Raw genomic sequence first — 115,343 nt, 5'->3', positions numbered from 1 at the left:
GATGTCCCCCCGTGAAATTTACAATGCAGTTGTCTATCAAATCGGTGCACTCAAACAATTTTGCGACATACAAGGTGTTACGTTGAACCATGTGAAGCCGCATGGTGCCCTTTATAATACTGCTACGATTAACCGGACTGTTGCTGATGCAATTGCAGAAGCCGTTTATGATGCTGTACCGAATGCGTATTTATATGGGCTTTGTAATAGTGAGTTATTGCAGGCTGGGAATAAAATCGGCCTAAAAACGGCGGGTGAAGCATTTGCAGATCGCAGGTATACGACAGGAGGTACATTGTGCTCCAGGTTATTGCCGGAAGCTGTCCTCCATACATATGAAGAAATTGAAAAACAAGTGATGGATATTGTGTTAAACAAGCAGGTGCAAACAATAACTGGAGAAATGATTTCATTACAAGCAGATACAATTTGTTTCCATGGCGATGGACAGGGTGTGGCGTCCCATGCCCTTCAAATTCGTGAAGCGTTGGCATCTGTTAATGTTCATGTTAGTGCACTAGGAGAAGCGATATGATTCCGTTATTTCGGGTCGTCAAATCTGGCGTCTATGCTACGATACAGGACCAAGGTAGATTCGGTTTCCGGCGTTTCGGTATGCCAGTTGCTGGACCAATGGATAGAGAGGCATTCCAGTTAGGCCAAGATATTATTGGGAATGATGAAGGCACAAATGCGCTAGAACTTTTCTTAGGCGGCTTAATGATAGAGGTATTAACCGATCATAAAATTGTCATTGCAGGAGCAGATTTAGGTGCAATGATTGACGGAGAAACGCCAGCACCACTTTGGAAAACGTTTCAGATTTGGAAAGGGCAAACGATTTCATTTACTAAACCGATTAGCGGTGCGATTGCGTACATCATTCCGGATGGTGGGTATGCTGTTAAGGAGATTTTGGGTAGCAGTTCCAGTTATCCGAGGGGATTAATTGGTGAGACCGTCAAAAAAGAAACTCTCCTTTATGCGAATTCATTAAAACAAAAGCGCTTGAACCGTGGTTTACTTGTTGATAAAATCCCGAATTATACTGAAGACATTACGATTGAATTGTTCAAAAGTCCGCATATGGACCTATTTGAAAAATCGAGTGTGAATACATTTCTAAACTCCAGCTATACGTATCGCGGGGGAGATCGAATGGGGTATTATTTCAACGGGCCCCCACTTGAGTTTATTGAGAGTGGAGACATTGTCAGCGAAGCGACTCAGTTTGGGACTGTGCAGGTCCCGACGAATGGTCAGCCAATTATTCTAATGGCAGATGCTCAAACGACGGGAGGATATGCGACAATCGGTACGGTTGCGAAAGCTGATTTGCCGAAAGTGGCCCAATTGAAAAACGGTGGAACTGTCCAATTTGTATATCGAATGTAGACAATTTTGAAAGCCTTTAGACTAGTTGTAGGAGGTCTTAAGGAATGGAAGGCCAACCTCAAACGTGGTATAATAAAAGAACTATTATCTAGCGAAATGAGGTGTTGTATATATGGAAGAACTTTTGAAACAATTGATGGTCGAACTCAAGGAATTCAGAAGTGATGTGGATGAAAAATTTACTGGTGTCGATAAACAATTGGACAGTATTAATAAACGATTCGACAGTGTGGAAAAAGGGCAAGAAGAAATTAAAGCCACAATTCGACACAGTATTACGTTAACAACAGAGAACTTTACTGAAATCCGCAAAGATATACGCGATAAAAATCATAGCACCCAGGCTGACGTTGATCTTTTATTTAGAGAAGTTGAAGGTCTAAAAAGACAAACCAACAAAATTGAACAAAGATTATCCAACTAAATAACCCTATAAAAAATCCTGTAAGAAGTGAAATAACTTCTTACAGGATTTTTTCAATTCATGTCTTGTTCTAAGCTTTTTGACCGAAATTGACGAATCAACACAAGTAACATGATTTCGACAATAAAGGACACAATCGCTAGTACGAGTATGATTGGCAACAAAGCCACTTCGGGTAAGATAAATATAAAAAGTGGAATAATTTGCGAGCTGACTGTCAGAATGATATAGAAACGCAACAAATGGTCCGTTTTCTTCTCAAGTGGTTGGAATGAGACTTCTTGTGTGATTTCTAGTAGCCCGCGCATAAGGTGATAGACGAATCCCAAGTGGATAAGCGTGATGACTGTAAACATGCCCATTAGCAGAAAAGTAGTTGTCGTCAATTGCGGCTGTCCGACAAAAGTTTCTTCGAATTGGTAGATTAACGGAACAGACACTACTGCGAGTAGTAATACATAAAGTTTAGCTTTCGAAAAGTGGATCGAATAGGAGACTAATCCTGCTAAACCTAGGTAGATGAATAGATAACCGAGGAAATCAGGAAATATATCGAAATGATTAATATGAAAATCTAGAAAAACGAGGAGTGTCCCCCAAAATATTTTATTTAGCGCAGATGCCACTCTTATCGCCCCTTTCTGTTTCTATATATATTGAGCATAGATATTACAAGTGAAAACAAAGCGAAGACATCCCCAAGCCCCGAAGCGAACTTTAAGGGAATCTTTATCTTAGCTCATGTAGTCGTATTCATAATAAAATCAGGCTATTACTATCCTATAATACATTTTCAACATACTAAAGGATTTGTACTTACTACCAATTATCTTGCATTAAGGTGTTTTACTATTTATAATTATCTAATAATTAATGAGGGACATTAAAGGGGGCTTGGCGATGTTTATTGCAGAGAAACTGAAGATTATTTCCGAGGCATATCCAGAAAGAGTTATTACATCGTTTAATGGAAAAGAACTTTCATACGGGGAATTCTATCGTAAAGCTGAGAATCTAGCAGGGCATTTTCAAGATTTAGGTTATGTGAAAGATGACATTTTAGCATTCTGTCTGATGAATTCAGATTCCTTTTTAATAGGCTACTATGCATGCCAAATAGGCGGATTTACAGCGCTACCCATCAATACAAAGTTAACTGCACCGGAAATGAACTACATTTTAGCACATTCAGAAGCGAAAGGGCTCATTTATGATGAACGACTGGCAACTGTGTTTGATTTACTTGAAGGGAAATTACCCGCGTTACAACATAAAATGGTGATCAATCATGAATTCGAAGCGATTATCGACGGCGAACACCGTCATGTCGAACGACGGGAAGCATTAGATGCTGATACAGCGGTTGTCTTTTACACATCTGGAACAACCGGTCGGCCAAAAGGCGTTATGCTAACCAACAGAAATGTTGCTGCAATCGCTGAAATATGGAGTGAATCGATGGAAATGGATCAGGATGATCGCATGCATATTGTGGCTCCGCTTTTCCATTGTGCGGCAAGTCATGTATTTAGCATACCCGTCATTTACCAAGGTGGAATGGTCATCATTGAGGAAGCGTTTTCTCCAGAAGCAACAATTCGTACGATGGAGCAACAACGCGCGACGATATTCTTCGGTGTGCCGGCCATGTACAGTATTCTTCTGAATACGCCGTCGCTGGAAAAGGCGGATCTATCCAATTTACGACTGTTCTGTTATGGAGCAGCGCCGATGCCTTATGAACTTGTGAAAAAAGTGAAAGCGTTGTTCCCAGACGTCAACGTACAAAACTTGTATGGGCAGACGGAAAATTCACCGGGTGCGACGACGTTGAAAGATCAACATGCATTGTCAAAAATCGGTTCTGTAGGCGAACCATTGCCACAAACTGAAGTACAGGTAATGGATGAGTTTGGTAAACCGCTTCCGACGGGTCAGGTGGGTGAGATCGCTGTGAAAGGCCCTCAAGTGATGAAAGGCTATTTGAAAAATGAAGAAGAAACTGCACGAACGATAAAAGATGGCTGGATGTACAGTGGTGATCTCGGTCGTTTTGATGAAGACGGACTGCTTTATATTGTGGATCGTAAAAAGGATATGATCATCCGCGGGGGAGAAAACGTATATCCGGTAGAAGTGGAAGAAGTGTTATATGCCATTCCAGAGGTACTCGAGGCAGCAGTCGTTGGTATTCCTCATGAAATATACGGAGAGGTTGCGAAAGCGTACATCGTATTAAAAGAAGGGAATAAGCTTACTGAACAAGCAGTTATCGATTTTTGTAAAAGCCAGCTGGCTTCCTTTAAAATACCATCTGCTATCGAATTTCTCGACACACTCCCGCGGAATGCCAGCGGAAAAGTCTTGAAAACAATACTTAGAGACCCAGTCAACATATAATATGAAACACATGTGTTAATTAACCCCTTTCTTGCATAAAGAGCAGGTAAGCAAGGCTTGAAAAACGCCATTTTCACTGGTTCATTTTCGGTCCGCTTTCAGCGAACTATTCATGACACCTTTACCGAGGGGCCACACCCTTTTCAGTAATCCTGTTACGAATAGTTGCTTGTCGCGTTCCTACAACGTTCAAGTGAAAAATACAGCTGTTTTTTAAAAAGAATAGATGACTTTTTATAAAGGCTTTAAGTGCCCGAAGATACAATTTCGGGCACTCTAGCACGTTGTTCAATGTGATCCTTACTAACTTTTAGCAAATAGTATGCTTCTTATCATGCGATGATCTATAAAAAAGTGACTCTTCCTTACCTAAAATTGACAAGACTATGGAGAAGGCTTCAGCTGCCAAAATTGTATCTTTGGCGGCTAATATCCAGATAAGAAGCCCCGCTATTCTTTCGTCCCGAAAAGTTTTAGCACTTTGCTTATGCATGCATTTGGAGCGCGACGGATGAATAAGCACCATACGATTACCGAAAAAATGTGTAGGAATGCGACGAAGTCGCATTCCTACACATCAAGACACCTCGGTAAACGTATAGAGGTCGTTCAATCCAAAGCAATCTAAAAGTAATTGTACAAGAAGTGCCTAATGTTTCATTCGGTTATTTACTGGTTGTTTTTGGTTACTCAACACATGTGAATATGAAAAGCAGTTTGGACCCTAGTCGGCATCCAAACTGCTTTCTTCATTTTTTACACGAACGGCGATATCAGGTTTATCTGTGAACACACCATCTGCTCCAAGTTTTAAAAGTTTACGGATTGTTTTTTCGTCGTTGACGGTGAAAGGATGGACGTCCAATCCTTCTTTATGCATCGCGTCTATAAATTTCTTTGTCACTGAATCCACGTTCAAACCTACACCTGATGCATACTTTAGTAGCTGCCGTACTTTCTTTTTTGAAAGATGTGCTTCCTTGTCGAATGAATATAATTTGATAAGCGGAATAGATGGTTCCATGTCGAATATGTTCTTCAAACTATTTTCACTAAATGATTGAATGACTACTTTTGGTATACCATCATCACTTGAGAGAAGATTATTAGCTCGAAGTTGCCTTAGGAGTTCTTTTTCGATACCTGGATACTTATTGGGCGATTTCATTTCAATATAGTAATTGACCGAGTCACCGAAATGGAGAAAGATATCCTCTAATTCAACAATGCGCAATTGCTTATAAATAGGTGAAGCATACCGAGGGTTCGTTTCATTAAATTCCTCACCCGGCAAATAGAGTTGAAGTTCATTAAATGTCACATCAGCAACAGCTTGTTCAGTATCCTGAAACATTAAATAGGAGTCATGTAAGGCAACGAGTTTTCCGTCCTTTGTCATGTGTAAATCAAGTTCGATATAGTCTGAACCCATTTGCACAGCTAACTCATAGGCGGCTAACGTGTGAGGTGGTGCATATGCGGATGCACCGCGATGGGCGATGACAAGGAATTCATCATCAGGTAAAGACGCACGTTCAACAGTGGGCTTCGTAGAACCAGATGACAGTAAAAGCAATAGAAGCACCACCATTACTCTTTTCATCGCGATCACTCCTTATTTAATCTATATATTCGTGACTACATATTTAGAATTAACTAGGTGGTGTACCTCACCCGTATAACGAACAACTCTAGCGAAGGAGCGACAAGTGTGAGCCGTAGCAATAAGACCGACAGGGATCTTCTGACGGGCTTATTGCGTGAGGCCATCACCAAGCGACAAAGCGGTGTTGAAAGAACATTCTATTTGTTGAATTATTACTAAATACGAATGTAAATGTTTGTAAAGATTCTGATAAAAATGCAGGGAATAGATTCTTTTTATAGAAAGGTATACCAGAGAGTTGAACTTATCGCCTTTTAAAAAGATAAGAAAGTATCTGTTTTTTGATTTAGAACAGTGTCTAGCTCTAGGCGCCAACCCCTCGGGTCATAAGCCGTTTTGCTGTGGGGGCTGAAGTACGCCTCCTCGCAAACCGTCTTATGCCTGTCGGGGCTGGACGGCGCCTTGCGCTTTTCTTAATTGGGTTTTCTAATGGAAAGGGATTGAACTTGTGAAAAAAGTGGAGCTTATTAATTTGTCAAAGTCATACGATAAACAAGTGGATGTTATCTCCAATATAAACGTAACCATTGAGCCTGGCGAGTTTTTTGTCCTTGTCGGTCCTTCCGGTTGTGGGAAAAGCACGATGCTCCGGATGATTGCGGGTCTTGAGAATATTACGAGTGGCACGCTTAAAATCGGTAATCAGGTTGCCAACCACTTATCACCCGATAAGCGTGACCTTTCAATGGTATTCCAAAACTATGCGCTTTATCCACATTTGACAGTTCAACAAAATATTACGTTTGGGCTCGATGTGAAAAAAGTGAAGAAAGCTGTACAGCGAGAACGGGCGGCTGAAGTGGCGAAGATGTTGGGGCTTACCGATTACTTAAAAAGGAAGCCACGTGAACTATCAGGTGGTCAGCGGCAGCGAGTTGCGCTTGCCCGGGCAATTGTGAGTGAATCGCCGATTTGCCTGATGGATGAACCGTTATCTAATTTGGATGCGAAGTTGCGGGCTCATATGCGTACGGAAATCAGACGGATCCAGCGGAAGCTAGGTATTACAATGATTTATGTGACGCATGACCAAGTTGAGGCAATGACGATGGGGGACCGTATTATGATCCTTCATGAAGGGAAGATCCAACAAGTCGGAAAACCGATTGATATTTACAACAATCCGGCCAATCCATTTGTCGCCACGTTCATCGGTTCACCACCAATGAATTTAGCATATTCCGATGTCGATAAAAAAGCTTCAGCAATCGTCATTGGAGATATACTGCGTTTGCCCGTACCGTCTGAGGAAGTTATTGGTATCCCTGAGTATCAACTTGTTGCGGGCATCCGACCGGAACATTTACGACCAGCCTTAAAAGATACGCCAGAAAAGGATAAGCTGTATGTCGTCGTAACGAACGTTGAGATTTTGGGCAATGAAACCGTGTTTTCATTTAAATTGGGTACCAATGAATGGATGGCCAAATGGAGTGGACAATGGCATATCGACATTGGAGATTCAATTCCAATCCTTATTGACTACGGCGCATTCTGTCTCTTTGAAGCTAGAACTGGTGATTTAATCAAAAAGCCGACGGACCTTGGAAACTTCGTATTCGGCAAAGAGGTGCTTGTATGACTTCGCTTGAAAAGCCGGGAATCTGGAAAAAGACGACGAATGGCAGAACAGCGCTTCTTTATTTACTGCCATCGATAGTCCTTTTTTCAGTGTTTGTCTTTTATCCGATGTTTAGAACAATTTACTTAAGTTTTTTCTTAACAGACCAAAATGGAAACGCCGCGATATGGGTAGGTTTTGAAAACTATACGTATTTACTAGAGTCCACTGCATTTCTCAATAGTATGAAAGCAACCGGGTTGTTTGTCTTATACACAGTACCTATTGGCATCATCTTAGCGTTATTTTTTGCCTTGTTAGCGAATGAAAAACTGAAAGGGATAGGATTCTTTCGAACAGTATATTCGTCAACAATGGGAATTTCTGTTGCAGCGTCATCCGTGATTTGGTTATTCATGTTTAATCCCAGTATGGGGATGTTCAATCGGATGTTGAGCATGCTGAATTTGCCACAAATACAGTGGCTGCTTGATCCGGAGTGGGCACTTCTATCCGTCTCCATTTCGACGATTTGGATGAACATCGGCTTTTCGTTTCTCATTTTACTCGGAGGGTTACAAAATATTGATGAACATCTCTATGAGAGTTCCAGGATCGATGGAGCAGGATATTTTTACAGATTGCGTCGGATTACGCTTCCGATGTTGTCACCAACTTTGTTTTTCATCATTACTATTTCACTCATTAATGCGTTCCAATCGTTTGGCCAGATTGATATTTTGACGCAAGGCGGTCCGTCGGCATCGACGAATCTAATTGTTTACTCCATTTACCGTGAAGCATTCATCAATTACCAGTTTGGAACAGCGAGTGCGCAGGCGGTCACTTTGTTTATCATTATTCTGATTGTGACTATTCTTCAATTTAAACTAGGGGAAAGGAGGGTTCATTACCAATGACAACAAGCCTTCCTAAAAAGATTTGGATCTATTTCCTGCTAATTACTACATCTTTTCTTGTATTCTTTCCAGTTATGTATGCGTTTTTGATTTCATTTATGACAGGACCCGAACTATTGCAGGGGAAGTTTTTACCACAGTCATTTAGTTTGGATAACTATATTAAAGTGTTTGATAGGTTGCCATTGTTGAATTACTTATTGAACAGTTTCATCGTTTCCGTAAGCGTGATGCTTGGGCAACTGGCGGTGTGTAGTCTTGCTGCTTATGCCTTCGTTTTCATCCGGTTCAAAGGGCGCGATTTCATCTTTTTCCTGTTCATATCGACAATGATGATCCCGTGGGAAGCAACCATGATTCCAAATAAATTCACAATCCAAAAACTCGATTGGCTCAATACGTATCAAGGGTTGACGCTTCCCTTTTTCGCACTGGCGTTTGGAACGTTCCTACTGCGACAACATTTCAAAACGATTCCGAAAGAGTTGCACGAAGCTTCTCAAATCGCAGGTCTAAGTAAATTCGCCTTTTTCCGACGTGTGATTTTGCCAGTCTCAAAAACGAGTCTTGTCACGCTTGGTGCATATGGCTTTTTAACGACTTGGAATATGTATTTATGGCCGTTACTTATCACGACAAATACATCTGTGCGAACCGTTCAAATCGGTTTAAAGCAATTACAATCCCAAGAAACGGGAACTGAATGGGGGGTGGTTATGGCAGGTGTTATCGTAGTAATTATTCCGACATTATTATTGTTATTTATCGGGCAGAAGCAATTGCAGAAAGGTTTATCTCAAGGTGCTTTAAAATAATGATTACTATTATGACAAAGGGGTGCTCAGTAGGATGAAAATGTTGAAATTATCGTTCGTTTGGCTTCTTATTTTGAGTTTGGCCGTTCTCGCAGCGTGTACGAACAGTGATAGTAGTACAAAAGATGATGAGACCGAAACGTCCAAACCTGCTACTAGCGAAGGAACAGAAACGGAAGAAAGCGATGAAAAAGTGTCCATTGAATTTTGGCATGCAATGTCCGGTACAGGACAGGAGTCACTCGATTCAATCGTCAAAGGTTTTAATGACTCACAAGATAAGTATGAAGTGGTAGCCGAATTCCAAGGTACCTATGAAGAATCGCTGACAAAGTTACGTGGTGTCGGTGGGACAAAAGATGCTCCAGCTATTACGCAAGTATTCGAAGTCGGTACAAAATACATGATCGACAGCGGATATATTGAGCCAATGCAGAAGTTCATCGACAAAGATAATTATGATTTATCTCAGCTTGAAGAGAATATTTTAAATTACTATAAAGTTGACGGTGAGCTCTATTCGATGCCATTCAACTCATCGACGCCGGTAATGGTCTATAACAAAGATGCGTTCAAGGAAGCTGGACTTGATCCTGAAAAAGCACCCGAAACGTTTTCAGAAGTAATTGATGCGGCAGCAAAACTGAAAAAGGGTGAGATGTATGGATTCTCCATGTTGACGTATGGTTGGTTCTTTGAACAGCTTGTTGCAACGCAAGGCGGATTATATGTCGATGAAGACAATGGTCGTTCAGGTGACGCAACGGAAGCGCTCTTTAACGGGCCAGAAGGACTTAATGTCTTTAGCTTCTTGGATACTATGAACAAAGCTGGTACATTCGGTAACTTCGGAACGAACTGGGATGATATTCGCGCAGCATTCGCATCCGGAAAAGTTGCTATGTACATGGATTCGTCAGCAGGAGTAGCAGGAGCCATTACCAATGCGCCATTTGACGTAGGTGTTGCCTATATTCCGCATGCGGATGAAGTGAAGCGAAACGGTGTTGTTATTGGCGGTGCTTCACTTTGGATGTCCAAAGGCATCGCTGAAAAAGACCAGGAAGCGGCATGGGAGTTCATGAAATACTTAACAACGCCAGAAGTGCAGGCACAATGGCATTTGGATACAGGCTATTTCGCCATTAACCCAATAGCCTATGATGAAGAGAACGTAAAAGAGAAGTGGGCGGAATTCCCGCAGTACAAAGTAACGGTAGATCAGTTGCAAGACACGGTGCCGGGCCTCGCGACACAAGGAGCGCTCATTTCAGTCTTCCCGGAATCACGCCAGCAGATTGTCACTGCATTGGAAGATCTTTATCAAGGAAAGGACCCACAAGAAGTACTTGATAAAGCAGCTGAAGGAACAAACCGAGCAATGGAGATTGCCAATAAAACGAAGAAATAGAACTATAGATAATAAGCCCCTATTTGAACAAAATAAAATAGGGGCTTATTTCGTATTATTCTAAAAATGAGTGTAATCAGTGCGGGATATTTCGGATTCCGTGATATGCTAGAAAGTGAGTTGGCTAGCTTACTAGAACAACTTTGTCATTCCGTGTATTCGCACGGAAATGAATACAAAATAAGGGAGATGGACGAATGTCTTTATTTAAAAAGACGGGGTTGTGGATTGTTATTTTGGCACTCACATTCAGTGGGTTATTGTTTACACCTCAAGCGAATGCAGCTACGAAAACGCAAGATGTGACCCGGGGTGAATATATCACAGCAATCGTTAAAGCACTTGAATTTGAATTAAGTGACGGCGAGACGCTCGAATTTACAGATGTAGATGCACAATTGGCACCTTACGTGGAAGCCGCACAGAAAATGGGCATCATCAAAGGAGCTACTTCAACAACTTTCAAGCCGAGTCAAAAGCTGACACGTGAGCACGCATTTCTGATTGCGTCCCGGGCCATCAAGTCAGAAGAAGTTTTTTCTACTGATTTGCTTGATAAATTCAAAGACAAAAGTTCATTTAAGACAAACGAATTTGTGGAGCTTTCAAGAAGTGTCGGACTCGGGTTGTTACAAGGGTTTGAAGACGGCACGGCAAAACCTCAGAAGCTCGTAACAAAAGTACAAGTTACTAAAATTATTGATCGATTGTTACGTGCATATAATGTGGAACCGCCAACGAATTCAGTTTCACTGCGCATTTTAGGAACATCTGATTTGCATACGAACTTTGTTAACTATGATTATTATCAGGACAAAGTATCGAATGAAGTAGGACTTGCGAAAACAGCGGTCTTAATTGAAGAAGCGCGTGCAGAAAAGCCAAACAATCTCCTGTTTGATAACGGAGATTTAATCCAAGGAACGCCACTTGGTGGTTATAAAGTAACCGTAGACAAGCTTGAAAAAGGTGAACTTCATCCGGCACTGGCTGCCCTCGAGTCACTTAATTATGATGCAAGTACATTAGGCAATCATGAGTTCAACTATGGTTTGGATTATTTGGATTCGGTATTGGAGGAAGCGCCATTCCCGGTATTGAACGCCAATGTCTATGATGCAAAAACGAAGAATAATCGCTACACACCTTATGCTATTTTCGATAAAGAAGTTGTCGATGGGATAGGCGAAACGCATACGTTGAAAGTTGGCGTTATCGGTGTTGTTGCACCGGGAATCGTTCGTTGGGACCGTGCACTGCTTGACGGTAAAGTGACTGTAGAAGATGCAGCGAATACAGTTGAGAAATTCATCCCCGAGATGAAGGGGCAAGGCGCTGATATTATCGTGGTCTTGTCACACTCAGGAATGGGAGATGAAATCCATACTGTTGATGAAGATGATGTAACGTATCAAATTTCACAACTCGATGGTGTAGATGCAATTTTGACAGGTCATAACCATGCAGTATTCCCTGGAGATTTTGGGGATCTTAAAAATATTGATATGGAACAGGGAACAGTGAACGGAACACCTGTCGTGATGCCGGGTAAATTTGGTAGTCACTTGGGCGTCATTGATCTTGAACTAAAAAAATCAGGCGATCAATGGGCTGTTATCAAAGGTAAAGGTGCAGTGCGTGAAATTGATAAAAAATCAGATAAAGTTGTTCAAAAAGTAATCGATGCAGTAAAAGAAGCACATGAAGGAACAATCGAGTATGTACGCAGTCCAGTAGGTAAAACTACGGCACCAATCAATAGTTACTTTGCTCTTGTGAAAGACGATCCTTCAATTCAAATTGTAACAAATGCACAAAAATGGTTTGTTGAAGATAAGATTAAGGGCACTGAATACGAGAAACTGCCTGTCCTATCATCAGGAGCCCCATTTAAAGCAGGTGGTCGTAATGGAGCAAACTATTACACTGAAATTCCAACAGGTGAAATTGCCATTAAAAACGTGGCAGACCTTTACGTATTCGACAATACAGTGTTCGCAATTGTTATGACAGGCGCAGATGTTAAAGAATGGCTTGAAATGTCGGCAGGTCAATTTAACCAAATCGACCCGTCATCTAAAGAACAACAAAACTTAATTAACGAAGAGTTCCGTACGTATAACTTCGATGTTATCGATGGAGTCACATATGATTTTGACGTCACTCAACCTGCTAAATATGATTACGATGGAAAAACGATTAATGACTCAGCTAATCGAGTTGTCAATTTGCAGTATGATGGAAAACCGATTGATTCAAAACAAAAATTCCTCGTAGTGACGAATAACTATCGTGCAAGCGGAGATTTCCCAGGTGTACGCAATGCTACAGATTCAATCGATTACGCTTATGAAAATCGCCAGGCAATCATGGACTACATGATTGATGTAGGTACAATTGACCCATCTGCAGACAGCAACTGGGCATTCGCACCATTGAATGAAAGTATCAATGTTACATTTGAAACGTCTGGAAAAGCGAAAGAAATCATCCCACAAGGAAGCGGTATTGAATATCTGTCTCCAACTGATGAAGGTTTCGCGAAGTATTCATTGAAACAGAAATAATGTACTGAATGAAAACGTACAAAGGGAGAAAATTCCTTTGTACGTTTTTTATTGCCTAGGAAATTATCAAATTTCGTACTGGTGATAAGTTGTAACGTCGAGATTTACATCTGGTCCCCCAACCCGCAACCCCTGTATCCACGCGAATTCATGAATTTAGAACGTCTTCCTTTACCTTAAGGCCCCCAGAATTTTTCGGGTCTAGAAAGCCGCTCGCGCTTTTGTTAATTAGCGAATGGTTGGCTGAGACGGATACTGGGAAAACAATATAATTGCGAATGAAGACAACGTATTTCGCAAAGTAAACTGCGTTTAGGAGCTAGTAAATAAGTATAATTCACTGTAACAAGAAGTGGTGTTAAATTAATCCGAAAAGATAGTAGGTATATTATTCTAATTATTCCGAATTAGTATATAAGTAATGCTATTATCCGTCAATAGTTATATAATTTGAATAGGCTAAAAGATCGTGGGGGGAAATGATGAAATTTACTGTAGCGAAAAAATTATGGTTGGGATTTGCAACGATATTGACATTACTTGTCATTGTGGGGGGCCTGAGTTTATGGTCAACAATTCGGATTGGCTCAGATTATACTTTTTTATTGGATGATCGTGTAAAAAAAGTAGAATTGGTAGATGAATTCATCTTGAAACACAATCAAATCCAAGATGATGTGCGAGGTTTTATGCTTTTCAAAGACGATAAGCATTTGGAATCGCGGACGGAAAATATTAACCGTTTCAACGAATTGTATCAAGAATTAACCGTCTTACTTCAGACAGGAAAACATAAGGCCTTACTGGAAGATCTTGAGGTGGCACGTACGAAATATTTAAACCTGCAAGATGAGATTGTACTGAATGTCCAAGAAGGAAAAGATCGTAAAGCGACGGAACTTGGACGAGCTTCGGCAAATGTGGGCGCTCTTGTACTGGAAAATGCTGTAATCATCAAAGCGGATCAATTTCAGGAGCAAAAGAAGACCCGTGCTGAGCTGGAAAGCTTCATGATGGGCACAATTATCTTTGTAATTGGAATTATTATTTTTGCAACGCTTCTAGGTATTGTCATTTCTACATTCATCAGCCGGGGTATCGCGCGTCCTGTTCGTGTAGTAACGGATGGGTTGAATGAAATTGCATCAGGAAACTTAACAATTGATTTACTAAAAGTTAAAAACAAAGATGAAATTGGGGATATGGCGGCTGCATTCAACAAAATGGGGACAGATGTAGCAAATATGGTACGTAAAATCAATCTTTCTGCTACACAGTTAGCGGTTCAGTCAGAAGAATTGTCCGCAAGCTCAGAAGAAAGTTTAGCATCTTCTGAAATGGTTGCTAAGACTGCTGAGAATCAGTTAATGGGCAGTGAAAAGCAACAGAGAATTATTGAACAATCCAGTTCTTCCATGGAAGAACTATCATTAGGGGTTGCAGAAATTGCAAGCAATAATGAAGAGATGTTGCAATCAACGGAAACTGTATCGAAACTTGTTACTACGGGTTCAAGTGTAGTCGGGGAAGTATCAGTCCAAATGACAACAATTCATACGACAATCCAGGAATCTTCTGTAATCATGGAGGAAATGGCGCAGCATTCAAATGAAATACAGAAAATTACGACTCTCATCACTTCTATTGCCGAGCAGACGAATTTGCTTGCACTCAATGCGGCAATCGAAGCCGCGCGTGCAGGAGAATACGGCAAAGGCTTTGCAGTTGTAGCAGAGGAAGTCCGAAAACTGGCAGAACAATCGAAGACCTCTGCTACAGAAATCGGCACAATGGTAAGCATGATCCAAAACGCGTCCAAACGGGCAGTCACTTCCATTAACGCTGGCAGTGAGCGCGTAGATATCGGTATCGCTGCAACGGAACAGTCGCGTCTGGTCTTTGAAGAAATTCAAAACGCAGTCGGCGATGTTGCAACAAAAGTCGAGACAGTATCTGCTGCAATTGAAGAAATCCAGGCGATGGCAGAAGAAGTGAGCTATGGTGCTGGTGAAATCGCCCAGCTGAGTGGCGAGGCAGCTGTGTCTGCGGGGGATACAAGCGCAGCAACAGAAGAACAGTTGGCGGTCAATGAAGAGATTTCATCTAGCGCGCAAGCACTGGCAAAACTTGCCGAAGATCTCCAAATGGAAATGAAGCATTTTAGGGTATAAATAGTAAAAAGAGCTAGTCAAAGCGAACACCAAGTCTCCGGACTCGTTGTTCGCTTTTTCTGTATATTAGTTTTGAGTATTCTTAAACTAAGTCTTTTTAGCTTGAAAAAGGAGCTTTTAGGGTATTAATAATACTATCGATAAAAAGGAGTGCTTTTAATGTCTGAAAAAAAGAAGCAAGATTCGAAAAAAGAAAATAACAATGGATTTACGGGAATGCCAGAAGAGAAGCCGTTTCCAGACTTCGAGCCAAAAACGAGTGAAGAAAAGCAAGTTGAACAATTTAAGGATACTGCAGAAAATGGCAAGAAAGATAAGTAATATAATTAATGAGACACTGCCCCAAAGTGTCTCATTTTTCTCTACCATAGTCTTTTAGTTTCTACGAAACGCTATTCAGCGCTAACTTCCGGTCTATAATGAGTTAGATATATATGTTGAATTAAAGAATCCTATTGAATCTGCGGTGGCGCTCAATAATGAGAGAGTTATAATTCGGGGTATGGATTGTAGAACGCTTGGCGCTTTGGGGATGCCTCTCGCCGCAAGCCTGGATTAGCGCTTCGCATCCAGTCTTACGGCTTCGGCGACCCCTTTGCCGCGCCTGCGCTAGGTTGTTCATTATCGAGAGAAAAGTGATTTTGAGATGTATATGCTGAGATTATAAGGTGATTACATTTTGATACTACTTATATTCAAGAAAGACGTGCTCCAACTTGCAGATTTCATCACAGATAATGAAAAGCTCTTTCACACATAGACCATCCAGCGCAGGCGCGTCTTCGTGGTAGCCGGAGCGATAAGACTGAAAGTGGTCTCCTTTCTGGCTTATCGCGGGAGGCATCCACAAAGCGTCGAAGCGGTATTAGAGGAAATCCTAATTGATTCCAATTACAAGGGCTTTTTCAGTAGCCACCCAAAATCCCTTATAAAGCGTATACGCCGTATTCATTTGTTCAACATATATAGTAGTGAAACTCTAAAATTAGCAAGACAGGGGATAGTTTAGTGAAAAGGAAAATAGTTGTGCTAGTGATTACAATGTTTATTCTAAGTGGGTTTAGCCTACGTGATTATATGGGGGAGAAGTCCACTGAGATTACCGTTCCTGCCGATTTTGCAGAACGCAGTATACCGGTCACGCTAGATATAAAGATTGATATGAAAACGTTAACCATTGGTATGATTGGCGATATTCTTCTGCATAATCCGCTCTATACTTACAAAAATTATGATTTTGCATTTGAGGCTGTGAAAGACCGACTGACAGGCATCGATTTCTTACTGGCTAATCAGGAGTCAATGCCGGGTGGTGTGGAGCTAGGACTATCTGGTTATCCGAGCTTTAACAGTCCAAAACATATTATCCGAGATTTGAAAAAGACCGGCGTTGACATGGTATCGATCGCGAATAATCATACAATTGACTTGAAAGAAGCAGGTCTGCGGAAAGCAATCAGCAATATTAAAGAGTATGGCATGCCCTATGTTGGCGCATATACATCTAGTGAAGACAAGGAGAAAGATCGAATTGTGGAAGTTGATGGCGTTCGGATTGGCGTTCTAAGCTATACGCACAACACGAATGGCAACCCAATTCCGCAAGGGAAAGAATATTTAGTCTCCGTCACTGAGCAGCAACAGATGCGCGAGGAAATTGTCCAACTTAGAAGCCTGGTGGACGTGTTGGTTGTTTCCATGCATTGGGGGACAGAATATCAATTAACAATATCGGAAGCGCAAGAGGAGTTTGCGGGGCTCATTGCTGATGCTGGTGCGGATATAATTTTCGGCCATCATCCACATGTGTTGCAAAAATACGATGAGGTAGAGAAAACGAAAGTGTTTTATTCACTGGGTAATTTTTATTCAGCGCAGCAGTTTGACTCGACGAATGTAGGTGGTATCGCAAGAGTTTCTGTGGATCATACGAAGTTCGCAGGGAAGCAATACATAGGAATAGGGGAGGCTGAATTTTTCCCTACTGCCGTGATAAGAGATAGCAACAGAAAGTACATTGTTGTTCCATTAAAAGATGCGGAATTGGATGGAATGTATAACGAGGGATGGGTCGAATCACAAGTAGGTCTTCCATCATTTTAATGAAAAGAAAAAGCGTTCTTGCACACTATGAGAAGTGTACAAGAACGCTTTTAGGCCAATAATTAAAAGACAGTATAATTTTTTGAACCTCGAGCAGTACCTAGACTTCAGGCGCTAACCCCTCCGAGGCTGAATGTCGCTTTTTTTATTCAGCCTTCTTCGCTTGTTTTACATTGTAAATGAAGTTCGAGACAATTTTCGCTGCATGTTCCCGTGATGTAGATTGACCAGGCATAAATTTACCGTCAGACCCAGTAGTGATTCCGAGTTCGTGAAGCATAGAGATAGCGTTCACTGCTTCCGAGCCATAGTTACCGAAATCTGCATATGGTGCTTTTGCAGCTGCTGTGTATTTTTCACCTGTGTAATTTTCATACGCGCGTTCTAGCATCAACGCGAATTGTGCACGCGTCACTTTTTCACTAGGCATGAACTTGCCGTTAACGCCTTTAATCAATCCATTTTCGTATGCTGCAACAATTTCCGCTTTTGTATCAGCAGCATAGTTTTCGATGTCGTTAAATGGTGCCGAACCATCAGCTTTCAGGTCAAGTGCGCGGACAATCCAAGAAGCAGCTTGTGCACGTGTCATTTCTTTTTCTGGACCATATGTCGCATCTGTACCTTTCAAAATTCCGCGGTAATAAAGATCTGATACGTAAGGATAAGCCCAGCTATCGTAGGCAACGTCACTATAAGGGACTTTTGCTAGGATACGGCCTTCTATTCCAGAGTTGATTGTGCCGATGGATTTCATATGATCTGCGAAATTTTCCCAGTCGGAGAAGCCTGGCTCACTGGCACGTCCATCTGCATATGCTTTTTTTAGAACTTCATAGTTGTCGCCACCTTGAGCAGTGAAGACGTTAGTTGTGATTTTATATGTTTTGTCAGCTTCTATTTCCTTGCCATCGATTGCCATTGAGATGACTCGATTGCCGATTTCAGCTGCGGGATTGAAAATCAGTTTCATTCCAGAAACGTGAAGGAAGCCACCATCCTCCTCTGGGTACTTCTCGACAGATCTTTCAAAAACAGATTTCAATTCTGTACCGCTTAGTTCCATCAATGCAAGTGTATTACCAAATGGCAGTACAGAAATTGCCTGACCGTATGTAATCGGACCTTGTGGAATTGAAGTCCGGATACCACCGCCATTTTGGAATGCGATAACAGTCGAAGGATCGATTTCTTTCGCCTTAGCGAGCATACCGTCCGTGATGATATTTCCTAGATTGGTTTCACCTGCACGAACACCGCCTAGATCACGGAGACCACTAAGGAATACGCCGGCCGTGGCACCAGTTGGTTTTTCCATAGTCTCTTTTACTTTATCAGAAAAAGGTTTAATAAGTTCTGCTGCGCCTGCGTCAACTGCGGCATTTTCACCGCCGACAGCATGAAGGACACCGCTATAATCTTTAATGACACCTTTATCATCGAATGTGATGTCAAGTTGACCTAAGAATTTATTGTACTCATTCGCTTGAACGATAAGCACAGGTTCAGTATCCTTATTAACTACGAAAGGTTCGTCAAGTTTAACATGCGTGTGCCCCCCGACGATAATGTCGATACCTGGCACGTTTTTAGCAAGAAGAAGATCGTTGTCGACATTGTCAGAGTCATTATATCCTATATGAGTAAGTGCGATAATTTTGTTCACACCGGCTTTTTCAAATGCAGCAACCGCTTCTTTCGCTTCCACAATATAGTTCGTAAATATCACTTTTTCAGGGCTCGAAATGTCTTTTGTTTCTTCAGTCGTTAGTCCGAAAATACCGACTTTCTCACCATTCACTTCTTTAATAATTCCGTTATAGATTTTACCGTCTTCGGCTTTTGCTTCGACTGTTTTAGATTGAAGACCATCGAAAAGCGGGTCTGCCGAGAAATCAGTATTCGCACTAATGAATGGGAATTTCGCACCTTTGATGAAATCTACTAGCGCTTTGTGCCCTTCTGCAGAGGAGCCAAGGTCGAACTCGTGGTTGCCGAATGTCATGGCATCGTACCCAAGATAATTCATAACAGCGAGGTCAGCTTGTCCTTCAAATTCGTTGAAGTAAAGTGTTCCAGAAAAAACATCGCCTGCATCAAGCAGGACATTGTAAGGCTTTTCTTCACGAATTTTTTTGACGAGTGCTGCACGTTCCGCAGTCGTAGCAAGGTTTGCGTGCGTGTCATTCGTGTGGAGAACCGTCATCGAGAAGTCCCCAGTTGCAGCAACGGGTGTTTCGGCAGCCATGACAGGCGTAATAGCAATTGAGCTTAATAGAAGCATAGCTGCTGTAGCACTTTTAGAGTATTTAATAGACAAAGTACAACCCTCTTTTCCTTTTTTTATACTATTTTATCATCATATAAATATATGAACTAATGACGAAATAGTCTGTAATCCAATTGTACCATTAGGCTCAGTAATGGACAAAACAATTTTGTGTAAATTCACAAAAAAATACCGAAGAGAGTAGTTTCACTCTCTTCGGTATATATTATTATTGAGCTGAATAGTATTGTACTAGACCTTGATAGATTGATTCAGCATATATTTCCAGATAGGCATCACTCGTCAGCTTTTTAAAGTCATCTGCATTTGAGATGAAAGCAAGTTCGACGAGGACAGCTGCGATATTGTTGTTCTTAATGACATAAAAACGATTGTCTTTCACACCGCGGTTAACCATATTTGCTCTTTTAACAATATTATTTTGAATGTAAGTTGCTAAAGATTTACTTTCTACTGAGTTAGCATTCGAAGATGAGTCGAAGTACGTTTCAGTTCCTTTTGCTGATGTCGCGGCGGCTGAATTTACGTGAATCGATACAAATGTTTCGGCAAAATTTTTCTTGGCAAATTCAGTGCGTTGTTCAAGTGAAAGGAACGTGTCATTTGAACGTGTCATAATTACTTTTGCGCCTGCTTTTTTCAATTTTGCTTCTACAAGTTTACCAACTTTTAACGTGATGGTTTTTTCTGATACCTTATTTTTTGAAGCACCGGGATCATGTGCTCCGTGACCCGGGTCTAAGATGATGATGCGATTAGCAAGTGGATTGCCTTTTTGGTTGAGTAGTTTTAAATATGTTTTACTAACGAACCCTGTTTTAGAATTCACACGAATTTTTGCCCAGTTACCATCGAGTGATAGCACTTCAACTTTTTGCCCTAGTGTTAACGCAGCGATAACAGGGGAGCTAGTGCCAGCAGCTTGTCGCATGTTTAGGCTTTTCACCGTTACTTTTCCGATTAGGTCGCCAGTCACGCTGGGTTCTTCAGGAATTGTCGGTTTTTCAGGTGTAACAACATTGTCATCGGGTGTTTCCGTTCCAGCTTCTACAGTATATTTACCGTTGATATAGCCTTCACCGTCATCCAGAAGGATTAGTAACCAGTCTCCTGTTTTACCGACAACTTCAACGATATCTTTATTATTTAGCTGTGCAACGATATTCCCATTCACTGATGGAAGTGAGCGTACGTTCAGCGTTTCTCCACTTGTTGCCACTCTTGCAAAATACGTACTTGAAGTTTGATCTGGTAGTTTAACGGGTAAAGCATACTTATCATTCATTGCGCGAGCTAGGAATAGAGAGAACTGTGAACGAGTTAAGAAATCGTTAGGCAGGAACTTTCCAGCATCACCTTTTGTTACTCCAGCATAATAAAGTCCATTGATACGTTCAGCGTATTGATGACTCTTCATATCTGTAAGCATCATTGGTTTTTCAGTTGAAATCTTTTCTGAAAGATTGAAAGCAACCGCGAGTGCATTACCCATCTCGCCACGCTTTAAGTTTTCGTTTGGTTTGAAGCTTCCGTTAGATTCCGCTTTAAAATAGCCAAGTGAAACGGCGCGGCTTATATACTCATATTGCTCGGTACCAGGCTTAACGTCTTTGAACTGTAAAGACGGGGCAGGGATGTTCTGCTTTTTTGCAGCAATGACCAGCATTTTAGCGGCCTGGGCACGTGTTAAGTTATTACCCGGTTTAAATTTTGAAACCCCATTTTCTAAGTATCCTTTAATAATATCAAGATCAGCTATGTAATTGACCTGTTCATAGTATTCCTTATCAGTTGTTACGTCCGTGAATTGAGTTTTAGCGAAAGATTGTCCCGGGACCATGGAAACGAGTGTGAAAATCATCATTACCACTGCTGCCCACTTAATTGTTTTCATTGTGTCCTCCCTTGTATTACTAGAGTTGTAGATTCATTTTAACAGTGATGTCCAATTATTGCTATACTAATAAATAACTATAATTGAATTTTTATATAAAAAAACCGAATGTTCCTTTAAGTGGAACATCCGGTGAATGAGAAATTAATTAGTGAGACGATCAGTGAACTTCTTGAACTGACTTGCAGTAACTTTATCGCTTAGACCGTAATTACCATCACCATAACCGGTCGTAATTTCATTGTGATAAAGAATGTTAATATATTCACTTGCCCAATGATCTTTTGGAACATCTTTGAAGGAAGTAACTGTAGATCCTTTAAGATCAAATGCTTCTACAAGTACTTTAGCAAGTTGTGCACGTGTCATTTCACCACTAGGATCAAATTTGCCGTCATTTCCTGAGAAGATACCTGCATCTGATACTGCAATGATAGCATCAAGTTGTGGGTGATTTGTAGCTACGTCAGAAAAAGAAGATTTAGTGCTCGTTTTTTTCAAGCCGAGTTCATCGACAAGTGTTTGTGCAATTTCAGCACGAGAAGCGTATGTAACTGCTTTTTTAACTGCTGTTGGTACGTCAGCCGATGCGACGAGAGAACCTGGTGTGAAATCATTCACTCGTTTAGCGCCGATATAACGGCTACCCCAGTAGGCAGGGTCGTTTATGGAAGAAATCATGACACCCTTGCTTGTAGACGAATGGATGAATTGACCGGACCCAATGTAAATTCCATTATGTGAAACTCCACTGCCGCTTGTATTGAAGAATACAATGTCGCCTGTTTTCAACTCGCTTTTTGCAACAGATGTTCCCATAGCATACTGTTGGCTAGCCGTTCTAGGAATGGAAATTCCTTGTTGTTTAAATACATATTGCGTATATCCTGAGCAGTCGAAACCGGAGGTGGTTGTCCCTCCATATGAATAAGGTGTACCTATATATGATCGAGCTGTGTTTACGAGATTAGTTGCAGAATCTGCTGAAGCCATGGACGGGATGGACGTTGAAAATAGTATGCTTGCAAAAATTAATAATAAAAAACGTTTCATTCTTTTCTCAATTTCCCCTTTCGCACATATAATAGCGTGTGCTTTATCTTTCAACATCTTAGCATAGCTAAACCTTTAATTCGGTTACAGTTACATTACAATAGCGTTACAAGGCTAGTATTATACTCATAAGTAGTCTTAAAACACCATTTGACGGGATTCTATTCTATCAAATGGTGTTTTTGTTGTGGTTAGTAAATAGTGTTGGATTGCGGTATTGGCTGTCAAGAGGTCGAATGTAAGATGATATGCTATAATTATTGAATCTAAATAAAGGTCTAGCTCGTTAGGTTATTGAAAGATGGGGTTGAGAAATGAAATGAGAAAAATAGTCGTATTCAGCAATATGTATCCGTCAATGCAACATCCAACATACGGTATTTTTGTGAAAAATCAGGTTGGCCTTCTTCAGTCTGCTGGTCTTGATGTCGATGTGGTTGCTATTCAGAATCCTGGAAAAGGGAAAATACAGGCATTGAAAAAATACATGACATGGTTTTTCCGTTCTGTTTTATACATGATGAAAAATCGTAAGAAATTATCCTTAACACATGCGCATTATGCATTTCCAACAGGAATTATTTCATTGATTGGGAAAAAGATGTTTGGTATTCCTTACGTTGTGACTGTTCATGGTGGAGATATCGATAAAATGGCTGCGAGGAGTCAGCGCATTGCCGATATGACAAAAAACATTTTACGACAAGCGGAATCGGTCATCGTTGTTGGCGACAAACTTCGGGAAGATGTGATAAATAACTTCGATGTTCCGGAAGCGAATGTTCATGTCATGAGTATGGGTGTCGATACATCCATTTTTAACTATGTAGCTAAAGTAGAGGCGAGGGAAAAACTTACTCTTCCTATAGAAGAGAAAATATTGATCTTTGTCGGAAATGTGATTCAAGCAAAAGGTCTTCTTGAACTTGTCGAAGCGTTTGATTCACTGAAAATGTCGTTTCCTGATAGTTCGTTGTACGTAATTGGTTCGCAGAAAGACGGTCAATTTGTTGAGGAGTTACGGTCGTTCATCCGAGAAAAGGATGTTGAAGACATTCATTTCAAAGAACCTCTTGGTCAAGCGGATTTGGCACTATGGATGTCGGCGGCTGATGCGCTTGTACTTCCTTCCTATCATGAAGGGTTCGGATTGGTTGCGCTCGAAGCAATGTCGGCTGGAACGAAAGTTGTCGCAACGGACGTTGGAGGGCTTTCTTATTTGTTGAAAGACCGGGCAGGTATTTTGGTTGAACCGAAAAATCCGGATTCATTGGCGAAAGGTTTATGGAGTGCGCTCGATGAGAATTCCAATGTCATTGATGAAACAGTAGTGCAGGCAAAAATTTCACAACATTCATATGAGACGATTTTAGAGGACTTATTGTCGATTTATCGTTCAGCCGAGAAAGGTCAGGTTGATCATAGTGAGTAAAATGATGAAAATTATCGGCGGAGTTGCGATTATTAACATTGTTGCGAGGCTGTTTGGGTTTGCAAGGGAAATGGCGATTAGTAATCAATACGGTGCTTCGGCAACTGCGGATGCGATTATTACAGCCTATACTATCCCGAATTTCATTTACCTAGTGGTTGGAGGTGCGTTGACGACAGCGTTCATATCTGTCTACCATTCTACAAGGACGGATAAAGCATTGTTCGTGCGAAAATCATTTACGACGGTTCTTGTAGCAGCAGTTGCGATTACGGCCATATTGATGATCTTTACAGATTCTATCTTGCATTTGTTTTTCAAAGATATGTCTGCTGAAAAATTTGCGCTGACGCGAACTCTTTACCTTTGGATGATGCCGTCTTCTATTATTCTGGTGTTATCGACATGGATGAGTGGAGTAATGAACGTCAACGGTAAATTTAACTTGTCCAGTTTAGCAGTCCTTCTATATAATGCGTCTTTTGTCGGAATCGCTGTTGTTCTAACAAGTTATTTTGGTCCTGAATCGTATGGGATTGGTGCACTGGTTGGTGCGTTATTAATGGGTGTGTTCTTATATGTAGGACTTCGAAAATCAAAACTCTATTCTTTGAAGCCTTCATTTGCCATGTCTGTTGATACGAAACGTTTATGGGTGATTGCATTGCCAATTTTGTTCGGTGGTGCATCACTACAATTTTATGCTGTTATTCACAGAATTGTAGCTGGCGAGTTTGGTGACGGGACAATTGCGGCGGTCAACTATGCCTCGAAATTAACTGGCTTTCCGCAAGCGATAATGATGACTGCCGTAACAACCGTAATCTATCCTCTCCTCAGTAAAAAAGAGGGTGAAGGGGATATGGATACAATCCGTGCCCTCTATAAAAAAGGGATGCTTTATTTAGTTGCTTTGCTTGTGCCGGCAACTATGATAGCTTACTTTTTTGCAGATCCACTTGTCCGTCTTGTCTTCGGATATGGAGAAATGACGGAGAAGGATATACTGCTAACGGTATCGCTTTTCCGTGTATTTACACTGTCGATGTTTTTCCTTGCTGCAAACACGTATATTACTCGATTCTATTACGCAAAAGCCAATTCGATGGTGCCTGTCATATTCAGTTTGATAAGTGTCTTTGCGATTAATCTCGGAGTTATTTATTTGATGATTGACTCGCACGGTGCTTCAGCAATTGCATACGGTACGGTCATTAGTGCCGCGGCGAACTTCGTAATGCTCGCTATTTATGCGAGAGTGAAATGGAAATTGTAATTTAATAGTGTGATGGAGTTGCCCCGGAATAGTTGGGGCAACTTTTTTAATTGGTTTTTAGAGAGAGCAATCATATATGGGCTGAAACGATCATAACGGCGTGCCGACCGATCATATATTTCGCCGACCGAGCATATATGGCGCTGCCCCGATCGTATATTCCGCTAACCGAGCATATATGGCGCTGACTCGATCATATATTCCGCCGACCGAGCATATATGTTGCTATCCCGATCATATATTCCGCTGACCGAGCATATATGTTGCTGCCCCGATCGTATATTCCGCCGACCGAGCATATATGGCGCTGCCCCGATCGTATATTCCGCTGACCGAGCATATATGTTGCTGCCCCGATCATAAATTCCGCCGACCGAGCATATATGTTGCTGCCCCGATCGTATATTCCGCCGACCGAGCATATATGTTGCTACCCCGATCATATATTCCGCTAACCGATCATATATGGAGCTGCCCCAATCATAACGGCGTGCTAACCGAGCATATACAGCGCTGAGCCAATCATAACGGCATGCTAACCGAGCATAACTATCTCCAACACCCCTTTATATTTTATAGAAAATAGGTTATTCTGAAAGATGTGAAGTATTTAATAATATAACGGTGAAACATAGAATGATTGGAGTGTTTTAATTGGTAATCAAAGAGCAAATTGGAAAATGGTTTGAACATTTTCATGCCTATCCAGAAGTGAGTTGGAAAGAAGTAGAGACGACTGCAAAGCTAGCAGAAATATTAACTGAAATGAATGTAAAACATCATACATTTGACGATGTAACGGGTGTTGTCGCGGAAATCGGTGAAGGCGATAGGATTATCGCGGTACGCGCCGACATTGATGCATTGTGGCAGGAAGTCGGGGGTGTCTATAAGGCGAATCATTCTTGTGGGCATGATGCGAATATATCCATGGTGTTAGGTGCGCTTAGTTATTTGCAACAGGAGGAACTGGGCAGCCGAATCCGATTTATTTTCCAACCAGCAGAAGAAAAGGGCAATGGTGCAAACTCGATGATTGAGCGAGGAGCGGTCGACGACGTTTCATATTTGTTTGGTGTGCATTTGCGTCCACAGGAAGAAATTCCATATGGAAAAGTGACACCGGCAATTCATCACGGGGCGGCGGTATTCCTTGAAGGCAAAATCATTGGCGACGATGCGCATGGTGCACGTCCTCAGCAAGGAAACAATGCACTCGATCCGTTATTTGCGATTGCCCAGTTTGTGAAAACAATCCATTTTTCACCTTACGAAGCGTACTCAGCAAAACTGACAAAAGTGCAGGCAGGCGGAGATAGTCTTAATATCATTCCGGGAACTGCAACGTTTGCAATCGATGCTAGAGCACAATCGAATGTGGTGTTGGGAGAGCTGAAGGAACGTATTTCCCGGGGAATCCAAGCAATTGGACAGATGCACGGCGTGGAAATTGAATTGGCATGGAGTGACTATACACCGGCTGCAGAAGTGTCTGAAGAAGCTACAACTGTTGCACGTGAAGCTATCTTGGCAACAGTTGGGGAAGAGGGATATGCATCTGACATTATTACATCGGGCAGTGATGATTTCCATTTCTATACGATTCATAATCCGAACTTAAAAGCCGCAATGATTGGCATCGGAGCAGATCTTAGTCCGGGGCTTCATCATCCAGATATGACGTTCAACAAAGAAGCGCTTGATATTGGAGCGCGTGTATTGGCGGAAACGTTAAAAAAAGCATCGTATTTGGCAGATTAATTGAACAAAGCCTTTTGGTATCGCGAATTGTCGTGATATCAAAAGGCTTTTTTTTATAGCTTAGGAAACTATAAAATCAGGAACTATGAATAGTTGCAACATAGAGATTTCACGTCCAGATTCCAGTGCTTAGAGGCTCTGAGGCCCCCGGGATGTGGGGGTACGTAGACATTATAGCAGGACGTGACGTACTTTGGCTGCGTACATCTGTACAGGCGCTTGCGCATTTGGTTAGTTTAGGACAAGTGGAATATTTGTAGCACCTGCTACGTAAAATGAACTTAGCAATCTACGGGTCTAACATCTAATTTGAAAAAGTCCACAAGTTAAATAGAAATTAAACAAGGAGGTTATAAGGTGAGGAAGAAAAAAGTACATGTATTATTTTTCTTGGCGATAGGAATGGTACTAGTCTTATCTGCATGCGGCGGGGGAAGTAAAAATATTGCCATAGGACCAGCGGCGAGTGAAACGAATAATGTGGCGAAGTTGATTCTGCAGGCATATGGGCTTGAAGATGGAGACTATAAGGCATACCAAGAAGGCTTTGGAGATGCAGCGGACGGTGTTCAAGATGGAAATATCGATGTGTCAATTGGTATTCTTGGGCTTCCGGCTGCAAGTATTGAAAGCCTCCAAGCATCTGCAGGCGATGTAAAAATGCTTGGACTGTCAGATAAAGCGATTGAACATATTGAAAAGAATTCAGGTTATCGACGACTTACAATCCCAAAAGAAACGTATGATTTTCTTACGGAAGATATTGAAACTGTGACTGCATACGCGATTCTGATGGGGAGCATGGATACGATTGATGAGGAACTAGGATATGAGATTGCGAAAAGTATGATTGAGAATGCTAGCGAAAATACACATGCTCAAGCGCAACAAATGACATTGGAAAATGCACTGCGCGGGGCGGAAGGGCTTTTAATCCATCCGGGAGCGAAAAGATATTACGAAGAACAAGGGCTAACGGTTGAAAATGAAGTTGCGGAACTTACTGCTGATGCAACGAAGCGAAAGAAAGAATTTATACTTGGAACAGGTAGTCAGGGCGGAACATATTATCCTCTTGGTGGCGAGATGGCCAACCTCTGGAACAAATATATCGATGGCATGCATGTAACGAATACGGAAACGGGTGCTTCGGTGGAGAATTTATCCACGATCCGTGATGGACATATGGATCTTGGTATGTCTGTACATGTTCCGGCACTGCAAGCATTGAACGGGGAAGCTGAGTTTGAAGGGCACGAAGTTAAGAATGCGGCTTTCATCGGCCATATCTACCCTGAAGTTATTCAGATTGTCACAAGAGAAAAGACTAAAATCAAAAGTCTTGGCGATTTGAAATGAATTATAGAGCCGCGTAATTAAATAGGAAGGGAGTACGCCAATTGAAAGCTACCCAGCAAAATGACGCACAAGAAATCCTAGAGAAGTATGATAAAGAAAATCAGTTTCGCACTCAAATTGGGAAATGGGCATGGGCCGTAACATTTCTTGGCGTTGCACTCACTGTTTTTCATCTATATACGGGCTATTTTGGTACGCTCCCTTCCCAAAAACAAGGGGCGGTACATCTTGGAACTGCTTTAGGGATTATTTATCTTCTCTATCCTGCAAAAAAGGAATGGAGAAATACGCATAAAAAAGTTCCATGGTACGATGTTACGCTGGCTTTTACTGCGATGTATGTGACCTACCATAAAATCATTTTCTTCGATTCGATATTGCAAAGTCGAGTTTCTGGCTATAGTACAATTGACATCATCATTTCCATTCTAGGGATCGCTTTGGTTCTCGAGGCGACAAGGAGGACAGTCGGTTTGCCGATTGTCATTGTAGCGAGTGTGGCTATTATCTATACGCTTATAGGGAAGTATATCCCGACTCAGATTCTTTCTCATCCTGGATTTTCAATGGATCGGATAACGACAAATCTTTGGTACCGGGAAAGTGGTATCTTTGGTACGCCTATACAGATTTCAGCGAAGTTCATTTATCTTTTCCTGTTTTTCGGTGTTATTCTTGTCCATACACCAATCGGTAAGTTTTTTAATGACATCGCCTTCGCTTTAACTGGACGATTTACGGGCGGGACTGCCAAGGCGGCGGTTGTGGCAAGTGCGTTACAAGGAACAGTTTCAGGCAGTTCAGTTGGAAATACAGTCGCCTCGGGATCATTCACGATTCCGATGATGAAAAAAGCTGGTTTCACACCGGAATTTGCTGGGGCCACAGAAGCTGCGGCTTCCACTGGTGGACAGATTATGCCGCCTATGATGGGAGCGGCAGCATTTATAATGATGGAATACTTAGGTGTTTCATACGCCACCATCATGTTAGCGGCAGTTGTTCCAGCGATCCTTTATTTCACGGGTATATTCATAGGAACACATTTCGAAGCGAAGAAATTAAAAATTATTGGATTGCCGAAATCTGAATTGCCACGATTCAAGGATTTACTAATTAGAGACGGTTATATGCTGATTCCTCTTTTCGTTATTATCGGGACCATCATGTCAGGCTTCACGCCACAACGGGCAGCACTCTTTGGCATTTTATCTGCCTACCTTGTTTCGCTAGTTCGGAAGGATTCTAGGATGAATGTACGCCAAATCGTCAATGTCCTTGAACAAGGCGCACGGGTTGCTTTGCCGGTTATCGCCGCGGTGGCGACTGCGGGAATAATAGCAGGAGTCGTCAGTATTACAGGACTTGGAGCGAAATTTGCTTCCGGCATTATCGCGTTATCAAGCGGCCATCTGATATTAGCCCTTTTCTTCACAATGATTGCCTGCATTATTCTTGGGATGGGGCTTCCAACAACTGCGAACTATGTTGTAACAGCAACAATTGCTGCACCTGCATTGATTAATGATTTCATGGTGGCTCCACTTGCTGCACATATGTTTGTGTTCTACTTTGGTATTGTTGCCGATATCACGCCGCCCGTTTGCCTAGCCGCCTATGCAGGGGCGGGAATAGCGAAAGCCAATCCATTTAAAACAGGGGTTACTGCTGTGAAATTAGCGATTGCGGCATTCATCATTCCGTATATATTCATTTACAATCCGATGCTGGTCCTTGTAGATGTGGTCGTATGGAAATTGATTATTGGAGTTCTAGCCGCCGTTTTAGGAATGATTGGCGTAAGTAGTGCTGTCATTGGTTTTTTCATCCGTAACTCGAGAATTTGGGAGCGGATTGTATTATTCGGCGCTGGGCTTATGTTAATAATTCCTGAATTTTTATCTAGCGGAATTGGACTCGTGTTGATTGGCATCATCTGGTTTATTCAGAGGAAAAGACCTGAGGAAGAGGGGAGTACAAAAGTGCTCGCTTAGTAGTGTGAATCTCAAAAAGAAGGCTACCCATAGTGGGAAAGCCTTCTCTTTAGGTGTAGATAAATATGCTTTAAATCAAATGAAAAATGTTTTTCCAATTTTGTCATACAATGCTCCACTAAAACGTGTTAACACATTTTATCCAAGGAACCATACGCATTATTTCATTCATGTTCTGAAATCCATGTTTAATAGTCAAAAAAATTTATAAGTAACTTGGTCATATGGCTCCTAAGTTGTTCGGGTCTGTAAAATGTTGAATTCTTAGTTAGAGCCCTGTGATACCAAGGTGGATAAAGTTTTGACAGCCTTTCTATCTAGACAGCTTGAAAACTGCATGACAATTTTACATTGAGTTTGCGAGAGTCTCCTATCTTTACAAAACTAGTTTAATTTTGTAATTACAATAGAAGCGTTTATGTTTGTTTGCGTGCCTCCTGCTAAAGTCTGAAGGATAACTGCTGTGGCAGAAGTATGATTTCGGAGTGTAAGAACATCACCTGCTGCTATAGAAATTATAGCCTGACCATTGTTTTGCTGCGTGCCTGCTTCTGTACCATAGAGTGTACCGGCAACCACCGAACCATTTAAAAACAGTGCGAATTGACCGGGTTCTACACCCGTCACGGAGAAATTAACCAGATAGTCTCCTGTAGTTAGAAAGAAAACTTGTGAGGTTCCGGGGATGTGCGTAATTCCAGCCGTAATTATTCCATTTGTATCAAACGTAATATCAGCTTCTATAGCCACGGTCTGAGCACCTAGATTGTAAATATAACCGTATAATCCGCCGGGTGCTCCCGTAGCCCCTGTAGCACCGGTAGCGCCAGTATCACCCGTAGCACCAGTAGCACCGGTAGCGCCAGTATCGCCCGTAGCACCAGTAGCACCGGTAGCGCCAGTATCGCCCGTAGCACCAGTAGCACCGGTAGCGCCAGTATCGCCCGTAGCCCCCGTGGCACCGATAGCGCCAGTATCGCCCGTAGCCCCAGTAACACCGATAGGTCCAGTAGGCCCAATATCCCCAGTAGCGCCGGTAGCGCCCGTAGGTCCTCTGTCTCCTTCGCAGCATCTTCTGCATGTTTTTTGATTAGGGCAACAGTCGCTTGTACATTTACTGCATCTATGATTAGTATCTTCGTAAAATTTCATTTTTTCACCACCTTTCTATAACATCCTATTCGAGCTATAGATAGAGGGACGGGCAATCAACTACTTGTCTTAAATAATTGATAAACAAATGTTTAATGTAAACCCGGGAGCTTTCACCAGTATTTATTCTGAAGAACAGACATGAAGAGATAATCCCAAAGTGCTCGCCGTTTAGAATCAATAAAAAAAGAGCTATAAACCATAATGGTTTTAGCTCTTTTTTCACATTATCCATTTCTATTTTTATTTGCCTCTTAAAATTTCTCCAAATAGAAAATGATCTTTATTGTAGCGGATTTTCCCTATTTTCCCTTCTTCCGGACAAGTTGCGAGACCCGTTATCTCTGCTTTCATTTTATCGCCACCGTCTTTTTGATACGTGACATGAACGGTAAAGTCATAATCCCGCGGTCTACCATCGACTGGTTCCACATTAATCTTGTCGACGGTGATTTGATAGCCGTTGTCGTCAGCCGGTGAATGTAAAGTTAGGAAGAGAACCTTGCCACTATATCCAAAATCAGTGAAATAAGGCCTGAAATTATCCTCCAGGTAAATCTCGAGTTCATTATCTTCTTCTGGAGCTGACACTAGGCCGTTTTGGTCTACAATTGTCATGTTACTTGGGTCGTTCTTCATTCGAATATACTCTTTATCGGGTGCATTAAATTCATGTTCAAGAACAGTTTGAATCGCAACAACATTTTTATCCACGGGTTCAGTTTGAGAACAGCCCGTAACCAACGAACTAAGAAGAATAACAAAGAGAATGACTTCAATTTTCCGTCGGACGCTCTTTTTAACAAGGAATGAAGAATAGTTATTAATAAATCTAAGATTCATAATGATACCTCCTCTTTTTAACTTGTTCTTCGACGTTTAGCCAAAAGTTAAATATGAAACTACTACTACTTCTACGACTTCGTATCGATAAAGTTTCGTTAATTGGAAATATTGGTTTAATTATGTTAAATGACTAAACAAAAAAACATCGCTCAATGCGATGTTTTTGATTTGTGGATAGTTACATGAAAAAATTAGCCTCGCCAATTCGGTTATACAATCCGCTCTTTTTGAACAGGGGCAACTTTTCTTTGGGCAAGCGTTTGATAATGATTTGGATACCTGCTTTATCGGCATCGTCAAGTAGTGCATAGAGCGCTGCTTCACCTGTCGCATCGATAACGGATAGGTGTTCCAAATCGAGAATGATTTTCCTCGCGCCTGTTAGGAAAATTGCAGGATATTTGTCTTCGAATACTTTTGCGGTACCGAAGAAAATAGGGCCGTCCACTGTATATTTTGCTAATGAAGATGTATCACTATCACTGAACTTAATGATTTCAACATCGGAAAGGGTCGCTTCTTTAATATCGAGTTTACCACTCATTTTACGTAAGAATGACAGGGCAGCAAGCAAAATCCCCACCTGAACGGCAATCGTTAAGTCGATGAAAATCGTCAAAAGGAACGTCGTTAATAAAACCAGTGAGTCCCCCGACCGGATCATTAAAATATGCGTGAATGATTTACGTGCACTCATATTCCAGGCGACATACATAAGAATCGGCGCCATCGCAGCTAATGGAATATAAGAGGCATAAGGCGCCAAAAGGAGCAAAAAGGCAAGAACGAAAACACTTTGTACAACTCCTGATATTGGGCTGACTGCTCCAGATCGAATATTGGTAGCTGTACGGGCAATGGCTCCTGTAGCAGGGATACCGCCGAATAATGGCGTTATCATATTGGCGATTCCTTGACCGAATAACTCACGTTTCGAATCATGCTTTTCACCGCTTTTCATACCATCTGCAACAACAGCAGATAACAATGATTCAATTGCTCCAAGTGCGGCAATAATAAGGGCGGGTTGCCACAAATTGACCAACTTCTCCAATGTGATTTGTGGAAAATGAAAATTCGGGAGTGAGTTGGGAATACCACCGAAGGCTGTTCCGATCGTTTCAACTTTACTCGGAAATAGAAAAATCGAAATGAGGGTCGGAATAAGTAGTGCAATTAGCAGTAATGGGACACGCGGCGCTATTTTAGGCAATATGAATAGTACGATGAGCCCGATTAAGGCAGTGACTATGCTGAAGACGTTCACCGTGTGAAACTGATTGACAAGATCAATCATGTTTTCGTGGAAAAACTCTTTTTTTTCTAAGCCGGTAATTCCAAAGAAATTGCCTAGTTGGCCTGTAAAGATAATGACCGCAATCCCCGTAGTAAAGCCTATGGTTACAGATCTTGGGACGAAATGAATTAGATTACTTACACCGAGAAAACTCATAATAACGAGGAAAATACCTGCTAGAAATCCGGCAATAAGCAGATCTTCATAGCCATATTGTAGAACAATTGCGAGCAATATCGGGATGAATGCTCCAGTGGGTCCCGCGATTTGAAAACGGGATCCGCCTAATAATGCAACGATAAGCCCAGCGATAATTGTTGTATAAAGTCCATATTCCGGTTTTACGCCTGAAGCAATTGCAAAAGCCATCCCGAGCGGAATGGCTACAATACCAACAGTAATTCCTGCTATCAGATCTTTGCGGAATCCGGCTCCATTGTAATCAAGATATCGGTTATCCTTGAACATTCGATTCACTTCTTTCAGGATCTTAATACAAAAACTTCCTCTTTCTAGTGTATTCCTAAAATGCTGTAGTAACAAGGGTTTGAGATTAATACAGATGTATTCAATGAAAAGAATGATGTGTAGAATTCAACATACTTATCAAAGCAAATAGATTGCAAGTGGATCTAAAGGGGATTATTATTTAGACGTTAAATTATATTAAGATGGGGTGGTCATAATGGGTAGATTACAAGATAAAGTTGCATTCGTAACAGGTGGTGCGTCAGGTATGGGCGAAATGATGGTCAAAATGTTTACTGCTGAAGGTGCTACTGTAATTGCAGCAGACATTAATGAAGCAGCACTGGAAGAAAAGTGGGGCAACAATGAAAAAGTTATGACTGTTAAATTGAATGTCACTTCCGATGAAGAGTGGAAAGCGGCTGTTGAAAAAGTTGTTGCTAAACTTGAGAAAATCGATATTTTAATTAACAATGCTGGTATTTCTACGGAAAAAGGAATGAATGAAATTACAATTGAAGACTGGCGCAGGCTGTCGGATATCAATAGTTTCGGTCCATTCCTTGGTATGAAACATGTACTTCCTTATATGAAAGAAGCAACTAAAGGTTCAATCGTCAATATCTCTTCCTATACAGCACTTATCGGAATGGGATTGAACCCTTATTCTGCATCAAAAGGAGCAGTTCGCGCAATTTCACGAGCAGCTGCAGCGGACTTCGGACAATTTGGTGTACGTGTTAACACCATCTTCCCAGGAATCATTGAAACACCGATGACGAAAGGTCTTGAATCGTCAAAAGATGTAGTAACAGCACTTGTGAGAATGACACCACTTGCCCGTCTTGGAAAACCTGAAGACGTTGCAAACGCGGTTCTTTTCTTGGCATCAGACGAAGCTGCATACATTACAGGTGCAGAACTTGTTATTGATGGCGGATACTCTGCTAGATAACGTCTCTAATGAAGCTTATGTATATAGGAAATAAAACAGACCGTCATGGATTTAATCCGTGACGGTCTGTTTTCGTTGTAGTAGGAAATTATAAAGTGCTTGGACAATGGAGAAACATCGGATGCTGAAATTCCGCGATTTAGGGGTGGATATATGATCGTGCGCGCGGCGCTTATGCTTGTTTTGCGAGATATATGATCGTGCGCGCGGCGCTTATGCTTGTTTTGCGAGATATATGATCGTTCGTGCGGTGCTTATGCTTGTTTTGCGAGATATATGATTGTTCGTGCTGTGCTTCTGCTTGTTTTGCGAGATATATGATCGTTCGTGCGGTGCTTATGCTTGTTTTAAGAGATATATGGTCGTTTGCGCTGTGCTTCTGCTTGGTTTGAGAGATATATGATTGTTTGCGCTGCGCTTCTGCTTGTTTAGCGAGATATATGATCGTTCGTGCGGTGCTTCTGCTTGGTTTGCGTGATATATGGTATTCTGTCAAGAAAGTGGACATGAATTAATGAGCAGTTATTTTAATAAGCCTACCGCGCTGCGCTTGCTGTACTTTCATGGAAGAGCAGTTAAAAAGCCAACTGCTCTTCCACGAAAGTTGTGAGTGGTTTCTGGGCATTTTTCTCTTTCAATTCTTGATACTGTGACTCGAAAAAATTAGGGGAGACATAGTCTAACGTGGAATGGATGCGTTTCTCGTTATAAAACGAGATGATGTAATCCAACACTGCCGTCTCTGCTTCCTTTCGTGTCTTGAACTTCATTCGGTAAATCAGTTCCTTCTTGATTGTCGCATGGAAGGATTCAATACACGCATTGTCGTAACAGTCACCTCTACGGCTCATGCTGATTTGGCACTGCTTCTCTTTAAGTAGTCCAGTATAAGCAACAGACGCATACTGGGAGCCCTGATCTGAATGGTGAATCAACCCTTCTTCTGGGGAACGGAAATGAAAAGCACGCTCCAGCGCCAGTTGAGGCAGCTGCGTGGATAAGGTGTTCGCTAAGTTAAAACCAATGATCTTACGAGAGAATAAATCCATCACCGTAGCCAGGTATAGCCACCCCTGACTTGTCCAGATATAGGTGATATCCACGACCCACACTTGATTGGGATGATCCGCATGGAAGTTTCGTTTTAATAAATTAGGATAAATCGGATGTTCATGATTAGATTGAGTTGTCACCGTATAGTGAAAAGGCACTGTAGCGCATAAACTCAGCTCTCTCATATAGTTTGAGACAGTCTTCTCTGAAAGTGGTACCCCTTGTTTCTTCATAATCCGTTGGATTCGGGGGCTTCCATAGACCTCCCGATTCTCGTAAAAAATTTGTTTGATTAACTTTAATGCCCCTTCTTTTTTCTTCTGCGAGGCACTTTGTACTTTTTCACGCCATTTATAGTAGCCGCTCTTTGAAACCTTTAGAACTTCGCACATCCTATTCACGCGGTATTCTTCCCGGTGCTTTTCAATAAATGAATAGATCACTGCGGGTTTTTTGAAAAGATGTGCATGGCTTTTTTTAAGATTTCATTCTCTTCCTTCAGTTCCTGGATTTCTTTTTCAAGCGCTCGTTGCTGCCTTAGCCGCTCGGTAGAGGTTACAAATTCTTCCCCATTACGTTTTCCTTCCAGTTCTTTTCGATGGTGACTTACCCACTTTCGCAAGGTACTGACAGGCACATCCATCTCCCGTGAAATTTCAATCTGTTTTCTTCCGTCTTCCACCACCAGCTTGACCAAATGCTCTTTCAGCTGATTATCTATTCGTTTCTTCATAATGGACACGCTCCATTCAGTTAGTTTGTTCTCTTTATCCAAACACGCTCATTGGATTATGTCCACTTTCTATACTACATTCATATATGATCGTTCGTGCTGTGCTTCTGCTTGTTTAGCGAGATATATGCTCGTTTGGCGTTTACATACAGTAGGTCGCACCACGCTATTGTTCGCTGGTATAGTCTGAAAATATGCAGTTGTAAGACATCAGACAACATTAGCTGTTTTTTATCAACAAATCAAAATTACATCCGATGTAATACAAGGGAAAAGGTAAATGAAAGCGAGTGATAGGGATGAAATTAAAACTACTGATTGTTCTTACGACAGCTTTACTCATACTTACAGGCTGTGGCCTTGAGGAAAAAAATCCGCTTGATGGAAAAGTGAAAGTGGGTGTTATGCTTTCGGAAAATGGTCTTGGAGATCAGTCATTTTCAGATTTGGCATTCAAGGGTTTGACGAAGGCGCGGGATGAAGAGGATATTGTTGTCGAATACTTGGAACTTGCGGAAACAGGGACTTATGAAAAAGGATTTAGAGAACTTGTGGAAAGTGGTAATGATTTAGTATTTGCGCTAGGTTTCACCGGTCAGCAGGAGTTGGAAAAGGTAGCTCTGGACTTTCCGGATCAAAAATTCGTTCTCTTTGATGCGGTTTCGGAAGCTGCGAATATCACATCGATTACATTTAAGGAAGACGAAGGAAGTATGCTTGCTGGAATTGTAGCGGCAACTGTTTCAAATTCACAGGTAATCGGTTTTATAGGTGGTATGGAGGTCCCAGTTATTCAACGGTTCGAGCAAGGGTTCATCCAAGGAGCAAAGTCGGTTAACCCTGATATTGTTATTCTCAATGAATATGCCAATAACTTTGATGACGATGGCTTAGGAGCAGAGATTGCTTCGAAGATGATTGACGACAAGGCGGATGTTCTTTACTCTGCTGCTGGTTTCACAGGAGTGGGCATGCTGAAAGAAGCTGAAAAAAGGGGTATTTACGCAATCGGTGTAGATAGTGATCAATACTTTTATGCAGAACAGGCCGTCATTACATCCATGATGAAAAATATTGATAGTGCGTTGTTTGATATCATCCTTTCCTATAAGGAGTCGGGAGCAATCCAATCCGGTCATGTCGAACTGGGGCTGGCGGAAAACGGAGTAGGTCTTGCACCATTTCGAGTGCTAGAACTGACGGACGTTGAAAAAGGTAAGTTAGATGCGCTCATTGAACAAGCCGCATCAGAACTGAAATGATAGGGGGGAAAGTTGAAATGACAATAAAGAAAAAAATAGTGATCAATTCACTTTTCATGCTTGGCCTATCAATTCTGATGATCGCAGTTATTATTGTCAGAATGCTGGCGATTCAAAATACGAGTAATGATTACTTGAACGTGTTGTTAGCTGTTCATGACGTAAATGCAGAAACCAAAGCGTCAATGCAGAGTTTGAATACACTTGCTTATAACATGACGGACGCCAATAAAGACAATGTTCGTCAACAACTGGAGTCGACCGCTGAAAAATTCTCCGTTGCGGAAAGCCTTGTTAAGGAGAAAGAGCCGCGGGCAATTCTTTTGAAGGCGCAAGAGAAATTTCATTTATTGAAAGAGCAAGCACTTGCAGCTGTTGAGGAAAATAACTCCGCGGAAATCAATCGACAATCGCTTCGGAACGTAGGGATTGTCAATGATATTTATATGGTAGATCTCTATACATCCGCACACTATGATTATTTACAAGAAGCACTCATCGCTAAAATTAAAGGCATCATTACATTCGCAATAATAGGTAGCGTATTTGTCATAATGGGGACAATGGTAATCATTATCCGACTGGCAAACGCAATTACAAATCCACTTAAGAAGCTGGCGATGAACGCCGAAGAAATTGCAGCGGGCAATTTGGTCGTCGAGCCGATTCAGTATGATAAAAAAGATGAACTCGGGCAATTGAATCACTCATTTACATCCATGACCAATCATCTACGGACATTATTGCAATCCATTGACGGGGCAAGCCGAAAAGTGGATGACTACACAAAAGAGCTAGAGGTAGAAAATCGTTATCTTACAGAAGCGAGCAACCAGGTGACATTATCGACGGAAGAGCTTGCAAAGGGAACCCAAAGTATCTCCGAGGACTTGCAACATTCCGTAGAGCTCATAGAGCAGATGAATGAGGAATTCGAATTTAATGTCGACCGGGCAAGAAATTCGGCTGATTCTGCAGCTATGGCTAATGAGGCAATTGTTGAAGGGCGTCGCGCCATCAATGAACAGCGGGAACTTATCGATAGCAATAATTTAGCATCGGAATCGATTAAAGATGCGACTGAGCAATTTACGCACTATGCAATAAGAATCGAAGATATGGCCAAGGCGGTTTCTAACATTGCTTCGCAGACAAACTTACTTGCGCTAAATGCTGCAATAGAAGCTGCGCGTGCGGGGGAAGCGGGGAAAGGATTTGCAGTAGTTGCATCGGAAGTAAGGAAACTAGCTGATGAATCAACAACCGCAACTGCACAGATATTCGATATGGTTAATCTAATCAAAGGCGGACTTGGCTCAATTTCTGAATCAGTTGGAAAAGGTGTTGAAATTGCCGAAGCGCAAGACGGCAATGTAACCCGAACACTCGATACATTTGCAAACATCGAAAATAGAATGGGGAATATTACGGAAGCGTTGACAGAGCTCGTTACAGGCGTGAATAATTCGAAACAGTTCAATGTTACGGTGCTTGAGAATACCGAAAATATTAGTACGGTCGTGGAACAAACGGCGGCAGGTAGTGAGGAGATTTCCGCTTCAGCAGAAGAGCAACTAGAGTCTATCGGGAAAGTAGTGGACAAGGTGACAGCCCTTCGCGAACTAACCGATGATTTGAACGCAACGATATCAAGATTCCGATTATAAAGTGAAAGACCGCGTGCCTAGTAGTTGGCGACGCGGTCTTTTACTTATTCGTTGATCAATTCATTTTCTTTTAATAAAATCTCATCATAGCCCATCTTATGAGCAAGTTGGGTAATATGGGGCTGTTCAAGACGAGCAGTGTGGAGAATAGCCACTTCTAAAAAAGCAATACGAGTCGGGCCGTCAAATAACAACTGTCCATTACTCACTATAATCGTTCGACCAAATGTTTCAGCGACAAAATCCATATCATGCAAAATACAGAGCACAAGTTTACCTTGCGCATGCAACTCATGGATAATTTCTTTTAGCATCGCCTTACCGCTTGCATCTTGCCCCATTGTCGGTTCATCGAAAATAACGATGTCTGTATCCATTGCAAGAATGGATGCAACAGCAATCATTTTTCGCTCGGCTAGACTTAAATCATATGGATTTTCTTCTGCTTTAGTTAATAGTCCAACGCGGTTAAGCATTTTCTCGGCATTCAAGCGTGCAACTTCAGGCGTTTGTCCAACATTGAGCGGACCGAACATTACTTCATCCAAGACATTATTTTTGAAAATCTGGTCATTTGGATTTTGGAAAATGAGTCCGATAGTGCCCGCAAGTTTTGCCGCGGTCGTGTCTTTCGTATTCGTGCCATTTATGATGATTTCGCCAGCATTTGGCTTTAATAAAGCTTTCAATAATTTGACGAAAGTGGTTTTTCCTGCACCGTTTTGTCCAATAATGGCTGTAGGTTCACCACTTAACGTCACGCTAATTCCGCGCAAAATGGGGGTATCCTTGTTATAGCTGAACTGGAGATCTTTTACGGAGATTTCAGGACTAGCCATTTTTGTTGAAGTTGAGGATTCGGTGACTGCCCGCATATCCCCAATAGTAATTCCACTTACAGGCATTTCTTCGAGTGAAATCGGATAGAGGCCAGTCAACTCGTTTTTTAAATGAAGCGCTTTTGCGACTGAAGTATAAACAGGTGGTTCGACTCCGAAAATCTGTAAATCATCACGTGAAAAGATTTCAGCAGGCGGTCCAGAATCTATCAATTTACCTTCGTGCATGAGAAAAATACGATCGGAATAGACGGCAAGTTTCTCCATTTTCTGCTCAACCATTAGTATCGTCATACCTTCTCTCGACAGTTTTTCAACGATGCGGAAAACTTCCTCAGAACCTTGTGGATCGAGCTGTGATGTCGGTTCGTCAAGTATTAAAATATCCGGTTTCATGGCGATAACACTGGCGATTGCGACACGTTGCATTTGCCCGCCAGATAAGGAGAACGGATTTTTATCCCGTAATGCTTCGATATCGAGGAACTGCATACTTTCTTTAATACGCCTATGCATTTCGTCACGAGGGATGCCCAAGTTTTCGAGTCCGAAGGCGATTTCATCGTAAACCGTGAATTTTGCACCTGTCATTTGTGAAAAAGGATTTTCAAAAACGAGTCCAACTTTCGCTGTAATGTCGCTGATTTCATGTGCAAGCACGTCCATGTCGCCAATGAAAACATCCCCACCATACGCACCTTTGAAGAAATGGGGAACCAGGCCACTGAGTGCATAACATAGTGTCGTTTTTCCAGCGGTATTCATGCCTGCTATGCCAACGAATTCTCCTTTTTTAACTGTGAATGAAATACCGTCAAGCGCGAAAGTATCGGTGTTCGGGTATTTATATTTTAGATTTTCGACACGGATACTGTTCATAAGGCAACCCTCCAGACGATAGTGGCGATTAATAGGATGACAAGTATAATTTTCAAGAGGAGACCGTATTTATAATGAAAGGATTCATTCAAAAATGTTTTTGTTCCTTTGGCATTGAAGCCGCGTATTTCAAGCGCAATAGACCTTTCACGCGTATCGTTTAATGAATTGAGAACAACTGGACCGAGAAGTGGGATAAATGACTTGATACGCGTAAGTAAATTCCCTTCTGTTTCCATTCCACGTGCCCGCTGAGCATCGGTAATTTTACTAGTCATTGCAATCATTTGCGGGATAATCTGTAAAACTGATAGAAAAACGTAGCCAATTTTAGGAGACATTCCCTTATTGATAAGTGATTCGACCAGGTCATCTGGTTTCGTCGTCAAAATGAGAATACCGAACGCACACACCATATTAATGATACGGAGGGTAAGTAGCAGTGCGAATGCGAATCCTTCCTTATAAATAGGAAGAGGTCCAATTTCAAAAAGAAGTGTCGCACGGTCGGGATGGAAGAAACCTTGAACAATGATGATAGAAACAATCAACAGCAGGCTGACACCAATAACCGGCAAAATGTACTTGAACACTTTGCCGGTAAGTAGAAGAAGAAGCGTAAATGCCAAGACACAGATGACGAATAAATGAGTTGGGAGGATATATGTCAATGCGATTGATATGAAGACGAATAAGAGCTTAGTAAGCGGATCGATGTTGTGGATGAACGAATCTTTATCTACATACAGTGTCATGTTTTTCACGGGAATCCTCCTAACAGTATAATCTAGTGTAAGCGGCCCAGTGAAGCAGGCCGCTTACGTAGTCCTTAAAGACGTTCTATTTCCGAACGGTTGTCGTACATATGCGTCAAATTTTTAGGCAATCCTTTGAAGAGAAGGAAACTGATTAGAACCGTTGCCATTTTATCAGGCACGTCAACGACAATGCTGTCTGCGAATGATGCAAACCAAAGCGGCATGTCTTGTGCCATCATTGTTGCAAATAGTGCATCACCCCATACATTCCCGGTTTGCCCACCCCAAAACATGATATTAAGCGGAGTTGAGACTGTGGCGGCGATTAAGCCGACGACAAGTCCGAGGACAAGTGCTTTTCCTACGTTTGCTATCCATCCTTTATACGCCATGATTCCTACGACAAGACCGATGACTGCCGATGTAATTGCATAGACGAATGAAATCGGATCGGCAGTGAAGCCGTAAATAATATTGTTCACAATCCCTGCAATGGCACCGATAATCGGACCTGCTAGCATACTAGCAAGCACTGTGCCAATTGAATCGAGCCATAGCGGCAATTTAAGCAGACCAGCAAACAACTTTCCAAGGTAGTTGATGCCGATAGCTGCTGGAATAAGGACGAGTGCGGCAGTCGTGAAGTTAAGCGACCACATGCTGTTTTTCTTCATGAATTTGTTCCCCCTTTTTTTATCGTATGAGGCATATGCCCAGAACGACACAATGTATAATGGTGTGTCTTGACAGGTGTCAATTCAATTATAACTTACATTTGGCTTAGGGAATAGATAGAATTTTCGATGGGATGAAAAAAGTCGAAGATTGTGCAAGAAGAAGGATGAACTGTACGGCAGAAATGTGGAACTTTACGACACTAACGCAATGTAAAAAAACAGCTTCCCCACTAATAGGAAAGCTGTTAACTATCAATTAAGCTGATTAAAACGTTTGAAGCCTGTGAATTTGTCTTTCCAGTAAACTGAATCAATTGAAGAAACTTCAACTTTTTGCGTAGCGGCATGGATGAATTTACCTTCACCTAAATAAATTCCAGCGTGCGAAATGCCACTACGGTATGTATTTGCGAAAAACACCAAATCGCCCGGTATAGGCTTGTCCACATTAAAAGAATTGGTGTGCATACCGATTGTATCGAGTCTTGGTATAGTAAGTCCTGCCTCGTTAAATACATAATAAATGAACCCGCTGCAATCGAAGCCTTCTTTAGTTGCGCCAGCCCAAACATACGGTGTATCCAAAAGTGGAAGTGAAACTTCGACGGCATTAAGTAATACCTTTTTAGAGGGAAGATTCAACTCTTTTGGCTTCACAGTTGTTGCAACGGCATTCTTCCATGAGTTAGTGGAAGAAGTCTCCTTTAGTACAGTGGTAACTTTCGTATTTGCTGTTTTTACTGGGGGTGAACTGACTACTCCAGATTTTTGACCAACCGCATTTTTTGCAGAAACGGCCAATTTTTGATTGGTTTTAATCGAATCGGAAGCAAGACTGTTTAGACTTTTAAGTTCGTCCACAGTTAATTTATGCTTTGTAGCAATTTGCCATAGCGTGTCACCGGGCTTGACGGTGTATGATTCAGTTGCTGCATCCGCGCTCCCGACTGAGATAAACGCCGCTAGGGCAAACGCTGCCAGCACCGAAAAAGCTCTCTTTTGCATCTATTTTCCCCTCTCCACGACAAACAGTTCTATATATGTATTCTATCTGATTAATAGAACTAGAACAATAGACTGTTAAATTACATTTGTGTTACAGATAGATTACGAGAGTGTTGCGGGAGGGTTGTTATTACAATATTATATAAGTCGAAATGAAAAAATCCTTATAGTTGAATAAATGAATACGGCATAGGTGCTTTACAATGGAATGAATTAAAAATCCTGCAAATATCGCTTCGGCGCTTTGTGGATGCCTCCCGCGATAAGCCAGAAAGGAAGACCACTTTCGGTCTTATCGCTCCGGCTACCACGAAGTCGCGCCTGCGCTGGATGGTCTATTTGAGAAAGCGCATTTCGTTTTCGGGGATGAGATCTACAACCTAGAGTGCCATAAATCGATCGAATGTGATCAACGAATGTCCTAATACAATACATGAGGAATGAATTAAAAATCCTGCAAATACCGCTTCGGCGCTTTGTGGATGCCTCCCGCGATAAGCCAGAAAGGAAGACCACTTTCGGTCTTATCGCTCCGGCTACCACGAAGTCGCACCTGCGTTGGATGGTCTATTTGAGAAAGCGCATTTCGTTTTCGAGGATGAGATCTGCAACCTAGAGTGCGTCTTTCTTGAATACAATTTGTATCAACTAGTAATCACCTTGTAATCTCGGCATATACATTTCTCCCGATAATGAACAACCTAGCGCAGGCGCGGCAAAGGCATCCCCAAAACGCCAAGCGTTCTACAATCCACACCCCGAATTACAACTCACTCATTATTGAGCGCCACAGCAGATTCAATGGGATTCTTTAATTCAACATATATCCATTGAATTCGTTTCAGCTGCCTCTTGTAAGGTGCCTTCGCTCAATTATCACAAGTATTCATATGATCCTATATATATTGAGATAAACGAATGACTGTATCTAAATCTGCTGGCACAACGTTATTATAAGGTTTATTGAAAGAACATCCATCATCTATTTTGTGTTTACCAAAATAGATGAATCGTTTTACTGTCCTGTTTTATCTAATAGGGGAGAACGGGAAGGGAGGCTGCCTCATTGACTACAAAATTGAAACGTGTAGCTCGCGCTAAAAAAGGCGATGCAGAAGCATTTCAAGCGCTCATACATGAAGAAAAAGAGAAGCTGTACAAAATGGCTTTTGTATATATGAAAAATGAAGACGATGCGCTAGAAGTGTTTCAAGAAACTCTCTACAAAGCTTTTGCATCTATTGCTTCGCTTAAAAAAAATGACTACTTTACTACATGGATTACGCGGATTTTGATAAATACAGCGATTGCTTTATTGAACAAGAAACAGAAGGTTATTCCAATGAGTAATGAACTATTTGAAAACATGGGAGATACTACGGGGCATTTGAAACAGGAAGATCAGCTTGATTTGCTTCAAGCGATGGATGAAATTGAGGACAAGTATAAAACCGTTCTGCTGCTACGTTTTTATGAAGACTATACAGTTCAACAAATTGCTACGTTTCTCAACTGTCCTGAAGGAACGGTAAAAACGAATATTCGACGAGGGCTGGCTTTGTTAAAGAAAAAAATGAAAGGGGTTTATGTAGATGACAGACAAAATTCCATCATTTAAAGAAGAAATTGATGCTATTCATGTGCCGGTTGACAAGTTGGATGCGATTATAGTAAAAACGGTTCAAGAAAGTATTCCAAAGAGAAAAAAGTCTCTACGAAACAAATTAGTGTATAGCGTGTCAGCCGCTGTTGTTGCATTCGGTCTACTAATTGGTTCAGCAACTGTCTCGCCTGTGATGGCAACTATCGTGTCACAAATTCCGATTATCGGATCGATATTTAGTACATCTGGAGAACACGGATTAGAGCGGGTGAGTGAGTTGGGCTTGACGCAAGCGGTAGGGCAGTCGAAGACGGTAAATGGTATTACAATTACGATTGATGAAGTATTTTATGACGGTACTCGGGTTACAGTTGGCTATTCGCAAGAATCAGAAGAACCGCTCGATATTTATTATGTAATTCCAAGTTTTGATGTTGAAGGCAAACGAATGGTGACTGGTACTGTTGTTAGAGAAGTCACACCAACTTTTTGGACGAATGTGATTAGTATTGAGCCTTATAGAATGGTATTGCCGAAAAGGTTTGATCTTGGAATGAGTTTCGAAGGGAAGAATGGAGAAGAGTGGCACTTTTCTACGCCGGTAGAAGAACAGTCAGGTGTGCAACAAGTTGCCATTAACCATTCACAACGAACTGATGGAGTTGACCTATTTGTTGAGAATATTAAAATTGGACGTACTGGTTTTCTTCTCAGGTATGAAGTTGCATCAGAAAAATACCATGACGTTCTGACATTCGTAGAATTCAGAATAGTAGATTCATTAGGCAATGAATTAGCCATGAGTGGTGGCGGTAAGGAAAATGGGTATGAAAGAGGACGAGTATATGGGACAAGACTATTTGATTCAGTAGATGAACATGACAAGGAGTTAACAATTATTCCTTATATCTCGATTCCGAAACAAGGGGAATGGCAAAGTATTGATTCAGAAGGCAATCGGACTGATATAGATGTTAGCCAATATGAGGGAATTGACATCAAGTTCGACAGCTTCACAGTTAATCTACCTTAAATGTACAACGCCGTTTGGATTATCCCAAACGGCGTTAATTAAAATCCACCTGAACCGAATGAAAAAGTGTCTTAATTCTATCGCGCATACTATTTAAGTTGAGAAAATGAATATTTATCTAAATTAAGTGTAGGCGCCTTAAAAGGGGTAGCCGAAGCCCTGAAACTGGCGGCGAAGCTGCTTGGCTTAGGGCGGGAGGCATCCCCGAGCGCCGTAGCGAATTCGGTGGGAAATCTTTATTTCAACATACGCAGTAGCTGAAAATCACGTTAAAGACACCTTCTAAAAAAAGCCTGCCCAGCAAACAATCTTGACTGGGCAGGCAAATCTTATTTAGGTCCTTGATTATGATAATTTAAATCGATCGACGACTTCTTGCAGTTCTTGAGCAATTTTATTCATATGATTGGTTGATTCTGCGACGCGTTCAAGCTCGCCCTGTTGAGCGGCGGCTGAGGCGCTGACTTGTTCAGCTGAAGCAGCAGTTTCTTCCGAAATCGCGGAGACACTCTGAATTGCCAACATCGCTTGGTCTTTATGTTCCATCATATCGGCGAGTTTAGTGGCTAACTCGTCTATTGAACCACCCATCTGTTCAGCAAGTTCCGCATTGCGGGTAAAGGAAGATTCTGTACTTGATACAGATTCGTTTTGGCCTTCCATCAATTGAATATTCGCTGTAATAATAGAAACAGTCTGCTGTGACTCTAGTAATATTTCTTGAACCGTTTGTTGAATAACATCTGTTTCTAAGCGAGACTGCTCGGCAAGTTTTCGTACTTCCTCCGCTACGACAGCGAAGCCTTTTCCATGCTCGCCAGCACGTGCAGCTTCAATACTAGCATTGAGCGCAAGCAAATTCGTTTGTGCAGTGATGCCGTGAATCGATGCAATAACTTGATTTATCTCCGCTATTTTAGTGGTCAGTGTTTCAATTTGTTGCTGTACCTTTTCATTCATGTCATTCGTAGCTTCATTATGTTCACGCAGTTTCTTAACTTCTGTCATTCCTTGTATAGTAGATAGACCTGTTTGTTTTGATAATACGTTCATGTCATTTGATAGAATAGCGAGTGAGTCCATTTGATCTGACAAATCTAAAATTCGGTGACTCGTTTCTTCCGTATCTTCCGACTGCTTAGAGGCCCCATGTGCAATTTCATCGGTTGCTAGAGATACTTCTTGACTAGATGCAACAATCTCTTCGAAAACGTGGTGGACGTGATTGGAAGACTTGTTTAATTGAGTGGAAGAATCCCAAACTGTATGAATGGCGTCATTTGTTTTACGAAGCATATTGTTATAAGCCATAGCTACAGCACCAATTTCATCGGGTTGGATATGTTTTTCGTCTATACTTCTCGTCAAGTCACCGGCTGCTGCTGTTTCGATTGACGCGCGTAAATAAGCAAGTGGTTTTAATTGTTTGAAAATGAACCACAAGGTAGCTGCGGACATTAAAACAACCATGACAATTGCAGAAATGATTGTTAGAAGTAAGATTGTGTTATATGTTTCTAGTATTTTTGACTTTGGAACAACCGTCTGTACAGACCATGTATCTTTAATATTGTCTAACAGCATCGGGGCGAACGAGTTAAAGGCCTCTTCATTTAGTTGCTTTGAATCAGCATATAAAGTCGATACTTCTCCTTTTCCAAGCGTGTTCTTAATTGTGCTCCAATCATAAGAGTCTTGCACATTTACCCCGTTCAACTCTTCGCTAATACTGTTGGCAGTTAAGTAACCGCCATCGGTAATAATGCTAGCATATCCACCATCCGGCTTGATTGTATTCACGAGTTCATTTAAAAAATCGATGGAAATATCTGTTGTAAGAACACCGAAAAAGGAACCTGAACTTGTAATTAGCGGTACGGAAATGGTGGTCATTAAGACGATTTCACCACCTGCACTGTACTCGTACGGTTCTGTCAAGACAGCTCGCTTTTCTTTTTTCGGTATTAAGTACCAATCTCCTTCGCCCTCTGTTTCATATTCGCTAAGAGCCTCCATAGTAATCTTGTCTCCATCCTTATACAAATAAGGAATAAAACGCTTCTCTGGATCTATTAAATCATTACTAACAGACTCTTCAATAGGAATAGATCCGCTTTCAAATATAGCAGCCATTCCAGAAGCATCAGTGTTGTTTTTTAAATTATTCTCTATGACAGTTATGGCTTCGTCCGCAGTTAAATTACCTTGTGCCTGCAGTGTTTCAAATATGTGTTTTGTTGTGTGGAGCATGTCATTCGTTTTCTTAAATCGGTCGCTCATTTTAGCAGCATATAGTTCAGTGTTATCAATTGCAGAACTCTCCGCGTCGTTGGTACTTTGATTATGCAAAATGGTACTTGTAACGACTGTATATGAGATAAATAATACTAAAAAGAGCGTAATAATAAGTGCTGAAAGTTTCCACGCAATGCTTTTCGATTTTTTCATATAAAAGTTGCACCTTCTTTCGAATTTTCTTTCATTTTACATCAATATACCTAATTCGACAATGGGCTCCCTTTATCTGAAGTGGGAAGTATTACTCATAGTTGGCTTCAAACGTGCTCATTTCAATTAATTATGGGGAATCAAAAAACGACTCCCACATTTAATGAGAGCCGCTTTCTTCTATTTAAAACGAATACTGTTTTAATAAACCTTCTAATTTTAACGCAAGGCCAATATTTCCTTTAACTTTGAGTTTACCCATCATAAAGGCAGCGGTCGAATTCAAGTTGCCAGCAAGTAGTTTCTTGAAATCTTTTACACTCATAGTTAACGCACAATCAACTTCACCGGGATCTCCGGTAATTGTTACGGCTTTGCCATCTGCTAACGTTAAGCCATATAGACCGCCATCATCACCAGATAAATTGAATGAATAGGTCACAGTCATACCTTTAATTGGACCTGGTTCTCCGTTCAATTTCTCGTCAATTTTAAGCCAAATAGTTGTCATTGTCATGTCATCAAAATTCATCGTCATTGGAAAACCCTCCATAATACTGAATGTTCATTCAGTATAGCTGAAATTGGAGGTAAAAGCATGAACTTTCTGAGAACTAAATCCGTTTCTTAAACAAGGGGCTTAGAACCACACCAATAAGTGCTCCGACAATCGCTGGTACAAGCCAACCAATCTGCTGTTCATAGAGTGGGAGATGGGCAAGTACATCATTGACAGGCTTAATGTCGATTCCGGCTCCTTTTAAGCCGTCAAAGATACTAACAAAAGCAGTTGCCAGTAGCGCCAGGATATAGACAATTGGCTTTCTACCAAACGATTTGTCGATGAATGACATAAGCATCAGAACAATTGCGAGTGGGTAGATTGTGAGCAAAACCGGTATTGAAATAGAAATAAGTTGTGTCAATCCAACGTTTGCAATAATTGCACTGAATCCCGCGAAAATGAAGACATATGTCTTGTATGAATTCCGCGGAAATACATGTTCGAAATACTGTGCACATGCTGAAACGAGACCAATCGATGTTGTCAGACAAGCAAAAATAATTGTCATTGCCAGAATCATCGTTCCGTATGGTCCGTATAAGACGGTAGATGCGAGTGCGAGAACCGCACCTCCGTTGTCTTGTATCCCGATAACATCGACGCTTGTCGCTCCAATATACCCTAGTGAAATGTAAACGAGCGCTAATCCAGTAGCTGCGACAACACCAGCGAAAACCATTGCTTTCATGACAGCACGGCTTTCTGTCACGCCTTCTGCTTTAAGCGCATTAATAACGACGATGCCGAATACAAGTGCCGCAATGACATCCATCGTTAAATACCCTTCAACAAAGCTACGGAAAAACGCATTGGTTGCAAAATCACCTTGGGCTTGTCCGATATCTCCCATTGGTGACACAATACTCTTCACAGCAAGTGCCCCAATAACTAAAAATAGGACAGGAGTCAACACTTTCCCTATGCGATCGACAAGTTTCGCGGGATTTAGGGCGAGAGCGACCGTAATAGTAAAGAAGACGATCGTAAACAACACAAGTGGCCAGTTTGAGCCAGAAATGCTATCAGGCAAAAATGGGAAGACCCCAATTTCATATGAGACAGTAGCTGTTCGTGGAATGCCGAAAAATGGACCAATTGCCATATAGACAATCATCGTGAAAATAACTCCAAAATAAGGATTGACGCGACTTGCAATGGTTTCTAATCCGCCGCCTGCATTGGCAATTGCTAGAACTGCAATGAGAGGCAACCCGACTCCTGTGATTAGGAACCCAATCATCGCGATGAAAAGTTCATCCCCTGCCATTTGCCCAAGAAGCGGTGGGAAAATAATATTACCAGCACCGAGGAACAAAGCAAAGAGCATAAGCCCAATCACGAAATTTTTCTGTATAGACAAGTAAACTGCAACTCCTTGAAAGAATTATGTGAAAAAACTCACCACCTTTCATTATAACTGAAAAGAAGAGGAATTGTCTAATAAATTCAATAGTTCGATGGGTATAGAATGATTCAAATAGTTATTCGGATAAAAGTAGTTCTATTTATCTATAATTCTACATAAAACATGCTACAATTATGATAATAGTTTCTTTTTCGACAAATAGTACACTTTTTTTCACTTTAAGTAAAGTAGTTGTTGATATAGAAATAAAAAATAGGGGGATTGGAAAATGAAGACAATACGTGCGAAAATATGGGCAGGTTTCGGAGTGGTCGTTATACTTACAACTTTCTTAGGACTAAATGGCGCCACAGGAATCAAGAATCTTGTTAAAACTTCTGAAGACATTACGAACGAGCAGTTGCCAATGCTCATTACTGATTCAAGGCTTGCTTTCAACATAGCAGATCGAGTGGCTTTGTCACGGGGGTATATCTTGTATGGAGATAATAAATATATCGAAGAATTTAACCGTTTAACAGAAGAAAGTGCGCTACTTCAGGAAGAGCTTAAACAGATATCAGACTCTGAGAATGTAAAGCGTTTGATTGCAAGCAGTATCGAATGGCGCGAAGTTTTGACAGACCAAGTGTTTCCAGCAGTCAAAGCTGGAAGGCAGGCAGAGGCGGAACGTCTTGATCGTGAAATTGCGGAGCCGCTTGCCGATGAAATAGTGAATGAGTTCAATGCGCTTGCTGTGTCGAGACAAGACAAAATAGTAGCTGATGGAATGAAAAATGTGGAAAAAGGTAAAAAAACACAAGTAACAAACTTTACCATAGCAATTGTCGTTATTTTTCTTGCCATCCTTATTAGTTTTTACGTAGCACGAAGCATTTCTAGACCAGTCGTTGCGGTTTCACAGAGGATGGAACGGATGGCAGAAGGGATTTTAAACGATCCTCCCCTTGAGACGAAACTGAAAGACGAAGTTGGACAACAAATTCATTCTATCAATAAAATGAGGGATGAAATGCAACGTATTTTGGCTGATAGCCTGACGATTTCCCGTCAAGTGAATAGTAGAAGTACGGAATTATCCGAAACATCGGGAATCGTAAGTGACTCAACGAGCCAAATCGCGGCAACGATGGAACAACTTGCAGCGGGATCTGAAGCGCAGGCGAATACAGCTTCGAATATGGCTGAAATGGTCGGAACCTTTTTTGAAGATGTCCAACATGCCAACGAAGCAGGGGGACAAGTTGTTGAATCCTCAAGAGCCATTTTACAGCGAACAGTAAACGGAAATGAAATGATGGAAAGTTCCGTTGAACAAATGAATGAAATTTACGGAGTAGTTAATAAGTCAGTTGAAACCATTAAACAGTTAGATAATCAGACGAAGGAAATCTCGTCACTTGTCACTGTCATTAGTGAAATCGCAGCACAAACGAATCTACTTGCGCTTAATGCGGCAATTGAAGCCGCGCGGGCAGGCGAACACGGGAAGGGTTTTGCAGTCGTGGCGGATGAAGTGAAGAAGCTTGCGGAACAAGTTGCGAATTCTGTAAGTGAAATTACGACAATTGTTGACACGGTTCAAATAGGGTCGTCTAGTGCAGTAAAAGCACTTGAAAGCGGCTACCAAAGTGTTGCTGATGGAAAGCAGAAAGTACTTGATACTGGCGTTGTTTTTGAGGAAATCTCAAAACTTGTTACTGAAATGAATACACTGACGAACGTGATGTCGGCAGATCTAGATCATCTGGAGGAGATTGGTGGTAAACTGACGGAAGGTGTGACTGAAGTTGCGTCAATTGCCGAAGAATCTGCCGCAGGTGTTCAGGAAACGACTGCATCTGCCGAACAGACATCGTTCCAAGTTGAAGCAATGAGAGAGGCAGCAGATGAGTTATCGAGTCTTTCTGAAGCGTTAGAAACGTCTGTGAGCCGATTTGCAATCGAAGAACGTAAAGACTCGTAATGAAATAACAGTTCCTTATTTGAATTCTAATTCGGCTTGGAACAGTTTTGTTATGGAAAAACACTCCTTTAATTATGCGTGAAATATGTGAATTCGCGATTAATTATAACCGAAGTCATAAAATGTTTACGACCTGGTCCTATACGTGTAAAATGAGGATTGGCAAGTATAATCAGGGGGTAATACAATGGAACAAGTGCAATTTATGCGTAATCTAATTATCGAAACACCATCAGTGCCGGGCAACTTCGCGAAAGTTGCGTTAGCTATCGGACAATTAAATGGAGATATTGGTGATATCCAAACTATAAAAGTAGGTACATTATCAACGATTCGTGATATTTCAATTCAATGTACAAGTGAAGAGCACTTGTTGCAAATTGTTGAAGCGGTTAATCAAATCGGCGATGGAATTAGTGTTCACGCTATAACGGATGATGTATTGCAAGCACATGAAGGTGGCAAGATTCATATGAAAGGCCGTATGGAAATTCGTTCTTTAGGTGATTTGCGACGTGTCTATACACCAGGCGTTGCGAACGTTTGTGAACTTATCAAGAATGATCCGGAACAGGCGAAATATTTCACGGGAATCTCAAACACGGTCGCAATCGTGACAGATGGCACAGCGATTCTGGGTCTTGGAAATATCGGACCTGTCGCGGGAATGCCTGTAATGGAAGGAAAAGCTGTGTTATTTGATCAATTCGCTGGGATAAGTGGTATTCCTATCTTGCTTAACACGAGTGATCCAGATGAAGTTGTAGAAACAATTAAACATATTCAGCAAGGGTTTGGTGGAATATTGTTGGAGGATATCGGATCTCCACACTGTTTCGAAATTGAAGAGCGGTTGAAAGCGGAGCTGTCGATTCCAGTCATGCACGATGATCAGCATGGTACAGCAGTTGTCACGTTGGCATCTGTAATTTCAGCTTGTCAACAGACAGATGTTTTGCTAACGGAAGCGGTTGTGGGCCAAATTGGTCTTGGTGCAGCTGGTCTAGCAATTAGCCGTATGCTTATGAAATATGGTGTGAAGGAAATGCGTGGTATTGACCGTAATGAAGTCGCACGTCAGAGGCTTGCTGATCATGGCGGCACAGTCATTGATTCACTTGAAGAATTGATGGCAACGTGTGACATTATCGTAGCCACAACGGGCGTTGCAGGACTTATCAAACCAGAAATGGTACGAAAAGGGCAAATTATCTTGGCTTTGTCCAATCCAAACGCTGAAATTACCCCGGAAGACGCACTTGCAGCGGGCGCGGCATTTGCGGCAGATGGCCGTCTCGTTAATAATATCTTAGGCTTCCCAGGTATTTTCCGCGGTGCCCTAAATGCACATGCGAAGGAAATTACTTATCCGATGCTAATCGCAGCTGCACTTGCAATTGTCGACAGCACGAAACCGGGCGATCTTGTCCCACATCCACTTGATCCAAACGTCCATCTTAATGTAGCAGCTGCGGTTGAACGAGTTGCGAATAACTTGTAATTGATAAAGGCCTCTTACCTGGGAAGATAAACCAGGTAAGAGGCTTTTTTATATGGAGCAGAGTAGATTATGGATTGCCTTGATGGTATTACTGGAAGAGTTCAACCAATGCGCTAAAGTGTGCAACAAATAGGGCGAGGTCCAACCAACCCCCTCCAACCCCCTCCAACCCATCAATTCCAACAAAATGAAAACAGCCCAGATTTCACGACAATATCCGCAAATCAGAGCTGCTTCATAATGTGACTATCTACCAATCAGCCAATCAAATGGCGGCGAACCTGGTGGTGAGTGTTTCAGTATATCAATGACTGGAATTGTGTAAGCGAACAGAATCAGTGCAATTGTAATCCCGACCCATAGATACCAGTTTTCAAGAATTTTAGGTGTAGGCTCTGCATCGTCTTCCTCTACGGCAATCGGATATTCTTGAACTCCGCGTGGTGCAAAGAATGTCAGTTGGATGAAAATGTATACCATTAAGAGGATGCCGATAAACAAAATCGTTCCTCCAACAGCTTGCGCAATCTGATAATTGATCCACGTAGCTACTTGTTCGCCGCCTGCATATTCGGAGAAGCTTGAACGACGCGGTCCGCCAAGTAATCCTTGAATATGCATAGCACCTGACATAATTGTCATACCAATTGTCCAAATAAACGTTTGAATAATCCCGAGTCTATTCAATCTCGGAGTCAGTCGTCGACCCGTTAAATGCGGTACAAGCCAATACGTAATCCCGAAAAATGTTAGAACGACTGTTGTTGCAGCAGTTAAATGGAAGTGACCTGTAATCCAAATTGTATTATGGACGAGCGCATTCATTTGGTGAGATGCGTTAACGATACCGCCCACTCCACCCGGAATGAATGCAGCCATACCGATGAATGGTGCTAGGAAACGTACATCTTTCCATGGAAGCTTTTTGAACCAACCAAATAAGCTCTTATAGCCTTTTCGTCGGCCTGTTGTTTCAAATGAAGCGAAAATCGAGAATGCTGTCATTAATGACGGAATAACAACCATGAATGTCAGCACAACTTGAATGAATTTCCAAGTAGGGTCAATACCCGGTTCTGTCAACTGGTGATGGAACCCGACCGGAATCGAGAACATTAGTAATAGAATGAAAGCCATTCTAGCAAGTGCATCACTGAATAATTTTCCGCCGATGATCTTTGGAATAACAACATACCACGCCATATAAGCTGGAAGTAACCAGAAATAAACGAGTGGATGTCCGAAATACCAAAATAACGTACGGCTTAGTAAAACATTGATTGTTTCAGCATATCCAAGTGACCAAGGGATGAACAGCACTAGGACAGATGTTGCTACGCCGATTGTAGCGATGAACCACATAAGCATATTGATAATAACCATAAATGCAGGTAATGGTGATTTTTCACCTTTATGTGCTTTCTTCCATACGTAAAGCTGACGGAAGTTAACGAAGGCAGCAATCCAGCTACCGATAATAACGAGTGCTAAACCGAAATAAAATGCCGGGTGAGCTCGTAGTGGTGCATAGAATGTGTATAATACTGAAGCTTCGCCTACAAGAATCGTAATCGCGGCCATGATGGTTCCGATCAGCATTACCCAGAAGGACAGCCATGCGACTTTCAACTGTTTATCCGAAATCCCAACCGTTTTCCCCATAAGTGAAAACTGGAAACCGATAATGAAAAAGGTTGTTAAGACGAGTCCAAGAATGACACCGTGAACAGTCAGGATTGTATAATAATCAATATTAAACGGTAATTTGAATTTCCCAGAGCGGACAAAAGTCTGCAATAAACCCATCAGACCTCCGACAAAAAGCGAGATATAAGTAACCCACATGAATGCCATATATAATTTGGATTCTTTTTTAGAAAGCGGTAATTGAACCTTAGTCATTATTCATACACCTCCACTGTTCCGTACATCTGGTGGTGACCGATGCCGCAGTATTCGTTGCAGACAATCGTGAATTCGCCTGCATTTTTCATGACAGTCTCGTAACGACTAATGTGGCCAGGTTCAACCATCATGTTGACGTTTGTTCCAGCTACTTGGAAGCCATGGACAACATCTTTTGTTGTGATTTGATAAAGAACGGTGGAACCTTTTGGCACGCGAATCGTTTTAATAGCAGTACCTTCCGTGTCTTTACCGAAATCATAGTTGAACGCAGAAGCAACGATGTTGACGATATATTTGCCGTCAGCTACTTCACGAATGCCAAGATTTTCAGGCTTGAATGCGTCATGTGCTTCAACATTTTGTGGATCGATTGTTTCAATATGGCTCTGCGGATGCGTCCCTTTCCAGAAAGCAGCGAAGCCGATAATTAGTAGGAATAGGACGAGTGAAGCCATTCCGAAAACAAGCCATATCTTTTCATATTTGTGCAAATGCATAAGTAACCCTCCTGATATAATTATTATCTAGATAAAAATAGTGCATAAAACCCGAACCAAGATACTAGAATGACGGCACCCAACAGCATGACGGCTATGAAAGTACCTTTCAAACTATGTGTAGATTCATGCGTATTGGGTTGATGTTTCATTGAATTTCTTTTCCCCATTATTACACCTCCTATTTCCGGCGAAGTGGATTCGCTGTCATACCTTTATCATAGTCTTAAGGTTTAATATGGGAATTAGGGAAAACCCTATGCCTAAGGATATAAGGGAGGGTTTCACAAGTTGTTCACGCATTCTTCATATTTCCGTCAATTACCTATAATAAAGGTCTAGAGATGCATGTGAGAAAAGAAGATGGTATGTTAAGTTCGATTAAAGTTGACCAGACTGTTTAGGGAAATTACAATAAAGCGAGAGCAAAATCTTAATGGAAGTTGGTTGATCTATATGAAAAATCTAAAACTTATAAAAGTTGAAAGCCCTGAACAAGGCGCAGAACAAGTTTACGAAATCATTAAAAACGAAATTGAAAGTGGACGTCTAAACGTACTTGGGCTGGCAACAGGAAGTACAATGATTCCTGTTTACGATAAATGGGTTTCGTCAAATCTTGATTTCTCCAATATTGTCACTTTTAATTTGGATGAGTATATCGGAATACCTGAATCAAGCCCGAACAGCTACGCTTATTTTATGAGTGAGCATCTGTTTGATAAGAAAGAATTTAGAAAAACAAATATTCCGGATGGGATGGCTGAAGATTTGGTTGAAGAATGTGCCGCTTATGAAGATCTTTTAGAAGAGTACCCACTCGACATCCAGCTACTTGGAGTAGGAGAGAATGGCCATATCGCATTCAACGAACCTGGACTTCCTTTTGATTCCGTTACACATGTAGCGCAATTGACGGAATCGACATTGGGTGTGAATAGCCAGTACTTCGAAAATGATGAAAAAATCCCTGAAACAGCTTTATCGATGGGAATTAGTTCGATATTAGGTGCGAAAAAAATTGTTTTACTAGCATTTGGTGAAAAGAAACGAGCAGCTATCGAGAAGTTGCTTGAAGGTAATGTAACGACTGAGTGGCCGATTACAAAATTAGTTGATCACAAAGATGTCATCGTCATTACGGATTTAGAAATTTAATAAGCTAAACAAAAAGGTGAGTGACTACGATTAGTAGCACTCACCTTTTTGTTATTATAGAAAGAAGAGGATTAGTGTCGATCATGATTCAATGTACTGAATATAGTTTGCATATCACCAAGCTGCCCATTTTTGGCAATTAGTGCATCACGTTTTTTTTGAGAGAAACCACGCTCTTTGTTGAATTTCCCAGTCGTTCGGTGTGGGTCTTCTGAATTATGAAAACGGCTATCTTCTTTCAGGGGTTCATAATCACCTGCTGCGTGATCGAGATATGGATTATGAATATAATTTTTTGCGGAATATTTCTTATCGATTTTTTCGTTACCTAACCAACCATGGGCTTTTTCTTGTGCTTCAAGAAAAGACTCTTGCGTATTATCTGAAATGTCATCTTCGTGTTTCACTTCAAACGCCTCCCATTAAATTAGATGCTACTTTACTAAATTCCCGTTTTAAAAAACTATAAACCCCATAAAAAGACAATAATGTTTCGAAAGTCTCCTTTAATACAAGTAGTGTAATAGACTTGTTACACAATTGTAATGTAGGAGGCGTTTGAAGCGTGTTAAGGTTGTAACAGATCATTATTTCAGATAAATTAATCCTTTGGGGGAACAGATGAAACTTACATTCACATTCAAAAAGTCCATTACAATTATAGCTATGTCATTTCTACTACTCGTCGCTCCTTTCGTTGGACAAGCCGAAGCTTCGTCAAAACCTGCTGCAATTTCAAAAACGGCAACAAGTCTAATTGGCGTCAAGTACAGTTACGGTGGTAACACGACGAGTGGGTTTGATTGTTCGGGGTACGTATCATATGTATTCAAGCAACATAATGTCCAAGTGTCGCGTACTGCTGCTAGTATGCATGCATCAGGAACTTCTGTTAGTAAAGCGAATTTAGAAACGGGAGACCTCGTATTCTTCAATACAGCAGGCAAACGAGTTTCACACGTTGGCATATACATAGGTGATGGTAAATTTGCGCACGCATCGACATCAAAAGGTGTACGCGTTGATAAGTTGAATGACCCTTATTATTGGGGTGAACGCTACGTAGGTGCAAAACGCATCTCAGGTGTGAATGCAGTTGCTTCAGCCAATTAAAACAAAACAGACAGCACTGAGTACCCTTAATAGGGAACTTGGTGCTGTTTTTCACTATATATGTTCAACATCACGTCTGTTGATTAATTAAAATTTTCCAGTTACTAACTTGATCACCCCCTGGCTGCTACTTGTATAGTCGTGCTTTTGGATCGCTTTGGATTGAATGACTTCTATTACGATTACCGAGATGTTTGTTGCATCCCTACACATTTTTTCGGTAATCGTATGGTGGTCCTTCATCCGTCGTGCTCCAAAAGTATACGTACACAAAGTGATGAAGCTTTTTGAGACGAAAGAATAGCTGGCTTCTTACTAGGAGAAAAGCCTCCAAAGATGCAATTTTGGAGGCTGATGCTGTCTATATGGTTTTTTCTTTTTTAGTAAAGAACTGTCACTTTCTATAAGACATCACATGAATTAGATACATATTCTTTACTAAAAGTAAGCAAGGAACGCATTTTACAATGTGCTAGAGTGCCCGAAATTTCATCTTCGGGCGCTTACACTCTCCATAGAATATCATCTATTCATTTCTTCCAAAACAACTGCATTTTTCACTTGAATAGTGTAGGAACGCGACAGGCAACTATTCACAACAGGATTACTGAAAAAAGTTTGGCTAGAAGTGACTCCGTCACTTCTAGCCAAACTAGGACCTCTCAGTAAATCTGTCATGAATAGTTAGCCGAAAGCGGGCCGAAAATAGTCCAGTGAAAGTGGAGGTTATCAAGCCCCTCCCACCGGTATTTTATGCAAATAAATGGTTAATCAACAGTCGCGGTCCGATAAATATAGGCATTCCTTTGTTCAACATAGCAATAAAAAGGGCGGCACATCCGAATCAGAATGTAACTGATTTGAATGTGCCGCCTTTATCTTCAAGCCCTCCAGCGCTTTTCGGGGCTAAACAGGCGCTTGCGCTTTTGTTTACGTCTAGACTCCAGCGCCTAGCCCCTCGAGTCGCTTCAGTCTTGCTGATAAAGGCAAAAGGACGCCTTTATCTTCAAGCCTTTCAGCGCTTTTCGGGGCTAAACAGGCGCTTGCGCTTCTGTTGTTACGCGTTTTGTTGTGGTACGCGAACTGTCCAGCGAGATAAGTCTGGCTCATCTTTTTGAATCATTTCTTTTGGATAGATGAACGTCCATGGTTTTGAAGTGTTTGCTTTTACTGAAAGTGGATCAAGGGCGAATGAACCGCTAGCTACTAGATCGCCAGATGCATCAATCAGTTCTAGTGGAAGCTTTTCGATATTGATTTGTTTCGAGTGACCATTACGGATAAATACAGATGCTGCGATACCACCGTCATCCTGTTGTTTTACTTGGAATCCGCTAATATTTACTTCACGCGGTTTCAATTTCGGAAGACCTTCGACAACTTTTGTAAGTCCATCCTTTTGTTCTGCTGTTAAACCGTCTTCCCATGTTTGCTCCAACTCTAGTTTGTGAGGCACCATCGATTGGACGTTAAATGCAAGTTTCCAGTTTTCTGTTGGTGGCTGTTCTGCAAAGATATTGTCTTTTGTGAAGACGAATACCCAAGGTCTTGCGCTTCGTGCCGGAATATCGCCGAGCTCTTTCAAATCGAATTCATCGGAAGCGAGTGTTTTACCTTCCTCATCAAGAAGCATCAGTTCGACTGATCCAACTGAAATCTGTTGGTCTAGTGAAGAACGGAAAAACGCTTTAACGAGCCAGCTACCATTAGCAGGTTCAACGTCGATGTCAATGCCTGAAAGGGAGATTTGGTTCGGTTTAAGTGGTTCTAGCTCATTCGAATGGAAGCGGAAAACGTACTCTTGCTCCTGTGGTACATTCCATTCTGGGTGTAGGGATAGCGTAGTCTCGACCTCATCTGTATTTGTCGATGCGTTTAGACCATCAATAATCTCTTCGGAACCGATTGTGCTATCTGATCCTGTCTTTTCGGTTTTCTTGAAAAATGAGAAAAGCTTCATTGTTGTACCTCCTGTTGTTGTGTAATAACTTTCATAAAGCTAATAACTTCAGAAGCGATGTTACGGCGTAATTTTTGATAATGACGCCCGAATAATTCGAGTCCTTCACGCTGATAAATCCGCATTGGGTCCTCTTGTCCATATGAACGGAGTCCGATACCTTCTTTTAAGCGTGTCATAACTTCCAAGTGCTTGACCCACATCGTATCAATATGAGACAGCATTACTTGTGGAATCATCTGATTGATCTGTTCATCGTCTGAGAATGATTCGATGAAGTCGAGCAACTCAGTAAGTGGAGCATCATATAGTTTTAGAATGTCAGACGTCTTATCAAGCGTCCGCGGAATTACGACAGGTTCTAACAACAGGCTGTTCATTGTATGTTCAATTCGTTCGAAATCCCAATTGCTTGAAGTCTCTTCATCTGGGCAACTATCGAAAACAACAAATTCTACTGTCTCGGAAAGCATCGATTTTAATTGTTCAAGGATACCTTCGCGGTCTAGGACGTTATTACGAAGCCCATAGATGACTTCACGCTGATCATTAATGACGTCGTCGAGTTTTAAGTTGTATTCGCGCATTGAATAGTGGGCACCTTCTACGATACGCTGTGTCCGTTCTGTCAGTTCATCTACTTCGGGATTCTGCACTAGACCGTCTTCATTTGTTGTTACTTTTTTGAGGAACTTCTCAAGCTCTTCTTTAGCAAAACGTTTGAACATATCATCTTCGAGAGAAAGGAAGAAGTGACTCTCACCATGGTCACCTTGTCTTCCAGAACGTCCCCGTAGCTGGTTGTCAATACGACGGCTTTCGTGCTTTTCTGTTCCAAGTACGAAAAGACCACCAATTTCTTCAACCTTTTCACCGAGCACGATATCAGTTCCACGTCCAGCCATGTTTGTCGCGACTGTGATTTGACCGAGTTGTCCTGCGAGGGAAATAAGGTCTACTTCCTGTTCGACACTTTTAGCGTTCAATAAGTTGTAAGTAAGTTTGTATTCATCTAAATACGCTACTACTTTTTCAGATTGTAAGATGGATGTTGTGCCGACAAGGACGGGTTGTCCTTTTTCATGACGCTTAGCAACTTCTTTCGCCATCGCCTTATATTTCTGATCAATCGTTTTGTATACTCGATCAGGTGAATCGATACGTGCACGCGGACGATTCGTTGGAATTTGAACAACGTCCATACCGTACACTTCGCGGAATTCTTTCTCCTGTGTTTTAGCCGTACCAGTCATTCCGCAAAGTTCTTTATACATACGGAAGTAGTTTTGGATTGTAATTTGTGCTTGTGCTTTATTTTCTTCAGTAATTGGTAGTCCTTCTTTTGCTTCAATTGCCTGGTGTAAGCCATCGGAAAGTGTGCGTCCTTCCATGATTCGACCCGTGAACATATCAACAAGTTCAATTTTCTCTTCTTTTACGATGTAGTCAACGTCACGTTCGAAGATGACATGTGCACGTAATGATTGAATCATATAATGATAAAGCGTTTGGTGCTCCAATTCATATAAATTGTCGATGCCAAATGCTTTTTCCACTTTCCCGATTCCAGTATCGGTAAGGGAAGTCGCTTTTGTTTCATCATCAAAGTCGAAATCGACCCCTTTTTTGAAACGTTTTGCGAGACGTGCAGCAATGTGATGAAGATCCGCATCCGCTTGCATTTTACCAGCAACGATTAATGGTGTTTTTGCTTCATCAACAAGAATACTGTCAACTTCATCGATGATTGCAAAATGGTAGGGACGTTGAACTTTTTGTGACACTTGCTGCGCCATGTTATCACGCAAATAGTCGAAACCGAATTCAGTTCCCACTCCGTACGTAATATCAGCATTGTAAGCAGCGTGTTTTGCTGGACCTTGCATCATTGGGACATTCAACCCAACTGTAAGGCCAAGAAAACGATGGATTTGACCAATTTGTTCATAGTCACGCTTCGCAAGATAGTCATTCACGGTAATAACGTGGACTCCTTTTCCTTCAAGTGCGCGCACATACGAAGGAAGGGAAGCGACTAGCGTTTTACCTTCGCCTGTAGGCATTTCAGCGATGTTACCTTCTGTTAGAACGAGTCCGCCGATAAGTTGAACATCGAAATGACGCATGCCAAGGATTCGCTTAGATGCTTCACGAACAACAGCAAAAGCGTCTGGAATAATAGATTGGATCTTTTCTCCAGATTGAATTCTCTCCTTGAAGATAGTAGTCATGCTTGTTAGTTGTTCGTCTGACATTGGTTCGTATGTAGCTTCTAATTTATTTATTTGTTGGACAATCTTCCGATACTTTCGAAGTTGTCTTTCGTTCGTCTGATTTGAACGTTTGAATATTGATAGCATTGGATGAACGCTCCTTTTTTCCGATCCCTTTAAAGGACCCGTCCCCATTTTACCAAAAAGAATGGAAAATGACTACCTTGAGCTGAAAACTACATATATAAGGAAGCAGAAGGTGTGGGATATCTAGGGGAAGAGAAGGGGAAGATAAGATAAACAGAAGCGCAAGCATCTGTTTAGACGCGGTAAGTTTGTAATGTAAGGAAAGGTAGTGTAAGTCATGATAATCAGTCGAAACAAAGGTGGGACGAAGTTGAAGTATCGAATACGGTGTACAATCTAAGCGAAAGTGCCTTACAGGAGTACCCGAAGCCATAAGACTGACGGCGAAGCTGCTTGGCTTAGGGGGGCATCCCTGTGCGCCGGAGTGAATTCATTAGTTTCTTTATTTTAACTTATTAGCACAGTAAATTTAAATGACCTTGGCAGCAAGAAAAAATAGAATAGAGTTTTCTAGTAAAGTGCTTTACTTGTTTAAATATGCTATGATACTGTTGGTATGATAAATTAGCGATTTACTATAGGGAGGAAGGACATGTTATTCCTTGCAATGGCTGCTGCACTACTAGCTTCCATCTTACTTACTCCACTCGTCATTAAATTGGCATTCCGGATAGGAGCGGTCGATCGGCCGAATTACCGGAAAGTCCATGCGTCTGTTATGCCGCGAATCGGCGGTCTTGCGATATTTGGTGCTTTTCTAATTGGCTATGCGGTATTACTACCGAAAGATGAACACGCTGTTGGAATACTTATCGGTGCTGTTATCATCATTGTTATGGGCTTTCTCGATGATATGCTTGAAATTACCGCGAAAGCAAAACTTGCTGGTCAATTGGCTGCGGCTATTGTCGTTGTCGTATGGGGCGGTTTACAAATTGAAGTTATTAATTTACCGTTTATTGGGGAATTTGATTTTGGTTACTTAAGTATTCCAATTACAATTATTTGGATCATCGGCATTACAAATGCTATAAATCTTATAGATGGATTGGATGGACTTGCAGCAGGTGTTTCAACGATTGCACTCATTACAATTGCTGTTATGGCGATGATAATGGGGAATGTATTCGTAGTTGCAACAGCTTCGATTCTTGCGGCAAGCTCGCTTGGCTTCTTGTTTTACAATTTCCATCCGGCAAAAATCTTTATGGGAGACACCGGATCCTTGTTCCTGGGCTTTATGATTTCGGTTCTTGCATTATTAGGATTCAAGAACGTTGCTGTCGTTTCACTGATTATCCCAGTTATTATATTGGGTATTCCAATTTCTGACACGTTCTTCGCAATTGTTCGCCGTATACGCACGAAACAGCCTATTATGGCACCGGATAAATCACATTTACACCATTGCTTACTTCGTAGCGGTTTTTCACATAGGCAGACAGTCTTGGTCATTTATGCGCTTGCAATTCTGTTTGGGGTTGCAGCTGTATTGTTCTCGCAAGCGACAGTATGGGGAGCAATTCTGCTTATTGTAGTCATGCTTATCGCGATTGAACTGTTCGTTGAAGTAATCGGTCTTGCCGGTACAAACTATCGACCGTTGTTAAATCTTGTACGGATGATTGGTAAGTAACACAGCTGTTTGTACACTAGACAATAAGAAAAAATGGCCATGCACCTTTTCATTAAGGTAGCATGGCCATTTTTTATAGAATTATGTGTGGAAAGAAAAAAAGAACCAGCTAACTTTCAGCCTGGTTCTTTTTGTATCATTCATTAAAACTATCTTCTAAAGCTTCTTCGGTTGAACCGGTTATGGTAGAACCACTGTCAGTCAGACTAGATGAGTCGGGGATGAGACCAAGATGTGCTTGCAATATGTTCTTCACTTCAGCTAAATAGGTTTCATCAAGTTTCCAGTAATAAATTCCCGTAGACATGTCGTCGTAACCCTTCAAACTTAGTGTATCGACTTGTGGCATACCGCCTTTTACATATTCCAAGAACGATTTCATTTCGTCAAACGTCATGTCAGTTTTCATATTCTCGCCAACTGCCTCAATAACATCACCATACTTCGTTATTGATTTTACTGAAGCGGCTTCTTTCATGATTGCCTGTAAGATCATTTGCTGACGTTTTCCGCGTTCGACGTCGGTATCGAGTTTACGTGTTCGCGCAAGCGCAAGGGCGTGTTTGCCGTCAAGATGTTGCAGACCTTTTTTCAGATGAATCGTATATTTATCATTTTCGTCTTTTTCAGTTCTATTATATGGAACCTCTACGTCGATTCCGTCAATTGCATCAACAACATCAATGAATGCATTGAAATTCATCCTCACATAGTAATCGACAGGAATCTCAAACAATTCTTCAACTGTTTCGATTGTTGCACGTGTTCCGCCGAATGCATGGGCATGGGTGATTTTATCACGATATCCGACTTCTGGGATATAGGCGTATGAATCACGCGGAATACTGACCAATTTTACAGATTTACTCGCCGGATTCAATGTAGCAAGTAGAAGTGCATCCGAACGGCTGTTGCTCTCTCCTTGATGGCGCGCTTCACTGTCATCGACACCGATGAATAGAATTGAAACATTATCGTTTGCTGGCTCGACTTTTACTTCGCGAATTTCGGATTTTGGTCGGTCAGGGACGGCTTCATACGCACTAACTGCCATACTTTCTGCTTTTTTCTGAAGTGAAGCAGCGTATGCCGCAACAACAATAAATAGGGACAACGTAAGAAGAAGCGTAACTTTTAAGGCTAAGCGTTTAGCAGACGATTTTTTTCTTTTTTTATAGTCTTTTCTTTTCATTTTTTAGTTCCTCCAGAATCGACTATGGAAGTTCTTCATAGCTGATCATATAATTGACAAATATCGTCAAAAGGTAGAGATAGCATAACGGATCACAAGGTTTTGTGACATGAATACTCATGACCTTTTCTATTATACTATTTTTTTAGTTAGTTGTCGAACTCGAGAAATTCGCTAGAAGTCGACACAATTTCCGCCTGACCATTTGTTAATTCGGCCATCCAAGCAGTGAAACCATCCTCTTCTGTCACTGGAACGTATACGAATAAGTTGACGCCGTCCGCATAGGAAATTTCTTTTAGTGGATAAGAGGACTGTCTTATCTCATTTTCGACTTTTCCGAGCCATGTATAATCAATTGTTACTCTCATTAGATGATGAAGTTTTCTTACGACAGTACCCGTGGCTGTAATGCCCTCAGACGTCGCGCGGCCATACGCACGAATTAACCCACCGCCTCCAAGCTTGATACCCCCAAAATAGCGCGTCACAACGACGACAGTATCTTTTAACCCTTGTTTTTTCAAGACTTCGAGCATTGGCACGCCAGCCGTACCTGTTGGTTCTCCATCATCATTCGCTTTTTGGATAGTATCGTGCTCGCCAATCATATAGGCCGAACAGTTGTGGTTAGCATTATGATGCTTTTTCTTGATTTCCTGAATGAACTCGAGAGCTTCATCTTCCGTCTCTGCACGTAACACATAGGTGAGAAATCTAGACTTTTGAATGATTAATTCACTTTCACCGTAATCTTTAACTGTATAATAATCTGCTCGCATTTGCGGCACCCCCATAACTTGTAATACAATCTTAATATCCATTTGGTACTATGATGATATACTATAATGAAGTGCGTAAGGAAATCAGTATTCCGGTAACACTTCTTACTTATAGTATATATGTGGTTTTTCAGGCTGTAGGCGGGAGGGAACTTAACATTGAATGAAAATATAGTTGATATCCAAACGCTTGAAACAATCTTTAATAGTATGGTCCGTGCTATGGATCACTCAAAGAACGATATCTTTATTATAAGCGAACAAAGCCGTCAAAGCTTTCATGATATGAAAAAAGAGCTTGCAACGGTCAAAAGTGATATTTCCCAGGCAATAACCGAAGGCGACTATTTGGAGAATATGACTGGCCATTCACGCAAACGTCTCGCCGACGTCTCGAAGAACTTCATGAATTACTCAGAGGAACAAGTGAGAGAGGCTTACGAAGTTGCGAATGAATTACATGTTCGATTATCCATTAACCGGATGCAGGAGAAGCAGCTGCGTGTACGTAGGGATGATTTGGACAAACGCCTTGTAGCGCTACTCGATACAATTGAACGTGCGGATCAGCTTGTTACTCAAGTGGCGACCGTTATTAACTATTTGACATCTGATTTAAAAAATGTTGGTGAAGCACTTGAAAATGCTAGACACAAGCAGGATTTCAGTATCAGAATTATTCAGGCACAGGAAGAGGAGCGCAAAAGGCTTTCCCGTGACATTCATGATGGACCAGCGCAAATGTTGGCGAATGTGATGATCCGTACTGGATTGATTGAAAAGATCTTTGTAGAAAAAGGTCCTAAACCTGCATTGGGTGAACTAGCAGATCTCAAAGTGATGGTGAGGAATGCACTTTATGAAGTCCGGCGTATCATTTATGATCTTCGACCTATGGCGCTTGACGATCTTGGCCTGATTCCGACATTGAGAAAGTATTTGTCGACAATCGAAGAATATGAAAAGAATGTTGAAATTCACTTTCAAAATAGTGGACAAGAGCAGCGTTTTCAAACGAATTTTGAAGTGTCGGTCTTTCGACTTGTACAAGAATCTGTATCAAATGCATTGAAACATGGAAAGTCGAAGGATGTTTGGGTGAAAACTGAATGGCTTCGCGATATAATGAATATTATCATTAAGGATAATGGACAAGGATTCAACCAGAATGAAGTGAAAGATAAGTCGTTCGGTTTGATTGGGATGCGGGAACGAATCGATTTATTAAAAGGCGATATGACAATCACTTCAACGCCTGGCAATGGTACGATGATTCATTTCCGGATCCCGCTTCGAAATGAAATAATTGACGGCTAGATATATTGGGGAGGAAATGACTATGACTGTTACGAAAATATTAATTGTAGATGATCATCAATTATTCCGTGAAGGGGTAAAGAGAATTCTGGACTTTGAAGATTCTTTTGAAGTTGTTTCAGAAGGTGATGACGGTAGCGAAGTAAATGAACTTTATAGACAGTGCGAACCGGATGTTGTTCTTATGGATATTAATATGCCACGTATGAATGGTATTGATGCGACTGAGAATCTTGTCAAAGAGTTTCCTGATGCGAAGGTAATTATGTTGTCGATTCATGATGACGAGTCATATGTATCGCATGCACTGAAAACGGGTGCGCTTGGCTATATGCTGAAAGAGATGGATGCAGATGCAATCGTTCAAGCGATTAAGGTCGTTGAGATGGGCGGTTCGTATCTTCACCCGAAAGTGACACATAACCTTGTTACGGAATTCCGCAGATTGAGTGAACGGGAGCATAAAGGATCATTCCAGCAAAATGATATCCGCCGACCATTCCACTTACTTACAAAACGTGAGTGTGAAGTATTGCAACTGTTGACGGATGGGCAAAGTAACCGGACAATCGGAGAAACGTTATTCATTTCTGAAAAGACGGTTAAAAACCACGTTTCAAGTATTTTGCAAAAAATGGCTGTAAATGACCGGACACAAGCAGTTGTAACTGCTATTAAAAATGGTTGGGTTGAAGTGAAGTAATTCGGACTTTGTTCAATAAAAGGAGAAAGGCCATCCAGTTGGAGCGGCCTTTTTACCTGTTCAGGAGGAAAGAAAATGAAAAAAATATTTGTTCCTATAAGTATGTCGGTTCTTTTACTACTTGGCGCGTGCAGTAGCGATGGAGAGAAGTCGACTGGAAGCGGCTCGGTCAATGATGGCGAGGCGGCGAATGAAAACGGTGCAATTGATCATGGTGTGGAAGACAAAAAAGTGGGTTTTAGCTTAGAGGGAGGAGTTATAGAAGAAGCTTCTGGTGTTCCGGTTGAGGAGAAAGAACAAATTTTAGCAGTATATGAGGTGTATATCGATACGCTGAATGAACAAGATATCGATGGCTATTTGAATACACTGTCTCCGGAAGACTATGATTTTGAGGAAGAACGTGCGTTCATGGAAGAGCAATTTAGTGAATATGAGCTAAATCGCGAAATATCGAACGTAACGATTGTAAAGTATTCTGATAAGGAAGCCCAAGTCTTCTCGAATTTGAATACATCATATAAACAAGTATCTACTGGTCTTGTGACAAAACAAGATGGAAGACAAGTGACCGTATTTACGAAAAATGGTGACGATTGGAAAGCTGCATCGGTGCATTACATCGGTGATGACGGGAAAGAGTAAATGTGGTTCATCTGTAAGATTTTCAGCTGTAATAGCCGAAAGTCTTTTTTGTTTCGTGGCTGTCGTACAGTCCTCTACAAAATCATATAACCTACAAAAAATTTGTAGGTTGTTTTATCAGCGATATGGGTATACAATAACGAGAACTAATGTTCTGTATGGGGGTAGGAACAGTTAAAATGAATTTAATATCTGCGGAGGCATTGCCGCATTTTGAGAATATGATTTATTTGCCGATGCTTCTTATTATATTGGAAAAGGATCGAGATTCGTTTGAAAAAGGTCCATTCAAACTGAAAGGACCTTATGTCAAACTTGTTGATGAAGCAACAAGAGCTGCACGTGCTGAACTAGGGGAAACAACCATCTACTTACGTCGCCAGAATATGAAAGTCATACGCTATTTTCACTGAGTATATTTTCGTATACGGGGACAATAAGGACCACAGACGTTATTTGAACATCCGCTCACGTAATTGGATGAAGGAACTGTTAAACATTTACATCGCCATGTTTGAAAATTAAGTCAATCCTCATCCGGGAAGTCAAATTTATCGAATTTTGATGGCCTGTTCAATTGTCTTTGTTTTTTCAAAAAGTTTTTTTCGAGAAGAGCAGCGACTGCATATTGGCGAAACATTGTTGTAGCTGAAATATCGAGCTTGAAGGAAAGACCATTTTCCAAGTAGAGAATACAGCCCATACCATCTGGTTCTATATTATCAATCGCACTATAGGAAACCCAGATGTTCTCTTCTGAATTCGGAGACATTGTTGGTAGAAAGATATAAGGTACTCCGAAATCATGAGCGATAATTATAGGCGTTTTATGGCGTTTTCCAATTGCTAGTTTTGCTGTATTTGTTGAATTTTGTAAAGAACCACCATAATAATGACAAGAATTTTTAACAATGTGAACGGGTTTTCGTGAAACGTTCAATTCACCGTTTCGTTCGATTACAAGCGTTGATAGTTTATTTCCTTGGACCACAGGTAGTAACAAAAATGTATTGAAAGAAACAATGTATTTCCCTAACCATTTCTTTTTAACCAATAACATGCACCCCTTATAGTTTATTATTGTTTCATAAGTCCTAGTATAAATTAGAAAATTTAAAATGCAACCATTTAATTAAACTATTTGAACTATTTTGTTTTTTAGTACTATTATCACTCGTATTATGCTATTTCCTAAAATGAAATTTGTTGTTATTTCGAATGAGTGGGATTTTGTATCACGTCTGTTGATTATTCACTTTCTTACATGAAGAACCTGTAAGAAAAGCATACAAGTCTATATTTGCACTTGTACATAAGGCGTCTAGAGTTTTATCATAATAGTAAGCAGTGAATAAAATAATCACCTACTAGCCACACATGCCTTACGATAGATATGCCGTGATTAGTTCGCCGAAAGCAAAAGGAAATGGTCCAGTGAAAATGGATTTTTCCAAGACCTACTCACCAGTATTTCATGTAAAAAAAGGCCTTCTACTCCTAAATTTAAGAGGGAAGACCTTGGTTTTATAAATTTTGGAAATCGATAGCTGCAGCGCCGAGTGTTTTCGCTGCGAGTAGCATCGCATTTTCATCGATGTCGAATTTTGGGTGATGATGTGGATATGGGTTGTCAGGTTTTGCGCCAGTGAAGAAAAATGTACCAGGTACTTTTTCTAAATAATATGCAAAATCTTCGCCGCCCATTTGTGGTGTCGATTCCACGACTGATTCCACGCCAAGAATACCTTCCGCGACAGTCTTCAGAAATTCTGTTTCGGCTTTGTGATTGACAACAGCTGGATAGCCGCGTACATATTCGAAATCGATTGTACAGTCATTTGCAAGCGCAGTCCCGTCAACAACGCGTTTCATTTCGCGTTCCATCAAATGGCGAATGTCAGGGTTGAATGTCCGTACCGTACCGCCTAGTTTTGCTGAATCGGCTATGACATTAAATGCGTTTTGTGCAACGAATGAACCGATAGATAACACTGCCGAGTCAATTGGATCGACGCGACGGGAAACAAGTTGCTGTAAATTCATCACTAGCTGTGCGCCAATAACGATAGCGTCTTTCGTTTGATGCGGAGCCGCACCGTGACCGCCTGCGCCTTGGATTTTAATGTCGAAACGGTCAGCCGCTGCCATTACAGGACCGGTCAAATATTCGATTGTACCTAAAGGTGTCAAAGACCATAGATGCGTTCCAAAAATGACATCAACCCCATCAAGGCAACCGTCTTCAATCATGGAAATTGCACCGCCTGGAGCAAATTCTTCTGCGTGTTGGTGGATGAAAACATAGTCGCCAGCAAGGTCTTCATGCAGTTCATGAATGGCTTTTGCAAGCTGTAGGAGTGTAGCAGTGTGCCCATCGTGACCACAAGCATGCATGACGCCTGGAACAGTTGATTTATACGCTACATCCTTTTCATCTTGAATGGGTAGCGCGTCGAAATCTGCACGTAGTGCAACCGTCTTACCAGGTCTACCACCCGAAACCCTTGCAACGACACCATTGCCGCCAACCCCCTTACGTACTTCAATACCAAGGTCAGCGTAAAAATCATGTATGTACTGCGCAGTTTTTTCTTCCTTAAAAGATAATTCAGGATTCATGTGAAGGTGGCGGCGAATAACGACCATATCCTCATAAGCGCTATCGAGCTTTTCATACAATTGTTCTTTCAATGGACTGTTCCCCCTAAAAATTATCTAATTTGAATGTTGCTACTTCTATTATAGCAAACATTTGAGAGGGAACACTAAAACGCAACCCGTAGTTCGGGTCGCGCGTTTTATATCTTATCTTTCGTGGTATAAGTTGTTACATAAGGAGCGCTCGAGAAAATATGAAGCGAAGTATCGACGCCTGCTTCTGCATGATTTGAGGAGTGAGCCTTGTCGAAAGCAGATGAGTTTTCCCATCTTGTATAATGGGTGCTATCAGACCATTCTGTCAGAACGATATACGTGTCTGAATCGAGTGGGCGGAGCAAACGAAATGCGATGAATCCGAGTTCAGATTCAATAGCACCCGTAAGTTCTGTAAAGCGATGCTCAAAAACTGGACGTCCTTCATCCGTGACGGGAATATTGTTGAAAACGAAATAACCGTTATCTTGCAGTGTTCCCGAGGAGCTAATGACTTCGTAACGGCGTGGTGTTTGGAACACAGTTTTACCTACCGTTTCATGCAGTAAAAGAGAATTACCATGACCATGCATGGCAATCAAGCTTTCTGCCGCATATTTTTCTTTTAAACTTTCCATAAATTCAGGTGTACCCGATGTCATATAAATATTCATTTTCAAAAAAACCTCCTTGTAGTTCTTATTTATCTATTTTCCCCTATTTGAGAACTTAAAACAAACTTTGACAAAATGATGGCGAAAAAAGTAAGAAGTTAGCACAATTGTATGAATAACGGGGCTAAAAGCTATACTTTGCAAAGGGAAACGTCTATATTGAGTACGGATATGTAACACGGAAATAGTTAATTAAGAAAGTGGGAATAAACCAAATGACAAAATTCAATGATACACTTTTACGCGCTGCAAGAGGCGAGAAAATTGATCATACACCGGCTTGGTACATGAGGCAGGCAGGGCGTTCACAACCGGAATACCTAAAAATCAAGGAGAAATATTCTCTTGAAGAGATTACACACCAACCTGAACTTTGCGCATATGTAACAAAGCTTCCAGTTGATCAGTATAATGTCGACGCGGCAATTCTTTACAAAGACATCGTTACACCACTGCCGGGAATTGGTATTGATGTGAAAATAAAAGCGGGCATTGGTCCAGTTATCTCAAATCCAATCCGTACAGTTCAAGATGTCCATAATCTTGGCGATCTATCACCACAAGATGATATTCCTTTCGTTCTTGAAACGATTAAAATATTGACGAAGGAACAATTGAATGTTCCGCTTATCGGCTTTGCGGGGGCACCATTTACGCTTGCGAGTTATATGATTGAAGGCGGTCCATCGAAAAGCTACAACTTGACGAAATCATTCATGGTATCTGAGCCGGAAGCATGGTTCGCATTGATGGACAAACTAGCAGATATGACGATTACGTATATTACTGCACAAGTTAATGCGGGTGCAAAAGCAATTCAAATCTTTGATTCGTGGGTAGGGGCATTAAATGTATCTGATTACCGAATCTTCATCAAACCAGTTATGACGCGTATTTTCACAGAGCTGCGTAAATTGAACGTTCCACTAATCACATTCGGTGTCGGCGCAAGCCACTTGGCAAACGAATGGCATGACTTGCCTGTAGACGTTGTTGGTCTCGACTGGCGCTTATCTGTAAAAGAAGCAGGAGAGCGCGGTCTAACGAAGCCGTTGCAAGGAAATCTTGACCCGTCACTGCTACTTGCAGATTGGAGCATTATCGAAGAACGCGCGAAAGTAATCATTGAACAAGGCGTAGAGCATGGTAACCACATTTTCAACCTTGGTCATGGCGTGTTCCCTGATGTGAAACCAGCAACATTGAAACGATTAACTGAATTTGTTCATGAATATAGTGCACAGCTGCGTAAATAACGTGCTGATCCAAACGAAGAGGTGAATGTTATGACAAAGAAACAAATGGGACTTTTAGTGATGGCTTATGGGACTCCGAATAAGGAAGAGGATATTGAGTCGTATTATACGCATATCCGCCACGGTCGCCCGCCTGCACCTGAACAATTGGAGGACCTTCGCAATCGCTATGAGGCAATTGGCGGGATTTCTCCGCTTGCGCGAATTACTGAAGATCAAGCAAACGCGCTTTGCAACCGTCTGAATGAAGTGCAGGATGACATTGAATTCAAGGTCTATATTGGATTGAAACATATTGCACCATTTATTGAGGATGCGGTAGAAAAAATGCATGAAGACGGGATTACAGAAGCGGTCTCAATCGTACTGGCGCCGCATTTCTCGACGTTTTCTGTCAAGTCATACAATGGCCGCACGAAAGAAGAGGCTGACAAGCATGGTATCACAATTACTTCTGTCGAAAGTTGGTACAAACAGCCGAAGTTTATTGAATTCTGGACTGATCAAGTGCGCGGTACATTCGACAGCATGAGCGAAGAAGAGAGAGCGAAAGCATGTCTGATTGTTTCAGCGCATTCGTTGCCGGAAAAAATAATCGCGAATGGTGATCCATATCCAGATCAGTTGAAAGAAACAGCTGAATTGATTGCAAAAGCTGCTGGTGTGAAAAACTATGAACTAGGTTGGCAAAGTGCAGGGCAAACGCCTGAACCATGGCTTGGTCCCGACGTTCAAGATTTAACACGCGATTTGCATAATGAAAAAGGATATACAACATTTGTTTATACGCCAGTTGGATTTGTTTCCGACCATCTCGAAGTACTATTTGACAATGATTATGAGTGTAAAGTTGTGTGTGATGAAATCGGTGCATCCTACTACCGTCCGGCAATGCCGAACATCGACCCACTCTTCATCGATGCGATGGTGGATGCAGTATTTGAAAAGATGAAAGAAGCTTAATATGGTTGAAAGAAAGTGATGATGGACATGAGCGGACAAAACAAGAAAGTCGTTATTGTCGGCGGAGGGATTACGGGCCTCTCCGCGGCATTTTATATGCAGAAAGAAGCGCGTGAAAAAGGCTTACCTCTAGATGTCATACTTGTCGAGGCGTCAAATCGACTTGGTGGCAAAATCCAGACAGTCCGGCGTAACGGTTTTATCATCGAGCGTGGTCCGGATTCATTTCTTATACGGAAAAAAAGCATGGGAGTCCTTGCACAAGACCTTGGAATCGAAGGGGAGCTTGTGAAAAACGCGACAGGGCAAGCATACGTGCTTGTCGGTGGCGAGTTACATCCAATTCCAGGCGGTTCTGTTATGGGTATCCCAACAGAAATTGGTCCATTCTTGAAAACGGGACTGTTTTCGTTGTCAGGAAAATTGCGTGCAGCGGGCGATTTCGTCCTCCCACGCTCAAACATCAAAGGGGATCAGTCACTCGGTGGATTTTTCCGCAGACGTTTTGGCGGGGAAATTGTTGAGAACTTGATTGAACCGTTGTTATCTGGCGTTTACGCAGGCGATATTGACCACATGAGTTTGGAATCTACATTCCCGCAGTTCTACGCAGTGGAAAAGAAACATCGAAGTCTGATTCTCGGGATGAAAAAAACGACACCGAAACAACTACCGCAGAAAGACGGACATGGCGCTAAGAAAGAAGGCGTTTTCCACACGTTCCGTAACGGACTTGAAACAATTGTTGAAGCAATTGAACAACAACTTGAACCAGGTTCCGTCATGAAAGGTGTTCGGATCGATGCAATTGAGGCGCCAGGAATGGTCGGAGAAAAGACTATACTTGAAATGAATGACGGCCGTAAAATAGAAGCAGATGCAGTTATACTTACAACTGGGCATGAGATGGCGGGTCGCTTATTTGCTCCGCACGGATTATTGCAAGATTTAAGAGAAATACCAACAACGTCTGTTGCGACAGTGGCCCTTGCTTTTCCGGAGGAACATGTCGTACAGGACAAAGAAGGAACCGGTTTTCTTGTCTCAAGAAGCAGCGATTATTCAATCACGGCGTGCACGTGGACACACCGGAAATGGCCGACGACAACACCTGCTGGAAAAGTACTTATCCGGGCCTTCGTAGGTCGCGTAGGCGATGAAGCGATTGTTGATTTACCAGATGCTGAAATTGAGAAAATCGTTCTTGCTGATCTAGGCAGGGTTATGAATATAACAGGGAAACCGGATTTTACGGTTATTACCCGTTGGAAAAAAGACCGCCCGCAATACCGGGTTGGTCACAAACAGCGGATTGCAGCAGCCCGCGCAGAACTGGAATCGAAGTTCCCACAAGTAAAACTCGCCGGTGCCTCTTATAATGGAGTCGGATTACCCGATTGTATTGATCAGGGAAGAGCGGCAGTGAAAGAAGTATTGGAAGATTTATTTGACTGAAAAGATTCGCCCTCGGGTGGATTTTTTTTGTTGGAAAAAGGGTATAGAAGAAACATAGAAAGTTAACGAAAAGAGGAAGCAAAATGAAAAAGTATACATGGGGAATATTGTGTGCGGTGCTGTTATTGACGGGCTGTAGCAAAGGCGAGGCGGAAAACGGACCAATGCCAAGCGAAGATTTCCTCATTATCGCACATCGCGGCGCGTCAGCATACGTGCCGGAAAACACACTTGCTTCTTTTGATTTGGCAGAAGAACTTGCTGCCGACTATATTGAACTTGATATTCATCTGACCAAAGACGGCCAACTTGCGGTTATGCATGACGCGGATGTATCTGGTACAACCGAAGCTAATGGCAAAATCGGTGGATTGACACTTAGTGAGCTGAAGGAGTTATCCGTTAACTTTCGGCACAAGGATGAAGACAAGAAAGCTGTAAATGGCCCATCAGAAGAATATGCAGTTCCTACACTGGGTGAAGTATTCGGTCAATTTGGGGACAATATGAATTTCATCATTGAGTTGAAAGATCCAGAAGACTATCCTGGGATCGAAGAAAAACTGGTTGATACATTGAAGCAATACGACATGATTGGGTTTGATAAAGATAGACATCCTAAAGTAGCAATCCAGTCATTCAGTAAAAAAGGATTAAAACGCGTTTACGAATTAAATCAAGATATCCCGCTTCTAAAACTCATTTCATTTGATGATGATGATGAAGAGGCGAAACTGTCAAAAAAAGAATTGGATGAGCTTTTGACATATGCATCTGGACTGGGAGTTAGTTATGAAGCACTAACGGTCCCATTTATAAAGAAAATGCATGAAAAAGGACTATCCGTTTATGCGTATACTATTATTGATGCTGAAACTGCATTAAAAATGATGGCCATCGGTGCAAATGGCATTCACACAGATCGTCCCGACATACTAGACAAATAAAAAGGTATATCTTTCTACAATCAAAAAACAGCCGAAGGAGTCTCTACGGCTGTTTAAAAAAGATAAGTAAACGTTATTCACCTGGAGCAGCGCTTTTCTAATTCACAGGATATTGCAGTCGTCACATTTGTTGCCGTAGCATTCATGCTGCTCTTCGATTTCTTTCCCGCAAACCGTGCAAACTTTAGCGGGTAGGTTTTTGAAAAACTCAATTACATTTTCAAGCATATTTTATTCTCCCCTTCCTTATTTGTATTAGTACTAGGCTTAATATTAACGTTGTGATAGTACAGTATATGCAAAAGGTTATACGGTATTGCAGGCATCGCATTTATTGCCGTAACACTCATGTTGTTCTTCGATTTCATTGCCGCATGACGTACAAACTTTAGCAGGCAGGTTCTTAAAAAACTCAATTACGTTTTCAATCATCGCTAACATCCCCCTTTTTTACTGTATTAGTATTTGGTTTATTTTTTAATGTGTAATAGTACAGACTCTGCAAAAAAATTACAAGATGTTGCAGTTATCACATTTGTTACTGTAGCATTCATGTTGCTCGTCGATTTCACACCCGCATGATGTACAAGTTTTAGCAGGTAGATTTTTGAAAAACTCGATGACATTCTCAATCATATTTTCATTCTCCCCTTCCTAATTTGTACTACAACTAAATCTGTTATTAGTAGTGTATTATAACAGTGTACTAGATGTCAACACATTTAACGATTTATTCTGAAAGTTGTAAGAGGGGGTCTTCTCTTCTTAAAGATGATAAAATAGGTGAGAAGCTATTAATGAGGAGCGATAAACTATGTATTTCATTGATAATAAAGGAATTACGGATCCGCATATCAACTTGGCGATAGAGGAATACGTCCTCAAGAATATGGATATCGACAAAGATTCGTTTTTGCTGTTCTATATTAACGAACCTTCTATCATCATCGGTAAAAATCAGAACACGATTGAAGAGATTGATACAGAATATGTGGAAGCAAATGGTATTCATGTTGTTAGACGATTGTCCGGCGGGGGAGCAGTCTACCACGATTTAGGCAACTTGAATTACAGTTTCCTAACAAAAGACGATGGCGAATCGTTCCGCAACTTCAAAAAGGTGACAGAGCCTGTCGTTCAGGCGTTGGCAGAAATGGGTGTCAAAGCAGAGTTACTCGGCCGCAATGACATTCTTGTTGAGGGTCGTAAAGTTTCAGGGAACGCACAGTTTTCAACGAATGGTCGTATGTTTAGCCACGGAACACTGATGTTCGATACAGAAATAGAACGAGTTGTTTCAGCATTAAAAGTACGCAAAGATAAAATTGAATCAAAAGGGATTAAATCAATCCGTAGTCGTGTTGCGAATATTTCCGAATTCCTGAATGACTCAATGACAATTGAACAGTTCCGAATGGAAATACTGAAATCGATTTTTGGTGGAGAAGAAAAAATTCAGTATCTAGAGTTGACGGATGAAGATTGGACGAATATCCATAAACTTTCTGCGGAGCGTTATGCAAACTGGGATTGGAATTACGGCAAATCACCGAAGTTCAATATGCAGCATTCACACAGATTCCCAGTAGGCGGCATCGACGTCCGTATCCAAGTGAAAAAAGGAATCATGGAAGACGTCAACATTTTCGGCGACTTTTTCGGTGTCGGAGAAGTGACAGTTATCGAGGAAAGCTTGAAAGGTATCCAGTATGAGAGACAGGCAATTAGCGAAGCGCTCGCACCAATTGACATTCCGACATATCTAGGCGGCATTACGAAAGAAGAGTTCCTTCAATTGATTTATTGATGAAACTAGAAGCCTGACGATATGTCGGGCTTTTTCTTTTTGGATTAATTCTTCAAAGTGGAAGGATTGATCATATAGCTAGGCAAAGCGATCATATAAGTAGCCAAGCGATCATATAGCTTGTCCAGCGATCAAATAAGCCGCCAAGCGATCATATAGCTTGTCCGCCCGATCAAATAAGTAGCCAAGCGATCATATAGCTTGTCCAGCGATCAAATAAGCCGCTAACCGATCATATAGCTTGTCCGCCCGATCATATAAGCAGGCAAGCAATCATATAGCTTGTCCAACCAATCATATAACCCAACCAACTAATCAAAACCCCCACAAAAAACAACAACATTCCCAAAAACCTTCCAACCGCCGGGCCTGTTTTTACGCTATAATAAAGGGAAGTGTGAAAGGGGACTGACCTATGGAAAACCATCGTATATTCATAGTTGAAGATGATAAGAAAATCGCACAACTGTTAGCAGACACGCTCCGGAAATACCAATACGACGTTGCAATCGTCGAAGATTTTGACCAAGTTACTAAGGAAAGCCTCGCGTTTGATCCGCATCTCATTTTGCTTGATATCAATCTGCCTTCTTATGACGGCTATTATTGGTGCCGTCAGCTTCGTCAACATACGACGTGTCCTATCTTATTTATTTCTGCACGTTCTGGCGACATGGATCAAGTATTTGCGCTAGAAAATGGTGGAGATGATTTCATCACGAAACCATTCCATTATGAAATCGTCCTTGCTAAGATAAGAAGCCATTTACGTAGAACATTTGGCGAATACGCTCCTAACCAATCAGAACGGACCGTGAAAATTGGTGCACTTCATTTATATATCGAACGGATGGAACTGCATATTCGTGAAAATAGTGTACCCCTTCAGAAAAAAGAATGCGTCATCCTTGAGTTGCTGATGGACGCGGCGCCGAAAGTTGTGTCGCGGGAAAAACTGCTTGAAGAACTCTGGGATGATCAGTCATTTGTTGATGAAAATACATTAAATGTTAATATGACTAGAGTGCGTAAGAAACTGGCTGATTATGATATTAAATCTTCAATCGAAACCGTGCGTGGCGCGGGATATCGCTTCTTATTAGCGCCGGAAGAATCATGAAAAAACTAAGCCTTTTTCTAAGAGAACATCTATCTTTCCTCGCTTTTCAACTAATTCTTATATTGTTTATTATGTTGCTGTATTGGTTGGATGGTTTCCGCAATTTCAACACGGCTATCTATTCAATCAGTATGAGTATGTTGTTGACCAGCGGCTATTTATTAGGGAAGTTTATTATGAGGCGTTCATTTTACGACGCAATCACGCGTAAGCCAGAAAAGATGGAAGATGCACTGATCCGATTTGCACAAGCGCCAGAGCATCGGCAAACGACTGAATTTACACGTGAATTGTACCGACTGTATCAAAACGAAGTGCAACGCTTGTATGCAGCCCAACATCGGCAACTCCACTTTATGAACCAGTGGGTCCATCAGATGAAAACACCGATTTCCGTTATGGGACTTTTACTGCAGGAAAAAGATGACCTCGACCGTGACAGTATCACTGAAGAGGTTGAGAAAATACGGCGTGGGCTCGATTCGGTACTTGTCAATGCACGGCTCGAAACGTTTGAACAAGATATGCAGATCGAGCGCATTGATTTGAAAAAACTAGTACAAGAAATCGTGACGGAACATAAGCGACTGTTCATCACCAATGGCGTATTCCCAGTTATTTCAATCGATGACAACTTCGTTGTTGCCACGGATGTGAAGTGGATGAAAATCGTCATCGGGCAGTTCATTACGAATGCGGTGAAATATACGTTCGACGAGGGAAAGAAAGTCCATTTAATAGCGTCTTGTACAGGGAATGGACTGAAATTGCAGATTCGAGATGAAGGGATTGGTATCCCATCTTCGGATTTGAAGCGAGTTACCAAGGCTTTCTTCACTGGTGAAAATGGTCGACTAACTGGCGAATCAACAGGAATGGGACTTTATATTGCATCAGAAGTATGCAATCGGTTAGGTCATCCACTGTCAATTGAATCTGAAAAAGGAATCGGGACAACGGTGACAGTACTATTTGAAAATGGAGAGGCAGGTGAGACGGGTGAATCGGAACACAATCGTGGAACTGACGGAAGTGACGAAAATTTATGAAGGAAAAGTGATGCACCGAGCGTTGAACCGTCTTGATTTTGAAGTGGAGGAAGGCGAGTTCGTCGCAGTCATGGGCCCTTCTGGAAGCGGAAAAACAACGTTGCTGAACTTGATTTCGACGATTACATTACCGACGTATGGACGCCTGATGATAAATGGAATCGAGCCAGAAGCGCTCAAGCAAAACGACCTAGCATTATTTAGACGACGCAATCTCGGCTTCGTTTTTCAAGATATTAATCTGCTTCAAATGCTGACAGTAGAAGAGAATCTCGTTTTACCGTTGACCCTTGATGGCTTATCAGTTCCTGAAATGGAAAGACGTATTGCAGAAACTGCAGCACGTCTTGATTTGACAGATATTCTGAAACGTAGGCCCGACGAATTATCGGGGGGACAAGCGCAACGAACGGCGATTGGGCGGGCACTTATTCATAAACCCAAAATCATTCTTGCTGATGAACCAACTGGTAATCTCGATTCGAAGTCCGCGAAAGATGTGCTCGAATTGCTAAGCCATATTAATAAAAGTGAAAAAACAACTGTCGTTATGGTGACGCATGATCCGATTGCCGCCAGTTATTGTGACCGTGTGCTATTCATTAAGGACGGCGAATTTTTCAATGAAATCTATAAAGATGAAAGACGTCAAACATTTTTCCAACGTATTTTGAACGTCTTGTCTCTTCTCGGGGGGAATGTCCATGACCTTTCGTCAATTCGCTTACCGTAATGTTATTCGAAATAGACGTGTTTACACTGCATTTTTCATGGCAAGCGTTTTCTCCGTTATGGTTTTTTTCCTTTATTCCATGTTGTTGTTTCATCCATCCATAGAAAATCGGTTTGTTCAAGAAATTGCCATAATGGGTATGGGAATCGCAGAAATTATATTGTATATTTTCACTGTGTTTTTCCTGTTTTATTCGATGCGGGCATTTCTTCAGGCGAGGTCGAAGGAATTCGGCATTTTGCTGCATTTAGGGATGGCAAAGCGACAATTGAACCGTCTTATATTCATTGAGACGATGATTATTGGAACGGCGTCTATTGTTGCAGGGACTATTCTTGGATTTATGTTTTCAAAATTCTTTTTTATGATTATACGGGAAATCGTTCTGTTGCCAGCTTTGCCCCTCTATTTATCATGGGAACCATTTGCACTGACAATTGGTGCTTTCATGAGTCTGTTTATAATCATTTCGTATGTGGCTCCGGTGTTCATTCGGACCGGTGAGGTGGCCGATCTCATACAAGGAGATGCAGGAAGTCGAGGGGCGTACGGCTATTCAAAAGCACGTGGCTATCTGGGATTACTGATTCTTGCATTGTCCTATATCCTGGCTGCATCGACAACGAATTCCGTCGTAACCGGCCTGATCTTTTTCTTGCCACCGCTTGCAACAATAGGGACCTTTTACTTTTTCACGGATTCCTTACCTTTGCTCCTTCATAAGCTTCGCAATCGAAAACGATTGTATTGGCATCATTTTTGGTTGCTGTCGATATCTGAAGGTGTCGTGCGGCTACGTGAAAATGCGCGCATGTTTTTCATCGTGACAATCGTATCGACTGTAGCGTTCATGTCAGTTGGCATACTTGCATCGCTTACTTCTTTTGCTTCCCAGTACCATGAAATGCATCCGTTAGGTCTTGTTTACAAAAGTGAATCTAACAATGAACTTGAAAGAAAGCATATTACACAGCTCGTCGACGAACTGAAGGCAGAGCAGATCGATTATTCACTTGTTCGGTTCCAGGTGTTGGAACAGACGTCGACCTTCACCAAGAACCCCGTTGCGATACTGAAGCTATCCAATGTGAATATACTTGCTCAGTCGTTTGGTTATCAAGTTATTGACATGGAAAAGGGCGAAGCCGTTTTCTTACCACCTTCCGCTTCATCGTATGACCAGCTGAAGGATCGAACTGTGACAACGCTACTCAAAGAAAGTGATGTCCACGTTAAGATAGATGGGGCGTACCCTTATCATTTATTTTCTTCGTACTCGATTGCAATGAATGCGATCGTATTGAATGATGCGGATTATGAATTGGTACTCGAAAAGGGATTAACACAGGGGGATAAGTCATTTTCCTACTATGCATTCCATGTTCCCGATTGGCAAAAAACACAGGAAATTGGCTTGTCCATCGATGCCAAGGTTTCGGAATCATTTCTTGCGGGGGGATCCGATAATTTACTATATTCATTTGAAAATCCGGGCTTGAATTATTCGGTCATTCGCACGACATTTTCACTGTTATTGTTCATCGGATTACTTTTGGCGGCCGTATTTTTCCTGGCGGCAGGAAGTTTCATCTACTTCAGACTGTATACATCGCTCGAAAGTGATCGTAAACAGTTCGATGTTTTACGACGTATGGGAATCACGGATCGCGAGTTCAAGAAAATTGTCAATCGGCAATTAATCCCGCAGTTTTTCTTCCCATGGGGAGTTGCATTTGTTCATAGTTCATTTGCATTTCTGTCTTTACAAGTGATTTGGGATGCACTGGCGGAAATTTCAATTGTAAAAGAACTTGTTCTCGTTCTTGTCGGATTTACGCTAATGCAAATCTTTTATTTCTATTTAATCCGCTGGCGCTATCTTGCGCATATTAAAGCATCGGCTTGACAAGTCTGCATGATGCAAATCATACAACGGAGAGGGGTGAACTACATCCCTCTTTATTGGCGTATCCGCTTTTCGATTGTCTGGCTCCAGCGCCTAGGGGTTCGGAGGCTCACAGGATGTGAGTTATGCAACCATTGCCGCAGGAAGCGGCGAACTTAGGTTGCGCTCCCTAAGAGTCAGCCCAGCTATTCGACAAAAAACGCCGCATAGCCGGTCCGCCTTATGCCTGTCGCGGGCCTGCAGGATGCAGGTCATGCAGCCATTGCCACAGGAAGTGGCGAACTTAGGCTGCGTTCCCTTACTCGGCTGCCTTGCGCTTTTCGACTGTCTAGCTCCAGCGGCCAGATGCTCGGGGCACAAGTCATTTTGCTGTGGGGGCTGAGGTACGCCTCCTCGCAAACTGTCTTGTGCCTTTCGCGGGCCTGCAGTATGCAGGTCATGCAGCCATTGCCACAGGAAGTGGCGAACTTAGGCTGCGTTCCCCTAAACGGCCGCCTCCGCTTTTCTCGTCTTGATTTATCAGAACTTTTCTTATATAATGATTATAGTGGGAATGAATGATCATTCATTTAATCAAAAGGGGATGAACTTATGAATCTAGTTACGCGAGTACACGAAACTGCAATGACACAGCCTGAAAAAGCGGCTTATCACTTTATGGGGAAAGATACATCATATGCAGAATTCGATCAATCGGTATCCATGTTCGCATCTGCACTGCAAGACCTTGGCGTTGGCAAAGGGGATCACGTCGCATTTCTGCTAGGTAATACACCTCATTTCCTTATATCGCTTTACGCGACAATGCGAATTGGTGCAACAGCAATTCCGGTCAATCCAATTTACACGCCAGACGAAATTTCGTATATCATACATAACAGTGATGCGAAAGCAGTTATCGCGCTTGACCTTCTTTTGCCACTTGTTGAACAGGCTGCGGGCGCATTCCCAACTGTTGAGCATTATGTAATTTGCGAAACGGTTCCGGAAACACCAGAGAAAATCGCCGCACTTCCGGCTGCAGTGAAGTCGAAAGTCCGTTCATTCACACAACTCATTACTACAGGAAGACCTAATCAGGAACCCGTTGTTGTTGATGAAAATGAAACCGCTATCATTCTGTATACATCAGGCACGACGGGACAGCCAAAAGGCGCGATGCTGACACATGGTAACCTGTATTCAAACGCGCGTGATGTGGCGGATTACTTGGATTTCACGGAAGATGACCGTGTTGTAGCGACGCTGCCGGTATTCCATGTCTTCGCGCTTACAGTCGTTGTCAATGCACCACTAGTAAAAGGTGCAACGATTTTATTGCTACCGCGCTTTAGTCCAGCAGAAGTATTTAAAGTCGTGAAAGAACAGCAGGCTACTATTTTCGCGGCTGTGCCAACAATGTACAATTTCTTATACCAGTTCCCAGACGCTGATCCGAGCGATTTCAAATCTGTTCGAACTACAATTTCTGGGGGATCATCATTACCGGTCGCATTGCTGCATAATTTTGAAGAGAAATTCAATGTAAGGGTTTCTGAAGGATACGGCTTGTCTGAAGCATCACCTGTTACATGCTTTAATCCGACTGACCGCGAGCGTATTCCAGGTTCAATCGGAACGAATATCATCAATGTCGAAAATAAAGTCGTTGATGAATTGGGCAATGAAGTACCAGATGGGGAAGTCGGCGAATTAATCGTACGCGGACCGAACGTCATGAAAGGCTATTACAAAATGCCTGAAGAAACGGAGTCCGCTATCCGTAATGGCTGGTTGTACACGGGGGATATGGCGAAACGCGACGAAAATGGCTATTTCTACATCGTTGACCGTAAAAAGGATCTTGTTATCGTCGGAGGCTATAACGTTTATCCACGTGAAGTTGAAGAAGTATTATTCGCTCACCGTGACATCATTGAAGCGGCAGTCATTGGCTTACCTGATCCCGATTTCGGTGAAGAGGTCCATGCATTTGTTGTCTTAAAAGAGGGTGTCAAAGAGGACAAAGAAGCGTTGATCGCATACTGTGCGGCTCGTTTGGCGAAATATAAGGTACCAAAACAAATCGAGTTTTTAGATGAACTGCCGAAAAACACGACTGGTAAAATATTGAGACGGTCATTGAAAGACCAAGTGAAAATCTAACAAGATAGACCTCTCCGGGTTGTTGACGGGGAGGTCTTTTAGTGGTGAGTAAGGTGTGAAATAAAAAAGGGCTAGTCCCAGCAAGCCGCTCAATTGCGACTTACGGGGTAGCCCATAATCCTTTTAAAATCCGAAGTTACACCCGCAAGAACGGTGCTTGCGGTGGCAATGTTGATGATTAGAATTCCTACACTGGTCACAACCAGTATCAGGTCTCCAAACACGACTTACTCCGGTATGTCTGAATGTGATTGTACACGTATTTTGCGGTCTGTTTTCTGAACAGCATTGCGAATGACTGTGCTGTGGTTTGTGCGAACGACACCCACATCTGCAATCGTTACCATGTTTACCGACATTTTGGTTATTATTCATTGGAAAAGAAGACATACCCTTACCTCCTTTCATCTTTATTAAGAGAAAGAAAGTGGATAACTATTCTTTATATAAGAATCATATCGCTGTTATATATACGAAAAATAAAGAACTACATTGAATTCGCTACGGCTACCCCTCCCCCTTGTAAGGTAACTTCGCTAAGTTTATATAGATATTCACATATACAGTAACTAATCTTTCCCTCACCTTAAATTATGTGGCTGTCCCACAAATGACAGGGACAAACGTTTATAGTGTAAAAATAAATAACGTTGGAATGTAGACGATAACGAAAATCCCTCTCAATAGAAAGGGGTTTTCGTTACACTTCATTTAGTTGCAAGAATTGCTATGAATGCAAGTGCTAAGGTGATTAATTAGTAGCCGCCACAGCAAGGACGCCGCTTTTGGCAAGTCTGCTGTTTTTTACAACAAGGACGTCGCTTTTCGCAAGTCTGCTGTTTTTTGCAGCAAGGACGTTGCTTTTCGCAAGTTTGCCGTTTTTTACAGCAAGTGCGTCGTTTTTCGCAAGTCTGCTGTTTTTTACAGCAAGTGCGTCGTTTTACGCAAGTACGTTTCTTGTCGCAAGTATTGTGTTTCTTCGAGCTAGAACGTTTCTTGTCGCAAGAGCGTCGCTTGTTGCTTGGAAGTATTGGACCAAAGACTGTACGTTTCTTGTCGCAAGTATTATGTTTTTTCCAACAAGAACGGCGCTTACTGCTTGTGCAATGTCTGCTGCTTGTGCGGCGCTTACTGCTTGTGCAATGTCTGCTGCTTGTGCGGCGTTTACTGCTTGTGCAATGTCTGCTGCTTGTACGGCGTTTACTGCTTGTGCAATGTCTGCTGCTTGAACAACGTTTACTGCTTGTGCAATGTTTGTTACTTGACGGCTCTTGGAACATAAAGTTGTCTAACCCCAAGCTTACCACCTTATTAATCGCTTTTTGAATGTCATCGTTACTTAAAAATTGAGACACGTTAAACCTCCTTTTTTTTTGTAGATAAAGAATGAAGACTTGCTCATATTCCATTTACGGATTGCCTCAAATCCTTACTCTCCACTTAATGTACGTTTACGTACACTAAGTGTCCGAGACAAACGCACACACTTCGAGAAATAATTAGAAGTGGGCGGGAAGTGAGTCAATTCTTAAAAGATAAGAAAGAAAACCTTTTAAACTTAGATGAGCTTCATAAGTCAAACCAGATAAGTGGAAAAATTCATAGTTTCACTGGAACCATGCCCTGCACTATATTTAGTACTTGTTATTTCTCCTTCTATTTGGTCGCTTGCCGGAATCATGTTGATCCTTGTTAGAAATTGTTTGATTTTGAGAAGTGTTTCTATATCTGTTAGCATTGTTCTGTTTATCACGAGGATCCTGAGACATTAAGTTATCTAACCCTAAGCGATCAGTTCTTTTCTTTACTTTTTGTATTTCATTATCAAAAAATAGCGACATGTCCGCCCTCCTTTTTCGCTTATTGGGAGAAAGTACCACGCAATCCTTCCTCTCTCCTTAAAGTACGCGGTTGTACCAAGAGGGTTAGAGACAAATGCTTGCACTTGAAAAATAATTACTATTATGTTGAACAAATGAATACGGCTTATGCGCTTTACAAGGGCTTTTGGGAAGCCACTGAAAAAGTCCCAATACTTGGGATTAAATAGAAATCCTACGAATATCGCTACGGCTACCACGAAGTCGCGCCTGCGCTGGATGGTCTATGTGAGAAAGGGCATTGTAGATTTTTTGAATATATTTATATATGTTGAATCCGGTATATATACTGAGCGAAGGCGCCTTAACAGGGGGAGCCGAAGCTGCTTGGCTTATGGCGGGAGGCATCCCCTAGCGCCGTAGCGGTTCAATGGAGTTTTTTATTTCAACATATATAGTGTCAACTAGTAATCACAGTATAATCTCGGTATATACATCCCAAAATCATATTTCTCTCGATAATGAACACCAAAAGCGCCAAGTGTTCTACAATCCACATCCCGAATTACAACTCTTTCATTATCGAGAACCACAGCAGATTCAATGGGATTTTTTTAATTCAACATATATGGTTAGAGTAACATCGAGCATTTGAATACATACGTATAGTATAAAAGTGAAGGGATAGAATTCACGTGGATATTGACATGGAAGTACCTGAGTATCAGCTTTTTATTCACCCTAACTTTGTAAGCGAGCTTCGGAAAGATGTTTGGATGGACGATCCAGTTTCCGCAAAGTTGACGATTAATAAAAAGAAATATGAGATTGATATTGTATATCGTGGTTCCCATATTCGGGAGTTACGAAAGAAATCATATCAGCTCTCATTTTACAAACCGAGCATATATAGAAAGGCAAAAGAATTTCATTTGAATGCGGAATTTAAAGATCCATCATTGTTGAGAAATAAATTGTCTTTTGATTTTTTTAATGAGATCGGCTGCTTATCACCTAACTCTCGTTTCGTTTTTGTGAAACTGAACGGGAAAAACGAGGGGATATATTTAGAAATAGAATCAGTGGATGAATTTTTTCTGGCGAATCGGCAGCTACCAGAAGGACCGATCTATTATGCGGTCGATGGGGATGCAAACTTTTCATTAATGAGTAATCTTGATAAAGAAGTAAAGAAATCACTCACGTTAGGCTATGAAAAAAAATGTGTCACTGAGCAAGGTGATAATCAGTTACAAGAAATGATAGTTAACATCAACACCGTTCCAAGAGAAGAATTTGAGCATGAAATCGTAAAGTATGTGAACGTAGATAAGTATCTACGCTGGCTCGCGGGGGTTATTTTTACCCAAAACTTCGATGGATTTGTTCATAACTATGCACTTTATCGTAATGGGGAGACGGGTTTGTTTGAAGTTATCCCATGGGATTACGATGCGACATGGGGAAGAGATGTCAATGGTGAAAGCATGCGAGAAGACTATTTGAGAATCGAAGGATTTAATACATTAACCGCAAGGATTCTTGATGTGAAAACTTTTCGGATGCAATACAAGAACCTATTAGAAGAGATATTAAACAGTAAGTTTAATGTGGAGTATATGAAACCTAAAATACAAGCAATGCATAATTTAATAAGACCCTATGTTCTAAAGGATCCTTATGAAAAAGACAATATGGCCGAATTTGATCAAGAACCGGATTTCATATTGGCCTATATTGAGGCTAGGGGAAACTATATAAGGAGCCAATTGGACACATTGGATTAGGCGGCAATACGAAAAACCCATTAAATAATGGGAAGCTCTTAGATGGCAATGCTGAACAAGTCGTGAAACGTTTTGGGGGAAGAGGCATCATTGAAGAGCAAGCAAGATTCGTCGATTCAACTGTGATGGTGAAGAGGAAATTATTATGGTGTGCTGGGAATCAGAGAGGAATTAGAATCAGTGGAGTAAATTTGATAGCAACATAAAAACAGCGGTGTCTTTTCATATGAAAAGCTGCCGCTGTTTTTGTGTGCGAATTACGAGTAGCGGTGATAACGGGGTTGATGCCGGTGATAATCGAAGCCATGGCGGTGATAACAGGCCCGATGGCGGTGATAAATGAACCCAAGGCGGTGATAACGATTCGTTAGATATACGATACAATAAAGTTGGTTATGAATTGGCATACTGCGTGGAGGAAATGGGGTGAATTGTTCCTCATCATTTTTTGCTTGTACACGTGAAAGTTTTTAGGAAGATTATAAAAACTCTATTAAATCTTCACCGAGGACATAACACCAATTGACCGGCTATATAATTAACCCTTTCCAAAGCGGAGAGGGGTTGATTATTCATTATCCAAAATAATAATTAGAAATCTGATTGATAAATTCCTCTTCAAGCTCTCCTTTCTTTTTCACCAGTATATATGTTGAAACGGTCGGTAATTCGAATAGGTCAAAATGTGGCTGCATAAGTCTACCTTCAATCAGTTCACGCCGGACGATGGAATGAGGAAGGAATGAGATGCCTAATCCTTCCTGGATGAACCGTTTTGCAATGTGCGCCTGTGTGACTTTCATCGTCCGTATGCCAGGAATGCGTTTATTGAGAGTGAAAAGTAAGTCATCCCAATAGACGGGGTGATGATGCGTAAATAAGTAGTTTTTCTGTAGTTCTTCAGAAACGTCAATAGGTGGGCCGCTTTCCTCATCGTATGGATCTGTTGGTATGATGAATAAAATAGGATCTTTGTAAATCAGGATTGATTCAATGTTTTTGAACGTAGCATCGAGTGCTGAAATACCAAGATGCACATCACCATTGTCGACAAGTTGCTCAATCATTTCCGATTCTTCGATGCGAATAGATAGTTCGACTTCGGGATGATGCTCCATGAATGTCCGTAATAAATAAGGTAAGATCGTTTCGGCCATTAACGGTGAAATTGCGATGGTCCAATTGCGGCGATAGCCTTGCGAAAACGCATGCATCCGACTCACACTCGCGTCCGCGTCTTTAGTAAGTCGAACAGCTTCAATATAAAAAAACTTCCCGGCATCGGACAAAGTGACGCGGTTGTTTAGTCTATCAAAAAGTTTGCTACCAAGTTGTTCCTCTAAAAGACGAATATGCACGGTTACGCTTGGTTGGGATAGCATCAATTTCTCGGAAGCTTTACGGAAATTTAAGGTCTCAGCGGCGACAATAAATGTTTTGAGCCATTGAAAATCCATTAAGTGAACCTCCTTTTGATTAATAATACTAATTGATTTGATAAAAAACATTCAATTTCCGTAATTATACCTTCGCCTTATACTAAAGAAAAGAAGGAGGAATAATCATGTTTCAAAAAGGGTTGAAAGATGTTATTGCGGTACACACGAAAATCGCGTCGGTCGATGGAGAAAAAGGGGAATTGCGATATAGGGGTGTTTCTATAGGCGACCTCATAGTGACGCATTCATTTGAAGAAGTGGCTTATTTTATGTGGACTGGCGTATTGCCGGGAGAAAGTGAACTTTGTATATTGAATGAAAAACTGATTGCGGGAAGAGAACTTCCTCTACATGTTGTGAAGATTATTGATGCACTTCCTGCTGATATGCCACTGATGGATGCGATACGGACGGCGGTTTCCGCTTATGGACACCCTGCGTTTAAGGATGAAATAATCGAGGATCAGGCGCTTGTTTTGACAGCGGCACTTCCAGTGATTATTGCGCGCCATTATCGAAATCAACAAGGACAATCAATCGTTGAAGCGGATCCGACTTTATCGCACACAGCGAATTATTTGTGGATGCTAACAGGCGTTATCCCAAATGACGTACAAGTCGAGGCGCTCGAAACGTATTTGAAATTAACGATGGAACACGGATTGAACGCGTCGACTTTTGCAGCACGAGTCACCATTTCGACTGAATCCGATTTGACATCTGCAATCACGTCGGCAATCGGAACGATGAAAGGTCCGTTACATGGAGGCGCGCCATCGGGTGTCATCGATTTGTTGGAGGAGATGGAAACGCTTGGAAATATCCGTCCAGTCATTGAGGCTAAAATGATACGCGGGGAACGCATCATGGGGTTCGGCCACCGAATTTATAAAACGGAAGATCCTCGGTCAGTTCTTTTGAGAGATAAATGCATCAGTATGTCGGGGGAAGATGACTGGTTGGACTTGGCGACAGCAGCTGAAAAAGAAATCATATCTTTGCTGGAAGAGTATAAGCCGGGCCGGAAATTGTATACGAACGTCGAATATTATGCCGCAGCTATCATGCGTTCAATCGAAATGCCGTCGGAACTGTTCACACCAACGTTTAGTGCAGCAAGAATCGTCGGCTGGACAGCGCATGCGATTGAACAGTTAAGTGACAACACCATCTTCCGACCACAATCGGTGTTTGTAGGCGAAATGGTAGTTTTGGATGAGAGGTTTCATGTGGGAAGATGATTGTGTCGTGACAGTTTGGTGTTGCCCTCACAGTTTTGAAGTTAGCCATGACAGTTTGACGATTTGTCCTCACAGTTAGTCGACTTGCCATGACAGTTCCGCGTTGTCCTCACAGTTTTGAAGTTAGCCGTGACAGTTTGATGACTTGCCCTTACAGTTAGTCGGTTTGTCATGACAGTTCGGCATTGCCCTCACAGTTTTGAAGTTAGCCGTGACAGTTAGACGATTTGTCCTCACAGTTAGGCGACTTGCCATGACGGTTCCGTGTTGCCCTTACAGTTCGTCAGCTTGCCATCACAGTCTCACGACCAGCCCCCATAGCTCCACACCAGATCTCCTTTGCCACACAAGGAGATCATTTTTTTATACCCATGAAAAAAGGGAAACTGTTACGAATGTCGAAATAAGTAGATAGAGAAGAAATAAGGGGGAATTAGCAATGGAAAAACGTAAACTGGAAGTAGCTGACCTATTTAAATTACAGTCTGTGACGGATCCGCAATTAGCACCGAATGGCAAGGAAGCAGTATTTGTAAAAACGCATATTGACGAGGAAGACAATAAATATATAGCGAATTTATTTCACGTAGATCTGGAATCGAACGAAGTGACGCAGTGGACGCATGGCAAAAGTACGATTTCATCACCTGAATGGTCTGCCGATGGGAAACAAATCGCCTTTTTATCGGACCGGGAAGAGAAGAACCAGTTGTTCATCCTACAGGCAAGAGGTGGGGAAGCACAGAAAGTAACCTCATTCGAAAAAGGCGTTTCGGGTTTCCTTTGGTCGCCGTGCGGCAAGAAAATTTGGGTGGACGCAGTCGTGAAAGAAGGCAAGACGTTTACAGATAAAGAAGAAAAGGACGAAAAGAAAAAGCCGCAGCCGTACCGCGCCACGAAAATGAAATATCAGATGGACGGGGCAGGCTTGTTGCCACAAGATACGTACAAACAAATCGGCCTTGTCGACATCGAAACGGGAGAGGTAACGCAGTTCACTGAGGGAAATTTCCAGCATGGATTGCAAGCCATATCGCATGACGGCAAGAAATTAATTATCGGAGTCAACCGAAAGAATAATATGGATTTCGAATTCCGTCAACCGCTAATTATTGTAGACGTTGAAACGAAAGAAGAAACGGTTCTTGTCGATGAAGAGGGCTATTTCGGCGGCGCCCAATTTTCCTTTGATGACCGTTACATCGCATATGTTGGTTCAGACCGATCATTCGAAAATGCGACACATAGCAGTTTGTACGTTTATGACACGGAAGACGGTATGCGCATGAATTTGACGGAAAGCATAGACGCACCGGTTGGGGATGCAGCAGTTGCGGATCATCAGCAAGGGGCGGATGCACCGTCTGCAGTTTGGACAAAGGATAACTATTTGTATTTTCAACTGTCGACAATGGGCGATATCCGTCTGTACTTTGCGTCACTCGAAGGGGAGTTATATCCCGCAACACCTGAAAATGAGCATGTATATGGCTATGATATTTCAGTCGACGGCGAGTTTGCGCTCGTTGCAGTCAGCAATGCCATTAATCCGGGAGAGCTATATAAACAGACAATCGCAACAGGCGAACGACAAGCCATCACTTCATTCAACGCAACGTATTTAGAGGAAGTTGAACTTGTTGAACCAGAAGCAATTGTCTATAAAGGGGCGACAAATTGGGACGTGCATGGTTGGTTAATGAAACCGGCGGGCTACGTTGAAGGGACTAATTATCCGCTAATCGTCGAAATTCACGGCGGTCCGCACGCAATGTATGCGAATACGTTTTTCCATGAGTTACAGCTATTGGCGGCGCAAGGATATGGGGTCCTCTACGTTAATCCACGCGGAAGCCATGGCTATAGCCAGAAATTCGTAGATGCCGTACGAGGAGATTACGGTGGCGGAGATTATGAAGATATTATGGCTGGCCTTGACTATGTTTGTAAAGAAAATAGCTGGATCGACACGAACCGACTTGGTGTAACAGGTGGGAGCTATGGCGGTTTCATGACGAACTGGATCGTTGGGCATTCTGATCGTTTCAAAGCAGCTGTCACGCAACGTTCGATTTCTAACTGGATCAGTTTCTTTGGCGTATCCGATATTGGTTACTACTTCAGCGATTGGCAAATCGGCGCTGACATGACCGACGTTGACAAGCTGTGGGAACATTCACCGCTGAAATATGCGAAACACGTTGAGACTCCGCTGTTAATTTTACACTCGGAAAAGGATTTCCGTTGCCCGATTGAACAAGCAGAGCAGCTGTACATCACATTAAAAAGCATGGGGAAAGAAACGGAATTTGTCCGCTTCCCAGATGCAAATCATAACTTATCGCGCACTGGTACACCGAACTTGCGCATTGCAAGGTTGGACGAGATAACAGGCTGGTTCGCGAAATATCTATAAACAGAATCAGGAATGAAGAAAAACCAATGCCTCTGTTAAAAAGGAGCGTATTGGTTTTTTTCTGAAGAACACCTATAAGTGGCTACTAGCTAGTTATGCGTATTGCACATTCCTTTTTATTAATGAATGGCCATGTTAAGATGAAAATAACATATTTGTTAAGTTATCAAAAACGTTATTTTTGAATATACTAAAAGGAGAAATCAAATCATGAAATTTAACGAGGAAGGTCTGTTACCTCCAAAAGACTATGAATTAACGTTAAACGAACTGAGGGTATCCATTCTTGTCAAGGGATCACAAAATGAGAATCCGTGGGATATGAAATGGCGATTGTTTTTGGTCAACCAGTTGGAAATCCTGGCTGAACAGCTTTGGGTGGTGGGAATTAATCAAATTTATATTGACGGGTCATTTGTAGAGGATAAAGCCCATCCCAATGACATTGATGGTTATTTTGAATGTGAGTTAATGGACTTGGCATCGGGGGAATTGGAACGTAAATTAAACGCCTTAGATCCTTATAAAGTTTGGACTTGGGATAGTAGTAGTCGAAAACCTTATCGTGGTTTTACTAAAAAGCAATTGCCGATGTGGCATCGCTATCGTGTAGAGTTATATCCTCATTTCGGTCAGCCATCCGGCATTCGGGATGAACATGGAAATCAACAGCAGTTTCCAGCTGCATTTAGAAAAACAAGGGACTCTTATCTACCAAAAGGTATTGTGAAAATTATTCAATAATGGAGGTGTAAGAACTATGATTAAAACAGAAACAGCCTATAAAAAATCGCTTGAAAAACTTCAAGAGGATAAGTTATTCATTCGAGACCAAAAAAAAGTGTTAGAAGACATGGGGTTAACGGGAGAACAAGTGGAAAAAGCATTGCAACCGTCCATTACCTTCCATGAACAATTGGAGGAGGAAGTCGTTTATTATGAACGAATTCGGAGAGGTGAATTTGAACCCATCATCAATCTTCACAATTTGGGCAAATCATTAATTGCTTATCGGATTTACGTGGGTCTAAGCCAGCAAGAACTTGCTGATCGCTTAGGTGTATCTGCTTCCCAAGTATCGAGAGATGAACGAAACGAATATTATGGGGCTACGTTAGAACGAGTCCAAGAAGTAATGGAAGCCATGCGAATGGTGGCTAAAACGGAGATTCAGTCTGAGGATTTGTTATTGGCGTGAGATTTCCCAGCGCACAGGCACTCACACAATTCGAATCGTTTCAGAGCAGTTATACATCACATTAAAAAGCATAGGGAAAGGAACGGAATTTGTCCGCTTCCCAGATGCAAATCATAACTTATCGCGCACGGGTACACCAAACTTGCGCATTGCAAGGTTGGACGAGATAACAGGCTGGTTCGAGAAATATCTATAATTGATTTGGAGGAATATGATTGAGTTATACAAATGAGGGCGTAACGATACGTCCAATCCAAGAACAAGATTTACAACGAATGTGGGAACTCAGTTTCAAAGATGAAAACCCAGAATGGAAAAAGTGGGATGCACCCTATTATGAACATCAGACAATGACGTACGAAGCGTTTCTGGAAAGACGCGATAAAATCGTTGCACAGGACGATTATTGGGGCATTGAAGTGGATGGCGAATTGATCGGCATGGTTAGTTATTACTGGGAACATAAGCCGTCCCTTTGGCTGGAGATGGGGATTGTCATTTATGAACCACAGTATTGGAGCGGCGGCTACGGAACGAAAGCATTCACGATGTGGATTGATCATTTATTCAATGAAATGCCGTTGGTTCGTGTCGGCTATACGACGTGGTCAGGTAATGAGCGTATGATTAAGGTCGGCGAAAAACTGGGTATGACGATGGAAGCACGGTTGCGGAAAGTACGTTATTGGAACGGGACTTACTATGATTCGATTCGGATGGGTATTCTCCGCGAAGAATGGGAATCCCGACTTTCATGAGGTGGTCGAAGTTGAAACAGATGGCGGAGGGTTTGCTGTGTGAGTCACTGAAAGGGCGGGTACATTATCAGGCAATCATTCATCGAAAAAGTCATGACCAGACAAGCAGTTTTCGTGTGACATTAGATGGAAAAGAGATTGGCTGGGCATCGGATATTCCATACGCGATGGAACTGAATCGACGCAGTGACGATTTACGGGACGAGCGACAATTAAATCCGTTTCCTTGGCACCTCCATTGGCGGGAATTAGAACAATCTGAAGACTATAAAGCCTATCATCGTGCATATGAGGATACTGAAAAGGAAATGATTGCAGACGAAGTTTTCCCAGCATGGGATGTGAAAGAACTATTATTCGATTACGTTCATATGCCGTTTGAAGAAGCGATTGTTCATGAGCATCCGTTTGTCAGAGCGATTAGCTTATTCGATAGGCGGTTTGGAAAGAGAAGACTCGCAGAAATCGATTCTGAAAAGGAAAGCGGATTGGTCAAGGCATTTTACGAAATTCGTATAGAAGCAGATTCAAAAGAATAACTAGATAAGTTGAAATAAAGAAATCCATTGAACCGCTGAGGCTACCTTTGTTAAGGCGCCTTCGCTTAATCTATACACCGGATTCAGTACTTCAATTTATACAGGTGGCCATTCCGGAAACTCGGAATGGCTGTTTGTATGTCAGGATTTAGCTTGGGATTTGGGTGTAATGTGAGGGACTTATGATCGGTTACCGAGTTATATGATTGGTTGGGGAAGGATATGATCGTTAACCGAGTTATATGATTGGTCGGGGAAGGGGATGATCGTTTATCGAGTTATATGATTGGTCGAGGAAGGATATGATCGTTAACCGAGCGATATGATCGGTCCCAAAGTCATACAATCATTCAACAAAACAATGAGTGCTTACTCACTTTACAAACGCAAATCCCTCGCATACAATAAAAGTGAGTACTCACTCACTATCGCGGAAGGGGTGTTAAGGATGGAACAACCAAAGACGTGTGTATCGATTCGCCACGTATCCAAAAGCTATAAGAAACACCATGTGCTAGAGGATATTAATTTGGATATTCTCGAAGGGGAAATTTTTGGTCTGCTCGGTCCATCTGGCGCAGGGAAAACGACGCTAGTTAAACAATTAACAGGCTTGGATACGCCAACTTCAGGGGAAAGCTATTTATTTCAAACGAAAATGCCTTCATTAAAATTAATTACCAGCATTGGTTATATGGCGCAATCGGATGCGCTGTATGAAGATCTTTCAGCAAAAGAAAACTTGCAATTTTTCTCGTCCTTATATGGCCTAAAAGGTGAAAAACAAACGCGTAGAATAACAGAAGTGATGGAACTTGTTCAGCTTTCAGGCGACCTGAAAAAGCTAGTTTCCAACTTCTCCGGTGGCATGAAACGCCGGCTTTCATTAGCAATCGCATTACTTCATGAACCAAAAATCTTAATCCTCGATGAGCCGACTGTCGGCATTGATCCCGTTCTACGAAAAAGCATTTGGGAAGCCTTTTACAAATTAAAACAAAATGGAACGACAATCATTGTGACGACGCACGTAATGGATGAGGCTGACAAATGCGATCGACTTGGATTGATTCGTGGTGGCAGTCTAATTGCAGTTGGCACGCCTGATGAATTGAAAGAAATGACGAATTCAACAACAATTGAGGAAGCTTTCCTTTTTTACGGAGGTGCAAAAAAATGAGGGTTTTCGCATTGACACAACGAATTTTACGGCAAATTGTACGTGACAAACGGACAATGGGATTGCTCATTGTTGCGCCTATCCTTGTATTAACGATGCTGCATCTCGTGTTTAACGGAGGAGACTATACACCGAAAATAGGCTTCGTTGATGTCCCAGATGCAGTTATGGAACAGATGGATTTAGACGGGGCAGATGTCACCACATACAGCGATGAAAAAAGTGCAAAAGCTGATTTAGCTGAGCAAATGATTGATGGCTACTTAACACTTAAAAACAACGAACCCACCGTCGTTCTTGAGGGAAGCGACCCGAGTGTTGCTGGTGCCGCGATGAAATGGCTTCAACAAGCAATGCCAACTGAGCAGGAAAACGCTAATAATCCCCAGTTGGAAATCGACTACTTACACGGTTCTAGCGACATGGGGACGTTTGATTATTTCGGACCCGTTCTTCTCGGATTTTTCGTCTTCTTCTTTGTCTTTTTGATTGCAGGTGTATCGTTTTCACGAGAACGGACAACGGGCACGCTTGAACGGTTACTTGCGAGTCCATTACGAAAATGGGAAATCGTAATGGGGTATGTATTTGGCTTCGGAATTTTCACGATGATTCAATCGACTATTATTGCTGCTTACGAAATTTATGTACTCGGAATGATGATGGAAGGCGCATTCGGCTATGTTTTACTGATTACCTTGCTACTCGCTTTAACAGCGCTCACGCTTGGTATTTTACTATCTTCATTCGCCAAAAATGAACTCCAAATGATACAGTTCATCCCAATCATCGTTATCCCACAAATCTTCTTCTCTGGATTATTTAATTTGGATACCATCTCGAAGTGGCTGAGCTGGGTTGGCCCATTCACGCCTTTGTATTACGCGGCGGATGCATTACGCGATATAATGGTCAGAGGATATGGATGGGGCGCTATTTACATGGATATTTTAGCGTTAGCAGGATTCTCTTTACTGTTTATCATAGTAAACATCCTGGCCCTACGAAAATACCGTAAAATTTAACGGAAATGATTGACGAAAAGGGAGTTCAGCATGACAAAAGAGGATCAAATGATCGAGGAAATGTTCAATCAAAAAGGTGATTTAACAGAGCGGCAAAAGAAAATAGTAGCCGCAGCGATTGAATCTTTCGCTGAAAAAGGCTATTCCGCCACGTCTACAAAGGAAATTGCCCAAAAAGCGGGAGTAGCCGAAGGAACAATTTTCAGACATTATAAAACGAAAAAAGAGTTACTGATGTCCATTGTCACACCGATGATGATCAAATTGATGGCGCCGATTATTATAAAGGATATCAATAAAGTACTGAATCATGACCATGAAACATTTGAAGACTTTGTAAGAGCGATGATTGATAATCGTAGAAAGTTCTTGAAAAGTAATCTTAAAATCATCAAAATCTTCATTCAGGAAATCCCTTTTCATCCAGAATTAAAAGAACAATTCATTGAGCATGTCGGCAGCAAAGTCTTTACGCGGCTTAGGCAAATTATTGAACATTACCAGGATAAAGGGCAAATTATCAAACTGCCCATCGATACCGTTCTTCGCTTAACAGGTTCGACAATCATCGGCTACTTTGTAACTCGATATGCTATATTACCTAATGCCGATTGGGATGACGAAGTGGAGGTCGACTTGACTATTCAGTTCTTGATGAAAGGATTGGCGCCGGAGGAGTGACAAGGGGAATTTATTATTTAACTATTATTAATTATGTGAATTATTTCCAACTCTGTACTTGGGCATGGCTAGACTTAAGTAGAGGTAAACAAATAAGGAATTCATTAGGTCATTTAGCCGAGGATAATAAATTGGGGAAATGATATACTCAATGGGAAATAGTGGATATGAAAGTACCCTCGAAACATATCTATTAACAACTGGAGCGTGAGAAAATGGCCCTATACAATGTCATGGAAGAAATCGTTCGCGATGTATTGATGCAATATAAAGACAAAATGCAACTAACTTGTCAATGTGAGCGATGCTTTAACGATATAATGGCAATCGCGCTTAATGAATTGCCTCCGCGCTATATTGCGAATGAGGAATATGGACCATACGTCAGAGCGGCACATGTAGCGGATCGTCAAGGTGCTACGAATATTATACTAATCGTTACAAAAGCGGCCACATTTGTTTCAAATAGTCCACGCTGTCCGGTGATGAATCCTGTTACTTCCAAAACAACTGTATAATACCCAAAAGCCTGTCGTTCCTCTGAGGGGGACGACAGGCTTTTGATCGTTATACAAAAATTTAAAAAGGCTTCATACCGCACAAACACTCAGTACTTCCTCATTTCCCCTTAAAAACAGGCTTGCGCTTCTCCGAAAATGCATTCAATGCTTCAATGCGATCTTCAGTCGGAATCGTAAGTTCATACGCCTTCCGTTCAATCGCAAGTCCTGTCTGTAAGTCCACATTCATGCCGTGTTTAATCGCAAATTTCGCCTGCTGTAAGGCAATTGGGCCGTTCGCAAGGATTGAATCTGCAAAGTCGGCTGTCTCCTGAATAAGATTTTCCGGCGTTGTAATTTTCGTCAGGACACCATAGCTATGTGCTTCGGCCGCTGACATTCTGCGTGCCGTCAAAATAAGTTCAAGCGCTTTCGCTTCGCCAATTAAACGCGGAAGACGCTGCGTTCCACCCGCTCCTGGAATAATAGCAAGCCCCGTTTCCGTTAATCCCATAAGTGCAGTGTCGGCTGCAATCCGGAAATCGCAAGCCAGCGCAAGTTCCATTCCCCCCCCGAATGCAAAGCCGTTCATCATCGCAATCGTTGGTTGTGGCAAGTTCTCAATCGCTGAGAATACTTCGCCAATTTTGTAAAGATTCCGCTTCACTTGCAGGTCCGTAAGTGTTTTTCGTTCCTTTAGATCAGCCCCAACGCTGAATGCACGATCTCCGGCCCCTGTGAAAATAATAACCCGGATATCTGGATTGATGCGAATCGACTCTGTAATTTGCCCCAGTTCAACCAACATATCGTAGTTAAGTGCATTCATTGCTCCCGGACGATTGAGCGTCACAAAAGCGAGATTCCCCTTTTGTTCATAATGGATTGCTTCCATTTTAAAATCCCCCTTGAATAAAACCTATTGATAACTAAAACATACCATTATTCAGGGTGTGTTGCTATTTTAATTGATCCATGTTGAACAAATGGAAACCTATATAAAACTGTGTGAAGGCACCCTCCAGCGCGATATTTGGTTCAATGGGGTTCTTATTTCCACATAATAGGTACTTTTTTGTGATTATAGTGGTAAACAAGTCGTTTTTTGCTATACTACTAGAAATGGAGTGAATTATATGAACGATACAAATACATTCGTTGGCAGACAGCCAATACTGGACGGAAATGGCGATATCTATGGTTATGAACTGCTGTATAGAAATAGTCATAAAAACTTTTTCCCAAACGTGAACCCTGAACAAGCGACTATTGGCTTACTCGTCAATACATTTTTAACAATAGGAATCGAGAAAGTAGCGGGGAACAGTTTGTCATTCATCAATTTTACAGGCGAATTACTTGCGCAAGACATTTTTTCAAGCCTTGACCCTGAACGAGTCGTCATTGAAGTTTTGGAAAACGTTGAGATTACCCCCTCACTCCTAACTAAATTGCGGTTGTTGAAAGAAACAGGTTTCAAGATTGCATTAGATGATTTTATCCTTCAGGAACAATATAGAGCACATAGTGAATTGTTCAAAATTGTCGATTTCATAAAAGTAGATTACTTAAATACGACACCAGCCGAGCGATTAGAAATCGAGAAATTCATCATACAGTATCCCACTATCATAATGCTTGCCGAAAAAGTTGAAACGGAGGAACAATTCAAGGCGGCAAAAGCATCAGGCTACAAATTGTTTCAGGGTTATTTCTTTTCCAAACCGGAAATTGTAACGGGTATCGAAATCCAATCGAATATTAGTCTTCATTTTCAAATTATCGAGCGTCTTCATACAGAACCACCGAATATCGATGAAATCACGGAGCTTATCATGCGCGACATTTCACTGTCCTATAAATTACTGAGGCTGATTAACACCCTTGGGTTCGGGGTGCCAAAAAGGATTAGTTCAATCAAACAAGCCATCGTTCTTATCGGGCTGTGTGAAACGAAAAGATGGGTACAAGTCCTTGCATTGCGCGAAATCGGAGAGAGGTCAGGGAATGGTCGCACACAAGCGCTTGCTGATTTCTCACTGACACGGGCAAAAATGTGCGAACTACTTGCGAAACATGACGGCAAGAAAAATCCCGAAGAATACTTCTTTGCGGGTATGTTTTCACTGATCGACGTCATCATGCAGAGTGATTGGGATACTATCTTGCAACTCATTCCATTATCTGACGAAGTAGCGCATACAGTAAAAGGGGAGCGGACTGAAATCACGCCGTATCTTCAACTTGCTGAAGCCGTTGAGCGCTTTGACTGGCAACGTGTCGAGCAACTGATCACGGAAATGGGAATCACACAAGCTGAATTGAGCAGATGTACGTTAGAAGCACATCGTTGGACACAAAGTTTGTGGCACTAAAAAAGTATCGTCTGTTCCTTTTTAAATAGGGTGGGCGATTTTTGCTTTCACGGAGTCGCCCGATTTGCACCCCTCACACTTTCACATTCCCATTTCACTTCAATTCACGTAGAATAGGGGTAGGAGCTGATTTAACATTGAAAACAGCAATTGTTACGGATAGCACGGCATATTTACCAGCAGCTTTAATGGAGGAATTGGATATTCATATGATTCCACTAACAGTTGCGCTTAACGGCATTATGTATGATGAAGAAATTGATATTCGTTCAACCGATTTTTACGATAAAGTACGCGGGGATGGACCGCTACCAAAGACCTCGCAGCCGCCAATTGGCAAATTCATTGAACTGTTCGAGTCGTTAAAAGACACATATGACGCGGTCATTTCCATCCATCTATCGAGTGGTATTAGCGGCACATATGCAGGTGCTCAACAAGCCGGTAAGATGGTGGAAGGCATTGAAGTAGTCACATTTGACTCCGAAATCTCCTGTTATTTACAAGGGTTTTACGTACTCCGCGCGGCAGAACTTGCAAAAGAAGGAGCGACACCAGACGTAATCATGGCTGAGCTAGATGACATGAAAAAGACGATGCGTGCTTATTTCATGGTGGACGACCTCACACATCTGCAACGAGGCGGCAGACTTTCCGCTGCACAAGCACTGATTGGTGGACTTCTTCAAGTGAAGCCAATCCTCCACTTTCAGGATAAAGTAATCGTCCCATATGAAAAAATACGCACACGTAAAAAAGCTATGAAACGGATTGTGGACATGTTGATGGAGGACGCAGCGAAAATGCCACTCGAGGCGGTAATCATTCATGCCAACCGACCAGAAGATGCCGAAGTATGGCTCGCGGCACTTTCCGCACAGTTACCAGACGTCAAATTCACCATCAGCCACTTTGGCCCCGTCATCGGCACACATCTTGGGGAAGCATCAATGGGACTTGGATGGGTGAAACGAAGAGTTTAAGTGGCCGCTTAAACTAGACAAACGAAGAACACCATAAAAAGAAACGCATTGGAGGTGTTGCAAATGACCATTACATTCGATCCGTCAGTCAGGGACTTCCTGGCTGGCCGTATTTGGCTTCGCTCGCACACCCCTTTTCCAACTGAAACAATCGACGCACACATCGCTTCCAAGTTTATCAAAACCATTCAAGGCATCCAATCAACCAAAGCGTTTGCCAATCAAACACGCCACTTTTGCAACCGATGTGAAAACGACACACAAGCCCGCTTCACAATATTCGACTGCGCAAAATGCGAAGGATCTTGCACCTATTGTAGGCACTGCCTAAAAATGGGGCGTGTGTCAACCTGCACTGAACTCATCGTCTGGAACGCAGAACCACCGACCTATCCGACAAACCACATCATCGCTTGGCAAGGTACACTGACACCGCGCCAACAGCAAGCATCTGAGGAACTAACACGAAGCAATACAAAACGCATCCCGCATCTCATTCACGCCGTCTGCGGTTCTGGAAAAACAGAAATCTTATTCGAACCAATCCACAAACTGCTGATTACAGGCAACCGGGTTTGCATCGCCGCACCCCGCGTCGACGTAATTCTTGAACTCGAACCACGCCTACGCGCAGCATTTCCGCAAACTGCAATCGAAGCGTTATACGGCGGTTCAAAATCAACAACAGAATCCTCACCCCAACTCATTCTCGCAACAACTCATCAGTTATACCGATTCCGTCACACTTTCGATGCCATTTTTGTCGATGAAGCAGATGCTTTCCCCTATACAGCTGAGGAAACATTGAGACGAGCGGTTCGAAAGGCAGCGAAACCTGGAGCACCCGTCCATTTCGTCACGGCCACACCATCGGACAAACTCCTTGCAGACATCAAACGAACAGGACAAGTTTCAACGATCGACCGCCGATATCACGGCCACCCATTACCCGTTCCACGGTGTGAGACATTATGGAATTACACGAAACAGATCCAAAAAGGTAAACTACCCAAAAAGCTCGCCAACTGGACAGCAGAGCGACTAAAGCGGCAAGAACCGTTCCTCATCTTTTTCCATCACATAGGACTCATGGAACAAGCGGAACCGTTATTCCAACAGCTAGACGCACGTATTCACGCGGTCCATGCCTCGCACCCAGACCGAAAACAGCATGTCCAAGCACTGCGTGATAAAGAAGTGCCTGGCCTTCTCACAACAACAATCCTAGAACGTGGAATAACAATCCCGAATGTCCAAGTCGCCGTCGTCGGGGCAGAACAGCTCATATTCAACAAAGGCGCACTCATCCAAATTGGCGGCCGTGTCGGGCGTTCCGCGCAACATCCATCAGGTGATTTCGTCCTCTTTCATCATGGCATCACCTATGCAATGGACGAAGCGAAAAACGAAATCATTCAGTTGAATAAAGGAAGTGTCCGCACATGAACAGTTGCCTGCTCTGTGAAACGCCGATTGCAGAAAAACCGTCCTGGAAAGCACTACTTGCACTCGAACAACAAACAGAAATTTGCCAAGACTGTTCAAAAAAGTTCCAACGTGCCGACATAAAAGAAGAAGAACCATTTCTGGACCGGCTGACGTCGCTCTATAGATATAACGAAGCAATGCGTGAATACCTTCATCAGTTCAAATTTCTCCAAGATGTCGCACTAGCAAGCGTCTTCGCGAATGAACTGCGTACCCTCCTAAAAGGAAACGCTACAATCGTTCCAATCCCGATGCATCCAGAAAAAAAGATTCAGCGGACATTTTCTCATGTCGATGAACTACTAAAAAGCGCAGGCATCCCGTTTACACACCTGCTCGAAAAAACAGGTACTGACGTGATGGGTGAAAAATCGAAAGCTGAGCGTCTTGCGATGGCACCTTTATTTACAGTTAAAGCTGGAGCGACAATACGATTAGGTACTTATATAGTAATAGATGATATTTACACGACCGGCACAACGCTCCATCATGCGGCGACTGTCTTAAAAGAGGCAGGTGCTACGCGTGTCGAAGCGGTGACACTTATCCGTGCCGAACGATGAAACGAATGGAGATGGACCAAATGGCAGAGTTACGAGATTGCCCAAGATGTGGTGAGTTTTTTAACTATACAGGTATACGGGAAGTTTGCGCAAAATGCGCTGGGAACGAAGAAAAAATGTATGAAGAGGTCTATCGTTTTTTGAGACGTCGTGAAAATCGGGCGGCAACAATTGAACGGATTGTGGAAGTGACTGGCGTAACGGAAACCCTTCTTCACCAATGGGTACGTAAAGGCCGACTTCAGCCTGCATTATTTCCAAATCTCGGTTACCCATGTGACAATTGCGGCAAGTTGACAAATGTAGGGAAATTATGTGTTGGTTGTACAGCGGACATTAAAAACGACCTTAAAACATTTGAGGCGGCGCGGGAATTCAGAGAAGCGGTTGACGCAAATGACAAAGCAACCTACCATGCCGATCGTAAACGAAATTAGGAAGAAAACCGGCAGTATTATACTGACCGGTTTTTCCTATATCCAAGGCGTCTCTGCTTTTCGTTCGAAAGGCCCTAAACCTTCACGAATTTATGCCGAAATAAAGAGTAAGATAAAACTTTTAGCATAAGCTACTAAAGAAAGGAGCGAGACCTAGATGAAAATCGAAAAGTTTACACTCCCTGCCATTAACCCGTACAAAGCCAATCAGCTGAAAGCGGAACAAACAGAGCAAAAAGCAAAAATGAAAACAGACAAACTCGAAATTTCATCCGAAGCAAAACAGCTTTCGGAAATGTCGTCATTTACTGTAGCAAGAAATGAACGCGTCCAAGAATTGAAAGCGCAGGTCAAAGCTGGAACATACGAAGTCAATCCTGAACAGCTCGCCTCCAACTTGGCAAAATACTTTAAACGGTAAATACTGACTATATATGTTGAAAATATGAATACCTATATGAACTAAGCGAAGGCGCCTTACAAGGGGTAGCCGAAGCCCTAAGACTGGCGGCGAAGCTGCTTGGCTTAGGGCGGGAGGCATCCCCGAGCGCCGTAGCGGATTCAGTGGGACTCTATATGTAGACCTATATACTTATGAAAGTAGGAAGAAAACATGTCTATAACAACCATTCTGACGTCACTTAACAACCTGGAAAAACTTCATAGAAGCCTGCTCCGGATTGCGTACGACAAGACGGCAGTTATCAAAAACGGGGACATGGAAGGACTCGACCAATTGTTGAAAGACGAGCAATCCCATTTAGCTGCGATCATCCAGATGGACGGTCTCAGACAACGAGATGTGACGCAGTATTTGGCTGATCAAGGACGATCAGCATCACTCAATCCAACCGTCACTGACTTGCTCGACGTCGTCCCGGAACCGGACAACAAAAGCCTTGAGGAGGCGAGGGACCGTCTCCTGCATGCGATTCATGACCTGAAATGGCAAAATGATCTGAACCAAAAGCTAACTTACCAGTCACTTCAGTTCGTGAATCTGTCGCTGGACATCGCCCGACCGCGTCCGGAATCAGCCAACTATACAAAAACAGAAATCAACGGACAAAAAATATTGAAAGAACAACCATCTTTTGATACAAATGCCTGAGGGGGTACATTAATGTCTACATTTATGGGACTTGAAACAAGCAAACGCGGCTTATTCACACAGCAATCCGCTCTTTATACAACAGGACACAACATCAGTAACGCCAACACACTTGGCTACTCACGCCAGCGAGTCAATATGGAAGCTACAGCAGGATTCCCAGGGGTTGGACTAGGTGCCGGCACAATGCCTGGATTCCTTGGGACGGGTGTTCATGCGGGGTCCATTCAACGAATTCGTGACGGCTTCGTTGATCAGCAATTTAGACAGGAATCAACCAAATTGGGCTTCTGGGAATCAAAAACGAAAGCAATTTCTCAAATGGAAGACGTTTTAGCCGAGCCATCTGCATACGGACTCCAAAAATCATTCAGCGAATTCTGGCAATCGCTACAAGACCTTGCCGTTAACCCTAAAGACGGCGGTGCACGCTCTGTCGTCATTCGAAGAGGTGAAGCGGTTGCGGACTCATTCAACTATATGCATAAGTCGTTATCGGACATCCAAACGAATTTAGGGAAAGAAATTGATGTTACAACAGGAGAAGTCAATTCCATCCTTCAGCAAATTACTGAGTTAAATGAACAGATTGCAAAAGTTGAACCGAACGGCTATCTGCCAAATGATTTATATGATGCACGGGATGTGCTAATAGATCAGTTGTCGGCTATTGTACCAATTGAAACAAGTTATAAACCTTCAGGTGGACGAGCGCCAGCGATAGCAGAGGGTTCGGTTACGATTACGTTGAAAATGAAAAATGGTACACCAATAGAACTTGTTAACGGTAGCAAATCTGCGACTTTAGGAACAGATCCGAACCCTTTAATAGAACCAGATGGAAGCATTAAACCAATTATTGGACTGGTAATTAAATCATCTGATGGAACACTACGCGAACCTGAACATGGAGATTTTCTAGATCAAGGTAACTTGAAATCTTTAATGAACTCATACGGGACTGTGGATCTGAATGCGGGCGTTCCAGATCCTGCAACAATTAAAGGTCTATACCCAGACATGATTGCCGAGTTGAACAAAATGGCGAAGGCTTTTGTTGAAGAGTTTAACAAAATACATCAAGAGGGATTTGGATTGCCACCTAACGATGCTACGACTCGTATTGATTTCTTCGATCCGAACGGTCTCGAAGCTGGAAACATGAAAGTGAATGCCGAAATCATTGCCGACCCGTCTAAGCTTGGGGCTTCAGGCAAGCTTGGCGAAGAAGGTAACAGTGAAATTGCAAAGAGACTTGCTGATCTTCAATTTGACACATTGGGAGGCCGTCTTGGCGGTTCAAACATTCAAGACTATTACAAAGGCGTCATTGGTAAACTGGGAGTAGATGGTAGACAAGCCCAAAATAACACAATCAATTCGGCAACACTATTAGGTGCCGTCGAACACCGCCGTGCATCCATCAGCTCCGTCTCACTCGACGAAGAAATGACCGACATGATCAGATTCCAACAAGCATACAACGCATCCGCACGTATGATCACGGTTGTCGACGAAACATTGGATAAAATCATCAATGGCATGGGTGTCGTTGGAAGGTAATTATCTTCACTTTTAGGGATATGTACAGAGGAGGAAATTAAATGCGCGTCACACAATCAATGCTTTCCAATAATATGCTAAGGAATCTATCCTCAAGCTACAATAAAATGGGCAAGCTACAAGAACAAATTACAACTGGTAAAAAAGTTAACCGCCCATCCGATGATCCCGTCGTTGTCATGAAAGGCATGGGCTACCGCATGCAAGTCGACAAAATTGGTCAATACCAACGCAACTTAGGTGAAGTGAATAACTACCTCGACAGTTCTGATGATGCATTTGATACAGTAGGATCAGCGTTAAAACGTGCAAGTGAGCTCGCTAACAAAGGTGCAACGGGTAGTTTGACAGATGAAGACCGTGAAAAAATTACGAGTGAGCTTAAACAGATACAAGAGCAAATTAAGGACATGGCGAATACCAAAGTAGGGGATAAATATATATTCAGTGGGACGAAAACGTCGACACCGCTTTATGATAAGGCTACAGGGAAATATCCTGAAGTAGATGCTAATGGAAACAGTATAATACCTGGATTTACAAGCGATATAAACATTGAAGTATTTGATGGAATAACTTTAAAAGTCAACACGAACCCCCTTGAACTATTTCAAGGGATTGATGATCTATTTCAAGGTTTGGTTGATGGAACGCCTAATCCTGACCCTACCCTTCCTAATATCCCGGCTACCCAAGAAAATTTTAATAAAGCGATGACAGAGATTGATAAAAAATTTGGTGAAGTCCTAACAATGCGTGCCGACATCGGTGCTCGTCAAAATCGGTCTGAAATGATGGGGAATCGCCTTGGTGTCCAAGAAGGCGCTGCAAAAAAACAAATGAGTGAAAATGAAGACGTCGAATACGAGAAAGCTATCACTGATATGATCACTGAAGAAGCAGTTCACCGCGCTGCACTGTCCGTCGGTGCGCGCATCATCCAACCATCACTCGTAGACTTCTTGCGTTAACACGCCTCGGTGCCAGCTGCTGGCACCGGTACTGTATAACAAAATCCCAGAAAGCGTTTGGATACCCTCCAAACGCTTTCTATTAGAAGGTGACACTATTGAACATACCACAACTTCAAATCCAAACAACACGCGGCATACTCGAATTGCAAACTACAGAACCAATCCAAGAAATCGAACAACCAAGACCGACGATGACCATACAACAACCAGCCGCTACCTTGGAAATCTCAACAACAAGACCGCAGCTCTCCATTGACACAACCGAAGCGCGTGCTGACATCGATATGAAAAGCGTGAGAAGACGGATCGAAGAACATGAACAACTCGGTAAACAAGGGGCGTCGGAAGGTACGGCTAGACGGGCACAAGAAGGTCAGCAAATGCTGCGAATCGAAAACGGTGGCAAGGTCATTGCAGACCTTGCCAAACAAAACTCAACACCGCCACCCGCACAACTTGGCATCAGTTTCGTTGGTAATCGCTTAAATGTCCAAATGTCCGCCCAACCTGGCACGACCAATATCCGAGCAACAGCACAAAAAACAATTATCGATGTCCAAATGAATAAACCAATCCACAACTATACACAAGGTAAAGTAACAGGCGAAATGAATCCATATCCATCTATTCAGATTGATGTTAAATTGTGATTTCATAACGGGATGCCAAGTACTGCGACAATTTGAAGAGCGCAAATGGAGTCAATGCCAGGTATCCTAGCAGTGCGGTGCATCGAAAAAAACCTATACAGTGAGAATGGGTGCCTGGCATATCTCCACAATGCTAGCACCCGACAATGTCTAAAAGACCGGCAACTACGCTGGTCTTTTGTTATTTCTAAAACAATGCTACTCTAACAATATGAACTACATAAAAGGAGCGAACTCTATGCACATCCAAACAAAATTTCACGGCGAAATCAAAATTCAATCCGATCAAACCTGGAACTTCCCAAAAGGCATCCCAGGTTTTGAAGGCGAAAAAGAATTCGCACTCCTTTCAATAGAGGGAAACAGTACATTTCAAGTTCTCCAATCAACCCAAGCACCCAATGTCGCCTTCATTGTCGTCAACCCATACACCCTTGTCGAAAACTACTCATTCGACGTCGACGAACCAACCATTGACCTGCTAAATATCCAACAAGAACAAGACGTCTTCGTTCTCGGCGTTCTCTCATTAAAACAACCATTCGAAACATCAACCATTAACTTACAAGCACCACTCATTTTCGAACCCAAGATGAAAAAAGCAAAACAGATGATTCTAAACAATACTACATTCTCCATGCGCCATCCAATCGGCAACCAAGTCACAGCAACAGAAGGGAAGGCGTAACGAATGCTCGTACTCTCTCGAAAATCAAACGAAACCATCAAAATTGGCGATGACATCGAAATTCGCATACTCGAAGTGAAAGGCGACACCGTCCGCATCGGTATCGAAGCACCAAAATCAATAGACATCCTACGCGGAGAGCTTGTACTTTCTATTTCCGAATCAAACACAGAAGCAACAACCCTTGACGCTACACTTTTTGAACAACTCACAAAGAAAAAATAACAATCCTGTGGGGTGCCAGACACTGACATCCATTCGTGTCCTTCTGCGAATTGTGGTAGCGCCTGGCACCCTTGAGTTTTCTAGTGGACATCCGGTGCCGGCAGCTAACACCGCTTTATCAAAAAAACTTTTTTACCTTCCCCTAAACATCCTCTCCACTCATCCGATATAATTATAGTAAGCGGCAGATAAGAGTTCGGCCGGCTCTTACTCCGCGAGCAACAACCAAAATGTAGGTTCACAAGGATGTGGACCAAACACAACTCAAGGAGGAAAATTAATCATGAGAATCAATCACAACATCGCAGCACTTAACACGCACCGTCAACTAGGTTCTAACAATGCACAAGCGTCAAAAAACTTAGAGAAACTATCTTCAGGTCTTCAAATCAACCGTGCAGGAGACGACGCAGCAGGACTTGCTATCTCTGAAAAAATGCGTAACCAAATCCGCGGTATGGAGCAAGCTTCTACAAACGCACAAGACGGAATCTCACTTATCCAAACAGCTGAAGGTGCATTGAACGAAACACATGCAATGCTACAACGTATGTCTGAACTTTATACTAAAGCTGGTAACGAAACACTTACGGATGATGACAATAAAAAAATTCAATCCGAAATTGAAGCACTAACAGCACAAATTGATGACATTTCCAATCAAACACAATTTAATACGAAAAAATTATTGAATGGTTCTGTTGATGGAATTACATTGCAAGTTGGAGCTAACCAAGATGAAGTCATTAATTTGACTTTAACTGATAATAGCGCTAAAGCATTGGGATTAACAGGGACAGCAGGAGTAGGATCAGGCGCTGCCACTGGTGGGTTACAAAAGCTCGGTGTCACAGCAGCAGGACCAGTAGGATCAGGCGCCGCTGCTGGCTCTATGGGTACAGCAAATGGTATAGCGAAAGCGAACTTGAAAATTGTTCAAGATGCAATCAACACAGTTTCAGAAAACCGTTCAAACCTAGGGGCAGTTCAAAACCGCCTAGAGCACACAATCAACAATCTTGGAGCGTCAACTGAAAACCTAACGGCTGCAGAATCACGCATCCGTGACGTGGATTATGTCTTAGCTGCTTAAGCAGTGACAGACACAGTCGTCCTAACTGGTAACGGTTAGTGAGTACGATCGGGTGAATTGCTGGAAACCCCTGAAGCTTTCTTCCCCACAACACAGCTGGAAACGGCAAATGTGACGGGTCAAAAAGAAGAGAGATTGGGCAATCAGCAGCCAAGCTCCTGTCTCGAAAGAGTGGAGAAGGTTCAACGACTAGGATAGACCATCTAAAGCGCAAGCCATGGTGATGAAATCCGTAGGAACGATAAGCATGAGAAACTTATCAATCCGAAGCGCCCGACCCCTAACGAGAAATCGAAGGGTGAAGATATAGTCTAGTCATTTATGAAAGTAAATGTTCGCACGATGGCGAAAGAAATGATGGAGTTCACGAAGAACAACATCCTTACTCAAGCAGCACAAGCTATGTTGGCACAAGCAAACCAGCAGCCTCAGGGAGTTCTACAACTTCTTCGTTAATCTGCATAATAAAAACACGGTCCGAGCAATCGGTCGTGTTTTTTTGAATTTATATAGATACATCTTTATTTAGGTCGGTTTATAGATTACATTTTTTCATTCCTAAAACAGTATTCAGCAAGTTGGCTAATCGTCAGTCCCGTTTGCTGCCGGATTCTCGCAAGTGTCTCTCTGTGATTTTTATCAATGACAATTTGGTAACCTGTGACACTTTCTTTCTTTGCTAGGAATGGATTGAATTTTTCAAAGGTAACAGGAACGCTGACTAGCGTATTAGAATGGTGAAAAAAAGTGCAAAGAGTATTCAACTTATCATTAATTTCGAATGTCGGTTTGTCTAGTATGAATCTTTCAGGTAAGTAAATGGTAGTCCTTTTTGCAATCGGACGTAATGGTTGTTCAGGCATTGCCTTTCTACTCATAGATTGGTGTAACCATGGAGAAACAAGATGTAGGAAATAGATGAATTGAAATTGGTCATAGAGAATTAGCCGATTTTGACCATCAGTACGAAACCAAAGTGTGAATTTATCGAAGAGCAATTGCGTTAAGTAGCGATTTTCCTCCGTGGAAAAGCTATTAGTAGACAGGATAAGCTTATTGACAACACCATTTACAATTTTTAAATGCCCATCGTCCTGGTATCACCATGCTAAAGCGGCCTCATTCAAAGATTGTTCAATAAAATCAAAGGGAAGTACTTTCTTTCCAGCTGGATACCATATTGTATACAAGTTTGTAATCAGATCATCTGTCTGAGATTGGACAACATAGCTTTCAGAAAAACCTTTCTTTAGACGTGAATCCGTAACCTGTCGATAAGTGGGAGGTGATAGGGGGATAAAATCTTTTAATTGCTTATAGCAGTAGTCTGTCCAGCCGAAATCCTCTGTTCGATGCATAAATTGAAATCGAGGCTTTCTTCGGATTTGTTTTGTAATACCACCATCACCTAGTAACTTTCCACACATGAGACTATAAAAGTTATCAACTTCACACATTATCTGCACGCCCTCCTGTTAAGTGTTTAATCTTAAACGGTTTTCGATTGATGCATCTTGTAAGGTCTCCTAAAGAAATGTGCTAATGGGGTGACCTTTCATTCACGATAGTACAGTTGCGCTTCAAGTGAAGTATTCATATTACTTCCTTCGAACGTTTATTCTTATTATATCATTTTACCTAATGGAATTACTGGTTGAATAAATAATATGAAAGGAATTATTTGTTTTTGATGACTCACTAACTTCTCATAAACTCTCAGTGGAATCTATAACTTTATAGCCGATATAAAGAGTATGAATATGATACGCTTAGATAATTAGATAATTAGATAATTAGATTATTGGAGGAATGTAGCTGTGAAGTTGAATTTTCAGGAACAGCAATTTGAATTTGACAAGACGTCGTCACTGGACGAAGTCATTGCTAAAATAAATGAACTACTTAACGAGAATTATTATTTTAGCCATTTCATTGCGGATGGCAATGAAGTTTATGAAGACCATGAAGATTTTTTAACGATGAATCTTGATCGAATTGAAAAGCTTGAAGTGATTGCAAAAACGGGGAAGGAATTTTTGAATGAACTTCTTCTTTCAACAGAAGATTACTTGCAGCGTGCAAAACCAGAGCTTTCAATCATTTCGGAGGGGGTTTATTCGAATCCGACAGCTGAGGTGCGGACT

Annotated in this window: 101 protein-coding genes and 4 pseudogenes (2 of these 105 cut by a window edge); 69 read left to right on the top strand and 36 right to left on the bottom strand. The window is 41.9% G+C overall.

Going from position 1 to position 115,343, the window contains the following annotated elements; translation table 11 throughout:
• The 3 genes from MKX62_RS02650 to MKX62_RS02640 form a co-directional block, all read left to right on the top strand.
• Window positions 1–535, top strand: the 3' portion of a protein-coding gene (locus MKX62_RS02650; protein WP_340740609.1) for a LamB/YcsF family protein. 230 nt of this gene lie to the left of the window's left edge; only the last 535 of its 765 coding nucleotides appear in the window; the start codon falls outside the window, past its left edge; the stop codon is at window positions 533–535.
• Window positions 532–1,395, top strand: coding sequence for a 5-oxoprolinase subunit C family protein (locus MKX62_RS02645; RefSeq protein WP_340740608.1), 864 nt, complete (start codon window positions 532–534; stop codon window positions 1,393–1,395). The genes MKX62_RS02650 and MKX62_RS02645 overlap by 4 nt, the downstream gene beginning before the upstream one ends.
• A 112-nt stretch (window positions 1,396–1,507) precedes the next feature.
• Complete coding sequence (locus tag MKX62_RS02640; RefSeq protein WP_067212212.1) at window positions 1,508–1,819, top strand: hypothetical protein; 312 nt, start codon at window positions 1,508–1,510, stop codon at window positions 1,817–1,819.
• Window positions 1,820–1,872: 53 nt separating this feature from the next.
• On the opposite strand, the gene MKX62_RS02635 is transcribed toward MKX62_RS02640, so the two are convergent.
• Window positions 1,873–2,445 (bottom strand): hypothetical protein, encoded by a 573-nt coding sequence (locus MKX62_RS02635; RefSeq protein ID WP_340740607.1) that lies wholly within the window; start codon window positions 2,443–2,445, stop codon window positions 1,873–1,875.
• Window positions 2,446–2,719: 274 nt separating this feature from the next.
• On the opposite strand from MKX62_RS02635, the gene MKX62_RS02630 reads away from it, so the two are divergent.
• Window positions 2,720–4,219, top strand: a complete 1,500-nt coding sequence (locus tag MKX62_RS02630) for a class I adenylate-forming enzyme family protein (RefSeq protein WP_340740606.1) — start codon at window positions 2,720–2,722, stop codon at window positions 4,217–4,219.
• A gap of 724 nt (window positions 4,220–4,943) precedes the next feature.
• Here MKX62_RS02630 and MKX62_RS02625 read toward each other — a convergent pair.
• A complete protein-coding gene (locus MKX62_RS02625; protein ID WP_187045646.1) occupies window positions 4,944–5,822 on the bottom strand; it encodes a glycerophosphodiester phosphodiesterase family protein in 879 nt (292 codons plus the stop codon).
• 511 nt (window positions 5,823–6,333) lie between these two features.
• Here MKX62_RS02625 and MKX62_RS02620 point away from each other — a divergent pair.
• The 8 genes from MKX62_RS02620 (at window position 6,334) to MKX62_RS02585 (ending at window position 17,433) form a co-directional block, all read left to right on the top strand.
• The gene (locus MKX62_RS02620; protein WP_340740605.1) at window positions 6,334–7,467 is read left to right on the top strand and encodes an ABC transporter ATP-binding protein; all 1,134 of its coding nucleotides are present in this window, start codon (window positions 6,334–6,336) and stop codon (window positions 7,465–7,467) included.
• A complete protein-coding gene (locus MKX62_RS02615; protein WP_067212202.1) occupies window positions 7,464–8,366 on the top strand; it encodes a carbohydrate ABC transporter permease in 903 nt (300 codons plus the stop codon). Before MKX62_RS02620 ends, MKX62_RS02615 begins: the two co-directional genes overlap by 4 nt.
• Window positions 8,363–9,181, top strand: a complete 819-nt coding sequence (locus tag MKX62_RS02610) for a carbohydrate ABC transporter permease (protein WP_338655419.1) — start codon at window positions 8,363–8,365, stop codon at window positions 9,179–9,181. Before MKX62_RS02615 ends, MKX62_RS02610 begins: the two co-directional genes overlap by 4 nt.
• A 34-nt stretch (window positions 9,182–9,215) precedes the next feature.
• Window positions 9,216–10,592 (top strand): ABC transporter substrate-binding protein, encoded by a 1,377-nt coding sequence (locus MKX62_RS02605; protein WP_445683516.1) that lies wholly within the window; start codon window positions 9,216–9,218, stop codon window positions 10,590–10,592.
• 197 nt (window positions 10,593–10,789) lie between these two features.
• Window positions 10,790–13,159: a bifunctional 2',3'-cyclic-nucleotide 2'-phosphodiesterase/3'-nucleotidase gene (locus MKX62_RS02600; RefSeq protein ID WP_340740604.1), complete on the top strand. Its 2,370-nt coding sequence runs from the start codon at window positions 10,790–10,792 to the stop codon at window positions 13,157–13,159.
• A 482-nt stretch (window positions 13,160–13,641) separates the two neighbouring features.
• On the top strand, window positions 13,642–15,330 hold the full coding sequence (locus MKX62_RS02595) for a methyl-accepting chemotaxis protein (RefSeq protein WP_340740603.1): 1,689 nt from the start codon (window positions 13,642–13,644) through the stop codon (window positions 15,328–15,330).
• Between the two features lie 159 nt (window positions 15,331–15,489).
• A complete protein-coding gene (locus MKX62_RS02590) occupies window positions 15,490–15,651 on the top strand; it encodes a hypothetical protein (RefSeq protein ID WP_340740602.1) in 162 nt (53 codons plus the stop codon).
• A gap of 687 nt (window positions 15,652–16,338) precedes the next feature.
• Complete coding sequence (locus MKX62_RS02585; protein WP_340740601.1) at window positions 16,339–17,433, top strand: CapA family protein; 1,095 nt, start codon at window positions 16,339–16,341, stop codon at window positions 17,431–17,433.
• A gap of 145 nt (window positions 17,434–17,578) precedes the next feature.
• Here the strand turns inward: MKX62_RS02585 and MKX62_RS02580 are convergent, their stop codons facing one another.
• The 3 genes from MKX62_RS02580 to MKX62_RS02570 all read right to left on the bottom strand — a co-directional run bounded on the left by MKX62_RS02580 (window position 17,579) and on the right by MKX62_RS02570 (window position 22,670).
• Window positions 17,579–19,753: a 5'-nucleotidase C-terminal domain-containing protein gene (locus tag MKX62_RS02580; protein ID WP_340740600.1), complete on the bottom strand. Its 2,175-nt coding sequence runs from the start codon at window positions 19,751–19,753 to the stop codon at window positions 17,579–17,581.
• Window positions 19,754–19,931: 178 nt separating this feature from the next.
• Window positions 19,932–21,617: an N-acetylmuramoyl-L-alanine amidase gene (locus tag MKX62_RS02575; protein ID WP_067212187.1), complete on the bottom strand. Its 1,686-nt coding sequence runs from the start codon at window positions 21,615–21,617 to the stop codon at window positions 19,932–19,934.
• A 144-nt stretch (window positions 21,618–21,761) separates the two neighbouring features.
• The gene (locus MKX62_RS02570; protein ID WP_067214046.1) at window positions 21,762–22,670 is read right to left on the bottom strand and encodes a C40 family peptidase; all 909 of its coding nucleotides are present in this window, start codon (window positions 22,668–22,670) and stop codon (window positions 21,762–21,764) included.
• 319 nt (window positions 22,671–22,989) lie between these two features.
• Between MKX62_RS02570 and MKX62_RS02565 the strand changes: the two genes are divergently transcribed.
• The 5 genes from MKX62_RS02565 to MKX62_RS02545 all read left to right on the top strand — a co-directional run bounded on the left by MKX62_RS02565 (window position 22,990) and on the right by MKX62_RS02545 (window position 30,492).
• Window positions 22,990–24,102, top strand: coding sequence for a glycosyltransferase (locus MKX62_RS02565; protein ID WP_340740599.1), 1,113 nt, complete (start codon window positions 22,990–22,992; stop codon window positions 24,100–24,102).
• 1 nt (window position 24,103) lies between these two features.
• Window positions 24,104–25,378, top strand: a complete 1,275-nt coding sequence (gene murJ / locus MKX62_RS02560) for a murein biosynthesis integral membrane protein MurJ (protein WP_340742534.1) — start codon at window positions 24,104–24,106, stop codon at window positions 25,376–25,378.
• A gap of 654 nt (window positions 25,379–26,032) precedes the next feature.
• Window positions 26,033–27,139: an amidohydrolase gene (locus MKX62_RS02555; protein WP_340740598.1), complete on the top strand. Its 1,107-nt coding sequence runs from the start codon at window positions 26,033–26,035 to the stop codon at window positions 27,137–27,139.
• Window positions 27,140–27,496: 357 nt separating this feature from the next.
• On the top strand, window positions 27,497–28,498 hold the full coding sequence (locus MKX62_RS02550; protein ID WP_340740597.1) for a TAXI family TRAP transporter solute-binding subunit: 1,002 nt from the start codon (window positions 27,497–27,499) through the stop codon (window positions 28,496–28,498).
• 41 nt (window positions 28,499–28,539) lie between these two features.
• Window positions 28,540–30,492, top strand: a complete 1,953-nt coding sequence (locus MKX62_RS02545) for a TRAP transporter permease (protein WP_340740596.1) — start codon at window positions 28,540–28,542, stop codon at window positions 30,490–30,492.
• A gap of 384 nt (window positions 30,493–30,876) precedes the next feature.
• On the opposite strand, the gene MKX62_RS02540 is transcribed toward MKX62_RS02545, so the two are convergent.
• From MKX62_RS02540 to MKX62_RS02530, 3 genes are all read right to left on the bottom strand, one after another.
• A complete protein-coding gene (locus MKX62_RS02540; RefSeq protein WP_340740595.1) occupies window positions 30,877–31,644 on the bottom strand; it encodes a collagen-like protein in 768 nt (255 codons plus the stop codon).
• Between the two features lie 243 nt (window positions 31,645–31,887).
• Window positions 31,888–32,487 carry a hypothetical protein gene (locus MKX62_RS02535; RefSeq protein ID WP_338655439.1) on the bottom strand — a complete coding sequence of 200 codons (600 nt, stop codon included), beginning with the start codon at window positions 32,485–32,487 and terminating at the stop codon, window positions 31,888–31,890.
• A gap of 181 nt (window positions 32,488–32,668) precedes the next feature.
• Window positions 32,669–34,255 carry a SulP family inorganic anion transporter gene (locus tag MKX62_RS02530; protein ID WP_340740594.1) on the bottom strand — a complete coding sequence of 529 codons (1,587 nt, stop codon included), beginning with the start codon at window positions 34,253–34,255 and terminating at the stop codon, window positions 32,669–32,671.
• A gap of 217 nt (window positions 34,256–34,472) precedes the next feature.
• Here MKX62_RS02530 and MKX62_RS02525 point away from each other — a divergent pair, with 217 nt between their 5' ends.
• Complete coding sequence (locus tag MKX62_RS02525; RefSeq protein ID WP_067212172.1) at window positions 34,473–35,210, top strand: SDR family NAD(P)-dependent oxidoreductase; 738 nt, start codon at window positions 34,473–34,475, stop codon at window positions 35,208–35,210.
• Between the two features lie 575 nt (window positions 35,211–35,785).
• On the opposite strand, the pseudogene MKX62_RS02520 reads toward MKX62_RS02525, so the two are convergent.
• Window positions 35,786–36,996 (bottom strand): annotated as a pseudogene (locus MKX62_RS02520) (IS3 family transposase).
• A gap of 299 nt (window positions 36,997–37,295) precedes the next feature.
• Between MKX62_RS02520 and MKX62_RS02510 the strand changes: the two are divergent.
• Window positions 37,296–38,258, top strand: coding sequence for a BMP family lipoprotein (locus MKX62_RS02510; protein WP_340740592.1), 963 nt, complete (start codon window positions 37,296–37,298; stop codon window positions 38,256–38,258).
• 17 nt (window positions 38,259–38,275) lie between these two features.
• Window positions 38,276–39,925 (top strand): methyl-accepting chemotaxis protein, encoded by a 1,650-nt coding sequence (locus tag MKX62_RS02505; RefSeq protein WP_340740591.1) that lies wholly within the window; start codon window positions 38,276–38,278, stop codon window positions 39,923–39,925.
• Window positions 39,926–39,969: 44 nt separating this feature from the next.
• Here the strand turns inward: MKX62_RS02505 and MKX62_RS02500 are convergent, their stop codons facing one another.
• From MKX62_RS02500 to MKX62_RS02485, 4 genes are all read right to left on the bottom strand, one after another.
• Entirely contained in the window at window positions 39,970–41,643 is a 1,674-nt protein-coding gene (locus MKX62_RS02500; RefSeq protein WP_340740590.1) for an ABC transporter ATP-binding protein, read from the bottom strand.
• Window positions 41,640–42,398: an energy-coupling factor transporter transmembrane component T family protein gene (locus tag MKX62_RS02495; protein WP_340742533.1), complete on the bottom strand. Its 759-nt coding sequence runs from the start codon at window positions 42,396–42,398 to the stop codon at window positions 41,640–41,642. Before MKX62_RS02495 ends, MKX62_RS02500 begins: the two co-directional genes overlap by 4 nt.
• Before the next feature lie 74 nt (window positions 42,399–42,472).
• Complete coding sequence (locus tag MKX62_RS02490) at window positions 42,473–43,075, bottom strand: ECF transporter S component (RefSeq protein ID WP_067212160.1); 603 nt, start codon at window positions 43,073–43,075, stop codon at window positions 42,473–42,475.
• Window positions 43,076–43,330: 255 nt separating this feature from the next.
• Window positions 43,331–44,083: a C40 family peptidase gene (locus MKX62_RS02485; RefSeq protein ID WP_338655446.1), complete on the bottom strand. Its 753-nt coding sequence runs from the start codon at window positions 44,081–44,083 to the stop codon at window positions 43,331–43,333.
• A gap of 1,066 nt (window positions 44,084–45,149) precedes the next feature.
• Between MKX62_RS02485 and MKX62_RS02480 the strand changes: the two genes are divergently transcribed.
• On the top strand, window positions 45,150–45,701 hold the full coding sequence (locus tag MKX62_RS02480; RefSeq protein ID WP_340740589.1) for a sigma-70 family RNA polymerase sigma factor: 552 nt from the start codon (window positions 45,150–45,152) through the stop codon (window positions 45,699–45,701).
• Window positions 45,676–46,719, top strand: coding sequence for a DUF4179 domain-containing protein (locus tag MKX62_RS02475; protein ID WP_340740588.1), 1,044 nt, complete (start codon window positions 45,676–45,678; stop codon window positions 46,717–46,719). The genes MKX62_RS02480 and MKX62_RS02475 overlap by 26 nt, the downstream gene beginning before the upstream one ends.
• A 345-nt stretch (window positions 46,720–47,064) precedes the next feature.
• Here MKX62_RS02475 and MKX62_RS02470 read toward each other — a convergent pair whose 3' ends face one another.
• The 3 genes from MKX62_RS02470 to brnQ form a co-directional block, all read right to left on the bottom strand.
• Entirely contained in the window at window positions 47,065–49,167 is a 2,103-nt protein-coding gene (locus tag MKX62_RS02470; protein WP_340740587.1) for a methyl-accepting chemotaxis protein, read from the bottom strand.
• Window positions 49,168–49,351: 184 nt separating this feature from the next.
• Window positions 49,352–49,705, bottom strand: a complete 354-nt coding sequence (locus tag MKX62_RS02465; protein WP_187045620.1) for an SCP2 sterol-binding domain-containing protein — start codon at window positions 49,703–49,705, stop codon at window positions 49,352–49,354.
• A gap of 76 nt (window positions 49,706–49,781) precedes the next feature.
• Complete coding sequence (gene brnQ, locus MKX62_RS02460; RefSeq protein WP_340740586.1) at window positions 49,782–51,092, bottom strand: branched-chain amino acid transport system II carrier protein; 1,311 nt, start codon at window positions 51,090–51,092, stop codon at window positions 49,782–49,784.
• A 274-nt stretch (window positions 51,093–51,366) separates the two neighbouring features.
• Here brnQ and MKX62_RS02455 point away from each other — a divergent pair, with 274 nt between their 5' ends.
• Together MKX62_RS02455 and MKX62_RS02450 are read left to right on the top strand one after the other, a co-directional pair.
• Window positions 51,367–53,064, top strand: a complete 1,698-nt coding sequence (locus MKX62_RS02455; RefSeq protein ID WP_340740585.1) for a methyl-accepting chemotaxis protein — start codon at window positions 51,367–51,369, stop codon at window positions 53,062–53,064.
• A gap of 187 nt (window positions 53,065–53,251) precedes the next feature.
• Entirely contained in the window at window positions 53,252–54,565 is a 1,314-nt protein-coding gene (locus tag MKX62_RS02450) for an NAD-dependent malic enzyme (RefSeq protein WP_067212146.1), read from the top strand.
• A gap of 246 nt (window positions 54,566–54,811) precedes the next feature.
• Here MKX62_RS02450 and MKX62_RS02445 read toward each other — a convergent pair whose 3' ends face one another.
• From MKX62_RS02445 to MKX62_RS02435, 3 genes are read right to left on the bottom strand one after another with little or no spacing between them, the layout of a single operon-like run.
• On the bottom strand, window positions 54,812–56,467 hold the full coding sequence (locus MKX62_RS02445; protein ID WP_340740584.1) for a b(o/a)3-type cytochrome-c oxidase subunit 1: 1,656 nt from the start codon (window positions 56,465–56,467) through the stop codon (window positions 54,812–54,814).
• Entirely contained in the window at window positions 56,467–56,970 is a 504-nt protein-coding gene (locus MKX62_RS02440) for a cytochrome c oxidase subunit II (RefSeq protein ID WP_067212141.1), read from the bottom strand. Before MKX62_RS02440 ends, MKX62_RS02445 begins: the two co-directional genes overlap by 1 nt.
• A gap of 23 nt (window positions 56,971–56,993) precedes the next feature.
• Window positions 56,994–57,140, bottom strand: coding sequence for a cytochrome c oxidase subunit 2A (locus tag MKX62_RS02435; RefSeq protein ID WP_082786682.1), 147 nt, complete (start codon window positions 57,138–57,140; stop codon window positions 56,994–56,996).
• Window positions 57,141–57,426: 286 nt separating this feature from the next.
• Here MKX62_RS02435 and MKX62_RS02430 point away from each other — a divergent pair, with 286 nt between their 5' ends.
• On the top strand, window positions 57,427–58,128 hold the full coding sequence (locus MKX62_RS02430; protein ID WP_187045617.1) for a glucosamine-6-phosphate deaminase: 702 nt from the start codon (window positions 57,427–57,429) through the stop codon (window positions 58,126–58,128).
• Window positions 58,129–58,199: 71 nt separating this feature from the next.
• Here the strand turns inward: MKX62_RS02430 and MKX62_RS02425 are convergent, their stop codons facing one another.
• Window positions 58,200–58,535: a hypothetical protein gene (locus tag MKX62_RS02425; protein ID WP_340740583.1), complete on the bottom strand. Its 336-nt coding sequence runs from the start codon at window positions 58,533–58,535 to the stop codon at window positions 58,200–58,202.
• Between the two features lie 214 nt (window positions 58,536–58,749).
• Here MKX62_RS02425 and MKX62_RS02420 point away from each other — a divergent pair, with 214 nt between their 5' ends.
• Window positions 58,750–59,241 (top strand): C40 family peptidase, encoded by a 492-nt coding sequence (locus MKX62_RS02420; protein ID WP_067212133.1) that lies wholly within the window; start codon window positions 58,750–58,752, stop codon window positions 59,239–59,241.
• Between the two features lie 1,057 nt (window positions 59,242–60,298).
• Here MKX62_RS02420 and MKX62_RS02415 read toward each other — a convergent pair.
• Together MKX62_RS02415 and secA2 are read right to left on the bottom strand one after the other, a co-directional pair.
• Window positions 60,299–61,201: an accessory Sec system S-layer assembly protein gene (locus MKX62_RS02415; RefSeq protein WP_067212129.1), complete on the bottom strand. Its 903-nt coding sequence runs from the start codon at window positions 61,199–61,201 to the stop codon at window positions 60,299–60,301.
• On the bottom strand, window positions 61,198–63,561 hold the full coding sequence (secA2, locus tag MKX62_RS02410; RefSeq protein ID WP_340740582.1) for an accessory Sec system translocase SecA2: 2,364 nt from the start codon (window positions 63,559–63,561) through the stop codon (window positions 61,198–61,200). The genes MKX62_RS02415 and secA2 overlap by 4 nt, the downstream gene beginning before the upstream one ends.
• Before the next feature lie 532 nt (window positions 63,562–64,093).
• Between secA2 and MKX62_RS02405 the strand changes: the two genes are divergently transcribed.
• A complete protein-coding gene (locus tag MKX62_RS02405; RefSeq protein ID WP_067212122.1) occupies window positions 64,094–65,137 on the top strand; it encodes a glycosyltransferase family 4 protein in 1,044 nt (347 codons plus the stop codon).
• A gap of 136 nt (window positions 65,138–65,273) precedes the next feature.
• On the opposite strand, the gene MKX62_RS02400 is transcribed toward MKX62_RS02405, so the two are convergent.
• Window positions 65,274–66,329 carry an LCP family protein gene (locus MKX62_RS02400; RefSeq protein WP_340740581.1) on the bottom strand — a complete coding sequence of 352 codons (1,056 nt, stop codon included), beginning with the start codon at window positions 66,327–66,329 and terminating at the stop codon, window positions 65,274–65,276.
• Window positions 66,330–66,478: 149 nt separating this feature from the next.
• Complete coding sequence (locus MKX62_RS02395) at window positions 66,479–67,111, bottom strand: YigZ family protein (RefSeq protein WP_340740580.1); 633 nt, start codon at window positions 67,109–67,111, stop codon at window positions 66,479–66,481.
• 159 nt (window positions 67,112–67,270) lie between these two features.
• Between MKX62_RS02395 and MKX62_RS02390 the strand changes: the two genes are divergently transcribed.
• The 4 genes from MKX62_RS02390 (at window position 67,271) to MKX62_RS02375 (ending at window position 70,189) form a co-directional block, all read left to right on the top strand.
• On the top strand, window positions 67,271–68,428 hold the full coding sequence (locus MKX62_RS02390) for a sensor histidine kinase (RefSeq protein ID WP_340740579.1): 1,158 nt from the start codon (window positions 67,271–67,273) through the stop codon (window positions 68,426–68,428).
• Between the two features lie 22 nt (window positions 68,429–68,450).
• Window positions 68,451–69,131, top strand: coding sequence for a response regulator transcription factor (locus tag MKX62_RS02385; RefSeq protein ID WP_340740578.1), 681 nt, complete (start codon window positions 68,451–68,453; stop codon window positions 69,129–69,131).
• A 75-nt stretch (window positions 69,132–69,206) separates the two neighbouring features.
• Complete coding sequence (locus MKX62_RS02380) at window positions 69,207–69,776, top strand: nuclear transport factor 2 family protein (protein ID WP_187045611.1); 570 nt, start codon at window positions 69,207–69,209, stop codon at window positions 69,774–69,776.
• A 179-nt stretch (window positions 69,777–69,955) separates the two neighbouring features.
• The gene (locus MKX62_RS02375) at window positions 69,956–70,189 is read left to right on the top strand and encodes a hypothetical protein (protein WP_340740577.1); all 234 of its coding nucleotides are present in this window, start codon (window positions 69,956–69,958) and stop codon (window positions 70,187–70,189) included.
• 113 nt (window positions 70,190–70,302) lie between these two features.
• Here MKX62_RS02375 and MKX62_RS02370 read toward each other — a convergent pair whose 3' ends face one another.
• From MKX62_RS02370 to MKX62_RS02360, 3 genes are all read right to left on the bottom strand, one after another.
• A complete protein-coding gene (locus MKX62_RS02370; RefSeq protein ID WP_340740576.1) occupies window positions 70,303–70,830 on the bottom strand; it encodes a competence protein ComK in 528 nt (175 codons plus the stop codon).
• Window positions 70,831–71,300: 470 nt separating this feature from the next.
• Entirely contained in the window at window positions 71,301–72,467 is a 1,167-nt protein-coding gene (locus tag MKX62_RS02365) for a M20 metallopeptidase family protein (RefSeq protein WP_067212106.1), read from the bottom strand.
• Between the two features lie 107 nt (window positions 72,468–72,574).
• On the bottom strand, window positions 72,575–73,084 hold the full coding sequence (locus tag MKX62_RS02360; RefSeq protein WP_067212104.1) for an antibiotic biosynthesis monooxygenase family protein: 510 nt from the start codon (window positions 73,082–73,084) through the stop codon (window positions 72,575–72,577).
• A 215-nt stretch (window positions 73,085–73,299) separates the two neighbouring features.
• On the opposite strand from MKX62_RS02360, the gene hemE reads away from it, so the two are divergent.
• From hemE to MKX62_RS02340, 4 genes are all read left to right on the top strand, one after another.
• On the top strand, window positions 73,300–74,340 hold the full coding sequence (gene hemE / locus MKX62_RS02355; RefSeq protein WP_067212102.1) for a uroporphyrinogen decarboxylase: 1,041 nt from the start codon (window positions 73,300–73,302) through the stop codon (window positions 74,338–74,340).
• A 30-nt stretch (window positions 74,341–74,370) separates the two neighbouring features.
• Window positions 74,371–75,303 (top strand): ferrochelatase, encoded by a 933-nt coding sequence (gene hemH / locus MKX62_RS02350; RefSeq protein ID WP_340740575.1) that lies wholly within the window; start codon window positions 74,371–74,373, stop codon window positions 75,301–75,303.
• Between the two features lie 27 nt (window positions 75,304–75,330).
• Window positions 75,331–76,758, top strand: a complete 1,428-nt coding sequence (gene hemY, locus MKX62_RS02345; RefSeq protein ID WP_067212092.1) for a protoporphyrinogen oxidase — start codon at window positions 75,331–75,333, stop codon at window positions 76,756–76,758.
• An 83-nt stretch (window positions 76,759–76,841) separates the two neighbouring features.
• Window positions 76,842–77,705 carry a glycerophosphodiester phosphodiesterase family protein gene (locus MKX62_RS02340; protein ID WP_340740574.1) on the top strand — a complete coding sequence of 288 codons (864 nt, stop codon included), beginning with the start codon at window positions 76,842–76,844 and terminating at the stop codon, window positions 77,703–77,705.
• A 102-nt stretch (window positions 77,706–77,807) separates the two neighbouring features.
• Here the strand turns inward: MKX62_RS02340 and yhfH (MKX62_RS02335) are convergent, their stop codons facing one another.
• The 3 genes from yhfH (MKX62_RS02335) to yhfH (MKX62_RS02325) all read right to left on the bottom strand — a co-directional run bounded on the left by yhfH (MKX62_RS02335) (window position 77,808) and on the right by yhfH (MKX62_RS02325) (window position 78,341).
• Window positions 77,808–77,933, bottom strand: coding sequence for a protein YhfH (gene yhfH / locus MKX62_RS02335; protein WP_082786678.1), 126 nt, complete (start codon window positions 77,931–77,933; stop codon window positions 77,808–77,810).
• 78 nt (window positions 77,934–78,011) lie between these two features.
• Complete coding sequence (gene yhfH / locus MKX62_RS02330; protein ID WP_187045606.1) at window positions 78,012–78,137, bottom strand: protein YhfH; 126 nt, start codon at window positions 78,135–78,137, stop codon at window positions 78,012–78,014.
• A 78-nt stretch (window positions 78,138–78,215) separates the two neighbouring features.
• Window positions 78,216–78,341: a protein YhfH gene (yhfH, locus tag MKX62_RS02325; RefSeq protein WP_340740573.1), complete on the bottom strand. Its 126-nt coding sequence runs from the start codon at window positions 78,339–78,341 to the stop codon at window positions 78,216–78,218.
• 178 nt (window positions 78,342–78,519) lie between these two features.
• Here yhfH (MKX62_RS02325) and MKX62_RS02320 point away from each other — a divergent pair, with 178 nt between their 5' ends.
• The 7 genes from MKX62_RS02320 (at window position 78,520) to MKX62_RS02290 (ending at window position 87,694) form a co-directional block, all read left to right on the top strand.
• Complete coding sequence (locus MKX62_RS02320) at window positions 78,520–79,512, top strand: lipoate--protein ligase (RefSeq protein WP_067212088.1); 993 nt, start codon at window positions 78,520–78,522, stop codon at window positions 79,510–79,512.
• A 415-nt stretch (window positions 79,513–79,927) separates the two neighbouring features.
• Window positions 79,928–80,632 (top strand): response regulator transcription factor, encoded by a 705-nt coding sequence (locus tag MKX62_RS02315; RefSeq protein ID WP_187045604.1) that lies wholly within the window; start codon window positions 79,928–79,930, stop codon window positions 80,630–80,632.
• The gene (locus tag MKX62_RS02310; protein WP_338655483.1) at window positions 80,629–81,681 is read left to right on the top strand and encodes a sensor histidine kinase; all 1,053 of its coding nucleotides are present in this window, start codon (window positions 80,629–80,631) and stop codon (window positions 81,679–81,681) included. Before MKX62_RS02315 ends, MKX62_RS02310 begins: the two co-directional genes overlap by 4 nt.
• Before the next feature lie 10 nt (window positions 81,682–81,691).
• Window positions 81,692–82,414 (top strand): ABC transporter ATP-binding protein, encoded by a 723-nt coding sequence (locus MKX62_RS02305; protein WP_255428711.1) that lies wholly within the window; start codon window positions 81,692–81,694, stop codon window positions 82,412–82,414.
• Window positions 82,386–84,320, top strand: coding sequence for an ABC transporter permease (locus MKX62_RS02300; protein ID WP_340740572.1), 1,935 nt, complete (start codon window positions 82,386–82,388; stop codon window positions 84,318–84,320). Before MKX62_RS02305 ends, MKX62_RS02300 begins: the two co-directional genes overlap by 29 nt.
• A 591-nt stretch (window positions 84,321–84,911) precedes the next feature.
• The gene (locus MKX62_RS02295; RefSeq protein WP_067212073.1) at window positions 84,912–86,465 is read left to right on the top strand and encodes a fatty acid--CoA ligase family protein; all 1,554 of its coding nucleotides are present in this window, start codon (window positions 84,912–84,914) and stop codon (window positions 86,463–86,465) included.
• A 785-nt stretch (window positions 86,466–87,250) separates the two neighbouring features.
• Complete coding sequence (locus tag MKX62_RS02290; RefSeq protein WP_340740571.1) at window positions 87,251–87,694, top strand: hypothetical protein; 444 nt, start codon at window positions 87,251–87,253, stop codon at window positions 87,692–87,694.
• 45 nt (window positions 87,695–87,739) lie between these two features.
• On the opposite strand, the pseudogene MKX62_RS24380 reads toward MKX62_RS02290, so the two are convergent.
• A pseudogene (locus tag MKX62_RS24380) lies at window positions 87,740–87,874 on the bottom strand (hypothetical protein); the annotation flags it as partial.
• Between the two features lie 225 nt (window positions 87,875–88,099).
• The gene (locus tag MKX62_RS02285; RefSeq protein ID WP_067212067.1) at window positions 88,100–88,306 is read right to left on the bottom strand and encodes a hypothetical protein; all 207 of its coding nucleotides are present in this window, start codon (window positions 88,304–88,306) and stop codon (window positions 88,100–88,102) included.
• 686 nt (window positions 88,307–88,992) lie between these two features.
• Here MKX62_RS02285 and MKX62_RS02280 point away from each other — a divergent pair.
• Window positions 88,993–90,072 (top strand): CotH kinase family protein, encoded by a 1,080-nt coding sequence (locus tag MKX62_RS02280; protein ID WP_340742532.1) that lies wholly within the window; start codon window positions 88,993–88,995, stop codon window positions 90,070–90,072.
• 575 nt (window positions 90,073–90,647) lie between these two features.
• Here MKX62_RS02280 and MKX62_RS02275 read toward each other — a convergent pair.
• Window positions 90,648–91,529, bottom strand: coding sequence for a LysR family transcriptional regulator (locus tag MKX62_RS02275; RefSeq protein ID WP_340740570.1), 882 nt, complete (start codon window positions 91,527–91,529; stop codon window positions 90,648–90,650).
• A gap of 107 nt (window positions 91,530–91,636) precedes the next feature.
• Here MKX62_RS02275 and MKX62_RS02270 point away from each other — a divergent pair, with 107 nt between their 5' ends.
• From MKX62_RS02270 to MKX62_RS02225, 11 genes and pseudogenes are all read left to right on the top strand, one after another.
• Window positions 91,637–92,752: a citrate synthase/methylcitrate synthase gene (locus MKX62_RS02270; RefSeq protein WP_340740569.1), complete on the top strand. Its 1,116-nt coding sequence runs from the start codon at window positions 91,637–91,639 to the stop codon at window positions 92,750–92,752.
• Window positions 92,753–93,191: 439 nt separating this feature from the next.
• Window positions 93,192–95,168, top strand: a complete 1,977-nt coding sequence (locus MKX62_RS02265; protein WP_340740568.1) for a S9 family peptidase — start codon at window positions 93,192–93,194, stop codon at window positions 95,166–95,168.
• Between the two features lie 210 nt (window positions 95,169–95,378).
• Complete coding sequence (locus MKX62_RS02260; RefSeq protein ID WP_340740567.1) at window positions 95,379–95,912, top strand: DUF6932 family protein; 534 nt, start codon at window positions 95,379–95,381, stop codon at window positions 95,910–95,912.
• 16 nt (window positions 95,913–95,928) lie between these two features.
• A complete protein-coding gene (locus MKX62_RS02255; RefSeq protein ID WP_340740566.1) occupies window positions 95,929–96,366 on the top strand; it encodes a helix-turn-helix domain-containing protein in 438 nt (145 codons plus the stop codon).
• A 40-nt stretch (window positions 96,367–96,406) separates the two neighbouring features.
• Window positions 96,407–96,562, top strand: a pseudogene (locus tag MKX62_RS24375) (alpha/beta hydrolase family protein); the annotation flags it as partial.
• A gap of 19 nt (window positions 96,563–96,581) precedes the next feature.
• Entirely contained in the window at window positions 96,582–97,124 is a 543-nt protein-coding gene (locus tag MKX62_RS02250) for a GNAT family N-acetyltransferase (RefSeq protein ID WP_340740565.1), read from the top strand.
• A gap of 11 nt (window positions 97,125–97,135) precedes the next feature.
• Complete coding sequence (locus MKX62_RS02245) at window positions 97,136–97,663, top strand: SF0329 family protein (protein WP_340740564.1); 528 nt, start codon at window positions 97,136–97,138, stop codon at window positions 97,661–97,663.
• 448 nt (window positions 97,664–98,111) lie between these two features.
• Entirely contained in the window at window positions 98,112–98,843 is a 732-nt protein-coding gene (locus tag MKX62_RS02240) for an ABC transporter ATP-binding protein (RefSeq protein ID WP_340740563.1), read from the top strand.
• Window positions 98,840–99,868 carry an ABC transporter permease gene (locus MKX62_RS02235; RefSeq protein ID WP_340740562.1) on the top strand — a complete coding sequence of 343 codons (1,029 nt, stop codon included), beginning with the start codon at window positions 98,840–98,842 and terminating at the stop codon, window positions 99,866–99,868. Before MKX62_RS02240 ends, MKX62_RS02235 begins: the two co-directional genes overlap by 4 nt.
• Before the next feature lie 30 nt (window positions 99,869–99,898).
• The gene (locus MKX62_RS02230) at window positions 99,899–100,549 is read left to right on the top strand and encodes a TetR/AcrR family transcriptional regulator (protein ID WP_340740561.1); all 651 of its coding nucleotides are present in this window, start codon (window positions 99,899–99,901) and stop codon (window positions 100,547–100,549) included.
• A gap of 215 nt (window positions 100,550–100,764) precedes the next feature.
• Window positions 100,765–101,067 carry a late competence development ComFB family protein gene (locus MKX62_RS02225; protein WP_340740560.1) on the top strand — a complete coding sequence of 101 codons (303 nt, stop codon included), beginning with the start codon at window positions 100,765–100,767 and terminating at the stop codon, window positions 101,065–101,067.
• A gap of 100 nt (window positions 101,068–101,167) precedes the next feature.
• Here the strand turns inward: MKX62_RS02225 and MKX62_RS02220 are convergent, their stop codons facing one another.
• Window positions 101,168–101,944, bottom strand: a complete 777-nt coding sequence (locus tag MKX62_RS02220) for an enoyl-CoA hydratase-related protein (protein ID WP_340740559.1) — start codon at window positions 101,942–101,944, stop codon at window positions 101,168–101,170.
• Between the two features lie 241 nt (window positions 101,945–102,185).
• Between MKX62_RS02220 and MKX62_RS02215 the strand changes: the two genes are divergently transcribed.
• The 14 genes and pseudogenes from MKX62_RS02215 to MKX62_RS02150 all read left to right on the top strand — a co-directional run.
• The gene (locus tag MKX62_RS02215; RefSeq protein ID WP_340740558.1) at window positions 102,186–103,424 is read left to right on the top strand and encodes an EAL and HDOD domain-containing protein; all 1,239 of its coding nucleotides are present in this window, start codon (window positions 102,186–102,188) and stop codon (window positions 103,422–103,424) included.
• A 137-nt stretch (window positions 103,425–103,561) separates the two neighbouring features.
• Window positions 103,562–104,407 carry a DegV family protein gene (locus MKX62_RS02210; RefSeq protein WP_340740557.1) on the top strand — a complete coding sequence of 282 codons (846 nt, stop codon included), beginning with the start codon at window positions 103,562–103,564 and terminating at the stop codon, window positions 104,405–104,407.
• A gap of 63 nt (window positions 104,408–104,470) precedes the next feature.
• A complete protein-coding gene (locus MKX62_RS02205) occupies window positions 104,471–105,853 on the top strand; it encodes a DEAD/DEAH box helicase (RefSeq protein WP_340740556.1) in 1,383 nt (460 codons plus the stop codon).
• Window positions 105,850–106,458 (top strand): ComF family protein, encoded by a 609-nt coding sequence (locus MKX62_RS02200; RefSeq protein ID WP_340740555.1) that lies wholly within the window; start codon window positions 105,850–105,852, stop codon window positions 106,456–106,458. Before MKX62_RS02205 ends, MKX62_RS02200 begins: the two co-directional genes overlap by 4 nt.
• Window positions 106,459–106,478: 20 nt before the next feature.
• Complete coding sequence (locus MKX62_RS02195; protein ID WP_340740554.1) at window positions 106,479–106,895, top strand: TIGR03826 family flagellar region protein; 417 nt, start codon at window positions 106,479–106,481, stop codon at window positions 106,893–106,895.
• A gap of 157 nt (window positions 106,896–107,052) precedes the next feature.
• Window positions 107,053–107,316 carry a flagellar biosynthesis anti-sigma factor FlgM gene (flgM, locus tag MKX62_RS02190; RefSeq protein WP_340740553.1) on the top strand — a complete coding sequence of 88 codons (264 nt, stop codon included), beginning with the start codon at window positions 107,053–107,055 and terminating at the stop codon, window positions 107,314–107,316.
• Window positions 107,317–107,508: 192 nt separating this feature from the next.
• Window positions 107,509–108,006 carry a flagellar protein FlgN gene (locus MKX62_RS02185; RefSeq protein ID WP_340740552.1) on the top strand — a complete coding sequence of 166 codons (498 nt, stop codon included), beginning with the start codon at window positions 107,509–107,511 and terminating at the stop codon, window positions 108,004–108,006.
• 12 nt (window positions 108,007–108,018) lie between these two features.
• Window positions 108,019–109,569, top strand: coding sequence for a flagellar hook-associated protein FlgK (flgK, locus tag MKX62_RS02180; protein WP_340740551.1), 1,551 nt, complete (start codon window positions 108,019–108,021; stop codon window positions 109,567–109,569).
• Between the two features lie 41 nt (window positions 109,570–109,610).
• On the top strand, window positions 109,611–110,540 hold the full coding sequence (flgL, locus tag MKX62_RS02175; protein WP_340740550.1) for a flagellar hook-associated protein FlgL: 930 nt from the start codon (window positions 109,611–109,613) through the stop codon (window positions 110,538–110,540).
• Between the two features lie 98 nt (window positions 110,541–110,638).
• On the top strand, window positions 110,639–111,193 hold the full coding sequence (locus tag MKX62_RS02170) for a DUF6470 family protein (RefSeq protein WP_340740549.1): 555 nt from the start codon (window positions 110,639–110,641) through the stop codon (window positions 111,191–111,193).
• Between the two features lie 238 nt (window positions 111,194–111,431).
• Window positions 111,432–111,881 (top strand): flagellar assembly protein FliW, encoded by a 450-nt coding sequence (fliW, locus tag MKX62_RS02165; protein ID WP_340740548.1) that lies wholly within the window; start codon window positions 111,432–111,434, stop codon window positions 111,879–111,881.
• Window positions 111,882–111,884: 3 nt separating this feature from the next.
• Window positions 111,885–112,106, top strand: coding sequence for a carbon storage regulator CsrA (gene csrA / locus MKX62_RS02160; RefSeq protein WP_340740547.1), 222 nt, complete (start codon window positions 111,885–111,887; stop codon window positions 112,104–112,106).
• 283 nt (window positions 112,107–112,389) lie between these two features.
• The gene (locus MKX62_RS02155; RefSeq protein WP_340740546.1) at window positions 112,390–113,199 is read left to right on the top strand and encodes a flagellin N-terminal helical domain-containing protein; all 810 of its coding nucleotides are present in this window, start codon (window positions 112,390–112,392) and stop codon (window positions 113,197–113,199) included.
• Between the two features lie 342 nt (window positions 113,200–113,541).
• A pseudogene (locus tag MKX62_RS02150) lies at window positions 113,542–113,655 on the top strand (flagellin); the annotation flags it as partial.
• A gap of 86 nt (window positions 113,656–113,741) precedes the next feature.
• On the opposite strand, the gene MKX62_RS02145 reads toward MKX62_RS02150, so the two are convergent.
• Window positions 113,742–114,062 carry a hypothetical protein gene (locus MKX62_RS02145; RefSeq protein WP_340740545.1) on the bottom strand — a complete coding sequence of 107 codons (321 nt, stop codon included), beginning with the start codon at window positions 114,060–114,062 and terminating at the stop codon, window positions 113,742–113,744.
• A gap of 237 nt (window positions 114,063–114,299) precedes the next feature.
• Window positions 114,300–114,656, bottom strand: coding sequence for a hypothetical protein (locus MKX62_RS02140; protein WP_340740544.1), 357 nt, complete (start codon window positions 114,654–114,656; stop codon window positions 114,300–114,302).
• A 360-nt stretch (window positions 114,657–115,016) separates the two neighbouring features.
• Here MKX62_RS02140 and MKX62_RS02135 point away from each other — a divergent pair, with 360 nt between their 5' ends.
• Window positions 115,017–115,343: the 5' portion of a hypothetical protein gene (locus MKX62_RS02135; protein ID WP_340740543.1), read on the top strand. Its footprint extends 276 nt past the window's final position; only the first 327 of its 603 coding nucleotides appear in the window; its start codon is at window positions 115,017–115,019; the stop codon falls past the right edge of the window.

Source organism: Sporosarcina sp. FSL K6-5500, assembly GCF_038005665.1.
GTDB classification, from domain to species: domain Bacteria; phylum Bacillota; class Bacilli; order Bacillales_A; family Planococcaceae; genus Sporosarcina; species Sporosarcina psychrophila.
The sequence above is the reverse complement of the archived record's forward strand: the minus strand, read 5'-3'. Positions and strand labels throughout refer to the sequence as shown.

What these genes read in the sequence shown, in the direction of transcription:
- MKX62_RS02645 (WP_340740608.1), top strand. Translation starts at nt 532, where the DNA reads ATGATTCCGTTATTTCGGGTCGTCAAATCTGGCGTCTATGCTACGATA.
- MKX62_RS02640 (WP_067212212.1), top strand. Translation starts at nt 1,508, where the DNA reads ATGGAAGAACTTTTGAAACAATTGATGGTCGAACTCAAGGAATTCAGA.
- MKX62_RS02630 (WP_340740606.1), top strand. Translation starts at nt 2,720, where the DNA reads ATGTTTATTGCAGAGAAACTGAAGATTATTTCCGAGGCATATCCAGAA.
- MKX62_RS02625 (WP_187045646.1), bottom strand. Translation starts at nt 5,822, where the DNA reads ATGAAAAGAGTAATGGTGGTGCTTCTATTGCTTTTACTGTCATCTGGT.
- MKX62_RS02615 (WP_067212202.1), top strand. Translation starts at nt 7,464, where the DNA reads ATGACTTCGCTTGAAAAGCCGGGAATCTGGAAAAAGACGACGAATGGC.
- MKX62_RS02610 (WP_338655419.1), top strand. Translation starts at nt 8,363, where the DNA reads ATGACAACAAGCCTTCCTAAAAAGATTTGGATCTATTTCCTGCTAATT.
- MKX62_RS02605 (WP_445683516.1), top strand. Translation starts at nt 9,216, where the DNA reads ATGAAAATGTTGAAATTATCGTTCGTTTGGCTTCTTATTTTGAGTTTG.
- MKX62_RS02600 (WP_340740604.1), top strand. Translation starts at nt 10,790, where the DNA reads ATGTCTTTATTTAAAAAGACGGGGTTGTGGATTGTTATTTTGGCACTC.
- MKX62_RS02595 (WP_340740603.1), top strand. Translation starts at nt 13,642, where the DNA reads ATGAAATTTACTGTAGCGAAAAAATTATGGTTGGGATTTGCAACGATA.
- MKX62_RS02590 (WP_340740602.1), top strand. Translation starts at nt 15,490, where the DNA reads ATGTCTGAAAAAAAGAAGCAAGATTCGAAAAAAGAAAATAACAATGGA.
- MKX62_RS02575 (WP_067212187.1), bottom strand. Translation starts at nt 21,617, where the DNA reads ATGAAAACAATTAAGTGGGCAGCAGTGGTAATGATGATTTTCACACTC.
- MKX62_RS02570 (WP_067214046.1), bottom strand. Translation starts at nt 22,670, where the DNA reads ATGAAACGTTTTTTATTATTAATTTTTGCAAGCATACTATTTTCAACG.
- MKX62_RS02565 (WP_340740599.1), top strand. Translation starts at nt 22,990, where the DNA reads ATGAGAAAAATAGTCGTATTCAGCAATATGTATCCGTCAATGCAACAT.
- murJ (WP_340742534.1), top strand. Translation starts at nt 24,104, where the DNA reads ATGATGAAAATTATCGGCGGAGTTGCGATTATTAACATTGTTGCGAGG.
- MKX62_RS02540 (WP_340740595.1), bottom strand. Translation starts at nt 31,644, where the DNA reads ATGAAATTTTACGAAGATACTAATCATAGATGCAGTAAATGTACAAGC.
- MKX62_RS02535 (WP_338655439.1), bottom strand. Translation starts at nt 32,487, where the DNA reads ATGAATCTTAGATTTATTAATAACTATTCTTCATTCCTTGTTAAAAAG.
- MKX62_RS02530 (WP_340740594.1), bottom strand. Translation starts at nt 34,255, where the DNA reads ATGTTCAAGGATAACCGATATCTTGATTACAATGGAGCCGGATTCCGC.
- MKX62_RS02525 (WP_067212172.1), top strand. Translation starts at nt 34,473, where the DNA reads ATGGGTAGATTACAAGATAAAGTTGCATTCGTAACAGGTGGTGCGTCA.
- MKX62_RS02510 (WP_340740592.1), top strand. Translation starts at nt 37,296, where the DNA reads ATGAAATTAAAACTACTGATTGTTCTTACGACAGCTTTACTCATACTT.
- MKX62_RS02505 (WP_340740591.1), top strand. Translation starts at nt 38,276, where the DNA reads ATGACAATAAAGAAAAAAATAGTGATCAATTCACTTTTCATGCTTGGC.
- MKX62_RS02500 (WP_340740590.1), bottom strand. Translation starts at nt 41,643, where the DNA reads ATGAACAGTATCCGTGTCGAAAATCTAAAATATAAATACCCGAACACC.
- MKX62_RS02495 (WP_340742533.1), bottom strand. Translation starts at nt 42,398, where the DNA reads ATGACACTGTATGTAGATAAAGATTCGTTCATCCACAACATCGATCCG.
- MKX62_RS02490 (WP_067212160.1), bottom strand. Translation starts at nt 43,075, where the DNA reads ATGAAGAAAAACAGCATGTGGTCGCTTAACTTCACGACTGCCGCACTC.
- MKX62_RS02485 (WP_338655446.1), bottom strand. Translation starts at nt 44,083, where the DNA reads ATGCAAAAGAGAGCTTTTTCGGTGCTGGCAGCGTTTGCCCTAGCGGCG.
- MKX62_RS02475 (WP_340740588.1), top strand. Translation starts at nt 45,676, where the DNA reads ATGACAGACAAAATTCCATCATTTAAAGAAGAAATTGATGCTATTCAT.
- MKX62_RS02470 (WP_340740587.1), bottom strand. Translation starts at nt 49,167, where the DNA reads ATGAAAAAATCGAAAAGCATTGCGTGGAAACTTTCAGCACTTATTATT.
- MKX62_RS02465 (WP_187045620.1), bottom strand. Translation starts at nt 49,705, where the DNA reads ATGACGATGAATTTTGATGACATGACAATGACAACTATTTGGCTTAAA.
- MKX62_RS02455 (WP_340740585.1), top strand. Translation starts at nt 51,367, where the DNA reads ATGAAGACAATACGTGCGAAAATATGGGCAGGTTTCGGAGTGGTCGTT.
- MKX62_RS02450 (WP_067212146.1), top strand. Translation starts at nt 53,252, where the DNA reads ATGGAACAAGTGCAATTTATGCGTAATCTAATTATCGAAACACCATCA.
- MKX62_RS02445 (WP_340740584.1), bottom strand. Translation starts at nt 56,467, where the DNA reads ATGACTAAGGTTCAATTACCGCTTTCTAAAAAAGAATCCAAATTATAT.
- MKX62_RS02440 (WP_067212141.1), bottom strand. Translation starts at nt 56,970, where the DNA reads ATGCATTTGCACAAATATGAAAAGATATGGCTTGTTTTCGGAATGGCT.
- MKX62_RS02435 (WP_082786682.1), bottom strand. Translation starts at nt 57,140, where the DNA reads ATGGGGAAAAGAAATTCAATGAAACATCAACCCAATACGCATGAATCT.
- MKX62_RS02430 (WP_187045617.1), top strand. Translation starts at nt 57,427, where the DNA reads ATGAAAAATCTAAAACTTATAAAAGTTGAAAGCCCTGAACAAGGCGCA.
- MKX62_RS02420 (WP_067212133.1), top strand. Translation starts at nt 58,750, where the DNA reads ATGAAACTTACATTCACATTCAAAAAGTCCATTACAATTATAGCTATG.
- MKX62_RS02415 (WP_067212129.1), bottom strand. Translation starts at nt 61,201, where the DNA reads ATGAAGCTTTTCTCATTTTTCAAGAAAACCGAAAAGACAGGATCAGAT.
- secA2 (WP_340740582.1), bottom strand. Translation starts at nt 63,561, where the DNA reads ATGCTATCAATATTCAAACGTTCAAATCAGACGAACGAAAGACAACTT.
- MKX62_RS02405 (WP_067212122.1), top strand. Translation starts at nt 64,094, where the DNA reads ATGTTATTCCTTGCAATGGCTGCTGCACTACTAGCTTCCATCTTACTT.
- MKX62_RS02400 (WP_340740581.1), bottom strand. Translation starts at nt 66,329, where the DNA reads ATGAAAAGAAAAGACTATAAAAAAAGAAAAAAATCGTCTGCTAAACGC.
- MKX62_RS02395 (WP_340740580.1), bottom strand. Translation starts at nt 67,111, where the DNA reads ATGCGAGCAGATTATTATACAGTTAAAGATTACGGTGAAAGTGAATTA.
- MKX62_RS02385 (WP_340740578.1), top strand. Translation starts at nt 68,451, where the DNA reads ATGACTGTTACGAAAATATTAATTGTAGATGATCATCAATTATTCCGT.
- MKX62_RS02380 (WP_187045611.1), top strand. Translation starts at nt 69,207, where the DNA reads ATGAAAAAAATATTTGTTCCTATAAGTATGTCGGTTCTTTTACTACTT.
- MKX62_RS02375 (WP_340740577.1), top strand. Translation starts at nt 69,956, where the DNA reads ATGAATTTAATATCTGCGGAGGCATTGCCGCATTTTGAGAATATGATT.
- MKX62_RS02360 (WP_067212104.1), bottom strand. Translation starts at nt 73,084, where the DNA reads ATGAATATTTATATGACATCGGGTACACCTGAATTTATGGAAAGTTTA.
- hemE (WP_067212102.1), top strand. Translation starts at nt 73,300, where the DNA reads ATGACAAAATTCAATGATACACTTTTACGCGCTGCAAGAGGCGAGAAA.
- hemH (WP_340740575.1), top strand. Translation starts at nt 74,371, where the DNA reads ATGACAAAGAAACAAATGGGACTTTTAGTGATGGCTTATGGGACTCCG.
- hemY (WP_067212092.1), top strand. Translation starts at nt 75,331, where the DNA reads ATGAGCGGACAAAACAAGAAAGTCGTTATTGTCGGCGGAGGGATTACG.
- MKX62_RS02340 (WP_340740574.1), top strand. Translation starts at nt 76,842, where the DNA reads ATGAAAAAGTATACATGGGGAATATTGTGTGCGGTGCTGTTATTGACG.
- yhfH (WP_082786678.1), bottom strand. Translation starts at nt 77,933, where the DNA reads ATGCTTGAAAATGTAATTGAGTTTTTCAAAAACCTACCCGCTAAAGTT.
- yhfH (WP_187045606.1), bottom strand. Translation starts at nt 78,137, where the DNA reads ATGATTGAAAACGTAATTGAGTTTTTTAAGAACCTGCCTGCTAAAGTT.
- yhfH (WP_340740573.1), bottom strand. Translation starts at nt 78,341, where the DNA reads ATGATTGAGAATGTCATCGAGTTTTTCAAAAATCTACCTGCTAAAACT.
- MKX62_RS02320 (WP_067212088.1), top strand. Translation starts at nt 78,520, where the DNA reads ATGTATTTCATTGATAATAAAGGAATTACGGATCCGCATATCAACTTG.
- MKX62_RS02315 (WP_187045604.1), top strand. Translation starts at nt 79,928, where the DNA reads ATGGAAAACCATCGTATATTCATAGTTGAAGATGATAAGAAAATCGCA.
- MKX62_RS02310 (WP_338655483.1), top strand. Translation starts at nt 80,629, where the DNA reads ATGAAAAAACTAAGCCTTTTTCTAAGAGAACATCTATCTTTCCTCGCT.
- MKX62_RS02305 (WP_255428711.1), top strand. Translation starts at nt 81,692, where the DNA reads ATGCACCGAGCGTTGAACCGTCTTGATTTTGAAGTGGAGGAAGGCGAG.
- MKX62_RS02300 (WP_340740572.1), top strand. Translation starts at nt 82,386, where the DNA reads ATGACCTTTCGTCAATTCGCTTACCGTAATGTTATTCGAAATAGACGT.
- MKX62_RS02295 (WP_067212073.1), top strand. Translation starts at nt 84,912, where the DNA reads ATGAATCTAGTTACGCGAGTACACGAAACTGCAATGACACAGCCTGAA.
- MKX62_RS02285 (WP_067212067.1), bottom strand. Translation starts at nt 88,306, where the DNA reads ATGTCGCTATTTTTTGATAATGAAATACAAAAAGTAAAGAAAAGAACT.
- MKX62_RS02280 (WP_340742532.1), top strand. Translation starts at nt 88,993, where the DNA reads ATGGAAGTACCTGAGTATCAGCTTTTTATTCACCCTAACTTTGTAAGC.
- MKX62_RS02275 (WP_340740570.1), bottom strand. Translation starts at nt 91,529, where the DNA reads ATGGATTTTCAATGGCTCAAAACATTTATTGTCGCCGCTGAGACCTTA.
- MKX62_RS02270 (WP_340740569.1), top strand. Translation starts at nt 91,637, where the DNA reads ATGTTTCAAAAAGGGTTGAAAGATGTTATTGCGGTACACACGAAAATC.
- MKX62_RS02265 (WP_340740568.1), top strand. Translation starts at nt 93,192, where the DNA reads ATGGAAAAACGTAAACTGGAAGTAGCTGACCTATTTAAATTACAGTCT.
- MKX62_RS02260 (WP_340740567.1), top strand. Translation starts at nt 95,379, where the DNA reads ATGAAATTTAACGAGGAAGGTCTGTTACCTCCAAAAGACTATGAATTA.
- MKX62_RS02255 (WP_340740566.1), top strand. Translation starts at nt 95,929, where the DNA reads ATGATTAAAACAGAAACAGCCTATAAAAAATCGCTTGAAAAACTTCAA.
- MKX62_RS02240 (WP_340740563.1), top strand. Translation starts at nt 98,112, where the DNA reads ATGGAACAACCAAAGACGTGTGTATCGATTCGCCACGTATCCAAAAGC.
- MKX62_RS02235 (WP_340740562.1), top strand. Translation starts at nt 98,840, where the DNA reads ATGAGGGTTTTCGCATTGACACAACGAATTTTACGGCAAATTGTACGT.
- MKX62_RS02230 (WP_340740561.1), top strand. Translation starts at nt 99,899, where the DNA reads ATGACAAAAGAGGATCAAATGATCGAGGAAATGTTCAATCAAAAAGGT.
- MKX62_RS02225 (WP_340740560.1), top strand. Translation starts at nt 100,765, where the DNA reads ATGGCCCTATACAATGTCATGGAAGAAATCGTTCGCGATGTATTGATG.
- MKX62_RS02220 (WP_340740559.1), bottom strand. Translation starts at nt 101,944, where the DNA reads ATGGAAGCAATCCATTATGAACAAAAGGGGAATCTCGCTTTTGTGACG.
- MKX62_RS02215 (WP_340740558.1), top strand. Translation starts at nt 102,186, where the DNA reads ATGAACGATACAAATACATTCGTTGGCAGACAGCCAATACTGGACGGA.
- MKX62_RS02205 (WP_340740556.1), top strand. Translation starts at nt 104,471, where the DNA reads ATGACCATTACATTCGATCCGTCAGTCAGGGACTTCCTGGCTGGCCGT.
- MKX62_RS02200 (WP_340740555.1), top strand. Translation starts at nt 105,850, where the DNA reads ATGAACAGTTGCCTGCTCTGTGAAACGCCGATTGCAGAAAAACCGTCC.
- MKX62_RS02195 (WP_340740554.1), top strand. Translation starts at nt 106,479, where the DNA reads ATGGCAGAGTTACGAGATTGCCCAAGATGTGGTGAGTTTTTTAACTAT.
- flgM (WP_340740553.1), top strand. Translation starts at nt 107,053, where the DNA reads ATGAAAATCGAAAAGTTTACACTCCCTGCCATTAACCCGTACAAAGCC.
- MKX62_RS02185 (WP_340740552.1), top strand. Translation starts at nt 107,509, where the DNA reads ATGTCTATAACAACCATTCTGACGTCACTTAACAACCTGGAAAAACTT.
- flgK (WP_340740551.1), top strand. Translation starts at nt 108,019, where the DNA reads ATGTCTACATTTATGGGACTTGAAACAAGCAAACGCGGCTTATTCACA.
- flgL (WP_340740550.1), top strand. Translation starts at nt 109,611, where the DNA reads ATGCGCGTCACACAATCAATGCTTTCCAATAATATGCTAAGGAATCTA.
- fliW (WP_340740548.1), top strand. Translation starts at nt 111,432, where the DNA reads ATGCACATCCAAACAAAATTTCACGGCGAAATCAAAATTCAATCCGAT.
- csrA (WP_340740547.1), top strand. Translation starts at nt 111,885, where the DNA reads ATGCTCGTACTCTCTCGAAAATCAAACGAAACCATCAAAATTGGCGAT.
- MKX62_RS02155 (WP_340740546.1), top strand. Translation starts at nt 112,390, where the DNA reads ATGAGAATCAATCACAACATCGCAGCACTTAACACGCACCGTCAACTA.
- MKX62_RS02145 (WP_340740545.1), bottom strand. Translation starts at nt 114,062, where the DNA reads ATGCCTGAACAACCATTACGTCCGATTGCAAAAAGGACTACCATTTAC.
- MKX62_RS02140 (WP_340740544.1), bottom strand. Translation starts at nt 114,656, where the DNA reads ATGTGTGAAGTTGATAACTTTTATAGTCTCATGTGTGGAAAGTTACTA.